Source organism: Micromonospora sp. NPDC048871 (genome assembly GCF_043198155.1).
GTDB lineage: Bacteria > Actinomycetota > Actinomycetes > Mycobacteriales > Micromonosporaceae > Micromonospora.
The window spans coordinates 1-82746 of the sequence record NZ_JBICUM010000017.1; the positions used below are offsets into that span (position 1 = coordinate 1).

At 70.8% G+C, this 82746-nt stretch carries 75 protein-coding genes, 1 tRNA gene, 1 pseudogene and 2 CRISPR repeat arrays; of the genes and pseudogenes, 49 read left to right on the forward strand and 28 right to left on the reverse strand.

Annotation, left to right across the window (positions count from 1 at the left end):
• Positions 1-122: 122 nt before the first annotated feature.
• Positions 123-1319: an MFS transporter gene (locus tag ACGFIK_RS25520; protein ID WP_327023218.1), complete on the reverse strand. Its 1197-nt coding sequence runs from the start codon at positions 1317-1319 to the stop codon at positions 123-125.
• 154 nt (positions 1320-1473) lie between these two features.
• On the opposite strand from ACGFIK_RS25520, the gene ACGFIK_RS25525 reads away from it, so the two are divergent.
• From ACGFIK_RS25525 to ACGFIK_RS25535, 3 genes are all read left to right on the forward strand, one after another.
• Positions 1474-2256 (forward strand): helix-turn-helix domain-containing protein, encoded by a 783-nt coding sequence (locus tag ACGFIK_RS25525; protein ID WP_327027311.1) that lies wholly within the window; start codon positions 1474-1476, stop codon positions 2254-2256.
• A gap of 188 nt (positions 2257-2444) precedes the next feature.
• The gene (locus ACGFIK_RS25530) at positions 2445-2939 is read left to right on the forward strand and encodes a sigma-70 family RNA polymerase sigma factor (RefSeq protein ID WP_393341778.1); all 495 of its coding nucleotides are present in this window, start codon (positions 2445-2447) and stop codon (positions 2937-2939) included.
• Positions 2936-3628, forward strand: coding sequence for a zf-HC2 domain-containing protein (locus tag ACGFIK_RS25535; protein ID WP_327023217.1), 693 nt, complete (start codon positions 2936-2938; stop codon positions 3626-3628). Before ACGFIK_RS25530 ends, ACGFIK_RS25535 begins: the two co-directional genes overlap by 4 nt.
• Before the next feature lie 6 nt (positions 3629-3634).
• On the opposite strand, the gene rarD is transcribed toward ACGFIK_RS25535, so the two are convergent.
• The 4 genes from rarD to eccE form a co-directional block, all read right to left on the reverse strand.
• Positions 3635-4555 (reverse strand): EamA family transporter RarD, encoded by a 921-nt coding sequence (gene rarD / locus ACGFIK_RS25540; RefSeq protein WP_327023216.1) that lies wholly within the window; start codon positions 4553-4555, stop codon positions 3635-3637.
• 52 nt (positions 4556-4607) lie between these two features.
• Positions 4608-5048, reverse strand: a complete 441-nt coding sequence (locus ACGFIK_RS25545; protein WP_327023215.1) for a GNAT family N-acetyltransferase — start codon at positions 5046-5048, stop codon at positions 4608-4610.
• A 142-nt stretch (positions 5049-5190) separates the two neighbouring features.
• On the reverse strand, positions 5191-5577 hold the full coding sequence (locus ACGFIK_RS25550; protein ID WP_327023214.1) for a phage holin family protein: 387 nt from the start codon (positions 5575-5577) through the stop codon (positions 5191-5193).
• A gap of 60 nt (positions 5578-5637) precedes the next feature.
• Positions 5638-7446, reverse strand: a complete 1809-nt coding sequence (gene eccE / locus ACGFIK_RS25555) for a type VII secretion protein EccE (RefSeq protein WP_393341781.1) — start codon at positions 7444-7446, stop codon at positions 5638-5640.
• 245 nt (positions 7447-7691) lie between these two features.
• On the opposite strand from eccE, the gene ACGFIK_RS25560 reads away from it, so the two are divergent.
• Positions 7692-8012 carry a WXG100 family type VII secretion target gene (locus tag ACGFIK_RS25560; protein ID WP_327023213.1) on the forward strand — a complete coding sequence of 107 codons (321 nt, stop codon included), beginning with the start codon at positions 7692-7694 and terminating at the stop codon, positions 8010-8012.
• Between the two features lie 21 nt (positions 8013-8033).
• Positions 8034-8327 carry a WXG100 family type VII secretion target gene (locus tag ACGFIK_RS25565; RefSeq protein ID WP_327023212.1) on the forward strand — a complete coding sequence of 98 codons (294 nt, stop codon included), beginning with the start codon at positions 8034-8036 and terminating at the stop codon, positions 8325-8327.
• 71 nt (positions 8328-8398) lie between these two features.
• On the opposite strand, the gene mycP is transcribed toward ACGFIK_RS25565, so the two are convergent.
• Positions 8399-9619, reverse strand: coding sequence for a type VII secretion-associated serine protease mycosin (gene mycP / locus ACGFIK_RS25570; protein WP_393341679.1), 1221 nt, complete (start codon positions 9617-9619; stop codon positions 8399-8401).
• Between the two features lie 155 nt (positions 9620-9774).
• On the opposite strand from mycP, the gene ACGFIK_RS25575 reads away from it, so the two are divergent.
• Both ACGFIK_RS25575 and ACGFIK_RS25580 read left to right on the forward strand, forming a co-directional pair.
• On the forward strand, positions 9775-12732 hold the full coding sequence (locus ACGFIK_RS25575) for an SseB family protein (protein ID WP_393341784.1): 2958 nt from the start codon (positions 9775-9777) through the stop codon (positions 12730-12732).
• A complete protein-coding gene (locus tag ACGFIK_RS25580) occupies positions 12729-13094 on the forward strand; it encodes a hypothetical protein (protein ID WP_357529345.1) in 366 nt (121 codons plus the stop codon). The genes ACGFIK_RS25575 and ACGFIK_RS25580 overlap by 4 nt, the downstream gene beginning before the upstream one ends.
• On the opposite strand, the gene ACGFIK_RS25585 is transcribed toward ACGFIK_RS25580, so the two are convergent.
• The 3 genes from ACGFIK_RS25585 to acs all read right to left on the reverse strand — a co-directional run bounded on the left by ACGFIK_RS25585 (position 13095) and on the right by acs (position 18842).
• Positions 13095-14027, reverse strand: a complete 933-nt coding sequence (locus ACGFIK_RS25585) for an alpha/beta hydrolase (protein WP_327023209.1) — start codon at positions 14025-14027, stop codon at positions 13095-13097.
• Between the two features lie 134 nt (positions 14028-14161).
• A complete protein-coding gene (locus ACGFIK_RS25590) occupies positions 14162-16567 on the reverse strand; it encodes an immune inhibitor A domain-containing protein (protein ID WP_393341786.1) in 2406 nt (801 codons plus the stop codon).
• A gap of 280 nt (positions 16568-16847) precedes the next feature.
• Positions 16848-18842, reverse strand: a complete 1995-nt coding sequence (gene acs, locus ACGFIK_RS25595; RefSeq protein WP_393341682.1) for an acetate--CoA ligase — start codon at positions 18840-18842, stop codon at positions 16848-16850.
• Between the two features lie 329 nt (positions 18843-19171).
• On the opposite strand from acs, the gene ACGFIK_RS25600 reads away from it, so the two are divergent.
• Positions 19172-19918, forward strand: a complete 747-nt coding sequence (locus ACGFIK_RS25600) for an oxidoreductase (protein ID WP_327023207.1) — start codon at positions 19172-19174, stop codon at positions 19916-19918.
• Between the two features lie 87 nt (positions 19919-20005).
• Here the strand turns inward: ACGFIK_RS25600 and ACGFIK_RS25605 are convergent, their stop codons facing one another.
• The 3 genes from ACGFIK_RS25605 to ACGFIK_RS25615 all read right to left on the reverse strand — a co-directional run bounded on the left by ACGFIK_RS25605 (position 20006) and on the right by ACGFIK_RS25615 (position 21756).
• Positions 20006-20812, reverse strand: coding sequence for an HAD-IB family hydrolase (locus tag ACGFIK_RS25605; protein ID WP_327023206.1), 807 nt, complete (start codon positions 20810-20812; stop codon positions 20006-20008).
• A gap of 460 nt (positions 20813-21272) precedes the next feature.
• Complete coding sequence (locus ACGFIK_RS25610; RefSeq protein ID WP_327023205.1) at positions 21273-21515, reverse strand: hypothetical protein; 243 nt, start codon at positions 21513-21515, stop codon at positions 21273-21275.
• Positions 21508-21756, reverse strand: a complete 249-nt coding sequence (locus ACGFIK_RS25615; RefSeq protein ID WP_327023204.1) for a hypothetical protein — start codon at positions 21754-21756, stop codon at positions 21508-21510. Before ACGFIK_RS25615 ends, ACGFIK_RS25610 begins: the two co-directional genes overlap by 8 nt.
• A 525-nt stretch (positions 21757-22281) precedes the next feature.
• On the opposite strand from ACGFIK_RS25615, the gene ACGFIK_RS25620 reads away from it, so the two are divergent.
• From ACGFIK_RS25620 to ACGFIK_RS25630, 3 genes are all read left to right on the forward strand, one after another.
• The gene (locus tag ACGFIK_RS25620) at positions 22282-23046 is read left to right on the forward strand and encodes a GntR family transcriptional regulator (RefSeq protein WP_327023203.1); all 765 of its coding nucleotides are present in this window, start codon (positions 22282-22284) and stop codon (positions 23044-23046) included.
• 10 nt (positions 23047-23056) lie between these two features.
• Positions 23057-23722, forward strand: a complete 666-nt coding sequence (locus tag ACGFIK_RS25625; RefSeq protein ID WP_327023202.1) for a YdcF family protein — start codon at positions 23057-23059, stop codon at positions 23720-23722.
• Positions 23723-24150: 428 nt separating this feature from the next.
• Positions 24151-24276, forward strand: coding sequence for a hypothetical protein (locus ACGFIK_RS25630; protein ID WP_327023201.1), 126 nt, complete (start codon positions 24151-24153; stop codon positions 24274-24276).
• A 20-nt stretch (positions 24277-24296) separates the two neighbouring features.
• Here ACGFIK_RS25630 and ACGFIK_RS25635 read toward each other — a convergent pair whose 3' ends face one another.
• On the reverse strand, positions 24297-24848 hold the full coding sequence (locus ACGFIK_RS25635; protein WP_327023200.1) for a GNAT family N-acetyltransferase: 552 nt from the start codon (positions 24846-24848) through the stop codon (positions 24297-24299).
• A gap of 77 nt (positions 24849-24925) precedes the next feature.
• Entirely contained in the window at positions 24926-25825 is a 900-nt protein-coding gene (locus tag ACGFIK_RS25640; protein ID WP_393341688.1) for a hypothetical protein, read from the reverse strand.
• Between the two features lie 262 nt (positions 25826-26087).
• On the opposite strand from ACGFIK_RS25640, the gene ssd reads away from it, so the two are divergent.
• The 7 genes from ssd to ACGFIK_RS25675 are packed head-to-tail and all read left to right on the forward strand — an operon-like array spanning position 26088 to position 31379.
• Complete coding sequence (ssd, locus tag ACGFIK_RS25645; RefSeq protein ID WP_327023198.1) at positions 26088-27185, forward strand: septum site-determining protein Ssd; 1098 nt, start codon at positions 26088-26090, stop codon at positions 27183-27185.
• On the forward strand, positions 27182-28423 hold the full coding sequence (locus ACGFIK_RS25650; protein WP_393341691.1) for a TadA family conjugal transfer-associated ATPase: 1242 nt from the start codon (positions 27182-27184) through the stop codon (positions 28421-28423). The genes ssd and ACGFIK_RS25650 overlap by 4 nt, the downstream gene beginning before the upstream one ends.
• A complete protein-coding gene (locus ACGFIK_RS25655; RefSeq protein WP_393341694.1) occupies positions 28420-29604 on the forward strand; it encodes a hypothetical protein in 1185 nt (394 codons plus the stop codon). The genes ACGFIK_RS25650 and ACGFIK_RS25655 overlap by 4 nt, the downstream gene beginning before the upstream one ends.
• Positions 29604-30473, forward strand: a complete 870-nt coding sequence (locus ACGFIK_RS25660; protein ID WP_393341696.1) for a type II secretion system F family protein — start codon at positions 29604-29606, stop codon at positions 30471-30473. The genes ACGFIK_RS25655 and ACGFIK_RS25660 overlap by 1 nt, the downstream gene beginning before the upstream one ends.
• 32 nt (positions 30474-30505) lie before the next feature.
• The gene (locus ACGFIK_RS25665; RefSeq protein WP_327027305.1) at positions 30506-30664 is read left to right on the forward strand and encodes a DUF4244 domain-containing protein; all 159 of its coding nucleotides are present in this window, start codon (positions 30506-30508) and stop codon (positions 30662-30664) included.
• On the forward strand, positions 30661-31029 hold the full coding sequence (locus ACGFIK_RS25670) for a TadE family type IV pilus minor pilin (protein ID WP_393341698.1): 369 nt from the start codon (positions 30661-30663) through the stop codon (positions 31027-31029). The genes ACGFIK_RS25665 and ACGFIK_RS25670 overlap by 4 nt, the downstream gene beginning before the upstream one ends.
• Positions 31026-31379, forward strand: a complete 354-nt coding sequence (locus tag ACGFIK_RS25675; protein WP_393341700.1) for an Rv3654c family TadE-like protein — start codon at positions 31026-31028, stop codon at positions 31377-31379. Before ACGFIK_RS25670 ends, ACGFIK_RS25675 begins: the two co-directional genes overlap by 4 nt.
• Before the next feature lie 55 nt (positions 31380-31434).
• Here the strand turns inward: ACGFIK_RS25675 and ACGFIK_RS25680 are convergent, their stop codons facing one another.
• The 4 genes from ACGFIK_RS25680 to ACGFIK_RS25695 all read right to left on the reverse strand — a co-directional run bounded on the left by ACGFIK_RS25680 (position 31435) and on the right by ACGFIK_RS25695 (position 35388).
• Positions 31435-31851, reverse strand: coding sequence for a hypothetical protein (locus tag ACGFIK_RS25680; RefSeq protein WP_393341703.1), 417 nt, complete (start codon positions 31849-31851; stop codon positions 31435-31437).
• A 101-nt stretch (positions 31852-31952) separates the two neighbouring features.
• Positions 31953-32531, reverse strand: coding sequence for a hypothetical protein (locus ACGFIK_RS25685; protein WP_327023192.1), 579 nt, complete (start codon positions 32529-32531; stop codon positions 31953-31955).
• Positions 32532-32636: 105 nt separating this feature from the next.
• Positions 32637-32843: a hypothetical protein gene (locus tag ACGFIK_RS25690; RefSeq protein WP_327023191.1), complete on the reverse strand. Its 207-nt coding sequence runs from the start codon at positions 32841-32843 to the stop codon at positions 32637-32639.
• Between the two features lie 112 nt (positions 32844-32955).
• Complete coding sequence (locus tag ACGFIK_RS25695; RefSeq protein ID WP_327023190.1) at positions 32956-35388, reverse strand: DEAD/DEAH box helicase; 2433 nt, start codon at positions 35386-35388, stop codon at positions 32956-32958.
• Positions 35389-35529: 141 nt separating this feature from the next.
• Here ACGFIK_RS25695 and ACGFIK_RS25700 point away from each other — a divergent pair, with 141 nt between their 5' ends.
• The 6 genes from ACGFIK_RS25700 to topA all read left to right on the forward strand — a co-directional run bounded on the left by ACGFIK_RS25700 (position 35530) and on the right by topA (position 43564).
• Entirely contained in the window at positions 35530-35871 is a 342-nt protein-coding gene (locus ACGFIK_RS25700; protein ID WP_327023189.1) for an STAS domain-containing protein, read from the forward strand.
• Positions 35871-36305: an ATP-binding protein gene (locus tag ACGFIK_RS25705; protein ID WP_327023188.1), complete on the forward strand. Its 435-nt coding sequence runs from the start codon at positions 35871-35873 to the stop codon at positions 36303-36305. The genes ACGFIK_RS25700 and ACGFIK_RS25705 overlap by 1 nt, the downstream gene beginning before the upstream one ends.
• Before the next feature lie 327 nt (positions 36306-36632).
• Positions 36633-39014: a sodium-translocating pyrophosphatase gene (locus ACGFIK_RS25710; RefSeq protein WP_393341707.1), complete on the forward strand. Its 2382-nt coding sequence runs from the start codon at positions 36633-36635 to the stop codon at positions 39012-39014.
• 122 nt (positions 39015-39136) lie between these two features.
• The gene (locus ACGFIK_RS25715; RefSeq protein WP_327023186.1) at positions 39137-39679 is read left to right on the forward strand and encodes a hypothetical protein; all 543 of its coding nucleotides are present in this window, start codon (positions 39137-39139) and stop codon (positions 39677-39679) included.
• Positions 39670-40389: a hypothetical protein gene (locus tag ACGFIK_RS25720; RefSeq protein ID WP_357529302.1), complete on the forward strand. Its 720-nt coding sequence runs from the start codon at positions 39670-39672 to the stop codon at positions 40387-40389. Before ACGFIK_RS25715 ends, ACGFIK_RS25720 begins: the two co-directional genes overlap by 10 nt.
• A gap of 313 nt (positions 40390-40702) precedes the next feature.
• The gene (gene topA, locus ACGFIK_RS25725; RefSeq protein ID WP_393341710.1) at positions 40703-43564 is read left to right on the forward strand and encodes a type I DNA topoisomerase; all 2862 of its coding nucleotides are present in this window, start codon (positions 40703-40705) and stop codon (positions 43562-43564) included.
• 68 nt (positions 43565-43632) lie between these two features.
• Here the strand turns inward: topA and ACGFIK_RS25730 are convergent, their stop codons facing one another.
• Entirely contained in the window at positions 43633-44949 is a 1317-nt protein-coding gene (locus ACGFIK_RS25730) for a D-arabinono-1,4-lactone oxidase (RefSeq protein ID WP_327023183.1), read from the reverse strand.
• Between the two features lie 222 nt (positions 44950-45171).
• On the opposite strand from ACGFIK_RS25730, the gene ACGFIK_RS25735 reads away from it, so the two are divergent.
• Positions 45172-45816 carry a TetR family transcriptional regulator gene (locus ACGFIK_RS25735; protein WP_327027304.1) on the forward strand — a complete coding sequence of 215 codons (645 nt, stop codon included), beginning with the start codon at positions 45172-45174 and terminating at the stop codon, positions 45814-45816.
• An 88-nt stretch (positions 45817-45904) separates the two neighbouring features.
• Here ACGFIK_RS25735 and ACGFIK_RS25740 read toward each other — a convergent pair whose 3' ends face one another.
• Positions 45905-47113 carry an amino acid deaminase/aldolase gene (locus ACGFIK_RS25740; RefSeq protein ID WP_327023182.1) on the reverse strand — a complete coding sequence of 403 codons (1209 nt, stop codon included), beginning with the start codon at positions 47111-47113 and terminating at the stop codon, positions 45905-45907.
• A 313-nt stretch (positions 47114-47426) separates the two neighbouring features.
• Between ACGFIK_RS25740 and tmk the strand changes: the two genes are divergently transcribed.
• The 7 genes from tmk to ACGFIK_RS25775 all read left to right on the forward strand — a co-directional run bounded on the left by tmk (position 47427) and on the right by ACGFIK_RS25775 (position 53744).
• Positions 47427-49520: a dTMP kinase gene (gene tmk / locus ACGFIK_RS25745; RefSeq protein ID WP_393341788.1), complete on the forward strand. Its 2094-nt coding sequence runs from the start codon at positions 47427-47429 to the stop codon at positions 49518-49520.
• Positions 49520-50740, forward strand: coding sequence for a DNA polymerase III subunit delta' (locus ACGFIK_RS25750; protein ID WP_393341714.1), 1221 nt, complete (start codon positions 49520-49522; stop codon positions 50738-50740). Before tmk ends, ACGFIK_RS25750 begins: the two co-directional genes overlap by 1 nt.
• Positions 50741-50873: 133 nt before the next feature.
• Positions 50874-51203, forward strand: a complete 330-nt coding sequence (locus ACGFIK_RS25755; RefSeq protein WP_327023180.1) for a YbaB/EbfC family nucleoid-associated protein — start codon at positions 50874-50876, stop codon at positions 51201-51203.
• Between the two features lies 1 nt (position 51204).
• Positions 51205-51510, forward strand: coding sequence for a type VII secretion target (locus ACGFIK_RS25760; RefSeq protein ID WP_393341717.1), 306 nt, complete (start codon positions 51205-51207; stop codon positions 51508-51510).
• Positions 51510-52211, forward strand: a complete 702-nt coding sequence (locus ACGFIK_RS25765; RefSeq protein WP_393341720.1) for a hypothetical protein — start codon at positions 51510-51512, stop codon at positions 52209-52211. The genes ACGFIK_RS25760 and ACGFIK_RS25765 overlap by 1 nt, the downstream gene beginning before the upstream one ends.
• 116 nt (positions 52212-52327) lie before the next feature.
• Complete coding sequence (locus ACGFIK_RS25770; protein ID WP_393341722.1) at positions 52328-53194, forward strand: stage 0 sporulation family protein; 867 nt, start codon at positions 52328-52330, stop codon at positions 53192-53194.
• A 109-nt stretch (positions 53195-53303) separates the two neighbouring features.
• Complete coding sequence (locus ACGFIK_RS25775; RefSeq protein WP_393341724.1) at positions 53304-53744, forward strand: hypothetical protein; 441 nt, start codon at positions 53304-53306, stop codon at positions 53742-53744.
• A gap of 32 nt (positions 53745-53776) precedes the next feature.
• On the opposite strand, the gene ACGFIK_RS25780 is transcribed toward ACGFIK_RS25775, so the two are convergent.
• Positions 53777-55594 carry a metallophosphoesterase family protein gene (locus ACGFIK_RS25780; protein ID WP_393341726.1) on the reverse strand — a complete coding sequence of 606 codons (1818 nt, stop codon included), beginning with the start codon at positions 55592-55594 and terminating at the stop codon, positions 53777-53779.
• 125 nt (positions 55595-55719) lie between these two features.
• Here ACGFIK_RS25780 and ACGFIK_RS25785 point away from each other — a divergent pair.
• From ACGFIK_RS25785 to ACGFIK_RS25800, 4 genes and pseudogenes are all read left to right on the forward strand, one after another.
• A tRNA-Thr gene (locus tag ACGFIK_RS25785) sits at positions 55720-55793 on the forward strand.
• Between the two features lie 380 nt (positions 55794-56173).
• A pseudogene (locus ACGFIK_RS25790) lies at positions 56174-56678 on the forward strand (DUF2231 domain-containing protein).
• Complete coding sequence (locus tag ACGFIK_RS25795) at positions 56675-57196, forward strand: Hsp20/alpha crystallin family protein (protein WP_393341729.1); 522 nt, start codon at positions 56675-56677, stop codon at positions 57194-57196. The pseudogene ACGFIK_RS25790 and the gene ACGFIK_RS25795 overlap by 4 nt, the downstream one beginning before the upstream one ends.
• An 8-nt stretch (positions 57197-57204) precedes the next feature.
• Positions 57205-58311, forward strand: coding sequence for a glycosyltransferase family 9 protein (locus ACGFIK_RS25800; RefSeq protein ID WP_393341731.1), 1107 nt, complete (start codon positions 57205-57207; stop codon positions 58309-58311).
• 45 nt (positions 58312-58356) lie between these two features.
• Here ACGFIK_RS25800 and ACGFIK_RS25805 read toward each other — a convergent pair whose 3' ends face one another.
• Positions 58357-59226, reverse strand: coding sequence for a glycosyltransferase family 2 protein (locus tag ACGFIK_RS25805; RefSeq protein ID WP_393341734.1), 870 nt, complete (start codon positions 59224-59226; stop codon positions 58357-58359).
• Positions 59223-61106: a D-glycero-beta-D-manno-heptose 1-phosphate adenylyltransferase gene (gene rfaE2 / locus ACGFIK_RS25810; RefSeq protein WP_393341737.1), complete on the reverse strand. Its 1884-nt coding sequence runs from the start codon at positions 61104-61106 to the stop codon at positions 59223-59225. Before rfaE2 ends, ACGFIK_RS25805 begins: the two co-directional genes overlap by 4 nt.
• Positions 61107-61244: 138 nt before the next feature.
• Between rfaE2 and ACGFIK_RS25815 the strand changes: the two genes are divergently transcribed.
• Positions 61245-61793: a type 1 glutamine amidotransferase domain-containing protein gene (locus ACGFIK_RS25815; RefSeq protein WP_327023170.1), complete on the forward strand. Its 549-nt coding sequence runs from the start codon at positions 61245-61247 to the stop codon at positions 61791-61793.
• A gap of 101 nt (positions 61794-61894) precedes the next feature.
• On the opposite strand, the gene ACGFIK_RS25820 is transcribed toward ACGFIK_RS25815, so the two are convergent.
• The 4 genes from ACGFIK_RS25820 to ACGFIK_RS25835 form a co-directional block, all read right to left on the reverse strand.
• Positions 61895-62386 carry an NUDIX domain-containing protein gene (locus ACGFIK_RS25820; protein ID WP_393341740.1) on the reverse strand — a complete coding sequence of 164 codons (492 nt, stop codon included), beginning with the start codon at positions 62384-62386 and terminating at the stop codon, positions 61895-61897.
• Positions 62387-62715: 329 nt separating this feature from the next.
• On the reverse strand, positions 62716-63372 hold the full coding sequence (locus tag ACGFIK_RS25825) for an HAD family hydrolase (RefSeq protein ID WP_393341743.1): 657 nt from the start codon (positions 63370-63372) through the stop codon (positions 62716-62718).
• Between the two features lie 81 nt (positions 63373-63453).
• Positions 63454-64092 carry an FKBP-type peptidyl-prolyl cis-trans isomerase gene (locus ACGFIK_RS25830; protein ID WP_393341746.1) on the reverse strand — a complete coding sequence of 213 codons (639 nt, stop codon included), beginning with the start codon at positions 64090-64092 and terminating at the stop codon, positions 63454-63456.
• Between the two features lie 183 nt (positions 64093-64275).
• Positions 64276-65292 (reverse strand): Ku protein, encoded by a 1017-nt coding sequence (locus ACGFIK_RS25835; RefSeq protein WP_393341748.1) that lies wholly within the window; start codon positions 65290-65292, stop codon positions 64276-64278.
• A gap of 85 nt (positions 65293-65377) precedes the next feature.
• On the opposite strand from ACGFIK_RS25835, the gene ligD (ACGFIK_RS25840) reads away from it, so the two are divergent.
• The 3 genes from ligD (ACGFIK_RS25840) (at position 65378) to ACGFIK_RS25850 (ending at position 68080) form a co-directional block, all read left to right on the forward strand.
• On the forward strand, positions 65378-66319 hold the full coding sequence (gene ligD, locus ACGFIK_RS25840) for a non-homologous end-joining DNA ligase (RefSeq protein WP_393341751.1): 942 nt from the start codon (positions 65378-65380) through the stop codon (positions 66317-66319).
• Positions 66309-67220 carry a non-homologous end-joining DNA ligase gene (gene ligD / locus ACGFIK_RS25845; RefSeq protein ID WP_393341753.1) on the forward strand — a complete coding sequence of 304 codons (912 nt, stop codon included), beginning with the start codon at positions 66309-66311 and terminating at the stop codon, positions 67218-67220. The genes ligD (ACGFIK_RS25840) and ligD (ACGFIK_RS25845) overlap by 11 nt, the downstream gene beginning before the upstream one ends.
• A gap of 107 nt (positions 67221-67327) precedes the next feature.
• Positions 67328-68080 (forward strand): TIGR03089 family protein, encoded by a 753-nt coding sequence (locus tag ACGFIK_RS25850; RefSeq protein ID WP_393341755.1) that lies wholly within the window; start codon positions 67328-67330, stop codon positions 68078-68080.
• On the opposite strand, the gene ACGFIK_RS25855 is transcribed toward ACGFIK_RS25850, so the two are convergent.
• Positions 68077-68379, reverse strand: a complete 303-nt coding sequence (locus tag ACGFIK_RS25855; RefSeq protein WP_393341757.1) for a hypothetical protein — start codon at positions 68377-68379, stop codon at positions 68077-68079. The two genes, ACGFIK_RS25850 and ACGFIK_RS25855, sit on opposite strands and share 4 nt — an antisense overlap.
• 367 nt (positions 68380-68746) lie before the next feature.
• On the opposite strand from ACGFIK_RS25855, the gene ACGFIK_RS25860 reads away from it, so the two are divergent.
• The 9 genes from ACGFIK_RS25860 (at position 68747) to cas2e (ending at position 81832) form a co-directional block, all read left to right on the forward strand.
• A complete protein-coding gene (locus tag ACGFIK_RS25860; RefSeq protein WP_393341791.1) occupies positions 68747-68974 on the forward strand; it encodes a winged helix-turn-helix domain-containing protein in 228 nt (75 codons plus the stop codon).
• A gap of 81 nt (positions 68975-69055) precedes the next feature.
• A CRISPR array of direct repeats spans positions 69056-72072; the repeat unit is 28 nt; unit sequence GGATCACCCCCGCATGCGCGGGGAGCAG.
• Between the two features lie 327 nt (positions 72073-72399).
• Complete coding sequence (gene cas3 / locus ACGFIK_RS25865) at positions 72400-75300, forward strand: CRISPR-associated helicase Cas3' (RefSeq protein ID WP_393341760.1); 2901 nt, start codon at positions 72400-72402, stop codon at positions 75298-75300.
• Between the two features lie 235 nt (positions 75301-75535).
• Positions 75536-77212, forward strand: coding sequence for a type I-E CRISPR-associated protein Cse1/CasA (gene casA / locus ACGFIK_RS25870; RefSeq protein ID WP_393341762.1), 1677 nt, complete (start codon positions 75536-75538; stop codon positions 77210-77212).
• Complete coding sequence (gene casB / locus ACGFIK_RS25875) at positions 77209-77904, forward strand: type I-E CRISPR-associated protein Cse2/CasB (RefSeq protein ID WP_393341765.1); 696 nt, start codon at positions 77209-77211, stop codon at positions 77902-77904. Before casA ends, casB begins: the two co-directional genes overlap by 4 nt.
• Before the next feature lie 2 nt (positions 77905-77906).
• Entirely contained in the window at positions 77907-79058 is a 1152-nt protein-coding gene (gene cas7e / locus ACGFIK_RS25880; protein ID WP_393341767.1) for a type I-E CRISPR-associated protein Cas7/Cse4/CasC, read from the forward strand.
• Complete coding sequence (cas5e, locus tag ACGFIK_RS25885; RefSeq protein WP_393341769.1) at positions 79055-79774, forward strand: type I-E CRISPR-associated protein Cas5/CasD; 720 nt, start codon at positions 79055-79057, stop codon at positions 79772-79774. The genes cas7e and cas5e overlap by 4 nt, the downstream gene beginning before the upstream one ends.
• 8 nt (positions 79775-79782) lie before the next feature.
• The gene (gene cas6e / locus ACGFIK_RS25890; protein WP_393341794.1) at positions 79783-80466 is read left to right on the forward strand and encodes a type I-E CRISPR-associated protein Cas6/Cse3/CasE; all 684 of its coding nucleotides are present in this window, start codon (positions 79783-79785) and stop codon (positions 80464-80466) included.
• Positions 80463-81431, forward strand: coding sequence for a type I-E CRISPR-associated endonuclease Cas1e (gene cas1e, locus ACGFIK_RS25895; RefSeq protein WP_393341772.1), 969 nt, complete (start codon positions 80463-80465; stop codon positions 81429-81431). The genes cas6e and cas1e overlap by 4 nt, the downstream gene beginning before the upstream one ends.
• A complete protein-coding gene (cas2e, locus tag ACGFIK_RS25900) occupies positions 81431-81832 on the forward strand; it encodes a type I-E CRISPR-associated endoribonuclease Cas2e (RefSeq protein WP_393341775.1) in 402 nt (133 codons plus the stop codon). Before cas1e ends, cas2e begins: the two co-directional genes overlap by 1 nt.
• 25 nt (positions 81833-81857) lie before the next feature.
• A CRISPR array of direct repeats spans positions 81858-82618; the repeat unit is 28 nt; unit sequence CTGCTCCCCGCGCACGCGGGGGTGATCC.
• Positions 82619-82746 lie beyond the last annotated feature (128 nt).

Below are 82746 nucleotides of genomic sequence, written 5' to 3' on the forward strand. Positions count from 1 at the left end.
AACACCTGCCGATGTCCGAACGTCACCACACCCGGCCTCGCCACCAACACCTCCAGCACAACCAAGATCAGTTGCACTGAACCCTAGAATCCGCCATCTTCAACCCACCGCTAACCTCATGATCAACGCGATGGGGCGGGTGTGGAGTGGGCGGACAGCAGGCGGGTGGCGGTGAGCATCAGGGCGGCGGCGATGAGCATGGCAGTGGCTGCGGTGAGCCACATCGTCGGATAGCCGGCAGCGGCGGCGAGCGGGCCGAGGGTCAGCGGGCCGAGGGCGGCGCCGGCGTACACCCCGGTCTGGGTGATCGAGGTGGCGGTCCCTGGCGCCTGGGGATGCAGCTGGACCACCGCGAAGTTCATCAGCCCCGGCCAGGACCAGCCCAGGGCGAAGCCGAGCAGTACGCCGACCACCAGGGGGCCTGGGCCGGCCATCGCGAGCAGGGCCAGCCCGAACGCCCCGACGACGAGCATGCCGGCGATGACCGTGACGTGCCCACCCGAGCGGCGGTCGGCCAGCCACCCGAGACCGACCCGGGCCGTGATGCAGGCCGCGCTGCCGAGGGTCAGGGTCAGCCCGGCCAGCGCCGGTTCGAGTCCCCGATCGACGGCCGCGTCCACCACGAATGTGCCGAGCCCTCCCGCAGCCCCGGCGGCGAGCGTCGCGGCGATGCCGACCACCACCAGCGGGAACGTCCCGCGCCCGGCACCCCGCACGGACCGGCGAGCGGACTGCGCCGGCTGTGCGGGTACGGCCGGCAGGGTGGCCAGCACGGCAGCGGCAGCGGCCACGAACGCCCAGCGCCAGCCGACGGTGAGGGCGAAAACGGGCACCGCGGCTCCGGCCAGCAGGGTGGAGACCGGGATGGCGGCCTGTTTGATGCCGAACGACAGGCCTTGCCGCCGTATCGGTACGTGCCGGGCGAGCAGCACGTTGCTGGAGAGTTGGCCGAGCGCGTTCGCGGTGCCGGCCACCGCGAGCAGGCCGAGCAGCACCGGGTACGACCGGGCCAGCACCGCCACGGCGAGCAGGCAGGTGGCGGAGACGAGGATGCCGGCGCGGGCCACCACGGCTCCGCCCCAACGCTCCACCAGAGCCCCGGTGGGCACGGAGGCGAGCGCGCCCACCCCGAAGTAGGCCGCGACGACCAGCCCGAGCCCGGCGGGGGAGAAGGTCAGTTCCTCCCGCATCTGCACGGCCAGACCACCGACCAGGAAGACCGGCAGGACGCAGGCGATGGTCACCACGACGGCCACCGCGCTGGCTCGGACCGGCCTGGTGCCGACGGTCGGATCGGGAGGGGAGGCGGTGTCGGTCATGGTCAGCTCAACCTATGCGAGTACCGGCGCGGCGCCACGAAGTGCAACCGAGATCACTTCATGTACGCCATCCGCCTGCGTCATCCATCCGATCAGGGATTTCGCCTGGGGCCGCTTTTTCATATGGTGTAAGTCCCTGGTGGCGGAGGTGGTTGTGCGCGACCCCCTGGCGGAGCCTTCGGATCTCATCCGGAGTGTGTCCCGCGCACTTCGAGTGCTCGAAGCGGTCGGCCGTGCCCCGCGCGGGCTGACGGTGAAACAGATCGCCCGACGCTGCGAGCTGACCGTGGCCACCACGTACCACCTGGTGCGGACCCTGGCCTATGAGGGATATGTGATCCGTCGGGAGGACGGCACGTACATCGTGGGCCTGGAGGTGGCCGACCGCTATCGCGAGTTGGTCGCCGCCTTCCGGGGGTCGCCTGCGGTCGGGGAGACCCTGCGCCGGGTGGCCGTCGAGACCGGCTGGAGTCACTACCTGGGCCGGTTCGTCGGCGGGCAGGTGGCGATCACCGCGGTGGCGGAGGGTGCCCGTTCGCCCTATCTGGAGGATCTCGTGCCGGGGTTCGACGAGGGGGCCCACGCGACCGCCCTCGGCAAGGCCCTGCTGGCCACCCTGACGGTCGAGCAACGCCACCGCTATCTCCGTGAGTACGGTATGCGCCCGTTCACCAGCGCCACCCTGTGCACCCCGGAGGCCTTCGAGGCCGATCTGGCGGCCGGGGAGCGTCGTGGGATGCAACTGGAACTGGGCCAGTTCCGGCAGGGGGTGGCCTGTGCCGCCGTGCTGATCGGCCCGGACAAGGACATCGAGCGGCGGACCGTACTGGCCTGCGCGCTGCCGGCCAGCGAGATGATGACCTCCGCCCGGGTGGTGCGGACGAAGCTGCTCACCGCCGCCCGGGCGATCGCCGACAGCCTGGCCACGGAGAGCTGAGCCGGCCCCCTTCCTGGCGGGAAGGCGGCGGTGCGCTGGGATCGGCCGCGGCCTTGACACTCCCCGCCCAACCCCAGGTTTGAGCTGCGACTGAACTCTTCGGGGTGACTGCACGTACCAACGGTCGTAACGCCGAGCCCGCTCCCGTCGAGAGCGAGGAGAGGATCATCAGCGACCACGACGCCCATCTGCTGCGCGCCCTGCATGACGAACATGCCGACGCGCTCTACGCGCACGCGTTGCGGCTGGTCAACGGCGATCGACAGCGCGCCGAGGACCTGGTTCAGGAGACGTTGCTGCGGGCCTGGCGCCACCCGGAGTCGCTGGACCCGCGTCGCGGCTCGGTACGGGCCTGGCTGTTCACGACCGCACGCAACCTGGCCATCGACGCCTGGCGACGCCGCTCCACCCGGGTCGGTGAGATCTACACCGACGAGCTTCCCGAACCGCCTGAGGTGGTCGACGAGACCGAACGTGCCGTCGAGGCGTGGACGGTGGCCGAGGCGCTCAACCGGCTCAGTCCCTCCCACCGGGACGTGCTGGTCGAATGCTTCTACCAGGGCCGCTCGATAGCGGAGGCGGCCTCCCGGCTGGGTGTTCCGCCGGGGACGGTGAAGTCTCGCACCCACTACGCCCTACGGTCATTACGGTTGGTGCTTGCCGAGATGGGGGTGACCGGATGAGCCGCTGCGACTTCGCCTACGACGATGGGGCGTACGTCCTGGGTGCCCTGTCTCCCGCGGACCGCGCGGCCTACGAACGCCATCTGGTCGACTGCCCGGCCTGCCAGCAGTCCGTCTCGGAGATCGCCGTGCTGCCCGGTCTGCTCGGCCGGTTGGATCCGACCAGCCTGGAGCAGTTCCTGCCGCTGCCGGAGAACCCCCGGGTGCCGGAGTTGCTCAGCGCCGCGCGGGAGCGGCGGCGCCGGGAGCGGCAGGCCAACCGCCTGCGGTACGCCGTCATCAGCCTGGCCGCTGCCGCCTTCGCCCTGGTCATCGGCTTCGGCACGGCCACCATGCTGCCCGAACCGGCGCCGACCGGGCCGGTGGCCCAGGTGCGGATGGTGCAGATGCGTCCGGTCGCGGGTGCGGTGCCCCTGCACGCCGAGATCGGGCTCACCGGCACCAACTGGGGCACCGAGGTCACCATGACCTGTGGGTACGACGAGCGTTCCGGCTACGGCAAGGCGAACGCCTTCCGGCTGGTGGCCCACGCCGCCGACGGGTCGCAGGAGCAGATCGGCTCCTGGCTGGCCGCACCCGGGGACGACCTGCGGATCAGCGGGGCCACCCGGTTCACCAACGCCGAACTGGTCCGGTTGGAACTGATCCGGGCCGACGGCACCGTGGTGCTGGCGTACGACCTGCCCTGAGTGGGGTCAGGGGGTGCCGGCCGGGACCACCTTGGCGGGGCGCTCGCGACGGGTACGCCGGGCCTGGCGCAACCCGTCCACGGTGAAGACGATCAGGGCCAGCCAGACCAGCGCGAATCCGGCCAGGCGGGCTGGCGGCATCGGCTCGTGGAAGATCAGCACCCCGCAGCCCAGCTGGAGGATCGGGGCCACGTACTGAAGCATCCCCAGGGCGGTCAGCGGGAGCCGGTTGGCGGCCCCGGCGAACAGCAGGAGGGGGATGGCGGTCAGCGCCCCGGCCAGGACCAGCAGCAGGGTGTGCCCGGTCGAGACCTGCCCGAAGGTCGCCTCACCGGTGGCCGCCAGCCAGCCCAGGTAGCCGAGGGCGGGCAACGCCAGCACGGCCGACTCGACGAACAGACCCTCCGCGGCAGGCAGCCCGAGCTGCTTCTTGACCAGGCTGTACCCGCCGAAGGTGAGCGCCAGGATCAACGCCAGGTACGGCAGTCGACCGTAGTCGACCGTGAGTACGGCCACCGCCAGGCCGCCGATGCCCAGCGCCAGCCACTGTCCCGGGCGCAGACGTTCCCGCAGCACCACCACCCCCAGCAACACCACCACCAGGGGGTTGATGAAGTACCCGAGGGCGGTTTCCACCACCCGGTCGGAGTTCACCCCGTAGATGTAGGTGAACCAGTTGAACCCGATCAGGGTGGCGGCCACCCCGATGCCGGCCAGGGCGCGCGGTCGGCGCAGCAGGGCCCGCAGGAATCCGATGTTGCGCATCGCGCCGAGCAGCAGGGCGACGAAGGCCACGGACCAGATCACCCGGTGGGCGAGGATCTCCAACGGGCCGGAGGGACGGAGCAGCTTGAAGTAGAGGGGAAAGAATCCCCACATCAGGTACGCGGCGAGCCCGTAGAGATATCCGAGGCGCAGGGGTGTCACGGCTACACGGTAAGGGTCGATATCCCCGCCTGCTCCTTGCCGGTGAGCGGACTCACTGCTGGTTGCGGCGGTCCAGCTCCATCCAACGCTCGGCCTCGACCAGGGTGAAGCCGAGCTTCTGATAGAGCCCGTGCGCATCCTGGGTGGCCAGCAGCAGCCGGCGTACCCCCAGGGTGGCCAGATGGTCGCGGACCGCGCCCGCCAGCCAGGTGCCCAGGCCGCGACCGCGCTCGGTCCGGTCGACGTACACGTCACAGAGGTAGCCGAAGGTGACCCGATCGGTGATCACCCTCGCCACGGCGACCTGGCGGCCGTCGACCGGCCGGTAGACCCCGAAACCGATCGAGCCGGCGAAGGCCCGGGCCACCGTCTCCTGGTCCCGTCCCAGGGCCCAGTAGGCGTCCGTGCTGAGCCAGTGGTGCACCCGGTCCAGATCCAGCCGGGCCGGATCGGTGCTGATCGTGTAGCCGTCGTCGCGGGTCAGCGTGAACACCCCTGCGACGGTAGTCCGTACCCAGGTGGGCTCCGGTAGGCAGCTCCCGCAATCTGGCCTGCACAGCGGACAGGTACCGCTCGTTTGAGCGGTACCTGTCCGGCTGGTCGGCTCGGCGCTGGCGGCCGAGGTGGGGTGGGGGTCAGTCGCGGTCGAGGATGGCGCCGAGGATCCAGGTGACGACGCCGACGAAGAGGGCACCCAGGACGGCGGCCGGCCAGAAGCCGTCCACATCGAAGGGCAGCCCGACCTGGTCGGCGATCCAACCGGTCAGCAGGAAGAGCAGACCGTTGACCACCAGGGCGATCAGGCCGAGGGTGAGCAGGTAGAAACCGCAGCCCACGGTCTTGATGATCGGCTGGAGGACCCCGTTCACCACGCCGAAGATGACCGCCACCAGGACCAGGGTCAGCACGGTCTCGCTGACCGACTCCGTGTCCAGAGAGATGCCGGGGATGATCAGGGTGGCCAGCCAGAAGGCCACCGCCGTGGCGCCGACCCGGATCAGTAGACCTTTCAGGAAATCCATGGCCGGCATGGTGTCACGACCAGGCCAGGGACGGTACCCGCGAGATCGGCTGTGCCGGTCTCAGGTGCGCGACGGACGACCGATCAGTTGGGCCTCCAAGGGGGTGCCGGCGAGCAGCACCCAGCGCAGGGCCCGCCGGTTCACCACGGCCACCATGTCCGGCCGGATCCGGGTCAGCCAGTCGGCCGCCTCACCGAGCCCCAGGGCAGCCCCGGCGATCGGGGCCTCGGCCGGACTCAACGGTTGCAGCAGGGCCAGGTCGGACCGGCCCAGGGCATCCGCGTCCGCCGGGGTCAACTCGTCGCGTACCAGCAGGGTGGTCTGCCAGGCCGCACCCGGACGGGGACCGCCGGTGGGCGGCGGGGCGTCCAGGATCACCAGCAGTGGCGACAGCGGGGTACCCGGCTCGGTCTCCACCGGCCTGCCGGGCGGAACCAGCGGGATCGTCTCACCCGGAGTGCCGACCCCGCGTACGAACGGTTGCCAGGCCTGGGGTCGGGTGGTCTGGACGACCACTCGGCAGCCAAGGGCCATCGCCCGCATGGTCAGCAGTTGAGCCGCCCGCACCCCGCCGACGATCATCACCCGGGTGCTCTCCGGCCGGAACAGCCGGACGGTGACCGGATCGCCGTGCCGGTTGGCCCCCACCACCAGGCCGGCTGAGCCGTACGGCAACTCCAACTCGGACCCGTCCCCGAGGGTGGCCGGAACCGGCGGGGCCAGTGGCAGGGTGTCCGTGAAGCCGCAGAGGTGAGCCCCGTCCAGTCGCCGCACCATGCCACCGGCCGTCGTCACCAGCCCGCGCAACGCCCGGGCGGCGGCGGAGAGTTCGGCCGGGGTTGCGGCGCTGATCCGTACGGTCAGGCCCTCGGTCGGACCCGGCTCGGCGTGCAGGGACACCGTGACCGCGGTCGCCGGCAGGGTCAACAGCCGTGGCACCAGTTGGCCTCCACCCTCCGAGGTGGGCCACCGACGCAGTCGGAACGTGGTCTGCAACAGTCCACCGCAGCGCACGGCCTGCCAGGACTCCCTAACGGGTCGCCCGTCATGGTGGGCTAGTTCGGCGAACACCCGCAGCGCCGCCGGCTCGCCCAGCGGTCGGATCGACAACGGGCCGAAACGGCGGATGATCCGGCGGACGGTGCCGGCCAGAGTTCGCCGTAACGCCTCCTCCGACCACCCCTCCGCCCGGATCACCCGTACGGCCAGCACCCCCCGTTCCCAGCCGGCCAGCCGGCCCTGGGTCAACTGGCGGTATGAGGTGGCGGACAGGCCGCCGCCGGCACGGATCGCCGGAGCCGCCGAGGCGGACAGCACCAGCTGAATGCGTACCGGCGGAGCCTGGTCGGAGTCGGCCGGTAGCAGGGCGGCGGGCGAGGGCAGGTGCCGCCCGCCGTCGCCGAGCAGGTCGGCCCGATCGCCGATCTCCAGCAGGGCCACCACCCCACCGGGGTCGTCGAACAGCACCGCCGAGGAGCCCGCCAGATCGGCCGGATGACGCACGGTGTCCGGGGCGACCAGATCGAGCAGGGCCGCCGGTCCCCCCGGCGCGGTGAGCGCGCGTCGCCGGGTCAGATAACCCAGCCCGATGCCCGACCACTCGTACAGCCACCGCTGACGAACCCGGCCCCAGGCGAGCAGCAGCAGGGCTGCGGCCAGCACGGCAGCGGCCGACAGGGCTACCGGGCCCCGGCCCGAGGCGGCGACCACCACGGCCAGCGCCACCTGCGTGGTCACGACCTGTCCGGCCCGAGGCCGATGCTCTCGCCAGTGGTCCCCGCGCCCGGTGGTCGTGGCGGCAGCTTGGATGCGCTGCTCGGGCGTTCCGTCGGCCAGGGCAGGAGCAACCGTGGTCGGCAGGCTTGTCATCGCCACCGCACCCCTCCTCGGCCGGTCACCCGCCGCAACCCGACTGCCGCCCATCGTAGTGAGTGGATGGGATCAGCGTTGTCCACAGGGGAACGGGACGGGGTAGCACAACAGCGATGGTGCCGCTACCGTCAGCGACGAGACGTCATTGGTCCGATCCCACGGCCCGCTAGCCCCTTTCGGTGCCGGTGGGTGCGTGATGTTCGCAGGGCCAGCCACGACCCAGCAGACAAGGAGATGTCGGGGTGTCCCAGACCCAGGCGCAGGCCGCGGTGATGCAGCAGACCGCGGCGAAGTTCGAGCAGACGGACCAGTCGTTGCAGTCGATGCTCAGTGGGCTGCTGACCCAACTGGAGGTTCTCCAGCAGGCCTGGCGCGGGGCCGGTGGCCGGTCGTTCGAGCAGGTGAAACAGCAGTGGGCGCAGGACCAGGCCAGTTTGCAGCGGGCGCTGCGCGAGACCGCAGGGGCGATCCGCACCGCCGGCACGCACTACGACGCCTCGGACGCCGAGGCGGCCAGCCGGGTGTCCGCCACCAACCGCGGCGGCATCCAGCTGCCGCTCTAGACCACGATCCAGGGGGATTCGATGGAGCACGGTGTGCTTGTCGTCAACTTCGCCGCGCTGCAGCAGGCCAGCGCGGACATCCAGCGGGCGTTGAACACGCTCGACTCGCAGTTGGGCCAGTTGGAACGGGACGCCGCCCCGTTGGTGGCCACCTGGTCCGGTGAGGCCCAGCAGGCGTACGAGCAGCGGCAGGCCCGCTGGCGCAACGCCTCCCAGGACCTCCAGGCGATGCTGCGTGACATCAAGCTGGCGGTGGACGAGTCGGCGGCCGACTACCTCGACACCGAGAAGAAGAACGTCGGCCTGTTCCGGTGACCACCAGCGGCGACGCCGCCCGTTCCTCGGGCGGCGTCGCCGCGCGTCAGGCCTCGGGGGTGGGTGGTTCGTCAGGCGGGGTCGGCGGGGCGCCAGCGGCGTCGGGCACCCCGAGGCACGATCAGGGCGGTCAGCACTATGCCGACCACCACCACGGCGCCCGTGGTGGCCAGCAGGACGGCCCGCTGTCGGGCGGCGGCTCGCCGGTTCTGCTGGGCCACCAGCGCGGGGTCGGGCTCCTCGTCGGGCAGGGCGATGACCGGGGCAGGGCGGGTGACCCGACCGGTGGTGGTCTCGGTGACCGCCCGATACGGGTTCAGCACTCCGGCGCCGTACCCGATGCCGGGGGCCGGGTCGGCGGTGGCCTTGAGCCGGTCGGCCACCTCCAGGGCGCTCAGCTCGGGGCGGTACTCGCGCAACAGGGCCGCCGTGGCGGCCACGAACGGCGCGGCGTAGCTGGTCCCCTCGGCCCGATGATGGCCCTGCCCGGGAGCGGCCATCAGCACCTCCGAGCCGGGTGCCACCAGATCCACATAGGGTCCGACCTGGGAGAAGTCGGCCCGGACACCGTCCGCCCCGACCGCACCGACCCCGAGCACCCCCTCGTACGCGGCCGGATAGGGGCGGGGATCACCGCTGCCGTGCAGGTTGCCGACGGCGGCCACCACGACCACGTCCCGGGCCAGGGCGTAGCCGATCGCCTCGCGTACCGCCGGATGGTCGGCGTACAGGACCACGGACAGGTTGACCACATCGGCGCGGTTGTCCACCGCCCAGCGGATCGCCCGGGCGAAGTCGGCCGGGGCCACCGTACGACCTGCCCCCTGACCGTCCACTATCTGCTGTTCGCTGACTCGTACCGGCAGAATGCGGGCCTTCGGTGCCAGTCCCCGCAGGCCGCTTCCGTCCCTGGGTGCGGCGGCGATGATGCTCGCCACCCCGGTGCCGTGGCCGACGCAGTCACGGGTGCCGTCCCCGCCGGGATCGAGCAGGTCGGTGCCGGTGAGTACCCGGCCGGCCAACTGTGGGTGATGTCGATCCACCCCGGAGTCGACCACCGCCACGGTCACTCCCGATCCGGTAGCCAAGGAGTGCAGCCGCTCGGGTGCGTACCGCTGCTGTGGCCAGGGGACCGCGGACACCGGCCGGGCCGGCGCCAGTGGCGCCGCGCAAACCGGCGCCCTGCCGGTCGTGGCCGAGGCGACAGCCGTCCCGGCCCCGACCGCATCCGCCGCCAGCAACAGGACGGCGGTCAGACCCGCTAAAAGGGGATGCCGAGCGTACCGGGACATCGACCGCCTCCGTATCGTGTCGACACCGGAACGGGATGTTATCGCCTGGGACGAAACGGCGGTGGATCCCAGCCAGCCTTGTCATTGTGATCTTGATGTGACCTTGTAGGTTGTAACCGACACCTATGGCCTGGGCCCGGGAGGAGGGGGTGGCCGTGACCGACTGGGAGCCGGCCACCGAGGCGGAAGCTGCGCTGCGGGACGCACTAGGCAGCAATGACCAACAGCTCTACTTCCGCATCCTGTCCAGCATCGAACTGCTCCTGCCGATCTCCGCGCCGACGGGCCCCGGATCGGCGCCTGCGGGCTGGGGCACCTGGACCACCGGTGGGCGTACGCACGTCCTGGCCTTCACCTCCGTCGAGGCGATGCGGGCCTGCCTGGGCGAGTACGGCGGGTCCGCCCGCCGCACCGGCTACGCCGAACTGGCAATCGGTTGGCCGAACCACGAGTGGTGGTTGGCGGTCAACCCCGGGTTGCCCATCGAGGGCTACCTGCCCGCCTGGTACGTCGCTCAGCTCTCCCGGGGTGACGTCCGGCTACCCGGCCGGACGATCGGTGCCCGAGCCAGGCTGGAGCGGGTCGAGGCGATGAGTCGGCTACGCGAATCCGGCCCGACCGCGAACACTCCGCCACCGGCCCAGCTCCGGCCTAGCCGACCGGAAACGCCTCCGCCGGTGATCCCGGCCGCCTTTCAACTCCCCGACGTCGCGGTAACCGCGCCGGGTGCGGGCACCCGAGTGCCCGGTCAACCCCCCGCCGGTCAGGCAGCGGGCTATCCCGGCGCCGGTCACCTCAGACCGAGCGTCGCCGAACCCCGGCCCGGCCTCCCGCGCCCGGACCCTGCCGGTGGCGTGCGTCCGGAGGCCACCGAGAGCCACTGGGGAGACCGCCAGGGCCACCTGACGCCGCGCCGGCCCATGCCCCCGCCCGGGGAGACACCCGGTCGACCGGTCACCCCCGAGCAGGCCGGAGCCCCGGCCAACGGTCAGGCCGCCGACCAGCAGCCCCGGCGGTCCTTCTTCGAACCGGCCTCCGGTCGAACGCCCTCCCGAAGCGAGCGGGTCACCGCACCCTCCCGGTTCTCCCGCACCGGGCAGCCCTTCCCCCGCCGTGGCCCCTCCCCGGAGTCGACTACCGACGGCACCACCCGAGCCTTCGACTTCAGCCAGGACACCCAGACCGGCGGTCTGACCCGGCCCGAGGTGAACGGCGAAGCGACCCAGCCGCTGCGGCCCCCGGCCGACCCCGCACCGGAACCCACCCAGCGTTTGTGGTCCACCGCGCCGACCGATCTGACCGGTTCGGTGCCAGGCGACCCGACCGCAGAGACCCAGTCGCTGCCCCGCCGCCAAGCGACCGAGGGCGACGAGCAGACCCTCACGTCGGCGGCGGAGCCGGTCTCCGCCCCGCCCGCGCCCCGGCGCGGGTTCACCCCGATCGTCATAGAGGGCACCATCATCGAGGCCCGGGATCTGACTGCCGCGTCGCCCGCGCAGCAGCACCCGGAGCCCGGTACCCCCCAACGCCAGACCTCCGAAGCAGACCCGACCCTGCCCCCGACCACCGAGGCACCGCAAACCTGGCCCACAGAGGCGGAACCGACGGCACCGATCCCCCCGAGGCCTGCGGAACCGACGACGACCTTCTTCCCGTCGCAGGCGGAGCGGACGGTGTCGTTGTCCCCGTCCCAGGCGGAGTCGGAGCAGGTGGAGGCGGATTCGACGACGACGTTGTTCCCCGCGCAGGCGGAGCAGACGGTGTCGTTGTCCCCGTCGCAGGCGGACCCGACGACGCTCTTCCCGGCGCAGGCGGAGCAGACCGTGTCGTTGTCCCCGTCGGGGGCGGAGCCGGTGGAGGCGGATCCGACTACGACCCTCATCCCGTCGCAGGCGGAGTCGACGGTGGCGTTGTCCCCGTCGGGGGCGGAGCCGACGGCGCCGATCTCGCCGGTCGAGGCGGAGCCCACGGTGGCGGTTCCGGCGGTGGCGGATGAGGTGACCGCGCCGGTGCCGGCGACCGAGCCCTCACTGTTCGACCCCTCGCCCAAGGTCACCACCGAACCTGAGCCCGAGAACACCGCCGCGACGCCGACTCCGGAGCCGGCCACCGTGTCGCCAGCGGAGGAGCCCGCCCCGGCGCCAGCAGGGTTCGAGCCGGCCAACGAGGTGGAGGAGGAGCTGCTCGCCGCTGCGGGGGCCGCGAAGACCGACACCTTCCTGTCGACACTGCTGCTGGCCCGGGTCCTCCTGCCGATCTCCCCGGACTCCGCTGCGGGCAGCCGTCCCGGTGACCCCGGGTACGTCTGGCCGACGGTGGAACTGGACGACCAGACCTTCGTAGTGGCCTACACCTCGCCGCAGCGACTCGCCGACCATGGCGACCAGACGGCCGAGACGATGACGGTCCGCTTCGTACAGCTGATTCGGTCCTGGCCTCAGTTGTCCTGGTCCTTCGCGGTCAATCCTGGCACCCCGGTCGGGGCGAAGCTGCCCGGCGAGCAGATCGTCGGGCTGGCCAACTGGGCGGCCGAACTCGGGCTCGGTGACGACAACGAGCCGGAACCTGGCGTTGACAAGTCGGCCGCCACCAGCAGCCCGCCGAAGGTGGCCTCCGCAGCCGACCCGACTCGACCGATCGTGATGCAGAAGGCGATCGCGCCCAGCCAACTGGGCTTCTACCTGGAACGCGGCTACGACCGGGTCTCCGGTTTCGTGCACCGGGCCACCGAACTGGCCCACCTGACCACCCCCGCCCAGCTCTACCGCGCCCTCGGTCTGCACCATGCGGAGTCACCCTTCGCGGCGGACGCCGAGGAGATCTACGTGTTGCGGTGGCCGGCGTACCGGCCGAGTCTCTACCGCATCCCCTACGGCGGGCAGAACGAGGCCGCGATGCGGGCCATGGAGGGCTGGGTGATCGAACGCCCGCCGTTCCGTGGCAACGGCTTCGCCCCCGGGGAGAGCAGCGAGGTGCTCGCCGAGTTCAAGGTGGACAGTGTCCGGCTGCCGCACGGCGCGCAACTGCTGCGCCTGGGCGCGGACGGCACCGAGCGGCTGATCGCCGTCTTCGACGCCGACACGGTCGCCTGGCGTGAGGCCGGTGCGCAGTGACCCGCGACGGCTATGTGGCCCGCTGGCGGGGCCGGGAGTACCAGGCCAGCCCGGACGGTGGTGAGGTGCGGCTGTACCAGACGGAGCCGGCTGAGGGCTTCACCGAGGTGCGGCCCGGCCGGTACCTCCGGGTGGTGCCGATGGCCGAGGTCGAAGAGTTGGCGTACGTGCGGACGACCTGCACCTGGAAGGGACAGCCCTTCATCGTGCTCGGTGAGCACGAGGGTTGGCTGCGGGTCGAGTACACCGGTGGCCGCTGGCCGGTGGCGCAGGCGCTGCGGCTGGAGGCCTTCGACTTCGGGGTCTACCAGGGGTGGGCGTCGGCCGGGGAGGTCACCGACCTGCGCGAGCAGCGGGTCTGATCACGACTTGGCCCAGCGCAGGATCTCGCCCAGCACCAGCTCCGAGGCCTCCAGGTGCGGGAAGTGGCCGACCTCGTCCAGCAGCCGCCACTCGTACGGCCCGCTGACGTAGCGACTCGACCCCTGGGCGGTACGGGGTAGGGAGGCCACATCCAGTGCGCCGTGCAGTTGCAGGGTGGGTGCGACGAGCGGCCGTTGCATCAGCTTGACGAACCGGTAGCCGTGCAGCCGCAGCACCGACCGGAACGCCCAGCGGTAGCCCTCCAGCGCGCAGAACGCCGCCTGCGGGATCTGCATGGCCCGCCGGTACTGTCGGGCGTACTCGGCGAAGTCCGGGCCGGCGACCCAGCGGGGGCCACCCCAGCGGCGCAGGATCTCCTCCACCGCCCGCCCGTCATCTTTGGCCAGGACGTGTTCGTACCGGGGTAGCTGGAACTTCAGGGTGGGTGTGGAGGCGGCGAACTGCCCACGCGGATCGGCGAAGATGGCCGCCCGTAGCCGCAACGGATGCGGGGCACCGAGCACCACCAGTCGGCGTACCAGGGTGGGATGGAAGGACGCCACCGTCCAGGCCACCATGCCCCCGGCCCCGGTCCCGACCACGGTCGCCGAGCGTTCCCCCAGTGCCCTGATCGTCCCGGCGACGTCGGCGGCGAGGGTGTATCCGTCGTACCCCCGGGGTGGTTTGTCGCTGGCGCCGTAGCCGCGCAGGTCTACCGCGACCGCGCGGAAACCGGCGTCGGCGACCATGGGGAGCATCCGGTGCCAGGCCCACCAGTGCTCGGGGAAGCCGTGCAGGAAGAGCACCATCGGACCGGTGCCCGCCTCCACCACATGGAACCGGCTGCCGTTCGCGCCGACGAACCGGTGCGTCCACGGCCCTTCGGTGAGGACGCAGGACTCGTCGATGGCTCCGCCACGCTGCTCGGTCATGTCCGACAGCCTAGGACCCCGACGCTGGTAGGCCCCTGCGACGGCGTGCGTGGTGTCCGGCGCGACCCTCGCCGGGGAAGGGCGATGCCCCGGGCAGGTGGACTGCCCGGGGCATCGTGTGGTCGTGCGGTCACTCAGGAGAATCGAACCTTGGTGTTCAGGCCCTTCTGCTCCAACACCTTGATCTTGGTGCCGGTGGCCGGCAGCTTCACGCCGTGGTTCGGCAGCTCCGGGAACCAGTACTGCTTGGTGTCGTCGAACAGCGGCTGCGCCGCCTGGCCGCGGATGTACTGCGGCTGGCTGTTGAGGTGCAGCGTGAACGAGTCCGCCTTCTTCAGGCTGAACGGCGCGTCGTAGACCTGGATCCGGGCCCGCCAGGGCTGGCCGGTCAGGTTGTAGATCGGCCGGGGCCGGGAGTCGATGATCAGGTTCCGGCCCTCACCCGGGTGCGCGAAGGTGTCGTTGTCCGCCCACCGGGTGTTCCAGTACGAGATCAGCAGACCCTCCTGGTACGCGTAGTGGTCCACGTAGTCCGGCTTGGTGTTGGCGTACCCGAAGAAGTACGGGCCGGTCTTGAGGTACTTGTCGTACGAGATGTACTGCCGGGTGCCCGCGATGTAGTAGTTCGCGAACTTACGGGTGTAGGTCTCCTCGACCACCTCGAAACCACCGGCCAGGGTCCAGCCGGCCCCGCCGTCCTCGGCCCCGTCGGTGAAGACCGTGGCGCCGTCGGCGGTCAGGGTTACGGCGTCACCGAAGAAACCACCCTCGGAGACCGCACCGTCGGTCTGGTACCGCAGCCGGAACCCGACCTGGTTGCCGACCACCCCGTCCAGCGGGATCGTGACGTCCACCCACTCGTCGTCGGAGCTGCCGTCCAGCGCGAAGCGACCGGGGGAGATCTCCTTGAGCGGCTGGCCGTCGGCCGTACCGGGCTGCGGAGTCCAGGTCTGTCCACCGTCGATCGAGGTCTCGAAGAACAGGTAGTCGTACTCCGCCTCGATGCTGTAGCGGCCCTTCATGGACAGGGTCGCGGACGACTTCCCGGTCAGGTCGAAGGTCCGGGTCATGGTGCTGTTCAGGTCGTCCGCGTTGCCGGAGAAGAACTGCTTGGTGCCCTCGAAGGGTGCACCGTTCTCGAAGGTGTACTCCCGCTCGGGCAGCACCACCACGGCGGCCTGGGCCTCCTTGGTGTTGTACTCCTGCGGACCGAGCACCAGGGTCCGCTTCTGACCGGCCACGATCACCTCGTAGTCGAGCCAGCCGAGCTGGAGCTTGTTCCAGGCACCCAGGTCACCGCCGCGCTCGCCGATGCCGCCGTCGTTCTTGGCACCCAGGCGGCTCTGGGCCATCAGGGTCCAGTGCTCGTTGTTGTTGTCGCCGCCGCTGAGGACGTTGTAGTCGTCCGGCAGACCCAGGTCGTGGGCGTACTCGTGGTAGAAGACGCTGCGACCGCCGTTCTCCGGCTGGATGGTGTAGTCGCCGATCCAGATGCCGGTGTCGCCGATCTGGGTGCCGCCGGCCGGGAAGTTCGGCGGGCCGGTACGACCCTGGTCGGAGGCGTACGCGTACCAGCGGTGGCTCCAGATGGCGTCCTCGCCGTAGATCGGGTCACCGTCGGCCATGTCGCCACCGGCGTGCACGATCTGGAAGTGGTCGATGTAGCCGTCCGGCTCGTTGAAGTCGCCGTCACCGTCGTGGTCGTAGCGGTCCCACTGGTCCATGGCCTGTACGTCGGCGGCGATCTGGGCGTCCGTGCGGCCGGCGGCCTTCTGGTCGGCCACCCACTGGTTGGCGGCGTCGCGCACCAGGGCCCACACGTTGGAGCAGACGATCGAGTCACAGGGGTAGCCGTTGGAGCGGCCGTACCGGGCCTGGTTGTAGTTGACCTTGACCCAGTTGCTGACCACGCCGTCGACGCTGTATCGACCCGAGGACTGCGCCTCGTAGTACTGCTTCACGGACTCGTCGCCCGGAGCGGTGCCGAAGTAGAGCTTGCGGAAGTGATCGGCGTCGTAGTTCGGCTGCCACACCGTGGAGTTGTCGACCCGCCGGTCCGGCTGGGGGATCTGGTTGTGCAGCGGCCCGTCGAACCGGGCGGGGCCGGGAACATCCGGGTCGGTGTCCTGGTCCGGGTAGTTCGGGTGCCGCTCGTCGCCGAACTCGGCCAGGATGACGAAGATCTGGTCGGTCTTCTCCCGGGAAAGCTCGACGTACTGCTTCTCGGTGGGCCCCTTGCCGCCCTTGGGGGTCTTGGCGTTGCGGCCGGCCTTACCACCACGGACGGCCCGGTCACCGACCTTGGCCACCGTGCTGCCGTTGATCCGTTCGGTCTTGACGCGGCCCGAGAGCACCTCGCTCAGGCCCTCCTGACGCAGGGCGCGACGCTTCTCTTCCAGTGGGTTCGGCAGGTCATGTTCGGCATGGGCGGGCTCGGCGATCGACGGCGCGGCCGTCGGTGGCTCCGCGATCGGCGCGGCGGAGGCCGAAGCACCGACCGTCAGCCCTGTCGCCGTCATCGAAAGCCCGAGCAGACCCACTGCGACTTTCCGCACGTGGTACCTCCGAATTGAGGGAACCGGCCCATCAGGGGTGGCAAGCCGGTGAGATCGGCCCCTACGGATGGGGCCACTGGTGAACTTAGGCACTAGTGGGGCCCCTGGGAAGGGGTAGCCATCGATTTTATGGCAGTGAATTGCCGACAGGTCTGCTCACTGTCACAACCTTCGCCGGGGTCCACCCGGCATCCGTGCAGGTCCGGACAGACATCGACGGGTGGCGGTCCGCACCGGACCACCACCCGTCGAGGGGTACGACCTGTCAGTCCTCGTCGGACTTGCTCCCGCCCATGCCGGAGGCGATCAACTCCATCACCGAGGAGTCCTGCAAGGTGGTCACGTCACCGAGGGAACGGTTCTCCGCCACGTCCCGCAGCAACCGCCGCATGATCTTGCCCGATCGGGTCTTCGGCAGCTCCGGCACCAGCATGATCTGCCGGGGTTTGGCGATCGGGCCCAGGGTCTTCGCCACATGGTTGCGCAGATCGGCGATGAGCTGCTCACCCGCCTCGCCGGCGACGTCGGCGGTGCCGCGCGGAATGGCGAAGGCGACGATCGCCTGGCCGGTGGTCGGATCGGTGGCACCCACCACCGCCGCCTCGGCCACCGAGGGGTGCGAGACCAGCGCCGACTCCACCTCCGTGGTGGAGATGTTGTGCCCCGACACCAGCATCACGTCGTCCACCCGGCCGAGCAGCCAGATGTGCCCGTCGTCGTCCTTCTTCGCCCCGTCACCGGCGAAGTAGATCCACTCGTCACCGCCGGTGCCGCCGGCACCCGCACCGAACCGGGACCAGTAGGTCTCGATGAACCGGTTGTCGTCACCCCAGATGGTGCGCAGCATCGAGGGCCACGGCTTCCGCAGCACCAGGTAACCGCCACCCCCGTTGGGTACCGACTGACCCTGGTCGTCGACCACGTCGGCACTGATGCCGGGCAACGGAGTCATCGCCGAACCCGGCTTGGCGGCGGTGACCCCCGGCAGCGGCGAAATCATGATGCTGCCGGTCTCGGTCTGCCACCAGGTGTCCACGATGGGCAGCTCGCCCCGCCCGACATGCTGCCGGTACCACATCCACGCCTCGGGGTTGATCGGCTCACCGACGCTGCCCAGCAGGCGGAGGGTGGACAGGTCGTACCCGGCGGGGATGTCCTCGCCCCACTTCATCATGGTGCGGATCAGGGTCGGGGCGGTGTAGAGGATGGTCACCCCGTACCGGTCGACGATCTCCCAGAACCGGCCCTTGTGCGGGGTGTCCGGGGTGCCCTCGTACATCACCTGGGTCGCGCCGTTGGAGAGCGGGCCGTACACGATGTAGGAATGGCCGGTCACCCAACCGATGTCCGCCGTACACCAGTAGACGTCCGTCTCCGGCTTCAGATCGAAGATCGCATGCGAGGTGTACGACGTCTGGGTCAGGTAGCCGCCGGTGGTGTGCAGGATGCCCTTGGGGCGGGCCGTGGTGCCGCTGGTGTAGAGGATGAACAGCGGATGCTCGGCGTCGAAGGCCTCGGCGGTGTGCTCGGTCGAGGCCTGCTCCACGGTCTCGTGCCACCAGTGGTCCCGCGACGACCAGTCGACCTGCTCCCCGGTACGGCGGACCACCAGCACATGCTCCACCGAGGGGCAGTTGGCCACCGCCTCGTCCACGGTCGGCTTGAGCGCGGACGGCTTGCCCCGCCGGTAGCCGCCGTCGGCGGTGATCACGATCTTGGCGGAGGCGTCCTGGATCCGGTTGGTCAGCGACTCCGCCGAGAACCCGCCGAACACCACACTGTGGGTGGCGCCGATCCGGGCGCAGGCCAGCATCGCGACCGCCGCCTCCGGGACCATCGGCAGATAGATCGCCACCCGGTCACCGGCGACCACCCCCAGGTCGGTCAGCGCGTTCGCCGCCTGGCAGGTCATCCGGTGCAGGTCGGCGTAGGTGATGGTGCGGGTGTCGCCCGGCTCGCCCTCCCAGTGGATGGCCACCTTGTCGCCCCGACCGGCCTCGACATGCCGATCCAGACAGTTGTACGCCACATTCAACTGCCCGCCGACGAACCACTTGGCGAACGGCGGATTCGACCAGTCCAGCACCTGGTCCCACGGCCGCGCCCAGGCCAGCCGCCCCGCCTGGCGTTCCCAGAAGGCCAGCCGGTCCGCCTCGGCCTCGGCGTACGCCTCGGCTTTGACATTGGCCTCGGCGGCCAGTGCCGCCGGCGGCGGGAACTGGCGGGTCTCGTTCAGCAGATTGGCCAACGCCTCGCTCATGCCAGCCCTCCGCTTCGCTGCGTGCTGCCATGAGGCACTTGGGCGCTGCATTGATGATTCGCTCGCTGGCCCTCGCTCATGCGGTGCTCCTCGTCGTCGGGTGACCTGCGCCTCTCCGGGGCAGGTTAGTCGGGGCCGACGACCATGGCGACGCAAGCCACCCGCCTCCGTCGCCCAACGGACCCTCTCGCGCGCCGAGGTGCAAAACGGTCCCGATGAACGCCGCCGACCCCTCCTGGTCGGAGGAACCCCACGGCGTACGGGTGGTGTCCGTCGCCTTGCCGGTGACTGCGGCGCGGGCCGACCGGCGGGCTCGATAGCGTGACGGGGTGACGACCGACCCGCTGGCACCGCTGCTCGCGCTCGCCGACATCACCGAGGCCGTCGAGCAGGCCCGGACCCGCTTCGACACCGCCCTAGGTCACCGGGCGCTGCGCCGCCACGGTGGCCAGGTCGCCGCCGAAGTGAGCCTGCGTTCCGCAGTCGCCAGCGCCGCCCTGGAGGGCCGGGTCCACGAGCGGGAAGCGGTCCGGGCCGGTACGGTGACCGACCCGGTGCTCCAGGGGGCGCTGCGGGTGGCCGGAGCGCTGCCCGGGCTCAGCGACCGCTGGACCAAAGCCCCCCGGCAGGTACTGGCGAAACTGCACGTACTGGCCGGCCGGGAAATGGTCGAGGCCGCCGAACTGGGTCGCCCGGTCGAGGATCCGGTGGTCGCCGCCCGCCTGGACGCCCTAGTCGGGCTGGTCGCCGGAGGCACCAAGGTCCCGCCGCTGGTGCTGGCCGCCGTCGTACACGGGGAACTGCTCAACCTGCGCCCGTTCGCCGGCCCCTCCGGGGTGGTGGCCCGAGGCGCCGCCCGCCTGGTGCTGCTCTCCAGCGGCTTCGACCCGCGGGGCCTGCTGGCGATCGATGTCGGCCACCGCGAGCGCGAACCGGAATACGTCGGCGCCGCCGGAGCCTTCGCCACCGGCACCCCGGACGGGCTCCGGTCCTGGCTGCGCCACTACATGGCGGCCGTCGAGGTGGGCGCCGACCAGCTGACCGAGATCGGCGACGAGGTCCTGGCCGCAAGCTGAACCCGGGCTGCCGGGGTGGCCGGGGTGGGCTGAGGCCAGGTGGCGGCTCAGGCCGGGCTGTCGGGTGGGCTCGGGCCGGGTGGTGGGTCAGGCCGGGGTGGTCGAGGCGCGGGTGCGCCGGTGTCGGCCGTACCAGGCGATGCCGATCGCCACCCCGACACCCACCCCTAGCGCGGCAGCGGCTACCGGCACCCCCGGCCGCTCCCGCAGCCGACGGCCCAACGGAATCGGATGCCGGAACTCCAGCACCGGCCAGGCGTTCTCAACGGCCAGCCGGCGCAACTGCCGGTCCGGGTTGACCACGCTGGGGTGCCCCACGCACTCCAGCAGCGGTCGATCGCTGTACGAGTCGGAGTAGGCGTACGAGTCAGCCAGGTCGTAGCCGCGCTCCGCGGCCAGCTCGTTGACCGCCTCCACCTTGCTGGGCCCGGCCGCGTAGAACTCCACCTCACCGCTGTACCGGCCGTCCACCACCGCCATCCGGGTGGCGATCACATCGGTGACCCCGAGCAGCGCCCCGATCGGACGCACCATCTCCTCACCCGAGGCGGAGACCAGCACCACGTCCCGACCGGCGGCCTGGTGCTCCTCGATGAGGGCGGCGGCCTCGGCGTACACATAGGGGTTGATCAGCTCGTGCAGGGTCTCGGCGACGATCTGCCGGACCTGTTCCACCTGCCAGCCCTTGCAGAGGGCGGCAAGATAATCCCGGGTACGGGCCATGGTCTGCTCGTCGGTGCCGCCCAGCCGGAACATCAGCTGCGCGTACGCCGACTTGACCACATCGCGTCGAGTGATCAGGCCATCCCGGTAGAACGGCCTCCCGAACGCCAAGGCGCTCGACTTGGCGATGACGGTCTTGTCCAGATCGAAGAAAGCGGCACTTCGGCCCACGGCGCGAAAGTCTAGCCCGATGGTCTATGGTCGGCGGGTGCCCGGGGGTCGAACCTCCTCGGACCTGCGGGGCAGCCCTCACCATGCTTGCGGACGGTGACCGCGGTCACACTCTGCGAACAGGATTTCGCGGGGAGTGAGGCTACACCACTCGACGTACCCAGGCTCACTCAGGCAGACTTGTCCACAGAACGAGTATTCATATCGCGTACGACCCGCAGACTCTCGGCGGTTGCACCCCCCGTGACCGCTGAGCAGGTTCGGCTCGACCCCCCCGGAGCCGAACCTCGACGACCCCCGTCTCCCCCCGACGGGGGTCGTCCCTTTGGTAGGTAAGCGCTACCCCGCAGGTCACAGCTCGTCTCCGATCCCGTCAGCGCCCCTATCCGACGGGGTGTGCAGGTCGAACTGTGTCCGCGCGGCCGTAGCTGGTCCCGCACCGCACCCGACAGGTACGTGGTCACCGCGTCTCACCCTTCGGAGCGAACAGCCGCGTGGGTACGAGGACCTGCGTGCGTTCACCCCGTTGGTGGGGCGGAGTGACCTTGGTGCCCTCGACCCAGATCCACTGCTCCCGCTCGGGCCGGTTGAGCACCAGGCGAACCCCGGTGACCCGGAGCATCACCGGCCCGTCGGCGGGGCGGTAGCGGTCGGCCGCCTCGATGCGCAGTACCGCGCCGAGTCGTACCCGTAGGTCAAACACCACGCCTCCTCGTCTGCCGTACCGTTCCCGCCGGGCTGGCGGGTATGGGGTTGATCTGGAGGCCGGCGATCTGCGCGAAGACCTCCCGCCGCGCCATCGCCGCCCCGGTCCGCGGGTTGATGGCGTAGCCGGTGAGCCACACCCAGCCGTCATACGCCGGTCGATCCCCGATCGAGGACACCCGCAGCCACAGCGCTCGGTCCCCGCCGAACTGCACCGACGCCCGACCGTCCAGCAACACCAGGTCACCCGGATTCGGAACACTCGGCGGACGAGGTTGCGGCCTGCGAGGCACCGGGGCGGGCGGGCTCAGTCGGGACCGTCGTTCGGGTCGCGGTCCCATGCCAGCACCCACCCCGGGCCAGCCTCAGCAGGCGACCGAACGACCGGACCCCGCACGGTCCAGGCAGGACCGCCGGGCCATGCGCCGGCCAGCGGGCGATCCGTGCCCGATAGCGCGGACCTCAGCCCGCGCGCGGACGTACTTCCAGGTCCGACCCGCGCAGGACGCACAGGCGCCAACCCGCACCACGCCGGGTGCAACGGGCTGGATGGTGCAGCCGGACGGGATCAAGGATGATCCAGACGTGTTCGGAACTTCCGCAGCGCCAAGCATCACGGTCTCCCACCAACCAGGCATTAGAACTAGCTCTATATGACCGGATGAGGTGCGGCCCTGTCAATAGAGCTAGCTCTAATGTGCGCGTGTCGGGCACACTTGCTGGTTGGAGGCAGCCCTATGCGGGCGCATGGCTAGGAGGAGCGAGTGGGCATCGGGTACCGGGATCTGGCCGCGCTCCTGCGCCAGGCCATCCAACGCGGCGACTATCCCGAGGGCAGCACCCTGCCGAAGCAGGACGAGATCGCCGCCGAGCACGGCGTCAACATCAACACCGTCCGGCAGGCGGTACGCGTCCTCGAAGCCGAAGGGCTGGTCACGCCTGTCCGTCGGCGCGGCACCGTCGTCCGCCCACGCGTGGCGATGAAGCGCCTCGGCACCGACCGCTACGCCAAGAGCAAATGGAAATCCGGGCTCGTCGCCTTCGCCGCCGACCGCGAGGCCACCGGCCGCGCCTGGACGCCAGGCGACCAGACCAACGAGGTACGACTGACCGAAGCTGACGCCGAAGTCGCCGCAGCACTCGAACTCTCGCCCGGTGCACCCGTCTACGAGCGCACCCGCCTGGTCAAAGAGGCCGGCGTACCGACCCACACGCTGACCAGCTACTACCGCCGCGAAGATGTGGAAGGCACATCCCTGGTCGACCCGACACCAGGGCCAGCCGGCCGAGGCGGCGGCTTCGCCATCCTCACTGCCCGAGGCTTGGAGCCGGACACCATCACCGAGACCGTGCACGCCCGCATGCCCACACCCGAGGAAACCGACCTACTCCAGCTCCCCGCCGGAGAACCTGTGATGATCCTGCACCGCACCACGTCCACCCACGAGGGCCGACCAGTCGAGTTCGCCCGCGGAGTGCACGCCGCATCCCGCTTCACCTGGTCGTACACCTTCAAGATCCCCGACTGAGAGTCACACGATGTCCACGACTCCCCCGACCATCCCGGCAGAGCACCGCGCGGATGTCGAGTGCCTGTGGAACTACCACAACATGCACCACGAGATCCGGCCCGTTGACGTCGGCATCGGGCTCGGTAGCCATGACCTCGGAGTCGCCAAGATCGCCACCGATCTCTACCACCAGAGGATGTACCCGCACCTGGTCTTCACCGGCGCCAACGCCCCGACCACCATCGAGACCTTCCCCCGGGGCGAAGCCGTCCACTACCGGGAGTACGCCATGGCTCACGGCGTGCCAGCCGACGCAATCCTCATCGACACGCGGGCCAAGAACACCGGCCTGAACATCGAGTACACCCGCGCACTCCTTGCCGAGCACAAGATCCAAGCCAGGTCGGTGATCCTGATGTCCCGCCCGTACCAACAACGCCGGGCGTACGCCACCTGCAAGAAGCTCTGGCCCGAGGTCGACGTGATCTGCGCATCCCACCCGCTCTCACTCGACGACTACGTGGCCAGCATCGGCAACACCAAGAAGGTCATGGACATGCTCGTCGGCGACACCCAACGCATCGACAGATACGCCGAACTCGGTTACGCCATCCCCCAGCACGTCCCCGACGAGGTCCGCGCCGCCTACACCCGCCTGGTCGACGCCGGCTACACCAGCCAACTCGTGCAGTAAGAGCGGCAGCTACAGTAGCCCGCCGAGAGGCGTACAGGTCGGCGAGGAAGTCGTCCAACTCTTCGTCGGACTCGAACAGGTCCGGCCGGGCAAGGTCGTCAACGGAGGCGAGCGGCCGCACACCCTGACGGCGGGCCAACTCCTCCACCGGCACGTGCTCAGCGGTCGGCCACTCGGGTATCCGCTCGGCGTTGCTCGACATCCCGACCCACCTCCTCGACCACATACCGTCACTCATTGTCGCACGGTCAGCACCGGCACCACGGCCCCTCGGGCGCGCGGAAAGCCGGCGACACGGTAAGCCACCCCGGCCGGCCGAGTCGCCAGCAGGCCCACGGGGACAGCATGGACCCACCGGGGTGAGGCACGATCTGCGTCATGGTGGGCCTGAGATCGGTGATCGTGGTGGCTCCGATCTTCCTGTGCTGGTGGACCGGCTCGGACCCGGCTCGCGGCGGCAACAGACCCTGCCGCTGTACGTGATGGTGGGCTGGCTGTCGACGGTGGCGTGTGCCCTCGTCGTCGTACTCAATCTGCCGGACCCACACGACTGACCGCTGGTGGCCGTTGGGCGTCACCGGCGGTCCTGCTGGGGTGTGACGGTAGGTCGGCTGGAGTCGGCGAGGTCGATGCGCCAGTTGTTGCTGCGCATCAGGGAGCCGCTGCCCGGCGGGTACTCGAAGTCGCAGGGGCCTAGGAGGGTGAAGCCGAGGCGGTGGCAGAGCGCGTTGGAGGGGGCGTTCCCGACTGAGGGGAACGCGTGCAGGCTGTGGGGTGCGTCGGAGTGGCGGGCGATCTCGCGGACGATGGTGATCAGGGCGGCGCCGGCTGCGGTGGCGATGCCTCGGCCCTGGTAGGGCGGTAGGACGTTCCAGCCGGTCTCGTAGATCTGCTCGCCCTGCCAGTCACGCTGGTGGTAGGCGATGCTGCCGACCATGTCGTCGCCGAGCAGTACGGCGTACATGCGGCCGCGTCCGGTTACCGGCATCGCGAGGTATCGGCGGTGCCGGGCGAGTAGCTGTTCCTCCTGCTCGATACCGCCGACATGGTGACGCATCTGCGGGGTGTTGATCCGGCGCAGGAGATCGAGCGCGGATTCCGACCAGGGTTCGAGACGCACGTCCATGCCACGCAGCCTGGCAGCCTCCGGGATCGTCAAGTACCTATTTCGACCGGGCCGTGGTGACCGACTGCGATGCAGGCCTAGCGGACCACGGCGCGGGCAGGGGTGGCGGTGGGCTCGAAGCAGACCAACGCCCTACCTCGGCCACCGGTCACCACCCACGGATGCCCGACATAGGTGTGCTGCCGGTACGAGGCCGACGGTTGCAGTACGGCGTACTGGCGTCGGTGGCCCTGGTAGTCCAGCCAGTGGACGGTCACCGGATGCGACCTGTGGTTGACGAACTCGATGCTGGTCTCCGGGCCACCGCTGACCGACCGCAGACCCCGCTCCCGCTCGGCTGGCAACGGGGTGAGTTCTCGCGGCTCGGCCGGACGAGGGCTCGGCGTCGGTCGTACCGTCCGGCTCGGCGAGGTGCTCGGCCTGGCGCTGGGAGAGGCCGGTCTGGCGCTGGGGGCAGCCGGGCTGGTTCTGGTCGCCGACGGCGAGGGTGAGCGGGTGGGTGAGGACGCCCGACTGGGCGCGGTCGGGCGGGTGGAGGAGACCCCGGCCACGGAGGACGAGGCCTGCGGGGCGGAGGGGGTCAGGGCGCCGGGGGGTGACCAGGGCAGGTCGGGGGCATGGGGCCAGCCGAACCGGCCGGGCGGAGTGGGCGGTTCGGCGGTCGGTGACGACGGGGTGGTCGGCCAGAACGCGGTCAGCAGGAGGCCGAGCACGGCGGTACCCACACCCGCCAGCATCAGCCGGTGGGAACGGCGGTCGGTGGGCTGCGATATCGGATCGACTGCCAGGACGACCGGCTCGGGTACGAGTGGTGGTGGCCGGTCGTCGGCGGAGTCCGGGATGACCGACAGGGCGGTCCTGACCGGGGTGGCGGGAGGTGCTGGCGGCATGGTGTCCGAGTCGGGATCGGGCAGCCAGGGACCGATCCGAAGCCGAGGTTGCCTGCGTACGTCGTCGTGATCTGGCGACTGTGTCATGACCCCGATCCGGCGAGGATTGCCGTCCCGCCGACGGCAGCGGAGACCGATTATGCGTGGTTCGTGTCAGTCCTGACCATGGGCAGAGACCGATGTGGACACTCGGTGAGCGCTCGGCAACACATAGCAGATCAACAGGTCTGGTGGGCGTTGTCCACAGAAGGGTTGGTTATCCACAGGGCGGGCGTTCGGGGCGGCTTCAAAGGCGGCACGGCAGGCATGGTTCGGCACAGCGAACCCGCGCTGACTGTTGGAGGCCGCGATGCCGTCCCGTACCTCCGTTCCGCCGCCTCGGAGACCGCCGTTGGTGGTCACCGCCGACGGTGACCTCCTCGATGACCTGCTTCGACTCGCCGCCGCGGGCGCCGTCGAGGTGGAGGTCGCCGCTGATCCGGCCGCCGCGCGTACCCGATGGCAACCGGCTCCGCTGGTGCTGGTCGGTACCGACCAGGCCCAACCCTGCCTGCGGGCGCGCCTGCCCCGACGGTCCCGGCTGGTGCTCGTCGGTCGGGCCGAGGACCTCGATCCCGGGTGGCAGGTCGCGGACCTGCTCGGCGCGGAACATGTGGCCGTGCTGCCGGCGGCCGAGCCGTGGCTGGTCGACCGGTTCGCCGAATGCGGTACCGATGGTGATGCGCAGGCGCGGGTGGTGGCCGTGGTGGGTGGGCGCGGCGGTGGCGGGGCGAGCATCCTGGCGGGTGGGCTGGCGGTCACCGCCGCCCGAGGTCGGTTGCGGACCCTGCTGCTCGACGCCGACCCCCTCGGCGGCGGTCTGGACCTGGTCCTCGGCTGGGAGCAGTTGGAGGGGCTGCGGTGGCCGGCGCTGTCCGGGGCCGACGGTCGGGTAGACCCACCCGCTCTGGTGCGGGCCCTGCCCAGCCGAGGTGACCTGGTGGTGCTCTCCTGGGACCGGGGTGATCCGGTGGCCGTGCCGGCCGAGGCCATGGCCTCCACCCTGGATGCGGCCCGACGGGGCCGGGACTTCGTCGTCGTCGACCTGCCCCGGCATTTCGACGACGCGGCGGTCACCGCCCTGCAGGCGGCCGATCGGGTTTTCGTGGTGGTACCGGCCGAACTCCGGGCCACGGCCGCCGCCGCCCGGGTGGTGTCGGTGGCCGCACCGCACTGTCAGGACCTGTCGGTCATCGTCCGTGGACCGGCTCCCGGGCGACTGCGCGCAGCGGAGGTGGCTAGGGCCCTGGGGCTGCGACTGGCCGGGACTCTGCGCCCTGAGCCGGGCCTGTGTCGTGGGCTTGAGCGAGGCGAGGCCCCGGCGGCCGGTGGGCGCGGCCCACTGGCGGAACTCTGCCAGCGGATCGTCGCCGACCTGACCGGCCGTACCGTCACGGGTGCGGCATGACCGGCCACCCGCTGGTGGCCCGGGTCCGGCAACGGATCGCCGCCGCCACCACGCCGGTCACCCCGGCCACGATCGTCTCGGCGGTACGTGCCGAGGCCGACCCGGCCGTCCTCGGCGACACCGCCCTGCTGCGGATGGCCGACCAGGTACGCGACGACCTGGTCGGGGCGGGTCCGCTCGCTCCGCTGCTGGCGGACCCTGAGGTGACCGACGTACTGGTCAACGGCACCCGGGTGTGGGTGGACCGGGGGCAGGGGCTGTACCAGGTTCCGGTGCCGGTGGGCACGGTGGACGATGTCCGTAGGCTCGCGCAGCGACTGACCGCCGGTGCCGGTCGCCGCCTCGATGACGGCTCACCCTGCGCCGACGCGCGGCTGGCCGACGGCACCCGGTTGCACGCCGTACTGCCGCCGGTGGCGACTGACGGCCCGTACCTGTCGCTGCGGACCTTCCGGCAGCGGCCCTTCACCCTGGACGAGTTGGTGGCGCAGGGCGCCGTGCCCCGCCCGGCCGCGTCACTGCTCGCCGCCGTGGTGGCGGCCCGGCTGGCCTACCTGGTGATCGGCGGGACCGGGTCCGGCAAGACGACCCTGCTGAACACCCTCCTCGGCCTGGTGCCGGCCACCGAACGGATCGTGCTGGTCGAGGACGCCGCGGAACTGCGGCCGTTGCATCCGCATGTCGTCGGGTTGCAGGCGCGTACGGCGAACGTGGAGGGGCGTGGCAGTGTCGGCCTGAGTGAACTGGTCCGGCAGGCGTTGCGGATGCGACCGGATCGTCTGGTGGTCGGCGAGTGTCGAGGCGCAGAAGTCGTTGATCTCCTTGCCGCCCTGAACACGGGCCACGACGGTGGCGCCGGCACCCTGCACGCCAACGCCCCGTCGGATGTGCCGGCCCGGCTGGAAGCCCTGGGCCTGCTCGGTGGGTTACCTCGTCCGGCGTTGCACGCCCAACTGGCCGCAGCCCTTCAGGTGGTCGTTCAGATCCGGCGTACGACGCGGGGGCGGGCGTTGGAGTCGGTCTGCCTGCTGCTGCCCGAGGGGCCCGAGCGGCTGGTCAGGGCGGTGCCCGCCTGGGTTCGAGGTCACGGTGTCGGTCCGGCGGGACCGGCGCTGGCCGCCCTGCTCCGCGACCGGGAGGTCCCGGTGCCGCCGATACTGGACGAACCCCCGCCGAGGTCACTGGGGCACGCCGCCGGAACGACTGCGGTGGCGACGAAGCCCGGAGCAGCGGCATGAGCGACCGGTACTGGTGGTTGCTGGCGCTGCTGGGCCTGCTCGTCGTCGCGGCTCTGCCGGTTCGCAGGTTGGTCGTCCGAGCCGCCCGGTCCAGCCGGGCGGAGGGAGAGGCGTTGGTCGATTGGATCGTCACCCTGCGAGAGGCGGAGGACCGGCCGCTGACCCAGTCCGCCGCGATCCGGCCCGTCGGGCGCGAATGTGCCGTCCGTCAGCCGGCCGTCCTCCGGGCGGCGCCCGCCGGAGCACCGGCCCCGACCCGCCCGCCGCAATGGCGGGGAAGCCGACGCCCGCCGACCTCAAGCCGTACCCCCTTCGTGCCTGACGGCTCCGAGGTGGGCCGTACCGACCCGGCGACGGGCGAGTCCCGGCCGGTGTCCAGCCCACCGGTTCGGACCGTCACCACGGAGACCTCCCGCGGGTCCGGGTTACCACGGCGCTACCTGCTTGTTCTTCTGCTGCTCGGAGCCGGGGTGTCCGGGTTGCTGGCCGGGCCGGTGGCGGCGGTCGCCTGCGGCGGGTACGGCGCGCTGGGCGTGCGGGCGTGGCACCGACACGGTGCGGAGGCCCTCCGGGTCCGGACGCGACATGAGCGGTTGGACCAGTTGTGTGCCCTGGCCGCCGACCTCAGGGCCGGACTGCCGGTGCCGGTCGCCGCCGAGACCTTGGGGCTCGCTCCGGTGCCGACCAGCCCTCGGGTATTGGCGGCCAGCGCGCCCGCCGCCGGGTCGACGGCCGGAAGGCAGCGAGGTTGGCGGACCGGCGACCCGGATGAGTCCGCCGGGCCCGAGGGCCGGTCTTCGGACGGTCACTCCCGGTCGGCGAGCCGGATCGCCGCACCGGACCGGCCAGGGCAGTTGGCCCAGGCGGCGGTGCAGCTCGCCGAGCGTACGGGGGCGCCGCTGGCCGATCTGATCGAGCGGATCGAGGCCGACGCCCGCTCCACCGACCGGGGAGTGGCCGCTGCCGCCGCGCAGGCGGCAGGTGCCCGCGCGACTGCCTGGTTGCTGGCGGCCCTGCCGTTGGGGGGCATCGGCCTGGGCTACGGCATCGGAGTGGATCCGCTTGAGGTGCTGCTGCACACTCCGATCGGTGCCGGGTGCGCGGCTGCCGCCATCGCCTTGCAGGTGATCGGGCTGCTCTGGGCGGACCGCCTGGGCACGGTCGCGGACGGGGCAAGCTGATGTCCGCCCTCACCCTGGCAGTGGGTTGCCTGGCCGGGGCCGTGCTGCTCGCCATGGTGGCCGTCGCCCGGCGACGTCCCCGCCGACGACTACGCCGGTTGACCGAGACCCCGACGGTCGACCCCGGCGTCGGCCGGGCCCGGTCCGGCCGGGGTCGGGCGCCCGGTCGGGGTACCGGCGACGGCGCTGGTCAGGGCTCGGTCGGCCATGCTGCTCGAGAATCCGGCGGCGATGGCACCGGTACGCCCACCAGCTCTCGCAGCGGCCTCAGCCGCCGACTGGACCGCATCCGCCTTGCCGCAGCTCTGGCCGGGGTGGCCGTGGCAGTACTGCTCGAAGGCTGGTTCGGCCTGCTGGTCGGGTCGCTCGTCACGGTGTTGCTGGATCGACTGCTCCGGCGGATCGAGCCTCCTGCCGTCCGGAACCGGCGGCTGCGGGCCGCTGCGGATCTGCCGCTGGCCGCCGATCTGATGGCGGCGGCCCTGCGGGCCGGGGCACCGGTGGAACGGTGCGTCATCGCGGTGGCCGACGCCCTCGGCGGCCCGTTGGCCGACCACCTGCGACGGGTAGGCCGGACCCTGCAACTCGGCGGGTTGCCGCAGGAGGCCTGGGCGCATCTGGCCGCGGTGCCGGGTGGGCAGCGGGTGGCCACCGCCGCCGTCCGCTCGGCCAGCAGCGGGGCCGCCCTGGCCGGGGCCCTGACCCGGCTGGCGGATGACCTGCGCGCCGACCGGGTCACCACGATCGAGGCCGCTGCCCGCCGCTCAGGGGTGCTGATCGTGCTGCCCCTGGGCCTGTGTTTCCTGCCCGCCTTCATTCTCGCCGGTCTGGTGCCGGTGATCGTCGCCGTCCTCGGCGACGTGCTGTGAACCCATAGAGAAGGGACGATCAAGTGCGCACAATGCTCGCCCGCCTGCGCGGGGACGCCGGCATGAACACCGCGGAGTACGCCGTCGGCACACTCGCGGCGGTGGCCTTCGGCGGCATCCTGCTCAAGGTGCTGACCTCCGACAGCGTGCAGTCGGCGTTGGCGGCCGTCATCGACCGGGCGCTGAGTTGACCGGGCGCCGGCTGGCCGGTCGTGACCGAGGCTCCTTCACGGCCGAGATGGCGGCCGGCCTGCCGGCGCTGCTGCTGTTCCTGTTCACCGGCCTGACCGCCGTCAACGCGGTAGGCACCAGATCGGCCTGTCTGGATGCGGCCCGGGAGGCGGCCCTGGCGGCCTCCCGGGGCGGGGACGGCACACCTGCCGGCAGTCGATACGCGCCACCGGGTGCGACGGTCACCGTGGTGATGGAGGGCGACCTGGTCCGTGCGACCGTCCGCGCCCCGGTACGGGTGCTCGGCGGCGACCTGCCGGTGATCACCGTGGTGGGCTCGGTGGTGGCGGTCGCCGAGCCGGGGGTGCCGGAGCCGCAGCCATGAGGGCCGACCGGGATCGTGGTGGGGCCACCATCTGCCTGTTGGCGGCCGGGCTGGTGTTCGTCCTGGCCGGTCTGTTCGGTGCCGGGGTCGGCGCCGCCCGGATGGCTCGTCAACAGGCCCGGGTAGCCGCCGACTTCGGTGCCCTGGCCGGGGCCGCCCGGGCCCTCCAGGACGAGTCGACGGCGTGCGCTCGGGCTGCCGAGATCATCGCCGTCAACGGTGCCCGGTTGGTGCGGTGTCACCTGGACGGGCTCGACATCCTGGTCACCGCCGAGCTGACCGTGGAGCCGCTGCCCGGCCTACGCCGGGTGGCCACGGTGACCTCCCGAGCCGGGCCGCTGCGCGGTTGACCACCGCCGGCCCGGCCGGCACCGCGGATACCTCGGTCCTGACCCGAGGCAGGGGTCAGCTCAACCGGTTGAGACCGTCGGTGATCGCCGTACGGAGTTGGTTGCCGTACGCGTCCGCCGGCAATGCGGCGACGTGCTCGGCCGCTCGCTCGAAGGCGGCGCGTGCGGCGGCGGGCTCGCCCAACCGTTCGTGCGCCATCGCCACGCTCATGTGCAACGACGGGTACAGGGCGCTGACTCTGGTGTCGCCGACCGCGTCGGCCTGCCGCAGTGCCTCCTGGTTCCAGCGCAGGTTCTCCCGCGGATCGTCCTGTTGGCGGGCCAGGTAATGCGCCGCGACGCAGGCGTCATAGCTGTCGGCCCGCCTGGACCAGGCCTGTTCGTACAACGCCCGCGCGTCGGTTGGTCGGCCTTCCGCCTCCGCCCGCATCCCCTCCTGGCACAGCTTGAGCACCGGATTGTCGAGGTCCATCATCGCTCCTGTTGATCGCCGATTGGCTGATCCGACGATCCTCAGGGCTCAACCAAGGTGAGGATCAAGCGGCAGCGACGAAGGAGCCGCCCCGGGAACGGTCAGCGGCTCTGGAGGGCGTCCAGCGCGATCGCCATGGCGATCACCAGGCGACGGTCGATCTGCGGGTGCTGGATCTGGACCACGTACCGGTCGCGCAGACCCCACTTCTTGATCACTGTGAAGACCGGCTGGCCACCGGCGACGAAGTCGAAGTGGTAAGGCAGCCAGGACAGCGAGTCGACGAAGCGGCGCAGCAGGGCCACCGGCATGCTGCGTTCCTGGCCGGTGACGGCGGGCAGACCGGCCTGCTCGACATGCCAGGTGGACCGGAGCAACGACTGCGCGAAGTCCTTGCGGAACAGGCCGATCGGATTGCCGGCGTGGTCGGTGACGTCGTACGTGGCGGCCAGGTCGAGGCGCTGGCGGGCCTTGAACCCGAGCAGTGGGTGCTGCTTCGAGTCGTCGGTGTAGATCGTCACCTGCTCCTTGAAGGCGAGCCGCTTCTGCTGGGCGAACGCCAGCAGACCGCCCTCGGTGCCGTCCGGGGCCACGCTGTGGACCTCGTACTGGTTGACCATGAGACGGATCCGTTGGCGGACGTGGAACTGGTGCTGCGACTGAAGGCTGTCGAGCTGCATGAATTCTCCTCAACTCTGATGCGCCGGAGTGTCGCACAGCCCGGCAACGGCGGCGTCGAGCAGGCACGATGCGGACGGCGCTGAGGGGTGAATCAGCGAATCCCGTCAGCGAATGCCGTCGGCGGTCGACCGGTGCGTCACGTTGGTGAGCAACTGCTGGATGGTGCGCAGCCGTTCGTTGATCTGATCCAGCCGTTCGGCCTGCGCCAGGGTGGCGAGCGCCGTGCTCAGGGCGATCTGCTGATCGACACTGAGTTGCTCCTGGTCGATGGTGTAGAGCAGGTCGACGGTCTCGGCGATGGTGTCGGCCACGGCCCCTCCTCACGTACGCGGACGAACAGAAAACAGCAAGCGCAGGCCAACGAGCATCGATGGAAGCGCTCCCACCGTTCTTGCCCGTACGCCCCGGGTTTTATGCCTGGTGTCAGCGCGGCAGGTTGTTCAGCACCACGTCGAGCACCCGGACGGCGCCCGGCTTGGACAGCGGGTTGTTGCCGTTGCCGCACTTGGGCGACTGCACGCAGGAGGGACAGCCGGTCTCGCAGCCGCACTCGTTGATGGCGTCCCGGGTGGCCGTCAGCCAGGCGGCGGCCGTGCCGTACGCCCGCTCCGCGAAACCGGCCCCGCCGGGGTGACCGTCGTAGACGAAGACCGTGGGGGCCTCGGTGTCCGGATGCATCGCGGTGGACAACCCACCGATGTCCCACCGGTCGCAGGTGGCCAACAGCGGCAGCAGCCCGATTCCGGCGTGCTCGGCGGCGTGCAGGGCCCCGGGCACCTCGGCCGGCTCCACCCCGGCGGCGGCCAGCGACTCCGGGGAGAGGGTGAACCAGACCGCGACGGTACGCAGTTCCCGGGCCGGCAGGTCCAGCGGCCGGGTGTCGATCACCTCGCCGGTGGAGAGGCGTCGCCGCTGGTACGACACCACCTGGCTGGTCACGTCCACCTCGCCGAGGAACAGCCCGACCGGCCCGGCGTCGACGTACGAGCGCACCGACACCACCGACAGGGAGGTGACGTCCCGCGCGTGGGTGGACCAGTCCGGCTCCTCGGGATGGACCAGCGCGCAGCCGTCCTCCAGGTCGAGGGTGTCGACCACGTAGGAGACCCCCTGGTGCAGGTAGACCGCGCCGGGGTGCAGCAGGAAGTGGGACGAGCCGCCGTCGACGGTGCCGAGCAGCCGACCGGTCGCCGCCTCCACCACGCAGATCGGGGCACCCCCGTCGCCACGCAGGTCCACCTGGGGCCGTTCCCGGTGCCGCCAGTACCAGCCGGTCGGCCGCTGCCGCAGGGCCCCCGCCTCCACCAGGGCCTCCACGGTCTCCTTTGCGCTGGCGCCGAAGAGTTCCAGATCGGCCACGGTCAGCGGGGCCTCGGCCGCCGCGCAGGCCAACTGGGGCCCGAGCACGTACGGGTTGGCCGGGTCGAGCACGGTGGCCTCCACCGGTGCGCCGAAGACCGCCTCCGGGTGGTGCACCAGGTAGGTGTCCAGCGGATCGTCGCGGGCCACCAGCACCGCCAGGGCCTCCTGCCCGGAGCGTCCGGCCCGTCCGGCCTGCTGCCACAGCGAGGCCCGGGTGCCCGGGTACCCGCAGATCAACACGGCGTCCAACCCGACCAGGTCGACCCCCAACTCCAGGGCGTTCGTCGAGGCCAGGCCGAGCAGGTCGCCATGCAGCAGGGCCCGCTCCAGGGCGCGCCGTTCCTCGTGCAGGTAGCCGCCACGGTAGGCGGCCACCCGCGCGCCGAGCCCGGGCACCGCCTCGTCGAGGCTGCGCCGGGCGTTGGTCGCGACCACCTCGGCGCCCCGCCGGGAACGAACGAAGGCCAACGTACGCACCCCGGCGGCGACACTGTCCGCCAGCAGGTCGGCGGTCTCCCGCAGCGCCGACCGACGGACCTGGGTGAGGTCCAGGACCTCGGGATCGGTGGGTCGGGGGGTATCCGGAGCACGGCGCGGCGCGGGTGCGGCGGCGGAGGGCGACGAGGCGGCGGTCTCGGCCGGTAGCAGCGGAGGTTCCCAGAGGGCGAAGGTCACCCCGGCCCGGGGGGAGGCGTCCTCGGTGACCGCGGTCACCGGCAGGCCGATCAGCCGTCCGGCCGTGGCCGCCGGGTCTCCCGAGGTCGCCGAGGCCAGTACGAAGGTGGGGCCGGCGGAGTTGCCGTACCGGGTGCACTGTCGGCGCAGTCGGCGCAGCACATGGGCGACATGGGAGCCGAACACCCCCCGGTAGACGTGGCACTCGTCGATCACCACGTACCGCAGTCGGCGCAGGAATCCCGACCACTGGGCGTGGCCGGGCAGGATGCCGTGGTGCAGCATGTCCGGGTTGGTCAGCACGAACCGGGAGTGCCGTCGGATCCACTCCCGTTCGGCCCGTGGGGTGTCCCCGTCGTAGCAGGCCGGGCGTACGCCCTCGATCTCCAACCCGGCGACGGCGCGCAACTGGTCGGCGGCCAGCGCCTTGGTCGGTGCCAGGTAGAGCACGGTGGCGCGGGGGTCGGCCAGCAGGGTGGCCAGCGCGGGCAACTGGTACGCCAGGGACTTGCCGGAGGCGGTGCCGGTGGCCACGACGACATGCCGCCGGTCGTGGGCCAGTTCGGCCGCCTCGGCCTGGTGCCGCCAGGGTGCCGTCACCCCCCGCCGGGCGTACGCGGTGCGCAGTTCCTCCCCAACCCACTGCGGCCAGGGGGCCGGGGTACCGGCCCGGGATGGCACCCGTTGCACATGGGTGACCGGATCGACCGGGTGTCGTTGCCGCAGCCGACGTAGCAGGTCCCCGGGCGCGGCGACCGGAACCGGGACGGGGCCCGACTCGGGGCCCCGGCCGGCGGATACGCTGGCTGCCGAGGTCACGTCCTGCACTCTCGCACTGGTGTTCGGAATTGGGAAATTGGCGTGCCGCTACGGTGAAGCCGATCCCGGTGAGTCGTCGGGTGGTCTCAGGGGTAGTGGTTAGATGCCCATGAAGCTTACGGCCGCGTCGAGGGAGGATCGATGGAGCTGTCGCTGGCTACCCGAACCGTGGGGGAGCACACGGTGCTCGAGGTCGGCGGTGAGGTGGATGTCTACACCGCCCCCCGACTCCGCGAGCGGCTGCTCGAGCTGATCGACTCCGGTGCCCGGCATGTGGTGGTCGACCTGGGACGGGTCGACTTCCTCGACTCCACCGGGCTGGGTGTGCTGGTCGGCGCGCTCAAGCGACTGCGTACGGCCGACGGCACCTTCGCCCTGGTCTGCGACAAGGAGCCGCTGCTCAAGATCTTCCGGATCACCGCCCTGGACCAGGTGTTCCCACTGCATCCCACGGTCGAAGCGGCGACCGGCACCGGCGCGTGATGGCGACGGTACGGCTTTCCTTCTCCCCGGCGCCGGTGCATGTGCGTACCGCCCGTCTGGTCGGGGTGGCGGTCGCCCGTCGGGCGGGGATCCGCGAGGAGCTGCTCGACGAGGTACGCCTGGCCATCGGTGAGGCGTGCACCCGGGCGGTGGCCCTGCACCGCCAGTACGGGCTGACCGAGCCGGTGCTGGTGGAGATGTCCGACTCCGGGGCGTACGCGGTGCGGGTGGTGGACCGGGCCCCGATCGAGGCGGGGATCGGCCTGGCCGCTCTGGACGCCGACCAGTTGGCCAACGAGTCCCTCAACGAGGACGACCTCACCACCGGAGTGGGCTTCGCCCTGCTCGCCGGGTTCGTCGAGGATCTCCAGGTGCGCCCGGTTGACGACGGCATCGGCACCGAGGTCCGGATGGTCTGGCCGCTGACCCGTTAGTCAATCGACTCCGCTGACCCGCCGCCGCCTTCCCTGAGCAGGGAATGCGGCGGCTTTGTCATGGATGGGACCCTATATCAGATTTATTCTCATAACACAGCGACGAAGATCATCGACATTGCCGGGCACCTCGCTGTGACCTCGAACACTGCGGAGGGCTAGAGTACGCGGGTTGTCAGCAAGTGATCCCTCGGACAACCAGCGCGGCTGGGCGTGGAGGCGCTGGTTCGCCCTGGGGTGGCTCAGCGCGCACTTGCGAATTCGCATCCAGGCGCAGGTCGGTGCGTCTCCACCGGCCGGCGCGTTGTTCGGCACAGGAGGACACAGATGTCCGACAGCTTGGCCGCCGAGGGCGGCGGCGCGATCTCCCTGACCGGAGCCAATGTCACGTACGTCGTCATAGCCGCGGTGATCGCGCTGGTAGCGCTCGCCTTCGCCGCCGCCTTGACGAAGGCCGTGCTGGCCGCCGGCAAGGGCACCGAGAAAATGCAGGAAATCTCCGGGGCCGTGCAGGAGGGCGCCTCGGCCTACCTGTTCCGGCAGTTCCGGACCTTGGCGATCTTCGTGGTGATCGCCGTAGTGCTGCTCTTCCTGCTGCCGGTGCACCAGACCGACGGCAGCGAGACCGCGGTGAAGATCGGCCGTTCGCTCTTCTTCGTGGTGGGCGCCCTGTTCAGTGCGTTCATCGGTGGGGCCGGCATGTGGCTGGCCACCCGGGCCAACCTGCGGGTGGCCGCCGCCGCCCGGGAGCGGGAAGGCGGCCGGGAAGCGGCCATGAAGATCGCCTTCCGGACCGGTGGGGTGGTCGGCTTCCTCACCGTCGGGCTGGGCCTCTTCGGTGCCGCGCTGGTGGTGCTGATCTTCCGGGGTGACGCGCCGACCGTGCTGGAGGGCTTCGGCTTCGGTGCCGCCCTGCTGGCCATGTTCATGCGGGTCGGCGGCGGCATCTTCACCAAGGCCGCCGACGTCGGCGCCGACCTGGTCGGCAAGGTCGAGCAGGGCATCCCCGAGGACGACCCGCGCAACGCGGCCACCATCGCCGACAACGTCGGCGACAACGTCGGTGACTGCGCCGGCATGGCCGCCGACCTGTTCGAGTCGTACGCGGTCACCCTGGTCGCCGCGCTGATCCTGGGTCGCGCCGCCTTCGGCACGGACGGCCTGGTGCTGCCGCTGATCATCTCCACCATCGGGGTCCTGGTCGCCATCATCGGTGTCTTCATCACCAAGCTGCGCGCCTCCGACCGCAACGGCCTGACCGCCATCAACCGGGCCTTCTACCTCTCCGCGTTGATCTCGGCGGTACTGGTCGCGGTGGCCACCTTCGTCTACCTCCAGCCCTCCTGGGCCGCGCAGCTCGGCGACGACTGGCGGACCGCCCTCGGCGTGGACGGCGGGGACCCGCCGTTCGGCCCGCGTGGTGTGGTCATCGGCGCGGTCGTCATCGGCATCGTGCTGGCCGCCGCCATCCAGGCCCTGACCGGCTACTTCACCGAGACCAACCGCCGTCCGGTGCAGGACATCGGCAAGAGCTCGCAGACCGGCCCGGCGACGGTCATCCTCGCCGGCATCAGCGTCGGCCTGGAGTCGGCGGTCTACTCGGCGCTGCTCATCGCCGCCGGTGTCTTCGGGGCCTTCCTGCTCGGCGGCGGCTCGATCACCCTGTCGCTGTTCGCCGTGGCGCTGGCCGGTACCGGTCTGCTCACCACGGTCGGCGTGATCGTGGCCATGGACACCTTCGGCCCGATCTCCGACAACGCCCAGGGTGTGGCCGAGATGTCCGGCGACATCGACGAGCACGGCGCCCGTACCCTCACCGAGCTGGACGCGGTGGGCAACACCACCAAGGCGATCACCAAGGGCATCGCGATCGCCACGGCCGTGCTGGCCGCGACCGCGCTGTTCGGCTCGTACACCGACACCCTGCGCATCGCGTACGCCGACGCCGGGGTGACCGACGTCGGTGCCGAGATCCTGAACGCGCTGAACGTGGCCAACCCGCAGAACCTGGTCGGCCTGATCATCGGTGCGGCCGTGGTGTTCCTCTTCTCCGGCCTGGCCATCAACGCGGTCTCCCGCTCGGCCGGTGCCGTGGTGATGGAGGTCCGCCGCCAGTTCCGTGAGCTGCCCGGCATCATGGACGGCACCCAGCGCCCGGAGTACGGCAAGGTCGTCGACATCTGCACCCGGGATGCGCAGCGCGAACTGCTGACCCCCGGCCTGCTGGCGATCATGGCGCCGATCGCGGTCGGCTTCGGCCTCGGGCCCGGCGCGCTGGCCTCGTACCTGGCCGGTGCGATCGGGGCCGGCACCCTGATGGCGGTCTTCCTGGCCAACTCCGGTGGGGCCTGGGACAACAGCAAGAAGATGGTCGAGGACGGGGCGTACGGCGGCAAGGGCTCCGAGGCGCACGCCGCCACGGTCATCGGCGACACCGTCGGTGACCCCTTCAAGGACACCGCCGGCCCGGCCATCAACCCGCTGCTGAAGGTGATGAACCTGGTCTCGCTGCTGATCGCGCCGGCCGTGGTGGCCTGGAGCATCGGCGACGACCGCAATGTCGGTCTGCGGGTCACCATCGCGGTGGTGGCGACCCTGATCGTGGTCGCGGCGGTGGTGTTCAGCAAGCGCAAGAGCATCGCCCTGGAGGAGGACTCCCCCAGCGGGCCGGGGACGGCGGACCCGCGTCCGGAGGAGATCAAGGCCTGACCCTGCGTCTAGCGTCACCGGTCCCCGGGCAGCGGCACCACCGCCCGGGGGCCGGTCGGCGCAGTGGGACCGGCACCGGTGAGGCGGTGCCGAGGGCAACAGGAGGCCGTACCCTGCAACGCATGCGTACGTGCCGGGCGGACGCCGCCAGAGCGGTGACGGTGGTCCTGGCCACGGTGGTCCTGCTGACCGGCTGCGGGTCCGACGGGCCCAGCCCCAGGGCGTGGGCCGCCTCGGTGTGCTCGGCCTTGACCCCCTGGCGAGCCGAGATCAGCAAGCTGACCAGCAGCACCGATCAACAGATGACCGCCCAGACCACCCCCGCGCAGGCCAAGGAGAACCTGGTCCGACTCTTCGGTGGCGCCGAACAGGCCAGCGAGGACGCTCGCCGCAAGGTGGAGCAGGCCGGGGTGCCGGCGGTCGAGAACGGTGCGGAGATCTCCGAGGGATTCCGGGCGTCGTTGGCGTCGATGCGGGACGCCTACGGGCGGGCCCGCAGCACGATCGACGGGCTGGGCACGGGTGAGGCCACCGCCTTCTACGACGGCGTGCAGGCAGCGGTGGAACGGCTGCAAGAGGACTACGACGCCAGCGCCCTCGACACCAGCAGACTGAACTCGGAGGAGTTGAAGCGCGCCTTCGACGAGGTACCCGAATGCCATTGAGCGGTCCCGGTGAGACATCGGCGGCGCAACCGCTGCCGGTGTCCTTCCCGGTGCCCGCTGTGGCGCCACCGACCCCCCGACGGGCCCGGGTGCCGGCGGCCGAGTCCGACCAGGGCACCCCGGCCGGGGACCGGCAACTGGTCTTCTTCGGCGCGGAGACCGCCGAACCTTCGGTGGCCGACCTGGCCGGTCTGCTGACCGGGCCGGGCGAGGTACACCGGATGGGCGGCACGGCCCGGCTGTCGGTGGTGGTCGGGGCGGCCTGGCGGGTCCACGTGCTCATCACCGAACTGGCCCAGCGGGGGGTCCGGGCCACCTGGACCCCGACCGAGGATCAGCGGTACGCCGTGCGGACCGCGTACACCCGGGTGATCGTGCCGCTGGCGGCGGCCTGGCTGCGCGGCCCGACGCAGCAGCCACCCCCCGGCTTCCAACTGGACGGCCGGCGACTGCGGCTCTGGCTGGCCACGGCCGGGGTGATCGACTCGCCGGACACCGTGGTGCTGCACCTCGGGGGTCTGGACCCGGGTCGCTGGGCGGTGGTCGGTGCAGCACTGGTCGCCGCCGGGCTGGTCGGCGAACTGGTCGAGCCGGAGGCCGGCGGCCCCGCGTACCGGATCGCCGGACGGCGGGGGATGCGGCGGCTGGCCGAACTGGTCGGCGAACCCCCACCCGCGGCGCCGCCCGGAGCCTGGCCGACCCGCGACTGATCGCCGCTGTCGGGCGGGCGACGGTTGTCCGATCCAGGACAGCCGGTGAACAGCGCACCTGCGGAGAAACGGCCGGGTGCCACCTCCACCTAGGGGCTGCCATGGTCACAGTGGCACGCCTTCGAGCCTACCCAGGGTGTACGGTGACGCCGTTCGGCGTGACCACGGATCGTCCCGAGCGGATTGCCGCCCGCGAAACCCGAAAGACGGACGGCGCGTTACGTTGGACATCCGGACCGCCGGGTATCGGGGGTCGAGCGTGCCCCGATCCGCCACAGGCGCGGCCACGAGTGGGAATGAGGTCGAAACCGAAGTGCCGAGCAATGCTGGAACCACCCGTCTGGTCATCGTCGAGTCGCCGGCGAAGGCCAAGACGATCTCGGGCTACCTGGGCCCGGGGTACGTCGTGGAGGCCAGCTTTGGGCACGTCCGCGACCTGCCGCGCAACGCCGCCGACGTGCCGGCGAAGTACAAGGGCGAGCCGTGGGCCCGGCTCGGTGTCGACGTGGACAACGGCTTCCACGCCCTCTATGTCGTCTCCGCCGACCGCAAGCAGCAGATCAGCAAGCTGATCAAGCTGGCCAAGGAGGTCGACGAGATCCTCCTGGCCACGGATGAGGACCGTGAGGGCGAGGCGATCGCCTGGCACCTGGTGGAGACCCTCAAGCCCAAGGTGCCGGTACGGCGGATGGTCTTCCACGAGATCACCAAGCCGGCCATCCAGGCCGCGGTGGCCAACCCCCGGGAGATCGACCGCAGCCTGGTCGACGCCCAGGAGGCCCGCCGCATCCTCGACCGGCTCTACGGCTACGAGGTCTCCCCGGTGCTGTGGAAGAAGGTCATGCCGAAGCTGTCGGCGGGCCGGGTGCAGTCCGTGGCGACCCGGATCGTGGTCGAGCGGGAGCGGCAGCGGATGGCCTTCCGCACCGCGGAGTACTGGGACATCCTGGCCACCCTGGCGGTGGGGAACGCCGGCGAGGGCCCGCGCACCTTCAACGCCACCCTGGTGGCCCTCAACGGCGACCGGATCGCCACCGGTAAGGACTTCGAGCCCACCACCGGCAAGGTGCGCGCCGGAGCAGGCGTCGTCCACCTGGACTCCAGCGGTGCCCGAGGGCTGGCCGCCCGCCTGGACGGGCGCCCCTTCACGGTCACCCGGGTCGAGGAGAAGCCCTACCGGCGCCGCCCGTACGCACCGTTCATCACCTCCACCCTCCAGCAGGAGGCGGCCCGCAAGCTGCGGTTCTCGTCGCAGCAGACGATGCGCACCGCGCAGCGGCTCTACGAGAACGGCTACATCACCTACATGCGTACCGACTCGGTGAACCTGTCGGAGACCGCCATCGCGGCGGCCCGCCGGCAGATCGTCGAGCTGTACGGCGAGCGCAGCGTGCCACCGGAGCCGCGCCGCTACACCGGCAAGGTGAAGAACGCCCAGGAGGCCCACGAGGCGATCCGCCCGGCGGGGGACAACTTCCGCACCCCGGGCGACGTGGCCAAGGAACTTTCCGGCGAGGAGTACAAGCTCTACGAGCTGATCTGGCGGCGCACCATCGCCTCCCAGATGACCGACGCGGTCGGCTCCAGCGTGTCGGTGCGGATCCGGGCCACCACCACCGCCGGTGAGGAGGCCGACTTCGGCGCCACCGGCAAGACCATCACCGACCCGGGCTTCCTGCGGGCCTACGTCGAGTCCAGCGACGACGAGAACGCCGAGGCAGAGGACGCCGAGCGTCGGCTGCCCAACCTGGTCAAGGACCAGCCGCTGACCGCCGACGAGCTGGCCGCCCAGGGCCACCACACCCAGCCACCCTCCCGCTACACGGAGGCGTCGCTGGTCAAGGCCCTGGAGGAGTTGGGCATCGGGCGTCCCTCCACCTACGCCTCGATCATGCAGACCATCCAGGACCGGGGGTACGTCGTCAAGCGCGGCCAGGCGATGATCCCGTCGTTCCTGGCCTTCGCGGTGATCGGGCTGATGGAGCGGCACTACCCCCGCCTGATCGACTACGACTTCACGGCCAGCATGGAGAACGAGCTGGACGAGATCGCCGGTGGTGACCACGCGGCGGTCGACTTCCTCACCGCCTTCTACTTCGGCACCACCAACGGCGCCGGTGACCAGGACATCGCCCGTTCCGGTGGGCTGAAGAAGCTGGTCACCGAGAACCTCAGCGAGATCGACGCCCGCAGCGTCAACTCGATCCCGCTGTTCACCGACGAGGAAGGCCGCGAGGTCGTGGTGCGGGTTGGCCGGTTCGGGCCGTACCTGCAACGGGCACTGCCCGGCGAGCAGCCCGCGCCGAAGGCGGAGGGCGAGGAGGGCGGCACCCCGGGCGACCGGGCGCCCATCCCCGAGGGCCTGGCCCCGGACGAGTTGACCCCGGAGAAGGTGCACGAGCTGTTCCTCGGCGGCGGGGGCGAGCGCAAGCTCGGCGACGACCCGGCCACCGGGGAGCCGATCCTGCTCAAGTCCGGCCGCTTCGGCCCGTACGTGGCCAGCGGGGAACGCAAGTCCTCCCTGCTGCGCTCGCAGTCGCCGGATTCGCTGACCCTCGACGAGGCCCTCAAGCTGCTCAGCCTGCCCCGCCTGGTCGGGGTGGCACCGGACGGCGCCGAGGTGTTCGCCAACAACGGCCGCTTCGGCCCGTACGTCAAGCGTGGCGACGAGTTCCGTTCGCTGGACTCGGAAGACCAGATGTTCACGGTCACCCTGGACGAGGCGCTGACTCTGCTCAACACCCCGAAGACCCGGCAGCGGCGGGCCGCCGCTCCGCCCCTGCGGGAGATGGGCGCCGACCCGCTGACCGAGAAGCCGCTGGTCATCAAGGACGGCCGGTTCGGCCCGTACGTCACCGACGGGGAGACCAACGCCTCCCTGCGGCGCGGTCAGACTCCGGAGGCACTGACCCTGGAGGAAGCCTCCGAGATGCTCGCCGAGAAGCGAGCAAAGGGCCCTGCCCCCAAGAAGGCCACCAAGAAAACCACCAAGTCCACCGCAGCAAAGGCCACCAAAGCCACAAAGGCCACCAAGACCACTGCGGCCAAGTCCACTGCGGCCAAGACCACCAAGGCCACGGCAGCAAAGGCCACCAAGGCTGCCGCCACCAAGGCCACCAAGGCCGCTCCCAAGAAGGCGGCCCCCAAAAAGGCCACCTCCGCGCGCCCCGAGTAACCCCGCTAGAGATCTTGGTACGAAAGCGCCCCTCGGCGGGCGGTTTCGTACCAAGATTCACGTTGGCTTCAGGCTAGGAGCGCGGCTAGGTAGGGGGTGGTGAAGAGGCGGTGGGGGTCCAGGTGGGTGCGGATGCGGTGGAAGTCCTGCCAGCGGGGGTAGGCCTCGGCCAGGGAGTCGGCCTCGCGCCAGTGGAGTTTGCCCCAGTGCGGACGGCCGCCCAGCTCCGTCGCCACCTGCTCGAAGGCGCGGAAGTACGGCTCGTAGGGCATGCCGAGGTACTGGTGCAGGGCCACGTACGCCGATTCCCGGCCGTACGAGTGGGACAGCCAGATGTCGTCGGCGGCGGTGAAGCGCACCTCGACCGGGAAGAGCACCCGGAACGGCAGCCGGTCGATGATCCGGCGGAGGGCGTGCAGCGCCTCGGGCAGGGCCTCGCGGGGTAGGGCGTACTCCATCTCCACGAAGCGGACCCGGCGGGGGCTGCAGAAGACCGCGTCGGAGCGGCCGGTGTAGATGCGTTCGCTGAGGGCTCGGGCGGAGAGGGCGCTGATCGTCGGGGCCAGGGCCGGCACCGCCCGGCCCAGCCGGCAGGCCCCGGCGAAGACCGTGTTGGCCAGGAAGTCGTCGTCCAGCCAGCCGCGCCAGCGGGGCAGGGGCCGGTCGTCGGCGGGCACCCGGTCGTTGACCTTGAGTTGCACCCGGCGGCTGTACGGGAACCAGAAGAACTCGACGTGGTCGTGGCTGCCGACCAGGTCGGGCAGGTTGGCCAGCACGGTGTCCAGGGCGGCCGGGCGTTCGTGGGCCCGCAGTACGAAGGCCTCCACACAGCGCAGGGTCACCTCGACCAGTACCCCGAGGGCGCCGAGGGAGATCCGGGCCGCGTCGAACACCTCGGGGTGCTCCTCGGCAGAGCAGTGCAGGACCTCACCGGTGCCGGTGACCAGGGTCAGGGCCGCCACGAAGGTGGCCAGTCCGCCGTACCCCGCACCGGTGCCGTGGGTGCCGGTGGAGATCGCCCCGGCCACCGTCTGGGCGTCGATGTCACCGAGATTGGGCAGCGCCAACTGATGGTCGGCGAGTAGCGAGTTGAGCTGCCGCAGGGTCATCCCGGCCGGTACGGTGACGAGGCGCCGATCGATGTCCACACGTACGTCGATGGCGAGTTCGGCCAGGTCCATCCGGCTGCCGTCGCCGACCGCGACGGGGGTGAAGGAGTGACCGCTGCCGACCGGGCGAATCCGGGCACCGGCCTCGGCGGCGGAGCGGACCTGCTCGACAACCTCCGCGATAGTGGTGGGACGCAGGACGGCGGTTGTCGCGCTGTGCTGGTTTCCCGCCCAGTTTGACCAGGTGCTGGCGTCGGCGGCGCTGCTTCGGGGCATCGGCGCTCCTTCAGATGAATATGAATGGCGTTCATATCAGGAACGTTGTTCCTGGTAAACACCGCAATCGAGATTCGCTCGTTGTACCGGTAGTCACGAACTGGTGACGTGTAGATATGTTCATCCGTCGAGAGGGGGTGGCGAGTGTCCACTTCAGCCGCCACGACCGGGCCGCTGCGCCGGGTTCCGGTGCAGGGTCGTAGTGTCGCGCGGGTCCAGCGGATGCTGGACGCTTGCGCCGAACTCGTCGACGAAGTGGGGTACGAGGGGCTGACCACGACCCTGCTCGCCGAGCGGGCAGAGGTGGCGATCGGGTCGGTCTATCAGTTCTTCCCGGACAAGCGGGCGATCGTGCAGGCGCTGACCCTGCGCACGATGGAGGCGTACCTCCAGCGGCTCGACGAGCGTTTCGCCTCGGACGATCTGACCCACTGGTGGGACGGGGTCGACGCCAGCATCGACGAGTACATCACGATGCACCGCACCGTTCCCGGCTTCCGTACCCTGCACTTCGGCGACGTGGTCGACCTGCATCTGCTCGATGAGCAGCGGGACAACAACGGGGTGATCGCCGACCAGTTGGCCCGGGTGCTCACCGAACGCTTCGGCCTCGCCGGCGTGCCCGAGCTGCGTTTCCATCTGGAAATCGCGGTGGAGGTGGCCGACGCGCTGATCAAGCTCGCCTTCCGGCGCAGGTCCGACGGCGACGATCGGGTCCTGGCCGAGGCCAAGGCCCTCATCCGCGACTACCTGCACCGTCAGGTGGACGCCCGGGGCGACACCGGGCACCGGCCGGTCGTGCAGCCCGCGAAGCCGGCCGACGACCAGATCGTCGACTCCACGGAGACGACCGCCCAACCCGTCTGAGCACTCGCCGCCCCGGCCCCGCTTTCGCCGCCCCGGCCCGGCCACACCGGCCCAGCCTGGCGGCAGGTCGGTCCGGAACCAGCCCGGATCACAGGAAGGCGTGGCCCTCGCCCCGGTAGGTCGGCACGGTGGCCACCACCTGGTCCCCCTCCACCAGGTGCAGTTCGTTCACCCTCTCGCACAGCTCACCGGACTTCGCGTGGCGGAACCAGACCCGGTCGCCGAGGCGCAGCCGGTCGGCCGGGTCACCGGCCACCGGGGTCTGCACCTCACCGGCACCCTCGGTGCCGACCAGGGTGAGTCCGGTGGGCAGCCAGGGTCGGGGCAGTCGGCTGCGGCTGGCCGAACCGGAGGCTATCCAGCCGCCGCCGAGCACGGTGGCCAGCCCGGGTGCCGGCCGCCGGACCACCGCGCAGGCGAAGAAGGCCGCCGGGGTGGGACGCCAGGCCCGATAACCGTCGAACAACGTCGGCCCGTACAGCCCCGATCCCGCGGTGACCTCGGTGACCGCGGGATCGGCGCTGGTCGCGGCCACGCTGCCGGTGCCGCCGCCGTTGACGAACTCCAGGTCAGCGTGGTCGTGTACGGCGGCCACCGCCGCAGCCCGGCGGGCCAGCAGCTCGCGGTACGACCCGCGCTGGGCCAGCCGGATCACCGGGCCGAGCGCCGCCTGCCCGGGTGGCGCATCGCCTACCCCGGCGATCTGTGCCTCGTACGACATCAGGCCGACCAGCCGGAAGCCGGGCCGGGCGGCGATCGTGGCGGCCAACCGGCCGGCGGCCTGGGCGCTGTGCACCGGTGAGCGGCGTACCCCGACGTGCACCCGGCCGCCCAGCAGCCGCCAGGAGGCGTCCAGATCCAGGCAGAGCCGCAGCTCAGGCCGGTTACCCGACGACCGCACCGCGTCGTAGAAGTCCAGCTGATCGGGGTCGTCGACCATCAGGGTGACGGCGGCGGCCAGCACCGGATCGGCCGCTAGTTCGGCGAGGGCCCCCCGGTCGACAGTGGGGTACGCCACCAGCGCGTCGTCCGTGATTCCGGTCCGCACCAGCCAGATCGCCTCGGGCAGGGTGAACGCCATCACCCCCTGCCAGCCGGTACGGCCCAGGGCCCGGGCGATCAGTTCCCGGCTGCGCAGGGACTTGCTGGCGATCCGCAGCGGCTTGCCGCCGGCCCGGGCGACCAGGGCGGCGGAGTTCGTGTCGAAGGCGGCCAGGTCGACCACCGCGTACGGGGGATCGAGGTGCCGGGTCGCCCGGTCCAGTCGGTGGCGCAGATTCTCGCTGTCGGTGGCCACGTGTGCACGCTAACTGTGAAACGGTGAATGCGAAACACCCTCGCGTCCTGCCTGCTCAACACCGTTCGGCAACCGCGGCCTAGGCTCGGCAGGCAAGGCGAGGCGTGACGGGGGTGGGTCCCCGCAGGTCTAGAGTGTTCCACCGGGGGTGCCCAGCGATGGGCCGGCACGTGGAGGTACGGCCATCGAAAGCCAGTTCAACGGCGAGTCGTCCGGCGTGTCGCCGTCCGCGGACCAGCCCAGCGGTCAGAGTCGATCCGGCGGCACTACCGGCCAGGCCGACCTGACCGGTTACCCCGCCATCCGCTCCGTACTGCGCATCCGGCCCTTCCGCCGGCTCTGGATCGTGCTCAGCGCGGCCTCCTTCGGTGACTGGCTCGGTCTGCTCGCCACCAGCATCTTCGCCGCCGCCCAGGTGGAGGGGAGCACCGCCAAGGGGGCGGCCTTCGGTGGCGTGATCGCCATTCGACTGCTGCCCGCGTTGCTGCTCGGCCCGATCGCCGGGGTGTTCGCCGACCGGTTCGACCGGCGCTGGACCATGGTCATCTGCGACCTGCTGCGGTTCGTACTGTTCGCCTCCATCCCGCTGTACGCGCTGACCGGCGCCAGCGGTGCCCGGGTGGTCAGTTGGGCGGCCATCGCCACCTTCCTGATCGAGACGGTCACCCTGCTCTGGATCCCGGCCAAGGAAGCGGCCGTACCGAACCTCATCCCGCGCGCCCGGCTGGAGACCGCCAACCAGCTCACCCTGATCACCACGTACGGCCTGACGCCGATCTTCGCCGCGATCGTGCTCGCCTCGCTCGACGGCATAGTCCGGGGCGCCACCGGCGGCGAGATGCCCTCCTGGGCCGAGCCGGCCCAACTCGCGCTCTGGTTCAACGCGCTCTCCCGGCTGGCCACCGCCCTGGTCGTCGCCTTCGGCATCAAGGAGATCAGCCAGGGACAGCGCCAGCGGCAGGAACAGTCCGAGCAGAGCATGCTGCGCCAGTTCAACGAGGGCTGGCGGTACATCGGGAAGACGCCGCTGGTCCGTGGCCTGGTGCTGGGCATCTTCGGTGCCTTCGCCGGCGGCGGCATCGTGATCGGTACCTCCCGGTTCTTCGCCAACTCCCTCGGTGCAGGTGACGCCGCCTTCTCCCTGCTCTTCGGGGCGATCTTCTTCGGCCTGGCGATCGGCATCGGGCTCGGCCCGATGATCGTGCGGGACATGTCCCGGCGTCGCTGGTTCGGCATGAGCATCGTGCTGGCCAGCGCCTCGGTGATGACCCTGGCCTTCGCCATCCACCTGTCCATGGCCCTGGTCGGCGCGGTCCTGGTCGGCGCCGGCGCCGGAATGGCCTTCCTCTCCGGCACCACCCTGCTCGGTGGCGAGGTCGCCGACGAGGTACGCGGCCGGGTCTTCGCCGTGGTGCAGATCGGCACCCGGCTGGTGCTGATCCTGGCCATCGCACTGGGCAGCCTGCTCGCCGGTGTCGGTGGCTCCCGCCAACTGGTGATCGCCGACCTGGGCATCTCGATCTCCGCCACCCGCCTGCTGCTGCTGGCCGCCGGGGCGGCCGGGATCTTCGCCGGGATCAGCGCCTTCGGCCAGATGGACGACAAGAAGGGCGTTCCCGTCCTGGCCGACCTGTGGGGTTCGATCCGGGGCCGTCCGCTGATGCCGGCGGAGCCCTTCGTCGCGGCCGGGCTGTTCGTGGTCTTCGAGGGCGGCGAGGGCGCCGGCAAGTCGACCCAGTTGGCCCACCTGGCCGAGCGGCTGCAGGCCGAGGGCCGGGACGTGGTGGTCACCCGGGAACCGGGCGCCACCGCGGTCGGCACCCGGATCCGCTCCCTGGTGCTGGACAACGGGGTCGACGACGAGGCACCCTCCCCGCGCGCCGAGGCCCTGCTCTACGCCGCCGACCGGGCCCATCACGTGGCCACCGTGGTCCGGCCCGCCCTGTCCCGGGGTGCCGTCGTGATCAGTGACCGGTATGTCGACTCCTCCCTGGCGTACCAGGGTGCCGGGCGTACCCTGCCGGTCGACGAACTCTCCTGGCTCTCCTCCTGGGCCACCGGTGGGCTCAAGCCCGACCTGGTGGTGCTGCTGGACATCGACCCCCGCACCGGGCTGTCCCGGGTGGCCGAGCGCAGCCAGACGGTCGACCGGCTGGAGGCCGAGTCGCTGGCCTTCCACGAGCGGGTCCGGTACGCCTTCCTGGACCTGGCCGCCGCCGACCCCAAGCGCTACCTTGTGCTCGACGCCGGGCACTCGGCCGAGGAGATCTCCGAGCGGGTCGCCGATCGGGTGGCGGAACTGCTCGCCTCCGATGACCTGGACCACCCGGGGCCGGCCAGTGGCCCGGACACCTCGGTGCAGCCCGAGTTATCCCCAACGGAGCTGGTGACCACGGAGCGGACCTGATGCCGGACGCCTTCGCCGACCTGGTCGGGCAGGACGAGGCGGTGGACACCTTACGCCGGGCTGCCGCCGCCGCAGCCGAGGTGCTGCGCGCCCCCCGGGGCGATCAGGAGCCGGAGGTCGGCGGGCCCGATCCCGGCGCCGGCATGACCCATGCCTGGATCTTCACCGGGCCCCCCGGCTCGGGTCGGTCGGTAGCGGCGCGGGCCTTCGCGGCCGCCCTGCAGTGCGAGCAGGGCACCGGGTGCGGGCGGTGCCCCGGGTGCCACACCACCCTGGCCGGCACCCACGCCGACGTGCGGCTGGTGGTGCCGGACGGGCTCTCCATCGGGGTCAGCGAGATGCGGGCGCTGGTGCTGCGCGCCTCCAGCACCCCCTCCGGTGGCCGGTGGCAGGTCGTGATCATCGAGGACGCCGACCGGTTGACCGAGGCGGCCGGCAACGCCCTGCTCAAGGCGGTGGAGGAACCGCCACCCCGGACGGTCTTCCTGCTCTGCACCCCCTCCACCCACCCGGACGACATCTCGGTGACCATCCGGTCCCGCTGTCGGGTCGTACCCCTGGTGCAGCCGGCGGCGGAGGCGGTGGCCGAGGTGCTGGTGCGTCGGGACGGGATCGCGCCCGAGGTGGCCCGGTGGGCGGCGGCGGCCACCCAGGGGCATGTCGGTAGGGCCCGGCGACTGGCCGGTGACCCCCAGGCCCGGGCTCGGCGGGAGGCGGTGCTGGCGGTACCCCGCCGACTGACCAGCGTGGGTGCAGCCTTCGACGCGGCCGCCGCGCTGATCGAGGCGGCCGAGGCCGAGGCCGAGGCTGCGGTCGTGGAGGTCGACGCCGCGGAGCGGGCCGCCCTGGAGACCGCCCTGGGGGCGGGCGGTACCGGCCGGGGTGCGGCCGGCGCGGCCCGGGGTTCCGCCGGTCAGCTCAAGGACCTGGAACGGCGGCAGAAGTCACGGGCCACCCGGGCCCAGCGGGACGCGCTGGACCGGGCGCTGGTCGACCTGGCCGCCTTCTACCGGGACGCCCTGACCATGGCGCTGGGGGCGCCGGTGGCGCCGGTGCACACCGACACGGTCGAGTTGGCCGATGCCGGGGCGCGTACCTGGCAGGCGGAAGGGGCGCTGCGCCGGCTGGAAGCCGTGCTGGCGTGCCGCACCGCGATCGAGGCGAACGTCAAGCCCCGGATCGCCGTCGAGGCGATGATGCTCTCCCTCTGGAAGGGCTGACACCCGGCCAGGTCCTGTCGGCCGGACCGTTATCCACAGGCATCGACACGCGCAATTGAGGTGCGGTACGGTCCGGTGTGCCGTGGTGACGGCGGCGGCACCCAGAGTGAGACAGCCGGGGAGGAGTCCGCTGATGCCGCGGGGCGAGATCGACGAGGCGTGGATCGAGGAGGCGGTACGGCGCTACCGCCGGATCGAGTCCCTCCAGGCCGAGTTCGACCGGGCCGTGGCGACGGTCGAGGTCACCGTCCGGTCCCCGGACGGCCTGGTCGAGGTGGTGGTGACCGCCAGCGGCCGGATCACGGACGTACGCTTCCTCGGCCCCCTGCACCACCGGGCCCCCCGGGATGTGGCCGCTTCGGTGCGGGCGGCGGTCACCGCCGCGGCCGATGCCGCCCAGTGGGCCCGGGAGAAACTGCACAACGAGACCTTCACCGCCTACCGGCCGCTGGCGGGGGCCTGAGATGGACAACCTCCGCGCCCTGGCCGCCCGGCTGGACGAGGCGAGCGCCAGCCTGAGCGCCCTCTCCCGGTCGATCACGGCCGCCGACCCCACGCAGGCGGTCTTCGGCGCCGACGCTCCCGGTCGGCCGGGCGAGATCGGGCGGGCCCTGCACCGGCAGTGGACGGCCGCGACCGGCGACCGGGCCCGGGAGGCCCGGGCCGCCGCCGCGAAGCTGGCCGACACGGCGGACGCCCTGCGCCAGGCCGCCAACCGCTACGTCGAGACCGATTCCCTGGTCGCCCGTCGAGTGGTCCGGGAGGGGTGATGGACGCCCTGGACCGGCTCGCCGAGCCCGGCCTGGACCTGCTGCGCCGGGTGGACACCCTGCTGGCCGCCGGTGCCCCCGAGGGACACCGGCTCTGGCCGCTGCTGCGGCGGATGCAGGTGCTGCCGGGGGAAGCCCTGCACAGCTTCCTGGGCCTTCGGCCCGCCCCGCTGGCCGGTGCCGGGCACGCGGTGCGCCGACACATCCACGGGTACGACAATGCCAGCGCCGCCCTCACCGATCCGTTGCTCTGGTCCGGGTCGGCCGCTGCGGCGTACGGTCAGTCCCGGGCGACGCTGCTGCGCCATCTCGACGAGGGCCCGGAGAGTCTGGTCGGGCGGTTGGAGGCGACCGCCGGCTACGCCGACGCCCTGGCCGACTGGGTGGAGGGCAGCCGTCTCGCGGTCGCCCGCACCCTGGCCGAGGTGATCGGTTCCGCCGAGGCGGTGGCGGTCCTGGCGGCCACCGCACCGGGTCGGGCCCCCTCCCACTCTGGACCCTTGTCCTCGGGGGAGGCCGGTGCCGCCGAGATCGCCGCCCGGGTGCTGGCGGTGCTCTGCGTGGCCTACGACGGTGCGGAGACCCTGCTGCGGCAGTGGGCACCGAGCCTGGCCGAATCACCCTGGCGGCAGGAGAGCTCCCGGTTCCGCCCGGACAACGGACCTGCCCCGGGCACCCGATCGACCCGTATCGGCTGGTGAACAGGGTCGGCGGCCGACCGGCTGGTCGTGCCGACCGCCCGGGTACCGCCTCCCTTGCGGCTGATGCCGACTCGCGTACGCAGCAGGAGCACGCTGTGACGTCGTAGGGTGACAGCATGGGCATGCTCTGTGCGGTCAGCTTCCAGCGCTACGGCCGCCTCTACTACCTTGATCCGGGCGACCTGCGCCCCCAGGTCGGTGACAAGGTGCTGGTGCCCACGGACGACGGTCCCGAGGTCGCGGAGTGTGTCTGGGCCGCGCAGTGGGTCACCGAGGACACTGACGGCTTCCCCAAGCTCGCCGGGCTGGCGCAGGAGGAGGACCTGCGGCGGGACGAGGACCTGCGGCGCCGCAAGGCCGAGGCTAAGGTGGCGGCCAAGCGGCTGATCCGTGCCCACGGGCTGCCGATGAAGGTGGTGGCGATCGACCACGTCTTCAGCAAGGGCGACGATGGCGGAGAACGCAGCACCATCTACTTCACCGCCCCGCACCGGGTGGACTTCCGCTCCCTGGTGCGCGATCTCGGGGCGACCCTGCACTGTCGAGTGGAGCTGCGCCAACTCTCCGCCCGCGACTCGGCCCGGGTGCAGGGCGGCATCGGCTCCTGCGGGCGTGACCTCTGCTGCGCCACCTTTCTCAACGACTTCGAGCCGGTGACCATCCGGATGGCCAAGGACCAGGACCTGCCGCTGAACCCGTTGCGCATTTCCGGCGCCTGCGGGCGTCTGATGTGCTGCCTCAAGTACGAGCACCCGCTGTACGCCACGAGCGGCACCTACCCCGCGAGCGGGCAGCGCGTCGAGACCCCCTCCGGACTGGGCAAGGTCGTGTCCCGGCATCCGCCGAGCGAGACCGTCACCGTCCGGCAACTCAGTGACGGGGCGGTCAAACGCTGCTCGCTGGCCGAGGTCTGCCGCCCCCGCATCGCGTACGACGAAAGGCCCTCCGCCGCAGAGCCGGGTCTGTCGCCGCAGGGGGAGTGACCGGCCCGGAGACCCTCCGAGCTGCTTTTAGGGTGATTTATCGACCTGGATGCCCGACCTGCCCGTACCCTGCGATCTTGGGCTTGTCCGGGTTTCCTACCCTGCCCGCATGGCATATCAGCCGGCCGCACCGCCGCCGAAGAAGTCCAAGCGGGTTCTGTTCATCGTGTTGGGTGTGGTGCTCGCCCTCTGTTGTTCTGGTGGGGCGCTCGGCGCCTTCCTGATCTACCGGGTCGCGATGGACGCCACCGGACCGGTTCGCTCCACAGTGAACACCTTCGCCGGCGCGTTGGTGGAACGCGACTATCCGACCGCCTACCAGCAGCTCTGCACCCGGATCCGGGATCGGGTCAGCGAGGCGGACTTCACGCAGCAGCAGGCCAGGGAGCCGGACCTGACCGGACACAAGATCGTCGGGCTGAGCGTCTCCAATCAGAACGGTCTGGTCAGTGGCACGGCGACCGTCCGCTACACCCCGGCCGAGGGTCTCGCCACCAGCCGGGTCTACCCCCTGGTCAAGGAGGAGGGCAACTGGCGGATCTGCGAGTAAGCCGCAGGCCGCCAGGCCCCGCTGCCCCGGGGTCAGGCCAGGGGGACGGGCGGTTCGGCCAGGCGAGGTTTGAGGTCGGTGGTAGGGGCCAGCCAGGAGGCCTCCGGAGACTGGTCGGGGTTGACCCGCCACCGGCGGGCCACCCGGTCGACCACGACGGGGTAGAGGGTCAGGGTGCCGTCCGGGTCGATGCGCATCCGGACGAAGCCCTTGGCATCCTCGATGCCCTGGCCGGCGAACAACTCGTTGACGTTCACCCCGAACCTGCTGGCGATCAGCAGGTACAGGGCCACCAGTTGACTGGCCACCAGACCGATCACCGGCAGATAGAGCACCGCCGCCGCAGCCGCCGGCAACGGCCAGGACCAGCCGTGGAAGGGCAGGGCCAACCAGACCCAGGTACCCAACGCCCCCAGCCCGACATGGGCCAGCCCGTGCGTGACACCGAGGATCCAGTGCCGCAGGTTGCGCTCACCGGTGGTGCTGGGCGGCTTGGCGAACAGGGCCGCCGCCAGCACGGTCACCAGCACCATCAGCACCAGGGGCACGCTGAACAGCCGCTGCTCGGAGGCCTCGATCCGGAAGTCGGCCACCCCGGCCATGGAGAGCATCAGCAGGGTCTGCAGGACGCCGAGCAGGGTGGCGAAGCCGGGGTTGCGGCGGGGCAACCGACCGAAGATCCCCCAGCCGTAGCGCCGGGAGCGGGCCGCGTCGGGGTAACGGGCGGCCAGGGCGTACGACCGGGAAGGGCTGGACCGCCGGGCCAGGGTGTCGCGCGGCGGCACCTCGATCTGCTCGGGCAGCTTGTGGGTGGGGTAGAGGTAGGCGCCCCCGCTGCCGCAGGTGATCAGCTGACGGTCGTCCGGGCCGGTGTACCGGGCGTAATGGTGCAGGTCGCCGGAGATCAACACCCGGACCCGGGCCCCGGTGGGCGCGATGATGGTCCGGATGAAGTAGTCGATCGAGTCGTACGCCGACGGGTTGTCCACCGCCTTGACCCAGGCCGGAGCCGGCACCGCCAGGATCACCTTGCTCTGCGGGCCCAGCTTCGTGGCCACCGCGTCGAAGTAGGTCAGCTGCGGATCATCGACATACGAGCCGGACTGGTCGTCCAGGCCGAACAGCCACCAGTCCGCAGGCAGTTCGGCGGCGAAGTAGGACCGGGACTGCCCGGTACGCCAGCCGCCGAAATGCCGGTCCCGGGTGCGGACGAACAACCGCAGAAAGGCGGTCAGCCCGTCGTACCAGTCATGGTTGCCGGGCACCGCGAAGACCGTTGGCTGCTCCGGTGGGGTGGTCGGCAGCGCGGCCTGGTACGGCCCCTTGCACCGATCCTCGTACGCCTCGTAGGCGGCCGAGGGGTACACCTGGTCCCCGCCCATCACCAGGGTCTGCGCCCGAGGCAGCCGGTGCCCGTCCACCGTCAGCTCCGGCTGGGCTAGCAGGTAGGCGACCGAGTAGGTGGCGTTGAACCCGTCACCCAGGTCGGCGACATAATCCAGCCAGAGCCCGCCGTCCGGCCCCACCTGCTTGGCGATCTCCGAGTCCAGGGCCTTCTGCAACTCCCGTTTGTCCAGGTACGCCCCGAACAACATCGCCAGCAGGGTACGCAGACCGGTGCTGATCAGCAGCAGCGGCGCGAGCCACGGCACCGGCTTGCGCGGGGTGAAACCCAACTCCAGCGGATCGGTGCTACGCGGCCGCCGCGCCGCCCGCCCACCGGCCGCCTCCTCGGCGTACGGTCCCAGGGGAGCGGCCCGACCGGTGGCTGCCGGCTCGTCCGGGGGTGTTGGGGTGCCCTCCGGCGGGCTGTCGACCGGCTCGTCGCGAGGGGTGTGATCGTCGGCCATCCATCGCAGCGTAGCGGGCGAGGTGTCAGCCCTGCTGCGCCGGAAGGGCCGGGCTGTCCGGTACGCCGACCCGGCCAATCCCGCTCCGCCGGTCGTCGGCGCGTGCCGTACACTAGGCCATCGTTGCCGCCTTAGCTCAGTCGGCTAGAGCGACGCACTCGTAATGCGTAGGTCGACGGTTCGATTCCGTCAGGCGGCTCGGAACGAAGCCCAGGTCACCGACCTGGGCTTCGCCGTTTTCGAGATCAACCACACCGCCACCGGTCCCTAGGATGGTCCGCACCCCGAGACGCGACCGCCTCATCCAGCCGGTTGGACGACCGGGTCCAGGCCCGCCACCGAACAGCCCTCACCTCGGAGAGTCGCCTCAGGGTGTACCAGGTGGGGCGGAGCCAGGACAGGGTCCAGCCCACAGCGGCACGAACCGTCACTGCCCACCCTTCGCAGCGTTGACCATGACGACGGTGCCGCCGCAGTAGGTGCGGCGTGCCCGTCGTCATGTTTGTCCCCAAGTGACCGGGGTACCGCCCACCAACGCGGCGACAGCACGCCGGTCAGTGACCGCAGTGGAGGCCGGAGATGGAAAGCCGACTCAAGGTTCTGGGTCACCCTGTCCATCCCATGCTGGTGATGTTCCCGGCCGCACTGTTCGTGACGGCGGTGCTGTTCGACATCATCGACACCGCCGGTGGGCCGGACTTCCTCGGCGAGGTGGCGTACTGGAACATCACCGTCGGTCTGATCGGTGGCCTGCTGGCGGCGGCGGCGGGAGCGTTCGACCTGCTGGCCATCCCGACCGGTACGCGGGCCAAGCGGGTGGGACTCACCCACGCCGCCGCCAACGTGGCGGTGGTCCTGCTCTTCGCCGCGGTCTGGGTGGTACGCCTCAACGCCGACTCCCGGGCCGCCGGTGGCGCACTGATCGCCATCGAGGTGGTGGCGCTCGGCATCCTCGGCATCAGCGCCTGGCTCGGTGGGGAACTGGTCGACCGGCTAGGTGTCGGGGTGGACCGGGACGCCCACCTCGACGCGCCGAGTTCGCTGCGGTCGTCCAAGTAGTCGACGGATGGGAGATGTGCGATGACCGGACCGGGACGGAGTTGGCGCGGTGGGCAGCAGGGCTGGGACCCGCTGGGCGAGTTGCAGTCCCTGCGTACCGAGTTGAGTCGGCTGGTCGGTGGCCGGCCGGGGCCGCCTGAGGTGGAGTTGGGGGAGACCCCGGACGGCTGGGAGGTGGTCGTCCGGCTGCCCGGTGTCGCTCCCGAGGAGGTCGCCGTGGAGGTGGACGACCGGGAGCTGTGCGTACGCGCCCGGACCGAGGCCGAGGTCAACGCCGATCACGGGATCGCCGGTGGCTTCGAGACCCGGGGCTTCGACTATCGGGTGCAGTTGCCGGCCCGGGTGGACCCGGACGCGATCGACGCGGTGATGGATCACGGTCTGCTCCGGGTGCGGTTGCCCCGACCCAGCCGCCCCAGCCCTCGTACGATCACGGTCGGCCGCACCGGGCCGCGTTCCGGCAGCCCGTCGAGCGGCATCGACCCGGCCGCCGACCGGGAGCTGCACCATCCGGACGTCGCCAGCGACGAAGCCGACCGGTAGCCCGGACCGTGGTGGCCCCGGCCCTGATCACACCGGCCGCCGGATGGGTGCCCGAGGTGGCCCGGATCGCCGTGCTGCGGGCCAACGCCCTGGGTGACTTCATCTTCGTCCTGCCGGCGTTGACGGCCCTGCGGTCGGCGTACCCGCAGGCGGAGATCGTGCTGCTCGGTGCGCCGTGGCACGCGCAGCTCTGGCGCGACCGGCCCGGCCCGGTGGATCGGGTGCTGGTGGTGCCGCCCGCGCCGGGGATCCGCACGGCGGGCTCCGGCGAGGCCGAGGCCGGCATGGTCGACTTCCTGGCCGCCGCCCGCACCGAGCGTTTCGACCTGGCGCTGCAACTGCACGGCGGGGGTGCCAACTCCAACCCCCTGGTGGCCGCCCTCGGTGCCCGGGTCAGCGCCGGTCTGCGGGCCGAGGACGCCCCACCGCTGGACCGTTGGCTGCGCTACGACTACTACCAGCCCGAGGTGATCCGCTACCTGGAGGCGGTGGCGCTGGTCGGCGCCCCGGCGACCACCATCATCCCGTCCCTGGCGGTAACCGAGGCCGACCGGGCCGAGGCCCGGTCGGTGCTCGGGGAGGCGGATCGGCCCCGGGTGGTGTTGCATCCGGGGGCCACGGACACCCGCCGCCGCTGGCCCGCCGAGCGGTTCGCCGAGATCGGCCGGACCCTGCACCACGACGGGTACGAGGTGCTGGTCACCGGCACTCCCGCCGAACAGGAGGTGGTCGATCAGGTGGTCGCGGCGGCCCGGGTGCCCCTGCGGCCCCAGGTCGGCACGCTGAGTCTGGGCGGGTTGGCCGGCTGCTACGCCGACTGCGAGCTGGTGATCTCCAACGACACCGGCCCGCTGCACCTGGCCGCCGCCGTGGGCACCCCGACGGTCGGCATCTTCTGGGTAGGCAACCTGATCACCACGGCCACCCCGCTGCGGGCCCGGCACCGGCCGATCACCTCGTGGACGGTGCACTGCCCGGTCTGCGGGTTGGACTGCACCCCGGGCATCTACCCCCACCGTCCGGGCGACGGCGAGTGTCCGCACCGCGACTCCTTCGTCACCGACGTGCCGACGGTCGAAGTCCTGGAAGCCGCCCGGGAACTGCTCTTCGAGTAAGGAAGGGCCCCTTGTTAACGCCTGCGGTAGAGCAGGGGTCCCCGCTTAACACCCCGGCTCCTCGGTCAGGACGACCTCCCAGGCCTCCACGTCGCGGTCGGTGACCGTGGTCGGGGACTCCAGGTGGTAGGCGCCGCTGGGCAGGACCCCGGCGCCGCCGTGGCGCGCCAGCACGGCCAGTTGGGCGGCGACATCCTCGCCCTGGTGACGCGGGGGCACCCGCCGCCAGAAGTCGAAACCGCCGCAGTCGACCAGCTTGGCCCGGTCGTACAGCACACAGCCGCCGATCCAGGAGATCCGGTACGCCCGCCAACCGCCCGGCGGCAGCGCCAACGCCTCGGTCACATGCAGCAGGTTCGCGGCCGAATGGATCTGGGCCCGGTCCCACTCCGGGGTGTCCGGCCCGACGCGTTCCGGCACCGGTCGGTCGCTCCACTCCTGGTAGTGCCGGTGGGTCTGCGGCCGTACGTCGTGCAGGTAGGACAGTCCGTGCACCGCGTTGCCGACGAACCCGCAGCCCAACTCCTCGATGGCGGTGACCAGGCGGTGCAGGGTGCCCGGTTCCAACCAGACGTCGTCGTCCAGGCAGAGCACGTACCGGGCGGCGGAGGCGGCGAGCAGGAAGGCGCGGTGTTCGGCCAGGCCCCGGCGGGGCAGTCGGCGGGTCAGCAGCACCGGATGGCCCCGGTACCGCAGGGCCCGGACCATGGTGGCCGCCGCCGGATGGGCGTACCCGGGCTGGTCGTCGGACTGGTCGCTGACCACCACCCCGAACCCCGGCACCCCCTGTTGGGCGGCCAGCCCGGAGAGGGTGACGGCCAGTTCGGTGGGCCGGTCCTTCGTCGGGATCAGCACGTCCAGCAGCCGTTCGGCCCGGAAGTCGGCAGGGGCACCGAGGTCCAACGGTCGGTTCACGGCGCCTTGCCGGTCATCGGCGGCGCGGTCGCACCGGTAGCCGGTGGGTTCTCCTGCCCCACCGGCTCAGGGGCCACCGCCCCCAGGGCCTGCGCCGAAGGCGCGTCGAGGTCGAGCCCCACCTCCGAAGACCCATCCTGGCCGTACGCCCGGATCCGGTCGATGATCGCGGAGGTGGACCGGTCCGGTACGTAGCCCAAGGTGCGGACCTGCCCGCCCAGCCGCTGCACCAGCGGTGCCTCCGGCACCAGCTCGGGCGGGTAGTCGCCGCCCTTGACATAGACATCCGGCCGGATCGCCTCGATCAGGGCGGTCGGGGAGTCCTCCTCGAAGACCACCACATGGTCCACACAGGACAGCGCGGCCAGCAGGGCGGTGCGGTCCTCCACCGGGTTCACCGGACGGTCGGGCCCCTTGAGTCGGCGTACGCTGCCGTCGGAGTTGACCGCCACGACCAGCAGGTCACCGAGGGCCTTGGCCTGTTCCAGGTAGCGCACATGTCCCCGGTGCAGCACGTCGAAGCAGCCGTTGGTGAAGACGACCGACCGGCCGGCGCGGCGGTGCTCGGCGACCACGGCGTCCAGTCCTTCGGTGCCGACCAGCACCTGCCGTCCGGGCCCGTCGAGGGCCGGTTGCCCGAGGGCGGTCAGCAGATCCTCGCGGCGACACACGCAGGTGCCGGTGCCGGAGACCGTGCTGGTGGCGGCGAGCTGGGCCAGCTGGGCGGCGGTGGACAGCGGGGCCTCGGCGGCCAGCGCCAGGGTCATGGCCGCCAGGTAGGCGTCCCCGGCCCCGACGGTGTGGCTGGCCGGTACGGGTGTGCTGTGGCTGCGGCTGGGCTGCCCGTCGGCGCCCCCGACCACCGCCCCCTCGGTGTCCAGGGTCACCGCGACCACGGCCGCCCCGGTGTGCGCCCGCAGTTCGGCCAGCCGGGACTCGGCCAGTACCGCCCGGTCCACCCCGGCTCCCGCGTCGGTGTTCACGGTTACCCCGGTGCCGGTGACGCTGAGCCCGTCATGGGTCATCGCCACCCGGCCCTCCCCCGGGGTGGGCTCACCGGTCGGCCCCTCGGTGCGCCGTGCGCCCGTCCCGACCGGCGAGGTGCCCACGGTCAGCTCGGAGGGGCCCTCGTTCGAGTCCACCTCCGGATGCTCCAGTTGCAGCTCACCGGCGCCACGGGCGCCCGCCTCGCCACCGGCGCGGGCGAGCAGTCGGGTGGCCTCCGCGAAACTGGGGGTCACCACGGTAGGGGCCAGACCCCGCCAGTCGACCAGGTCGTGCGCGTCGAGGGCGACAGTGGCGTACCGGTCCCGGTGGGCTACCAGCCAGGTGCGTACCCGGGTGGGCAGGGCCCCCAGGCCGTAGTCGCAGACCACCAGGGTGGGGGCCTCGCCACCGGCGGCGGCCTGCAACTCCCGGGTGGCGCAGTCCAGGGCGGTGAGCAGCTGGTGCACCCCCTCCTCGCTGAGGGGGTCGTCGGGGTCACCGGAGTCCTCGCGCAGCAGGATCTGGTCCCCGGCCAGCATCCGGCGCTTGACCGGGGTGTGCCGGCCGGGCTGGCTGACGGTACGGTCCCAGACCCCGGCCCGGTCCAGGCAGTCGTGCAGTTCGTCGCCGGCCACATCGGCGCCGACGGGTGCCACCAGCACGGACCGGCCGCCCAGGGCGGCGATGTTGACCGCGGTGTTGGCCGCCCCGCCCGCCGCGGAGATACGGCGGCGCAGAGTGAGGACGGGCGCCGGAGCTTCTCGGCACAGCCGGTCCGAGTCGGCGAACCGCCATTCGTCGAGCATGGCGTCCCCGAGTACCAGGACCGGGCGCCCGAGCCAGCTCTGCACCACCTCGGCGAGCCGGAGCTGTTCCGCTGCTGCTCGTGCCATGCCGGCGGATCCCCCTGCCCGGCAGGGTCAAACCTGTAGCCCGGAGCAGGTGGGGTGCGGCCGGGACCACCTCGGCGGCGCGTTTCGGTGCGCCCGGGTCGGGAACGGATTCTGCTAACCCCGGAGAGGAGAAGCAACATGGCAGTCACATTGCAGGGCAAGCGAGTCGCCTTCCTGGCCACCGACGGTGTGGAGGAGGTCGAGTACGTCCAGCCGCGCCAGGCCGTCGAGCAGGCCGGTGCCACCGCCGAACTGGTGTCACTCAAGCCCGGGAAGATCACCAGCTTCCAACACCTGGACCCCTCGCAGACGTACGAGGTCGATGTGAGCGCCGCGGACGCGGACCCCGGCCGGTACGACGCGTTGGTGCTGCCCGGCGGGGTGGCCAACCCGGACTTCCTGCGTACCGATCCGGACGCGGTGCGTTTCGTCCGGTCGTTCTTCGAGGCGGGTAAGCCGGTGGGGGTGATCTGCCACGGCCCGTGGACCCTGGTGGAGGCAGACGTGGTGCGAGGTCGTCGGCTGACCAGTTGGCCCAGCCTGCGTACCGACCTGGTGAACGCCGGGGCGGACTGGGTCGACGAGGAGGTCGTCACCGACAACGGGCTGGTCAGCAGCCGTAAGCCCGACGATCTGCCAGCCTTCTGCGCCAAGATCGTCGAGGAGTTCGCCGAAGGCCGGCACTGACCGCCGGGCGAGCACTGACCGCCAGACCGGCAGCGACCGCCAGACCGGCGTTGACCGGCGGGTCAGTTCTGCGTGACGAAAGCGGTGGTGATCCCCGGTACCTACTTGAGGATCAGGCGGTTGGTCTGCTCGAAGACGTCCAGGTCGGCCAGGGTCTCCTGGACGCTGGCGGACAGGGGTTGCGGCAACGCCTCGCGGGGGAAGAACCCGGCGTCGGTCGTCTCGTCGGTCATCCGGACCAGTTGGCCGTCCCACTCCTCGACCCGGAAGGCCGTGGTGAAGATTTGGTACGTGTGGCCGTACATGTTGGTGTGGGTGCGGTCGGCGCCGGTGTAGAGGGCGAAGGCACTGACCCGCAGGGCGCGCAGTCCGGTCTCCTCACGGACTTCCCGTACGGCGCAATCGGCGATCGACTCGCCCAGCTCCATCGCCCCGGCCGGCAGCGCCCACTGCCCGTTGTCCGAGCGGCGGATCAGCAGGATTCGCGCCGAACTGTCCCGCACCACGGCACGGGCGCCGACGAACATCAGGGTCCGGTCGCCGGCCAGGGCGCGCAGTTGCCCGACGTACGAGTCCGCCCAGGAAATGCTCACCCGCACGAATGTACGCAGGGTTGCCCCCGGTGTCCGCGACACCGCCGGGTTACCCACTCGTAGGGGTGATGTGCCGGAACCGGCCACGCCGTAACACATCTGGGCGCATCATCGCCGTTAGGGATAGCGGGCTCGCGTAGACCACTCTCCCGGTGGGCGGCCCCGGCGTTCGCACCGCGCCGGGGCCGCCCGTTTTTGCGAGGGTTACCCGCAAAGCCAGTATTGCGAGAGTTGTTCGCGTCTGTCCTGCTGATGGAGAAACCCGCCCAGAAACGGCCACTGTCTTCAGCCACCGACCGTAGGCGGGCCGGTGGCCGGGCGGTGGCGGTTCAGGCCAGCCGCTCCACGACCTGCGGGGTCAGCTCGTCTATCGAACCCAGCACGACGGCCGCCAACTGCTGCGCGTCCGGGTCCAGCGGGTACGCCCCGTGCGGCACCGCCACCACGGTCATTCCCGCCGCGGCGGCCGACCGCACCCCGTTGGAGGAATCCTCCACGGCCACACAGTCCGCCGGATCCACCCCGAGCAGCCCGGCCACGGCCAGGTAGACGTCCGGTGCCGGTTTGCCGCGCTCGGTCTGCTCGGTCGACAGGGTGGCCCGGAACTCGTCCGTCAGGTCGGTGGCGGCCAGCGCCGCCGCGATCAGCCGGGTCGGTGAGGAACTCGCCAGCCCCAGCGGCCACCGCGCGGCCAGTCGGCGCACCACCTGGTCGGCCCCGTCGATCACCGGTACGCGCTGGGCGTACCGCTGGGCCATCTCCTCGACCACCTCGGCGGCGACCTGCTCGGCGGTACGTCGTACGCCCAGTTCCCCGCTGAGATACCGGGCCCACTCCCCGGTGCTCATCCCCATCAGCCGCCGCTGGGTGTCCGCCTGCCAGGTCCCGCCGTGCGCGGCGACATAGCCCCGCCGCACTTCCTCCCAGACCGGCTCGGAATCAACGATCACGCCGTCCAGGTCGAAAACCACCGCACCCACCGTCACACACCCATCCTGCCCCACCCACCCCTCAGGCCTGTCGAGCGGTGAACCCGATCGACTCCACGGGGTGGGTGGGTGGGGTGGTTACTGGGCGGCGAGGACGTCGACCACGAAGCGGAGGGGGCCACCCGGGCGGCCGCCGGCGCCGTCGCCGTACGCCTGCTCGGCCGGGATGTCGAGCTGCACCCGGCTGCCCACGGTCACCCCGACCAGACCCCGATCCCAGCCCTCGATGACCTGTCCGACGCCGATCGGGAAGGTGGCCGGCTCACCCCGGCTCCACGAGGAGTCGAACTCCTCACCGCTCTCGTAGAACACCCCGATGTAGTTGGTGGTGATCGACTGACCCGCCTCGACCTTCGGGCCGGTGCCCTCGATCAGCGGGGTGACGGTGAGCTTGGTCAGCTCACCCTCGCCGGCCTTGACCTCCGGCTTGGTGCCCAGCGCCGGGTCGGCCCCCTCCGGCAACTGCGGCGCGGGCGGCGCGTCCTGCGGCGCACCCTGTGTCGGCGCGGCCGACGGCTCACCCGCCACCTGATCCGGGGCGTCGTCGCCGCGCTGGCCGATCATCACGAACACGGTGATCAGTACCCCGACCACGGCCACGGCCGCGAAGGCACCGGCCCAGGCCTGCTTGCGTCGTTTGGCCTCGGCTGCCTTCTGTTCGGCCAACTGCTCGGCCAACCGCCGCCGTGCCTTGCTCTCGCCCGCGTGCTCGCTCACGTCCTCGACTCCCTGCGCAGAGGTGGATGCGTCCGGCCACGGACGCCGTCGCCGACACACGGTACCTGGTGACCGGCGCGGCTCCGACCGTCGATGGTGACCAGTGGGACTACAGAGGGCCCTTGGGGCGGCTGTGGGGCCGCCGGGCCGCGCAGATCACCGATCGCAGCGGGTGGAGTGAGGTCAGGCGGTTTTGCGGGTCGCCTTCTTCGGAGCGGCCTTCTTGGCGGCCTTTTTCTCCGCCTTCGGGGCTGCCTTCTTCGTACCCTCGGCTTTCTTGGCGGTCTCGGCCTTCTTCGGGGCGGCCTTCTTGGCGGCCTTCTTCGCCGGGGCCTTGGCCGCCGCCTTCTTCTGCTGGGCGGAACGCGCCGAGGTGATCGGGGTCGGCTCGCCGGCACCACCCCCGGCGGCCGGGGCCTCGCCCCGGGCCGCCCGGGCCCGCTCGACCGAGGCCTTCAGGGCGGCCATCAGGTCGACCGCGGCGGCCGGAGCCTCCTCGGCCTCCTCCGGCTGCACCACCTCACGGCCTTCCACCTTGGCGTCGATGACCTCCTGCAACGCCGCCCGGTAGTCGTCGGCGAACTCGTCCGGGTGGAAGTCACCGGCCATCGAGTCGATCAGGGAGGTGGCCATCGCCAACTCCGGGGGGCGGAGCTTCAGGTCCTCGTCGAGGAAGCCGAAGTCCGGCTTCCGGATCTCGTCCGGCCAGAGCATGGTGTTCAACAGCAGTACGCCGTCGCGGACCCGCAGGGTGGCCAACTGCTCCCGTTGACGCAGCGCCACCTTGACGATCGCCACCCGCTCCGAGTCGGTCAGGGCGTCGCGCAGCAGCAGGTACGGCTTGGTGGCGGTGCCTTCCGGCTCCAGGAAGTACGCCTTGTTATAGAGGATCGGGTCCACCTGCTCGGCCGGTACGAACTCCAGCACGTCGATCGCGTGCGAGGTGCTCAACGGCAGGTCGGCGAAGTCCTCGTCGGTGAGAATGACCATCTCCCCGCCACCGATGTCGTAGCCCTTGGCGATGTCGTCGTAGCTGACCTCCTCGCCGCAGACCTGACAGGTGCGCTTGTACCGGATTCGCCCGCCGTCTTCCCGGTGCACCTGGTGGAACCGGATGTCCTTTTCCTCGGTCGCGGAGTACAGCTTCACCCCGATCGAGACCAGGCCGAACGACACGGCGCCCTTCCAGATGGCCCGCATCCCGTACTCCCTTCGCCGGTATCGACCATGCTCGCACTGAAGCGAACGTGACGCGAGGTGTTCGGCTGGCTACTACAGTCGGATCGTGCCCGGCGCGCCGCTCAAGCCGATGCTCGCGATGACCGGGCCCCTCCCGGTCGGTGCCGGCTGGGCGTACGAGTTCAAGTGGGACGGCGTACGCGCCCTGGCGGACATCTCCGCTGGTCGGCAGCATCTCTACGCCCGCTCCGGAGTGGAGATCACCACCGCCTACCCGGAACTGATCACCCTGGCCGAGCAGGTCGACGACGCCCTGCTGGACGGCGAGGTGGTCCTCTTCGACCCGGCCGGACGCCCCTCATTCACCGCACTTGCGGAGAGGATGCATGTGCGGAATCCGGCCAAGGCGGCCCGGCTGGCGGCCACCGTCCCGGTCACGTACATGATCTTCGACCTGCTCCGGTTCCAGGGGGAGGACCTGACCGGCTGGCCGTACGCCCGCCGTCGGGAAGCCCTAGACGACCTGGGGTTGGGGGCGGCGCGGTGGGCGGTCCCACCGGTCTTCTCCGACGGCCCGGCCACCTACTCCGCCGCCGGTGAGCACGGCCTGGAGGGGGTGATGGCCAAGCGGGTCGACTCGACCTACCGGCCCGGGGTGCGCTCGACGGACTGGGTGAAGGTCAAACTGGAGGTGACCGGCGACTTCGTGATCGGCGGCTGGCGGCCCGGGGCTCGCAAGATCGGCGGCCTGCTGGTCGGGGTGCCCGGTGCCGATGGACGCCTCACCTACCGGGGTCGGGTCGGCGGCGGCATCGGCGCGGCGATCGAAAAGCAACTGCTGCGCGAGTTGGAGCCCCTGCGCACCCCCGCCTCACCCTTCGCCGCCGGGGTGCCCCGCGAGGATGCCCGGGGCGCCATCTGGGTAACCCCCCAGGTGGTCGTGGAGGTGAAGTACGGCCAGCGCACCCCGGACGGACGGCTGCGGTTCCCCCGAATCCTGCGGCTGCGGCCGGACAAACCGGCCGAGGAGGTCGACGATGCCAACTGACCGGTTCCGGGTCGAGGTGCAGGGCCGCACCCTGGAGCTGTCCAATCTGGACAAGGTCCTCTACCCCCAGGCCGGCTTCACCAAGGGGGAGGTGATCGACTACTACACCCGGGTCGCCCCGGTGCTGCTGCCGCACCTGGCCGACCGGGCGCTGACCCGGATCCGCTACCCCAACGGGGTCGAGGGCAACTCCTTCTTCGAGAAGAACGCCCCGGCCGCCACCCCCTCCTGGGTACGCACCGAGAACCTGCCCGCCCCCGGATCCAGCAAGGGCCGGGAGACCATCGACTACGTGGTCGCCGACGACCTGCCCACCCTGGTCTGGCTGGCCAACCTGGCCGCCCTGGAACTGCACACCCCTCAGTGGAAGATCGGCGAACACCCCGACCTGATGGTGGTCGACCTGGACCCGGGTGCCCCGGCCGCCCTCAAGCAGTGCTGCCAGGTGGCGCTGCTGCTGCGCGACCGGCTGGCCGCCGACGGGGTGGAGGCCTACCCGAAGACCTCCGGCAAGAAGGGCATGCAACTGAGCTGCCCGATCGCCGGCACCCAGTCCGCCGAGGAGGTCTCGGCCTACGCCCGGCGGATCGCCCAGGAGCTGGAACGCGAACACCCGAACCTGATCGTGTCGAAGATGGCGAAGAACCTGCGACCCGGCAAGATCTTCATCGACTGGAGCCAGAACAACGCCGCCAAGACCACGGTCGCGCCGTACTCCCTGCGCGCCCAGCCGGTGCCGTCCGTCTCCACCCCGCTGACCTGGGACGAGGTCGCCGCCGGTGCGGCCGGTAAACGGCCCTCGTCGCGGCCGTACATTGCCGGTGAGGTGCTGAGTCGGCTCGACGAGCACGGCGACCTGCTCGCTCCGCTGCTCGACGTCGGTCCTCCGCTCCCGGAGTAAGGAAGGGCACCTTGTTAACGCCTCGTGTATAGGAAGGGCCCCCTATTAACGCGAGGCAAGGCGGGGCAGCCTGGACAGGTCGGGGCGGTAAGAGTAGGAAGTGCGGTATGTCTGCCACGCTGCCCGTACTGTCCGCCGTCGGTCTCGCCGAGCGGGACCAGCCGCTGATCACCTACCTCGATCACCGGACCGGGCAGCGCCAGCAGGTCACCGCCGCCGAGTTGGGCGACTGGTCGGCGCGGGCCGCCGGGCTGCTGCGGGACGGCTGTGGCCTGGGGCCGGGCAGTCGGGTGGCCGTGCTGCTGCCGCCGCACTGGCGTACGGCCGCGGTTCTGCTGGGTGCCTGGGCGGTCGGGCTGGAGGTGTCGTTCCGGCCGCGCGCCACCGCCGGGTTGCCGGTGCTTGAGCCCGGCGGCGACCGACCGTACGACGCCGTCCTGGTCAGCCCGGAACGGCTGGACGACTGGCTGGAGGAGGTACCCGACGGGCTGCACCGCTACCTGGTCGGCACCGCCCCGGAGCCGCTGACCGAGGTGCCGACCGGCTGGCTCGACTGGTCGACCGAGGTGCTGCGGCACGGCGCCGCCCCGACCGACCGCCCCCTGCTGCACGCCACCGACCCGGTCAGCCCGGACGGCACCACCTACCACCAGTGGGGCGGGCTGGCGCGGGAGTTGGCCGCAACCTGGGACCTGCGGGTCGGTGACCGCCTGCTGGTCGACGTCGCCGAGCACGACCTGCCGCTGAAATGGCTGCTAGCGCCCCTGTCGGCCGGTGCCTCGGTGCTGCTCTGCGCCAACCTGGACCCCGCCGACCGGGAGGCGGTGGCCGCCGCCGAGCAGGTCACCCGCATCCTCTAGATCCGCCGCCGCGCACACCGCCCGACCCGCACCGGCCGGCCCGAACACGGCGCGTCGTGCTCCGCCGCCAGCACACACCGCCCGCCGCCGGGCAGCCGCCGGTCACAGAAAACCCAATGGCGTACGCCCTGCTGGTCCTCGGCCGACACGGTCACCCCGCCCGGCTCGACCCGGGCGCTGAGCCGGGCCAACACCCGAGCGACCGTACGGGCGAACAGCCGCGCCCGCACCAGATCGGGTGCGCTGACCGGCAGATGGATCACCCAACGCCCGCTGCCGCCAGTCTGCCGTGGACCCATTGGTTGACCGCCTTCCGCTGGTCACGTGAAGTGGGAGGGCGGCCTCCGCCGTGGTACAGCCGGCGGAGGCCGCCCCTGCCCAACCACCGCAGCCTCAATCGGCAGTACGGCAGCCGGGCCGCGCGGGGGGAATCGCGCGTGAGTGGGGGTCTACCAGCGGCGACACGAAGCCAGTACGAGAGGCGCCAACCGACCGCAACAGCACCGCATCACCGAGAGCGACGCTACCGATACCTGTCACCTCTGTCAACGCTCTCTTACCTGTCGAATCTGGCTGATCAGCTTCTTGCTGCTTCCCTTTCAGTTGTTGCCGCTCTTTCAGCTGGTGATCGATACTGGGTGGGCCAACCGACCGCAAGGGGTCCCCGTGCCGATTCCGCCAACCATGGGCGAGTTGATCAATGATCTGCTGAGGCGGATCGAAGAGGGCGAGTTCCAGCCCGGATCGCAGATTCCCTCCACGCAGGAGCTGTCCGATCACTACGACGTGTCGGTGTCGACCATCCACCGTGCGGTAGCGACACTGCGTAGGCAGGGAGTTTTGATAGGACGCCCTGGCAGGGGCGTCTTCGTGGCGGAGTCCGCACCGAGCTGAGAACCTGCGACCCGCACGCCTCTCCTACGCGATAGCCGCTCCGCATGTCGGCGCTAGGAAGCGAACACATCGACAGGTCGGGACCCACCCTCCCGTGCGCGGGGAGCAGCGCAAGACCCGTGCGGATGGGCGGGTGTTGCGGGCATCACCCCGCGTGCGCGGAGAGCATCCGACCGTAACGCCCTCGCTCCCCGCCCGCTCTGGATCACCCCCGCATGCGCGGGGAGCAGTCCTGGCCTTGTGAGGAGTAGCTGATGGTGGACGGATCACCCCCGCATGCGCGGGGAGCAGGCCACCCCGGCCCGCCTCACGAACACCTCCCGCGGATCACCCCCGCATGCGCGGGGAGCAGGGGATCGGTGGGGCGGCGGACGCCCTGGACAAGGGATCACCCCCGCATGCGCGGGGAGCAGCGGCTTGAGCACACCACCGACGGGGGGACGGTGGGATCACCCCCGCATGCGCGGGGAGCAGATCCGTTCGGTGCAGGACCGGATTAGCGAACTGGGATCACCCCCGCATGCGCGGGGAGCAGTACCAAATCCGCGTTCACGGCATCGGCGGACCGGGATCACCCCCGCATGCGCGGGGAGCAGAGCCCAGTGCGGACGGTGGGGCCGGCTCTGTTGGGATCACCCCCGCATGCGCGGGGAGCAGGAGCTGTTGCGGCGGGTCGGCGAGGTTTCTCGGGGATCACCCCCGCATGCGCGGGGAGCAGAACTTGCTGCCCAGGTGCGACGTGCCTTCCACGGGATCACCCCCGCATGCGCGGGGAGCAGGCCAGCACCCGGTAGAAGCGGGGATTCGGCAGGGGATCACCCCCGCATGCGCGGGGAGCAGGTACGTATATCGACTGTGACTCAAGGGCAATGTGGATCACCCCCGCATGCGCGGGGAGCAGGGCGAGCACAACCACGTGCATCTGCTCGTGAACGGATCACCCCCGCATGCGCGGGGAGCAGCTCGCCCAGGCGTCGCGGATGCTCCGTGACCGGGGATCACCCCCGCATGCGCGGGGAGCAGCGTGTTGACCCTGCCGTTTTGGGGTCGGCGTTCGGATCACCCCCGCATGCGCGGGGAGCAGGATTCGGCGTGCGGATGTTGTGTGAGGGCGTGCGGATCACCCCCGCATGCGCGGGGAGCAGCGACTCAACGCACTGGGTACGGCCTACTACCCGGGATCACCCCCGCATGCGCGGGGAGCAGCGTTTTGGGGTCGGCGTTCTTACAACGAAGAGAGGATCACCCCCGCATGCGCGGGGAGCAGCAGCCGGTTCTGCTCAGCGGCTGTCGCCGGGAGGGATCACCCCCGCATGCGCGGGGAGCAGTTGTACGAACTGGGCGGCGTGACCCTCGCAGTGGGATCACCCCCGCATGCGCGGGGAGCAGTGGCCGCGACGCAGCGGCGTCCGCACCGTGTCGGGATCACCCCCGCATGCGCGGGGAGCAGTCGGGGATGCCTCGCTGCCAGCCGCGCGGCCGGGGATCACCCCCGCATGCGCGGGGAGCAGCACGTCCAGGTCCCCGGGGCCGGCTGGTGCGGGGGATCACCCCCGCATGCGCGGGGAGCAGCATCCGCCGTCGAGGTACTGGCGAAGCGCCGGGGGATCACCCCCGCATGCGCGGGGAGCAGCATCCGGTACCCGGACTCGGTGCGGTACCAGTCTGGATCACCCCCGCATGCGCGGGGAGCAGCAGGGCGAGACGTGCACCGACTGCGGTGAGGTGGGATCACCCCCGCATGCGCGGGGAGCAGGTCACCATCACCGGCACCCCGACCGGCGGCACGGGATCACCCCCGCATGCGCGGGGAGCAGGGTCGCGGCGGTCGACTCGGCGCGGCGCGACAGGGATCACCCCCGCATGCGCGGGGAGCAGCTGCTGTACGTCGCCAGGAGGTCGCGTTCGGCCGGATCACCCCCGCATGCGCGGGGAGCAGCAATCCCTGACGGACTGGCGGGGGCCGTCGCGTGGATCACCCCCGCATGCGCGGGGAGCAGGGGGAACTGTCCGTCGGTGACGCCGAGGACGTGGGATCACCCCCGCATGCGCGGGGAGCAGCACGATGAACCGGCTGGAGCAGCTGAGCCGCTAGGATCACCCCCGCATGCGCGGGGAGCAGCGGGTGATCATGTCGCGGTTCAGCGTCGTCGCGGGATCACCCCCGCATGCGCGGGGAGCAGCACGAAGAACAGCGCCATGATCGCGCTCGCGCGGGATCACCCCCGCATGCGCGGGGAGCAGTCACCACGACTCGCGCCGGAATAATACGTGTCGGGATCACCCCCGCATGCGCGGGGAGCAGCGGCCGGGGTGCCGGCCGACCGGGTCCGGTTCAGGATCACCCCCGCATGCGCGGGGAGCAGCACCACTTCCGCTCCGACTGCCGGGCAGCAGCGGGATCACCCCCGCATGCGCGGGGAGCAGCCCGGCAGCGCCTTTATGCATGACGCCTGCACAGGATCACCCCCGCATGCGCGGGGAGCAGCGATCGCAGCGAACACCGGCCCGACCCGATCCAGGATCACCCCCGCATGCGCGGGGAGCAGGGCCTACAGTTCCGCCAATCATCTATTCCTGAGGGATCACCCCCGCATGCGCGGGGAGCAGGTGAGGACCAGAACAACAACGTCAGCGGCGGCAGGATCACCCCCGCATGCGCGGGGAGCAGCATGACGCCGGTCCGTTTCGACCAGGCCACCTTGGATCACCCCCGCATGCGCGGGGAGCAGCTCGGGTACCCGGGGACCGGCCCCATCATCGCCGGATCACCCCCGCATGCGCGGGGAGCAGGCAATGTCGAACGCCTGACGGGCGAGGTTGAAAGGATCACCCCCGCATGCGCGGGGAGCAGACCCGGACGTAAACGCGCGGGTCATGTTCGCCAGGATCACCCCCGCATGCGCGGGGAGCAGACCCGACGGCCGGGTCATGGGGTGCCCCGTCCGGGATCACCCCCGCATGCGCGGGGAGCAGACGTCACCGAACGGCACATTGCCGATGGCGGCGGGATCACCCCCGCATGCGCGGGGAGCAGACGTTCGTTGCCTTACCGAAGGGCCGCATCGAGGGATCACCCCCGCATGCGCGGGGAGCAGACTTCCTGACCTGGAGTGCTATAGATCAACTTCCTGGATTTCATTCACTTTGACTTTGAAGATCACCATTGCGGGCTCCCGCATTGAGGGCGTGACTGCTGTGGTCGGTCGGTTGGTCAGCGTACCGGTTGGTCGAGCGGCGGTACCGGATCAGTCAGTGAGGAGTCCGCCTGATCGACCGAAGTCGAGACAATCTCGGTCGACAGCCGTGTCCGGCGTACATGATGGTCGTTCACGAGCATGTGATGCGTCGGTGTGACCCGGTAGCGGTCGTTGCTGGAACGGAGTTGGCGGCCTGTGTCGTACCCCTCTGCTTTCGTTTCTCCCGTGATTGACCAGCATGGTCTCAGTGAGCGCGCCCGCCTGGTTTGGGGTAAGACGAACCGCGACCGGGGCTTCTGGCTTCCGCTTTACCGGCACCTCGCCGATTCCGCCGATGTCGCTGGCATGTTGTGGGATCTGTGGCTACCCGTTGCGGTTCGGAAGCGTATTGCGGAGGCGCTGCCCGGTGGGGTCGACGACGGGCGCAGGTTGGTGCGCTGGCTAGCTGGCATCCACGACATCGGCAAGGTGAGCCCGGCCTTCGCCTGGCAGGTGCGGCACCTACGGGTGGCCATGGAGGATGCCGGCTTCACCTTCGACCGCCAGGTCGAGGCTGATCGGCTTTGCGCGCCGCACGGGCCCGTCGGGCACCTGGCTCTCATCGATTGGTTGACCGCCGAGCATGGCTGGTCACGCGACCAGGCCGGGGCGTACGCCGTAGTGGTTGGTGGGCACCACGGGGTGCCACCGACGGACGGCGATCTCATGCGCATCCGGGAGCGGCCCTATCTGCTCGGGGTTGACGGGCCATGGCCGCAGGTGCGCGGCGAGTTGCTGAGCTGGATGAGCCGGTACACCGACAGTGTTGACCGGCTGCCGGCCTGGCGGGAGGTCGCCCTACCGCAGCCGGTGCAGGTTCTGCTGACCGCGATCGTGATCGTCGCCGACTGGATCGCCAGCAACGAGGACTACTTCCCGTACGGCTACCGCCAGGAGGACGCGCCCGACCGACTGGCCCAGGCGTGGGACGAGTTGGATTTGCCGACCCCCTGGGCGGCTGTTGACGTCGCGGATCTGGACACGCCGGCCCTGTTCTCTCGGCGCTTCGAGATGCCAGCCGGGGCCCGGCCCTATCCGGTGCAGGCGGCGGTGGTGGAGCAGGCTCGCACCATGCCACTGCCGGGGCTGCTGATCGTCGAGGCTCCGATGGGTGAAGGGAAGACTGAGGCGGCGCTCGCTGCTGTGGAGATTCTCGCCCGGCGTACCGGTGCGGGCGGATGTTTCCTGGCGCTGCCCACCCGGGCGACCGGTGACGCGATGTTCAGCCGGGTATTGGGTTGGCTCAGTCGCCTTCCCGACGCCGATCGCGGCCGGGGTGCCCGGGACGCGGCCCTCGCCCACGGCAAGGCGATGCTCAACGACGAATACTCTCGCCTCTATCGGGACGGAGGGCTGCCGAGTGCGATCGCGGAGGACGAGGGTGGTGCGGCGGTCGCCGTGCATGGCTGGCTGGCCGGGCGGAAGCGGAAGCTGCTCACCAGCTTCGTCGTCGGTACCGTCGACCAGTTGCTGTTCGCCGCGTTGCAGGCGCGGCATGTGGCCCTGCGGCATCTGGGCCTGGCCGGCAAGGTGGTCGTCATCGACGAGGCCCACGCTTACGACGTCTACATGAGCCGGTACCTCGACCGGGCCTTGGAGTGGCTGGCCGCGCACGGCGTACCGGTGGTCATTCTCTCCGCGACCCTCCCGGCCTCCCGGCGGGCGAGCATGATGCGGGCGTACGACGATGGCCGGCTCGGGGTGCGGCGCACCGTCAGTCGCCCACGGCGCTGGTCCCGCGACGGTGGCCACGACGTCGGGCCTGACAGCTATCGGGTGCTCCGCGACGACCTGCGGTATCCACTGCTCAGCGTCTCCGGTGCCGATCGGACGCCGGTGGCGGTGGCATGTGCGGCATCCGGCCGCAGCCTTGCTGTGCGATTGGAGAAACTCGACGACGATCTGGAGGTTCTCGCCGCGCGGCTCCGAGCCGAGCTGGTCGAGGGCGGCTGCGTCCTGGTCGTGCGTAACACCGTGGCGCGGGTCCTGGAGACTGCGGCCGAGCTGCGCGAAAAGCTCGGTCCGCAGATTCCGGTGACGGTTGCCCACTCCCGTTTCATGGCGGCCGACCGGGCGGTCAAGGACGCCTGGTTGCGGGACACCTTCGGATCACCGACCCACCTGGCGAAGGTGGGGCGGAGCCGACCTGCCTGTCATGTGGTGGTCGCCAGTCAGGTGGCCGAACAGTCACTGGACATCGACTTCGATCTGCTGGTCACTGATCTCGCCCCGGTCGACCTGATATTGCAACGAGTCGGGCGGCTGCACCGGCACCGGCGGGCCGACCGTCCCGCTCGACTGGCCGAACCACGCTGTCTGGTGACCGGCGCAGACTGGTCGACCGAGCCGCCGACCCCGGTGACGGGCTCGACCAGGGTGTACGAGAAGTTCACCCTGTTGCGGGCGATGGCCGTCCTGTTGCCGCACCTTGACAGCGAGCGGATGCTGCGGCTGCCGGAGGACATCGCGCCGCTGGTGCAGACCGCCTACGGCAGCTCGCCGGTCGGCCCCGAGCCGTGGCAGCCGGTGCTCGCCGAGGCAGCGGGCCTGGCCCAGCAGCACGACGAGGCTGCCGGTAAGCGGGCGGAGACGTACCGCATCGGGCCGGTCCGGCGGCCGGGGGAATCCCTCGTGGGATGGCTGGACGCCAGCGTGGGAGATACCGAAACCGCAGGCGGCAACGAGCGGCGGGGCCGAGCCCACGTACGTGACGACGGGGCGGAGGCACTGGAGGTGCTTGTCCTGGTACGCCGAGGCGAGGAACTGATCACCCCACCGTGGCTTGACGCGGACGGTGGGGTAGTGGTGCCGACCGACTTCGCACCGACGCGGAGAATCGCCCGCACGATGCTGCGGTGTGCCCTGCCCCTACCGAGAGCGATCACCGCCAACGGTGGCATCGACCGGGTCATCGACGAGTTGGAGAAACGCAACGCCTTCCCTGCCTGGGAGAAGGACCCACTGCTCGGCGGTGAGCTGATCCTCGACCTCGATGGGCAGGGGCGCAGCCGGCTAACCGACTTCGCCCTGACCTATGACCAGGCCAGTGGTCTACGGGTGGCCAGAGCCGATCCGGGGAAGGGCTGAGCGACCGTTGTCCGATACCGGACAGGCCAGCCGCGTTCCGCCTCTCTGGATGCCGCAGGTGGTCTCCGACCTGCGAAAACCCCTGCCTACGCAGGGAACATTGTGAATATAGGTAGCGACAGTGGATCACCCCGCAGTGCGCGGGAAGGGCTAGAGTTCCTGGCCGAATGCTATTGGTAGGGACAGATTAGGGCTGTCGCTTCTTGCCGGGCAAAGTGGTTGGAGATCACCTCACATGGCGGACGTCGTTTCCTCCTTCTCGCTGATCAGGCAGCCGTGGATTCCGGTGCTCGACCTGGCCGGTCACCGTCGTCTCGTCTCCCTGGCCGAGCTGTTCGCGCAGGCGACGGAGCTGCGGGCGGTCGCCGGTGACCTGCCCACCCAGACGGCAGCGATCCTCCGCCTCCTGCTGGCCATCCTGCACCGCGCGGTCGACGGCCCCGAGGACGAGTCCGACTGGCACAAGCTCTGGCAGCGAGCCGACCTGCCCGCCGAAGATGTCGTCGGATACCTGGACGAATACCAGGACCGCTTCGACCTGCTGCACCCGGTGACGCCGTTCTATCAGGTGGCCGACCTGCGTACACAGAACGACGACACGTTCGGTCTGGAGCGGCTCATCGCGGACGTCCCGAACAACGCGCCATATCTGACCACCCGGCTCGGGCCCGGACTGGAGCGCCTGACCCCGGCCGAAGCTGCCGTCTGGCTGGTGAACTGCCAGGCCTACGACACCTCCGGCATCAAGTCCGGTGCGGTCGGCGACATGAGGGTCAAGGGTGGTAGGGGTTACCCGATCGGGCCGGGCTCCTGCGGTTCCCTCGGGCTGGTCTACCTCGAAGGTCGGACGCTGCGGGAGACCCTCCTGCTCAACCTGGTCACCCTAGACAGCACCTACCTGCGGCAGAACCCGGAGCGTGACTCCCCGGTCTGGGAACGCGATCCGCACGGCCCGAGTGAGGAGAATGAAGGTGATCGTGGTCCGCACGGCATCCTGAACCTGTACACCTGGCAGTCCCGGCGGATCAGACTCCACGGCGACGCGAGTGGAATCACCGGCACGGTGATCGCCAACGGCGACCGGATCACCTGGGCCAACCTGGAGCACCTGGAGCCGATGAGCGGCTGGCGGCGCAGCCCCAACCAGGAGAAGAAGCTCGGCCTGCCAACCGTCTACCTGCCCAATGAGCACGATGCCACCCGGGCGCTGTGGCGTGGGCTGGCCGCCCTGCTGCCTACCTCCGTCGAGAAGCCAGGCGCTGACGCCCCGGCGCGGCGGCCACCGGCGATCAGCCAGTGGCTGGCCCGGCTGCGCCTCAAAGGGCACATCGACGACGGATACCGAGTCACCGCCCGCGCGGTAGGGGTCGTCTACGGCAACCAGCAGTCCGTGGTCGAAGAGGTCTACCACGACGCCCTCACCATGACGGTGCAGGCGTTCGACCCCGCCGGCCCGTTGGCCACCACCATCGTGGACGGCGCAGCCGATGCTGAAGCCGCCGTGAAGGCCCTGCGTGGGCTCGCCGCGAACCTGTGCCGAGCCGCCGGCGGCTATGGTGACCGGCCCGAAGATCCACCCGCTGCGGCCGCCGAACGCGCCGCCGAACTCGCGTACTCCAAGCTGGACATTCTGTTCCGGCACTGGCTCGGCGGCCTGGGCCCGGCCGACGATCCGACCCAGGCCCGCGTCGAATGGCAGCAGCGGGCCGAGCGGTGTGTTCGCCGGATCGGCGGCGACCTGGTCAAGTGGTCCGGCCCGCAAGCCTGGGCGGGGCGCTACGTCGACCAGGAGAAGACGAAGTACCTGAGCAGCCCTCGGGCGGATGCCCTCTTCCGCGGCGCCCTGCGACGCGCACTACCGCTGGCTGCCACCCCCGAGACCCCGCCCATCGCCCAGGAGGTGCCGGCGTGACCGACACGGCCCAAGCTGACCACGACACCCCGACCCCCGCCCGCAGCCGCCACGGGCGCCGCCGAGGACCCTTCGGTGGGTACGTCGCCGCCAGGATCACCGCCCTGCAAGACGGATACCTGCGGGAGGAGGCGTACTCCGTTGCGGCGCTGGCTCGCCTGCGGGCCGGTGTCGGGCGGAAACCCGGGGAGGACTTCGCCACCCTCGAGGAAACCCGGGTGAAGGAGAAATACCTCGGAGACTGGATCGGTGACGACCCCACCCACACCGAGCGGGCCATGCACACCGCGCTCACCCTGTACGCGGTGCACCAGCAGTCCATCCGTGACCAGGGCATGCACCAGGACGGGCAGGGCCTCGGCGCGGCGGTCAACCTGCTGACACACGACCGTTCCCGGGCCGAGCCGGTTCGCCGTCGGTTCGCCGCCCTCGGCACTGCCACCAGCTACACCTCCGTCACCACCCACCTGCGCAGTCTGATCCGGCTTCTGCGCGACCATCGGATTCCCCTCGACTACGGAGTGCTCGCCGAAGACTTGGTCAAGCTCCAGAAGCCGTGGGGGCTGGCCGAGGTTCGTGGCCTGTGGGGACGCGACTTCTACCGCCAGCCCGAGTCGGGGGAATCCCCGAGCGGTGATGCCATCGACCCGAACACCGACTCCGCGCCGGTCGGCGCCACCTCCGAGGAGTGACCATGACCCGCACCATCCTGGACGTGCACATCCTGCACACCGTGCCGCCGAGCAACATCAACCGTGACGACTCCGGCTCGCCGAAGACCGCCATGTACGGCGGGGTACGCCGGGCTCGGGTTTCCTCGCAGTCCTGGAAGCGCGCGGTCCGGCTGGCGTTCCGCCGCACCCTGGACGACTCCCAACTCGGTGAGCGCACCAAGCGCATCGGCGAAGCCATCGCCGAGCGGATCGCCGACCTCGAACCGACCCTGAAGGACAAGGCATCCGCCCTGGCCGCCGAGGTACTCAAAGCCTCCGGCCTGGTTAAGAAGGAGGCCGCCGCCAAAAAGAAGGCGAAGGAAAGCGGTCAGAACCCGGACATCGAGTCCACCTATCTGCTCTTCCTCAGCCACCGTCAGCAGGAGAACCTGGCCCGGGCGGCGATCGAAGCCGAGCTGACCGGCACGAAGCTGGACACCAAGCAGCTCCAGAAGCTGGCCGACACCGACCACTCCATCGACATCGCCATGTTCGGCCGGATGCTCGCCGACGTGCCGGACCTGAACGTCGACGCGGCCGTCCAAGTCGCCCACGCCCTCAGCGTGCACGCCGTCGAGAACGAGTTCGACTACTACACGGCCGTCGACGACCGTAAGCACGACAACCAGGAGACTGGTGCCGGCATGATCGGCACGATCGAGTTCAACTCCGCGACCCTCTACCGGTACGCGGCTGTCGACGTCGATCGCCTGCACGACACCCTCGGCGACGTCGCCGCCACCCGCCAGGCTGTCGAGGCCTTCCTGCACGCCTTCACCACCAGCATGCCGTCCGGCAAGCAGAACACCTTCGCCAACGGCACCCGCCCCGACGCGGTCATGGTGCGGCTGCGCGACACCCAGCCGGTCAACCTGGTCGGGGCCTTCGAAGAGCCCGTACGCGAGCGGCAGTTCGGGGACCTTGCCGGCGTCGTCACCGCCGCCGCCGAGAAGCTCGCCGACCACACCAAGGAGGTCGAGCAGGCGTACGGTGACCCGGCCGTCGTCGCCTGGGTCACCCACGTCGGTTCCCGCACTGCGGCCCTGGCTGCCCTCGGCGAGGTGCTTCCCCTGCCTGAGCTGGTCAACGCGGTCGGTACGACGGTCGCCGACCGCCTCGGCACGCCCGCATGAGCGTACTGCTGCTGCGGCTGGCCGGTCCGCTCCAATCCTGGGGGGCCACCAGCCGCTTCACCCAACGGCACACCGAGATCGCGCCCACCAAGAGCGGAGTGATCGGGATGCTCGCCGCCGCTCAGGGCCTGCGGCGTACCGACCCCCTCACCGACCTGCTTGGCCTCGAATTCGGGGTCCGGATCGACCAACCCGGCCAGATCCTGCGGGACTTCCAGACCGCACGCACCCTCGACGGTCGGGACAGCATGCCGTTGACCAACCGCTACTACCTCTCCGACGCGGTGTTCCTCGCTGCGATCGGTGGTGCCCAGGACCTGCTCACCGGCCTGGACGAGGCGGTACGCCGACCCAAGTTCCCGCTCTACCTCGGCCGCCGGTCCTGCCCACCGGTCGCCCCGGTGACCCTCGGCGTCCATCCCGGCACCGTCCCCGAGGTGCTCGGCGACTATCCGTGGCAGGCCGCGAAGCGCCTGTGTAAGGGCGCTGGTCTGACCGTTGCGCTGGAGATGCTCACCGACGCGCCACCCGGGGCGGAGGTCAGCGAGACGGTTCCTGACCAGCCGATCAGCTTCGATCCGGCCCACCGGCAGTACGGGTGGCGGGCGGTCGTGCGTACCCGGGTCGTCGTGCCCAACCCCGACGGCAGTGCTCCCGTGGCCGCTGCCGCCGGCGGCGCACCACCGGCCGACCACGATCCCCTGTCGTGGCTGTAAGGATGACGATGCATCTCACTCGATTCCTCGTGAACACCGCCCGGCGCGGCGCACGCAAGCTGCTCGCCTCTCCCCAGGCGATGCACGCCGCCGTGCTCTCTGGCTTCCCTCGACCCGAGGACCACACCCGCGACGACGCGCGCACCCTGTGGCGTCTCGACCAGCAGCAAAACCGTCAGGTCGTGCTCTATATCGTCAGCCCGACCCCGCCGGATCTGACCCACCTGGTCGAACAGGCAGGCTGGCCGACCAGCACCGAAAGCTGGCAAACCCGCCCCTACGAGCGGCTGCTCGGCTCCCTGGACAAAGGGCAACAGTGGGCGTTCCGGCTCACCGCGAACCCTGTCCGGACCGGGCGCAAAACGCAAACCTCCCCGAGCACCCAACGCTTCGGGCAGGTCACCGCAGCGCAGCAGGTCGAATGGCTGACCAACCGGGCGGAACGCAACGGCTTCACCATCGCCCGGCAAGCGGATGGCGAACTGAACCTCGTCACCTACAACCGTCAGGTGCACAAGTTCACCCGCAACCGCAGTGAACGGCCGGTCACCCTGGTGACGGCCAGCTACGACGGGGTTCTCGAAGTCACCGACCCGGCCCTGTTCCGGGGCGTACTCACCCGAGGAATCGGGCACGCCCGAGCGTACGGCTGCGGACTGCTGACCGTGGCTCCTGCCCAGGCCAGGCCGTGAAGCATCCCGGTGTCCCGCCGGCCGAGCTGTCGGACCTCAACCGGGCGCAGGACCGAATCAGCTTCGTCTATCTCGAACGCTGCGTCATCCACCGAGACAGCAACGCGATCACCGCCACCGACGAGAAGGGGGTCGTGCACATCCCGGCGGCCACCCTAGGGGTCCTCATGCTCGGCCCCGGCACCAGCATCACCCAGCAGGCGATGATGCTGATCGCCGACAACGGTGCGACCGTCGTCTGGGTGGGGGAGCACGGTGTCCGCTACTACGCCCACGGGCGTACGCTCGCCCGCTCCAGCCGTCTGCTCGTCGCCCAGGCCGCCGCCGTGTCGCACCGCGACCGACGGCTCCAGGTGGCCCGCGCGATGTACCGAATGCGCTTCCCAGGCGAGGACACCAGCACCCTCACCATGCAGCAGTTACGCGGCAAGGAGGGCGCACGGGTGCGCCGCTGCTACCGCGAGCACGCACTGCGCACCGGCGTAGCCTGGAACAACCGCGAATACAACCCGGACGACTTCGCCGGAAGCGATCCGGTCAACCAAGCCCTGTCGGCAGCCCACGCATGCCTCTACGGCATCGTGCACGCGGTTATCGTCGCCATCGGTGCTTCACCGGGCCTCGGCTTCGTGCACACCGGCCACGAACGATCATTCGTGTACGACATCGCCGACCTCTACAAGGCCGAGATCAGCATCCCGGTGGCCTTCGACATCGCCGCCGGTGACTCGACCGACATCGGCGCCGACACCCGCCGCGCCGTCCGAGACCGCGTCCACGACGGCGCGCTCCTCGACCGCTGCGTACGCGACATCAGAAACCTCCTGCTCGCCAGCAGCGCGTCCGGGCCGATCGATCCGGTCTGGCTCGACGAGGAGGCCGGCAGCGACGCCGTACGCCTCTGGGACGAGAACGGATTCGAACTGGCCGGTGGCCGCAACTACAGCGGAGAGGTCGACTTCTGATGACCGTCATCATCCTCACCGCCTGTCCGGAGGGGCTACGCGGCCATCTGACGCAATGGCTGCTGGAGATCTCCGCCGGGGTGTACGTCGGCCATGTCAACACTCGGATTCGTCAACGCTTGTGGGGCAAGGTAATGGAGATGGCCGGGCCAGGGCGGGCGCTACTGGTCTATCAACAGCCCGGCGAGCAGCGCCTCTCCTTCGAGGTGCACGACCACCATTGGGAGCCTGTGGACTTCGACGGCATCACGTTGATGCGCCGGCCGACCGATCGAAGGACCTACAACCCTGCGACAGCCCGAGGCTGGAGCAAGGCTTCAAAACGCCGTCGCTTCGGCCGCAAATCGGCTGAGCCGGACGGCTCGGCCACGAAACCAAGTGAAGGAAAACCCGGCAGTTGATCTACAGCGCCCCAGGTCAACAAGTCTGCTCCCCGCGCACGCGGGGGTGATCCCACATAGCTTGCATCATTAGATGACGCAAATATCTGCTCCCCGCGCACGCGGGGGTGATCCCCGCTGTCGCCTTTCCGGCCCTAGCTTGCCGTACTGCTCCCCGCGCACGCGGGGGTGATCCCACTCCCAAGGCCGACTGGTCGACCCGATGGCGCTGCTCCCCGCGCACGCGGGGGTGATCCCGCCCCCTCAAATCTCGCCTGGATATGCCGGGACTGCTCCCCGCGCACGCGGGGGTGATCCGGGTGAGCGCCGTCCGTTCGATTTCGGCCGGGTCTGCTCCCCGCGCACGCGGGGGTGATCCCTGGTCCCGCGTGACGCGCTCGGCCCGCTGCCGCTGCTCCCCGCGCACGCGGGGGTGATCCCAGGGTGGTGAGCAGCCGGGTCATGACACCGACCTGCTCCCCGCGCACGCGGGGGTGATCCCTACTACGCGGCGCAACTGGTCTTTGGAACCAGCTGCTCCCCGCGCACGCGGGGGTGATCCCTTGAAGTCCCGGTATGAGCGCTGCGGGACGAGCTGCTCCCCGCGCACGCGGGGGTGATCCGTGGTCTTACCGGAACCGCCCTTGAGATTGGCCCTGCTCCCCGCGCACGCGGGGGTGATCCCGTTCTGTGCGCGCCGGCCGTGCGGCCGGTGAGCTGCTCCCCGCGCACGCGGGGGTGATCCCCAACCCCGGAGAACCGCGCTCACGGTCCCCGACTGCTCCCCGCGCACGCGGGGGTGATCCCTCCGGGGTCGGCTCCTCCGGGAGCTTCCGACCCTGTGTCAAGCCCCGGGTTTGATGGACAGTTGGTTAGCTGGTTTTCAGGGGTGCGGTGACCGGGTGGGTCATCGCGTGTAGGGCCTCGTGTTCGGC

What these genes read in the sequence shown, in the direction of transcription:
- rfaE2 (WP_393341737.1), bottom strand. Translation starts at nt 61,106, where the DNA reads ATGGCACGAGCAGCAGCGGAACAGCTCCGGCTCGCCGAGGTGGTGCAG.
- ACGFIK_RS25755 (WP_327023180.1), top strand. Translation starts at nt 50,874, where the DNA reads ATGCCGCGGGGCGAGATCGACGAGGCGTGGATCGAGGAGGCGGTACGG.
- ACGFIK_RS25765 (WP_393341720.1), top strand. Translation starts at nt 51,510, where the DNA reads ATGGACGCCCTGGACCGGCTCGCCGAGCCCGGCCTGGACCTGCTGCGC.
- ACGFIK_RS25750 (WP_393341714.1), top strand. Translation starts at nt 49,520, where the DNA reads ATGCCGGACGCCTTCGCCGACCTGGTCGGGCAGGACGAGGCGGTGGAC.
- cas7e (WP_393341767.1), top strand. Translation starts at nt 77,907, where the DNA reads ATGACCCGCACCATCCTGGACGTGCACATCCTGCACACCGTGCCGCCG.
- ACGFIK_RS25675 (WP_393341700.1), top strand. Translation starts at nt 31,026, where the DNA reads ATGAGGGCCGACCGGGATCGTGGTGGGGCCACCATCTGCCTGTTGGCG.
- ACGFIK_RS25835 (WP_393341748.1), bottom strand. Translation starts at nt 65,292, where the DNA reads ATGCGGGCCATCTGGAAGGGCGCCGTGTCGTTCGGCCTGGTCTCGATC.
- acs (WP_393341682.1), bottom strand. Translation starts at nt 18,842, where the DNA reads ATGAGCGAGGCGTTGGCCAATCTGCTGAACGAGACCCGCCAGTTCCCG.
- ACGFIK_RS25635 (WP_327023200.1), bottom strand. Translation starts at nt 24,848, where the DNA reads ATGGACGTGCGTCTCGAACCCTGGTCGGAATCCGCGCTCGATCTCCTG.
- ACGFIK_RS25815 (WP_327023170.1), top strand. Translation starts at nt 61,245, where the DNA reads ATGGCAGTCACATTGCAGGGCAAGCGAGTCGCCTTCCTGGCCACCGAC.
- ACGFIK_RS25665 (WP_327027305.1), top strand. Translation starts at nt 30,506, where the DNA reads ATGCTCGCCCGCCTGCGCGGGGACGCCGGCATGAACACCGCGGAGTAC.
- ACGFIK_RS25855 (WP_393341757.1), bottom strand. Translation starts at nt 68,379, where the DNA reads ATGGGTCCACGGCAGACTGGCGGCAGCGGGCGTTGGGTGATCCATCTG.
- ACGFIK_RS25715 (WP_327023186.1), top strand. Translation starts at nt 39,137, where the DNA reads ATGCGTACGTGCCGGGCGGACGCCGCCAGAGCGGTGACGGTGGTCCTG.
- ACGFIK_RS25585 (WP_327023209.1), bottom strand. Translation starts at nt 14,027, where the DNA reads ATGACCGAGCAGCGTGGCGGAGCCATCGACGAGTCCTGCGTCCTCACC.
- ACGFIK_RS25660 (WP_393341696.1), top strand. Translation starts at nt 29,604, where the DNA reads ATGTCCGCCCTCACCCTGGCAGTGGGTTGCCTGGCCGGGGCCGTGCTG.
- ACGFIK_RS25735 (WP_327027304.1), top strand. Translation starts at nt 45,172, where the DNA reads ATGCTGGACGCTTGCGCCGAACTCGTCGACGAAGTGGGGTACGAGGGG.
- cas5e (WP_393341769.1), top strand. Translation starts at nt 79,055, where the DNA reads ATGAGCGTACTGCTGCTGCGGCTGGCCGGTCCGCTCCAATCCTGGGGG.
- mycP (WP_393341679.1), bottom strand. Translation starts at nt 9,619, where the DNA reads ATGTCCCGGTACGCTCGGCATCCCCTTTTAGCGGGTCTGACCGCCGTC.
- ACGFIK_RS25655 (WP_393341694.1), top strand. Translation starts at nt 28,420, where the DNA reads ATGAGCGACCGGTACTGGTGGTTGCTGGCGCTGCTGGGCCTGCTCGTC.
- ACGFIK_RS25700 (WP_327023189.1), top strand. Translation starts at nt 35,530, where the DNA reads ATGGAGCTGTCGCTGGCTACCCGAACCGTGGGGGAGCACACGGTGCTC.
- eccE (WP_393341781.1), bottom strand. Translation starts at nt 7,446, where the DNA reads ATGACAAGCCTGCCGACCACGGTTGCTCCTGCCCTGGCCGACGGAACG.
- ACGFIK_RS25770 (WP_393341722.1), top strand. Translation starts at nt 52,328, where the DNA reads ATGGGCATGCTCTGTGCGGTCAGCTTCCAGCGCTACGGCCGCCTCTAC.
- ACGFIK_RS25730 (WP_327023183.1), bottom strand. Translation starts at nt 44,949, where the DNA reads ATGCCCCGAAGCAGCGCCGCCGACGCCAGCACCTGGTCAAACTGGGCG.
- ACGFIK_RS25760 (WP_393341717.1), top strand. Translation starts at nt 51,205, where the DNA reads ATGGACAACCTCCGCGCCCTGGCCGCCCGGCTGGACGAGGCGAGCGCC.
- ACGFIK_RS25685 (WP_327023192.1), bottom strand. Translation starts at nt 32,531, where the DNA reads ATGCAGCTCGACAGCCTTCAGTCGCAGCACCAGTTCCACGTCCGCCAA.
- ACGFIK_RS25705 (WP_327023188.1), top strand. Translation starts at nt 35,871, where the DNA reads ATGGCGACGGTACGGCTTTCCTTCTCCCCGGCGCCGGTGCATGTGCGT.
- cas6e (WP_393341794.1), top strand. Translation starts at nt 79,783, where the DNA reads ATGCATCTCACTCGATTCCTCGTGAACACCGCCCGGCGCGGCGCACGC.
- casA (WP_393341762.1), top strand. Translation starts at nt 75,536, where the DNA reads ATGGCGGACGTCGTTTCCTCCTTCTCGCTGATCAGGCAGCCGTGGATT.
- ACGFIK_RS25775 (WP_393341724.1), top strand. Translation starts at nt 53,304, where the DNA reads ATGGCATATCAGCCGGCCGCACCGCCGCCGAAGAAGTCCAAGCGGGTT.
- ACGFIK_RS25850 (WP_393341755.1), top strand. Translation starts at nt 67,328, where the DNA reads ATGTCTGCCACGCTGCCCGTACTGTCCGCCGTCGGTCTCGCCGAGCGG.
- ACGFIK_RS25650 (WP_393341691.1), top strand. Translation starts at nt 27,182, where the DNA reads ATGACCGGCCACCCGCTGGTGGCCCGGGTCCGGCAACGGATCGCCGCC.
- ACGFIK_RS25535 (WP_327023217.1), top strand. Translation starts at nt 2,936, where the DNA reads ATGAGCCGCTGCGACTTCGCCTACGACGATGGGGCGTACGTCCTGGGT.
- ACGFIK_RS25720 (WP_357529302.1), top strand. Translation starts at nt 39,670, where the DNA reads ATGCCATTGAGCGGTCCCGGTGAGACATCGGCGGCGCAACCGCTGCCG.
- ACGFIK_RS25795 (WP_393341729.1), top strand. Translation starts at nt 56,675, where the DNA reads ATGACCGGACCGGGACGGAGTTGGCGCGGTGGGCAGCAGGGCTGGGAC.
- ACGFIK_RS25565 (WP_327023212.1), top strand. Translation starts at nt 8,034, where the DNA reads ATGGAGCACGGTGTGCTTGTCGTCAACTTCGCCGCGCTGCAGCAGGCC.
- ssd (WP_327023198.1), top strand. Translation starts at nt 26,088, where the DNA reads ATGCCGTCCCGTACCTCCGTTCCGCCGCCTCGGAGACCGCCGTTGGTG.
- ACGFIK_RS25710 (WP_393341707.1), top strand. Translation starts at nt 36,633, where the DNA reads ATGTCCGACAGCTTGGCCGCCGAGGGCGGCGGCGCGATCTCCCTGACC.
- ACGFIK_RS25780 (WP_393341726.1), bottom strand. Translation starts at nt 55,594, where the DNA reads ATGGCCGACGATCACACCCCTCGCGACGAGCCGGTCGACAGCCCGCCG.
- ligD (WP_393341753.1), top strand. Translation starts at nt 66,309, where the DNA reads ATGCCAACTGACCGGTTCCGGGTCGAGGTGCAGGGCCGCACCCTGGAG.
- ACGFIK_RS25680 (WP_393341703.1), bottom strand. Translation starts at nt 31,851, where the DNA reads ATGGACCTCGACAATCCGGTGCTCAAGCTGTGCCAGGAGGGGATGCGG.
- cas2e (WP_393341775.1), top strand. Translation starts at nt 81,431, where the DNA reads ATGACCGTCATCATCCTCACCGCCTGTCCGGAGGGGCTACGCGGCCAT.
- ACGFIK_RS25625 (WP_327023202.1), top strand. Translation starts at nt 23,057, where the DNA reads ATGTCCACGACTCCCCCGACCATCCCGGCAGAGCACCGCGCGGATGTC.
- ACGFIK_RS25550 (WP_327023214.1), bottom strand. Translation starts at nt 5,577, where the DNA reads ATGGATTTCCTGAAAGGTCTACTGATCCGGGTCGGCGCCACGGCGGTG.
- ACGFIK_RS25640 (WP_393341688.1), bottom strand. Translation starts at nt 25,825, where the DNA reads ATGACACAGTCGCCAGATCACGACGACGTACGCAGGCAACCTCGGCTT.
- ACGFIK_RS25520 (WP_327023218.1), bottom strand. Translation starts at nt 1,319, where the DNA reads ATGACCGACACCGCCTCCCCTCCCGATCCGACCGTCGGCACCAGGCCG.